The following is a 115,343-nucleotide window of genomic DNA, read 5'->3' as shown; positions in this document are numbered from 1 at the left end:
GTAATGATAATACCGTCATTTCAGCTAGTGCTGCTGGCAAACTCTCACCAGCATTTACTCTGCTGGGTCGTTATCAGCAAGCTAACTTTGCTAACCAGAGAATCGAAGGACTAGGGGATTCAATTTCCCTGAAACTAGGGCTGGCTTACCGCAACCCAGTAAGCGATCGCTGGAATGCCCTACTACGTTATGAATATCGGCAAAATCCTTATATAATTCCTGAATCCTCAGAATTTTTTGGCGGTACAGACACAGACGAACACGTGGTTGCCGCTGAGGCTATTTTCGCACCCAGTTGGCGCTGGGAATTCTACAGCAAGGGTGCTTTGCGTTACAGCAGAACCCAAGCCAGCGATTTTGATAATTCCACAACTACTATCCTCTCCCAACTCAGGGCTACTTACCGCTTGGGATACCGCACGGATTTGGCAGTTGAAGGACGCTGGATTGGTCAGTCAGCTACCAATTACAGCGAAACTGCCATAGCTGTAGAAGCGGGATATTACTTAACACCCGATTTACGGCTTGCCCTGGGCTATAGCTTCGGCAGCATTGACGACGATGACTTCAGCGGCTATCGCTCTGAAGACGGCGTTTACTTTGGTCTTACCTTCAAGGTGAATGAACTCTGGGACGGCTTTGGACGACAACAAGTCACGCCACCTCAGCAACAGGAATCGGAGGTAGCACCGTTGACTACAGAGGCTATCCCTTCACAACCCCCAGAAGAAAGGATTGGCAGTTAAAGGCTAGCAGATAAAAGACTTTTGGAGTTTATATCTGACACTCTAGATCAACTTCTACCTTCAACTCTCTGGTGAATAGTTACTGCTGGAACGCAAGCCGTTTGGACTTTCGATGAATCACAAAATTAGAAAAATACCAAGTTTTACTGAGTTACTTTCCCTCCGGTTATCTCCTTTCCTTTGTCTGTTGGCGGTTCCTTCCTTAGCAACTGCCCAGTCAATTAAGACCACTGAGGTTCCTGTCCCGACTGATAATTTGAGGGAGATTGCCCAAATTTCTGTAACCGAAGGAACTCCTCTCAGGGTAGTAGTTAACAGTAACCAAGATGGGGCAATTCAACCAGATAATGACTTAACTTTGCGTGAAGCAATTACCCTAGTTAATGGTCAGTTAGGACTCGATTCTTTGAGTGAGGCGGAAAGATCACAAATCGCAACCCTTACTCCTAATGAACGATCGCGAATCGAGTTCAATTTACCACCTGGGCAAACAACGATCAGTCTTAGGGAAATGCTGCCCCCACTGGCAACTGCTGGATTGCTAGTTGATGGCACAACTCAAGCAGGATACGACACAACTAGCTCAGCCACCGCAGAAATCGCCATCCCGATTCCCGTAGTCGAAATTACCCCAGCCCCCCAAACCCAGGTACTGCGAGGCCTAACCATCGTTGCTGATGGCGTCACAGTGCGAGGATTGAGCCTCTACGGCTTCCGCGAACTGCGTGGTGCCACCCTCAGCACACCACCAGCCGATATTTTTATTTCTCACCCCAACCCACCACCAGACACCAGACAGCCGCAACCCCCCAATCCCGACTTCCCCTTCTACCCAGAAAACACACCACCCCAAGACGTACTCATCGAGAATAACTGGCTGGGTATCCCACCCGACGAAAGCCTGCCCCAACCCACCTCTGCTTTTGGAGTCTCCGTCTTTAATAGTCTCGGCACTACGATTCGAGGCAACCGCATTGCTTACCACGAAGGTAGTGGCATCATTACCTCCGTTCAAGCCGAAAATCTCTCAGTCACCCAAAACATTATTGTCGGTAATGGTCTCGCTGGCATGCCGGATGCGATTCGCCTTGAGGGAATGATTGACAACTCCCAAATTAGCGGTAATTTAATTTGTGGCAATGATGGCAGTGGAGTGTATTTATTTAAGCCTTCTGGGGCTGTGGAGATTAGTAATAACCAGATCAGCTTCAATGGTAGACGCCTCAGAAGAGCAGCGATTTACTTAATGGGAGATGACCACCAGGTAGTGGATAATCAAATCCTTTACCAAACAGGGCCTGGTGTCGTAGTTACCGCTTATCCCCGTAGCCAGGGCAATCTGATTGAGGGTAATCGCTTTGCTGCTTTGGAGGGTATGAGTATTGACTTGGTGACTCAACAGCATGTCGAACCGATTCATTTTCAAGTGGGCGATGGACCAAATCCCCGGCGTAATTCTCCTAACCGACGAAAAGAAACCGGTAATGCGGCAATTGATGCTCCTGAGTTTGTCTCGGATGAGTTGTTTGTCATTGACTCAAAGGTGGTGCTGTTGGGTCAAGCTGAGCCGGGTTCAATTGTGGAAATTTATCGGGTTAGGGAACAAGGTACTCTGCCTTATGGCCCGTTGAATGAGTCTTTAGGTGTGGTCAACGCAGACGAAGAAGGTAACTTTCGGGTGAATCTCCAGAATTTGCAAGCAGGGGAAAGGCTTTCTGCGATCGCCACTCTTCCTGAGTTTGGTACTTCGGAGGCGGCTCTCAATACGGTGCTGGTTACTGCTGAGGGTGAGGCAATTCCTGGGTTAGCTCCTCCTGAAGTAGTGACTCCAGTGTGTACGACTCCACCAGCACCGCCGACACCAGAACCACCACCGCCGCCGCCACCAGAACCTCTGGTACTACGGGTGCCCAGGAATGTCCACTTTGCTCTTGACCAAGCCACGATTGCGGCTGAGAGTGCGGTGGTGCTGGAACAGATTGCCCAGGTGCTGCGAGAGTATCCTTTCTTGACGGTGGAGTTAGTTGGTCATACTGACCCCCGTGCCAGTGATGCTTACAATTTGGATTTAGGTAGGCGGCGGGCACTGGCGGTGCGTAATTATTTGCTGCAAGCTGGCATTGCTGCGGAGCGGATGACGATTCGTTCTTTAGGTGAGCAACAGCGCCGCGCTGATGGTACTGAGCGTTTAGATTATGCTCGCGATCGCCGTGTGGAAGTCATTTTCCAAGATACCCGTGGCTTGGAGATCATCTTTGAACGACAAGAAACTGACCTGCAACTAGAACCCCCTGGAGGCTCAAGGTAGTGCATCAAGATTTTCGTCCATCTGGGCTACTAACTAGGAAGAACAAAGCCCCTTTATATATTAACTTGGCTAAGAATGCTGCCAAAAGTGCGACTGGTAATCCTAACACTGCTAAGAAGACAAGCAGCAGATCACCGAACCTCTGGGGTGGAATAATGGGCAGCTTGACACTGTTGATGACAGTTGTAGGCTATGCGCCAGACGCTTTAGCACAATTTGTTTGCGATACCACAAACTATATCAGTGAAGGAGATGCGGCTACAGCCGGTCAACCTACCCCAACTCAGCTCAATCGTATCGACACAACCACTAATAATTTTGCACTTACCCCCATCGGTTTTGCTAATGTAAATTACAACGCGATCGGCTTCAATACTCTTGACCGCTTTATTTACGGCATTAATCCCTTCTTTGCCGGAGCACCAGTAGGAGACTCGCCTTTAAATCGGACTGTATATCGCATTGATCCTAGCGGTACAGCTACGCCACTAGGAATACCTCAAGGTTTACCAGCTACAGGCTTCTTTTTCGCAGGTGATTTTAATCCCGGAGGCAACTATGTCATCCTAAGTCGAGGGAGGAATGCCAACCCAGCAGAGGGTAACAGACTAGTTACTCTTGATATTACAACTAGTCCACCGACTGTACTGTCTAATATACAACTCAGTCTCAATGGAGATGGGGATGGTTCCTTTGCTGGAAATCCTCCTCAGTTTGACGACATTGCCTTCAACCCAACAACTGGCAACCTTTATAGCTTTGACAGAGTAAGACAGCAGTTAGCACTTATTGATCCAGCTTCGGGTGCTGTTCAGTTCATCGGACAAAGTGGGGTGCCTGAAAATGTGATTGTTGGTGGATTATTTTTTAACTCTTCGGGTCAACTTTTCGCCTACACCTCCCCCATTACAGGTACAGGCGGGAACTTCTACGAGGTTAACTTGAACACGGGAGGGTTGACGAACGCTAGGGCTACTCAGCCAGTGACGTTGTTTGACGGTGCCAACTGTGCTATTGCCCCAACTTTAAGTAAGGTTGTTGCTCCTGAAACAGTTGTTGCTGGTGGAACAGTTACTTACACTTATACCCTGACAAATAGCACTGCCTTTCCCTTCACTGACTTAACTTTAGACGAACAACTTCCTCAACTTCCAGGACTGCCAAATGCACTGACTTTTGTGGATGGAACTTTAACCATAGGAGGCTTCCAGGATGGCACCGGAACCCCTAATGCTTATGGTGGTACTTCCAGCTTGCAAATTACTGGTTTGACTATCCCTGCCAATACTCCAGGCGTTGTTAGTGTGCAAGTCAGAGTCTCACCCGACACGCCTCCAGGCCCTCTATTGAATGGAATCACACTAGAAGGATTTCCGCCAGGATTCTTACCGACAATTCCTTCTGACTTTCCTCCCACACCGCAATTCCCCGATGATACACCGTTGCAGATTGCAGAAAACCCTGTGATTGGTGTGGTAAAGAATGTCACTTCAGTAACCAATAACGGTGATGGCAGCTTCGCAGTAACTTATGGTTTGGTGGTGGAGAACTTGGGTAATGTTCCCTTAAACAATATTCAGTTGTTAGAAAATTTAGATGGAACCTTCGGAGCAGGGAACTTCACGATTTCTGGTGTCAGTAGTCCGACCCTAACAACTAACAATAGCTTTAACGGTAGTACTGACGCCAATCTCCTGGCAGGAACAGAGACATTGCCTGTAAATGGTACAGCTACAGTTGAATTTGTTGCCCAGGTCAGACCACCAGACGTAAACCAAGACTACACCAACCAAGTACAAGCCACTGGCACCTCGCCAGCAGGTCAAGCCGTTGAGGACTTATCTAATAACGGTGTTTCTCCTGACCCAGATGGTGACGGCAATCCTAAGGGACCAGAAAATGATGTGCCAACGGTAGTTAACTTCCAAGAAAATCCCGTGATTGGCGTAGCTAAGAATGTTGCCTCGGCAAACATTAACAACGATGGCAGTTTTACGGTGACTTATGGTTTGGTGGTGGAGAACTTGGGTAATGTTCCCTTAAACAATATTCAGTTGTTAGAAAATTTAGATGGAACCTTCGGAGCAGGGAACTTCACGATTTCTGGTGTCAGTAGTCCGACCCTAACAACTAACAATAGCTTTAACGGTAGTACTGACGCCAATCTCCTGGCAGGAACAGAGACATTGCCTGTAAATGGTACAGCTACAGTTGAATTTGTTGCCCAGGTCAGACCACCAGACGTAAACCAAGACTACACCAACCAAGTACAAGCCACTGGCACCTCGCCAGCAGGTCAAGCCGTTGAGGACTTATCTAATAACGGTGTTTCTCCTGACCCAGATGGTGACGGCAATCCTAAGGGACCAGAAAATGATGTGCCAACGGTAGTTAACTTCCAAGAAAATCCCGTGATTGGCGTAGCTAAGAATGTTGCCTCGGCAAACATTAACAACGATGGCAGTTTTACGGTGACTTATGGTTTGGTGGTGGAGAACTTGGGTAATGTTCCCTTAAACAATGTCCAGTTGCTCGAAAATTTAGATGAAACCTTCGGAGCAGGAAACTTCACGGTTTCTAGTGTTAGCAGTCCTAACCTAGCAACTAACAATAACTTTAATGGTACTACTGACCCCAATCTCTTAGCAGGGACAGATACCCTAGCACCGGATGGCATAGCTACAGTTGAGTTTGTCATCCAGGTCACACCGCCAGGAGTTAACCAAGACTACGCCAACCAGGTAGAAGCCACTGGTATCTCCCCTGGTGGTCAGCCAGTCAGTGACTTATCCAACAATGGTGTTAATCCTGACCCCAACGATGATGGCAACCCCAATGAGCCGGAAAACAACACCCCGACTGTGGTTAACTTTCAACCAAGACTGCGCCTTGTCAAACGAATTACTAATGTAACCAGAGGAGGAGTGCCAATTAGCGGTGTTGCGTTTAACAGCTTTGTCAATGATTCCCAAGCTACTGCTGACCTGAATGCAGCAGGGTTTACCCCCACAGGTATTCCCCAAATAGATTCAGATACTATCTTGCAAAGCGGTGATCAAGTTGAGTATACTGTTTACTTTATCTCTGATGGTTCTCAACCAGCAGCTAATGCCAAGATCTGTGACTCGATTCCAGAGGGGACAGAGTTTATTCCTGGCAGCATTTCCTGGAGAGTGGGCGAAGGAATAGGTAATGTTACACCCACCTTTGTCGAAGAGCTAGATCTCAGTCCTCCCTTTAGTTCTCCCCCCTGTCGTGAATCCGATAATTCTAACGGGGCAGTTTTAGCGGAACTGGGAAATATTTCTAATACTTCCCCAGATAATGTAGGATATGTTCGCTTCCAGGTCGAAATTGAATAAATTCTAAGTGGCTATTACCAAGAGTACGACCATTCCCTACTGGCAATGGAATAGTTCAGGAGAAGGATTTTGCGTACTCTTCTTGTTGGTTTTGTCCCCAACTTAGATTTAAGATGATTGCCTTTTCCGGACTAGTTGATGCCACTTTGTAAAGTATCTAAGAAGTTAGATCATTAGTCTGTTACATAATTTTAAATCAGCAAAACTGAAACCTCTAGATTAGCGACGAACAACTAAACTAAATTGCACTAAGCTAACTATCTGCTCTTTTGGCAGTTCATTGCTAAGTGTTTATGGCTAGAGTGTGCATCCTGTGATTCTGACATGGCAGACTAGATGGCAGCTAGCTCATATGCCAAAGTTTAGACATCTGCGACAGGAGTTGAGGAAGTTCCGTTATGTTAATTTGCCCCCATTGTCAGTTCGAGAACCCGAATACCAATAATTTTTGTCAAAGGTGTGGAACTTCCTTAACCCATAAAACTTGTCATGAGTGCGACACACAAGTACCACTTGATGCTGCAACCTGTCAAAATTGTGGTGCCTTCACGGGAACAGTTTGGCAAGCAATTGTCTGCCAAGAGTCAGTTTTCCCAGAATCTCTGGAAGTTGACTCAGAAAAAGCGCCTCAAGAAGTATTGCCGATAGAGGTGTCTAAAGATACCCAAACTGAAATCTCTCCCCAAGAAGCCTCCCCACCAAGGATAACGGCAAACTCAACTTCTAGTTCTGTGTTATCTCCCAAAGAATCAGATAATGATAATGCAGAAGTCAATGCTCCGACGCCATCAGTCAAGTCGTTAGTTGAGGATTCTTTAGACGAGTCAGTCACCCAACTGTCATCATCAAGTCCCTCTGAGTCTAATTTACTGAGCACAAAGGAGCAATCAACGGTTTCCGATAGTGAAAGTGAAAGTGAGAGTGAGAGACAAATTCAAAGTTCCTCTCCACAAGCGACTGTTATCTATCTGGATCCTCAACAGCGTTACCTACTCTTAGAACCAGAGACTCTCCAAAAGACGAGGAACAGCAGGGCTTCCTCTAATGGGGGAGAAACACACGACTGTGAAACCTTGAGAGTGTTGGATTCTCAGCCGTTTCAGCAGTCACCTTTAGAGGCTCTGATGGCTCAACAGGGATGCTTACCGCGCTGGGAGCTACTGGAGAATCAGCCTGCAACAGCTCAATCAGACGCATGGCAAGTTTTTGGTATCCCAGTAATCGCCAGACCCTATTTATCTCTTAGAGAATCCTATTATCCTACTCTGCCAGAGGTACACGATACTTGGCAGCATAATGGAGAGATAGTAGTACTACTCGAAGACCGCTCTAGATGGTTGCTACTGAGTGAATTTAATAGTGAAGAGCTTTCCCCCTTACAGAACTTATACTGGCTAGACGAAATGGCAAAACTGTGGGAGGCGCTAGAACCTTTACGTTATCGTCAAACCCTGTTAGAGATTACTAATCTCCGCGTCGATGAAGACCAAGTCCTGGGACTGGTGCGATTGTATCCAGAAGCCAAAGAGCAACAGCTAACTCTACAGGATTTGGGTAAGATGTGGCAGAGATTATTTGATCAATCCGAATCAAGACAATTTAATTTTCTAGAAACGATTTATCAACAGTTATCTACCAATAAAATTGTCACAATAAAAGAGCTGCGATCGCTTTTAGAAAAGCTTGCCCGTGAACTACAAACAACAAACTCGAGAGGTCAATTCTCTGACCCAGAAGAAGAAGAGTCAGCGCTTGTGAATCCAGATTTAAAAGCAGTCAATCTCCAAGGCGAAAGTGGTGATGAGCTACCAACAGTGGTTTTGCCCATGCAGTTGCTGAGCCTTGATGATGCCGGTTGTTCAGATATTGGGAATCAAAGAGAACACAACGAAGATTACTTTGGTATCCAGACAGCAATTAAAAAAGAGGAAAACCCGGCGCAGAGGATGCTGCATGCTCGCGGTCTCTATATTCTCTGTGATGGTATGGGGGGACACGCAGCGGGAGAAGTTGCTAGTGCAATGGCAGTTGAGGCTGTTAAGCAATACTTTCAAGAAAATTGGTCTGAAGAGTTGCCCAATGAAGAGAGTATCCGCGAGGCGGTGCGTCTAGCCAACCAGGTAATTTATGATGTTAACCAACAAAATGCCTGTTCTGGAAGTGCTCGCATGGGTACAACCTTGGCGATGGTTTTGATTCAGGATACCAACGCTGCAATCGCTCATGTGGGAGATAGTCGCGTTTATCGCCTTACTCGCAAACGTGGTCTAGAGCAAGTCAGTGTAGATCATGAAGTGGGCCAAAGAGAAATTCAACGCGGGGTAGAACCAGCAATTGCCTACTCTCGGCCTGATGCCTATCAGCTAACTCAAGCCCTAGGACCGCGAAGTGACGAGTTCGTTAATCCCGATGTGCAGTTTTTGGAACTCAACGAAGATAGTTTATTTGTTTTGTGTTCCGATGGTCTTTCCGATAATGAACTTGTAGAAAACCACTGGCAAACTCACCTGGCACCTTTACTGAGTTCTCGTGCTAACCTCGAGCAGGGAATGCTGAAGTTAATCGCTCTGGGTAATGAGTACAATGGTCACGACAATATTACCGTATTGCTAATTCGGGCGAAGGTTAGACCAAACTTTGAACAACAAAAAAGGTTTTAATTTTTACAGATAGCGAAAGGTCATCAGAAAATGCGATAAACCCAAAGTATGGCTTGGGGCTTTTTTAATCACTTATGGTTCAGCTGACCCTACTAAACCTTCCAGACTCTAGACCACTTCAGCGATGGGACTTTCAAAGCCAGTCAAGTATTAAGATTGGTCGTTCTCCTGATAATGATATTATCCTCAACGACCAGTTAGTTTCTCGTTACCACGTGGAGCTGACGTTAATACCTTCCCGTAGTGGTAGTTCTTGGCAGTTAGTTAATCAAGGGACAAATGGTACTTTCCTTAATGGTGTACTGGTATCGCGGTCTGTAGTTCCAGATGATTCTCTAATCCAACTAGCAAGGGATGGGCCGGTACTTAAATTTCAAGTTCAGGCACCAGCTAATCTTCCTCCTGCAGCCAATTTATCCACCGCCAGCAAGCTAGTTACGCCTCCACCTCAGCTTAACTTGTGTTCCCATGAAGGTAATCTTCCTGGCAACTTGTTCTGTATGCGCTGTGGTCAACTCTTAGTTCCAGTGCAGCAGGTAATCCGTCAATACTACGTGTTGCGCACTCTAGGACAGGGGGGCATGGGAACTACTTACCTCGCCTGGGACAAAGCAGGAAGTGTGGGACAGCCTCGGCTACTGGTACTCAAGGAAATGAATGCCAATATGGCTCAACTTGCCAAAGCCCAAGAACTTTTCGAGCGAGAAGCCCGTACTCTAGCCGCCCTGAATTATCCGGGAATTCCCCAGTACTACGACTTTTTTGTTGAAAGTAGCAAGAAATATCTGGCAATGGAGCTAATTCATGGTCAAGATTTAGAACAGCGGGTTCTCAACATGGGACCTGTAGCACCACAACAAGCAATTGATTGGATGATTCAGGTTTGTGACATTCTTGGTCATATACACTCTCTGAATCCGCCTCTAATACACCGGGATATTAAACCAGCAAACTTAATGGCGCGTTATCGGGATAACCGTATAGTTGTGCTGGACTTTGGGGCTGTTAAAGAGATTGGCACGTTACCGGGAACGCGCATCGGTGCTGAAGGCTACAGTTCTCCTGAACAAGATCTAGGTCAGCCCTGCATTCAGTCTGATCTTTATGCTGTTGGGGCAACACTTATCTTTATACTCACTGGAGTTGCACCCATCAAATTTTATCGCCGATGTGGATCAGAGTATAAGTTTGATGTCTCAAACTGCCCAACCATAACTCCTCAGTTACAGGAAGTAATTTCATTAGCATGTGAAAAGAAAGTTAGTAGACGTTACCAAAGTGCTAAGGATCTTTCCGAAGTAATAGCTACTTGTCGATAAATCAGCTTCTTGCTTTTTACAAATCGAAATTGCTCGAAGCTTATTTTCGCTTGGCAACACCTCTTTAATATCATTTTCTTTAGTGAATCAGCTGTATCGCAGAAGACATCTTATCTCAATATCGTAAATAGCTATTTTCTCTGCTTAATTTACAGAGGAAAGACTGTATTAAAAATTACAGTAAAATTGTTACTATTGTCCCCATAAACTTCAGTAAAAAACGCGCTAAAGCCAGACAGTTAACTAGATTAAACTGAGCAGAGCAATAATCAAAGCAAAGCTCTGGTAGTAGAGATTAAGCCACAAAAATCAGGTCATTAGAGAGTATTCAGCTAAAAATCCCTAGCACTAAAGGATCGGATAGTTTGTGCTGATACTCTCTAAGATGATCGCAGACGAGAGGATCAATCTTCGTCCCAGGCTTCTACTTCTAGTAAGTCGCCGATTGGATCTTGCATGGTAAAGCCAAAGTCAAGCAGTTCTTTCTTCCAGTAAGACCATTTATCTCCGTAAAGCAAGGCAATTTTCCATAGGCTGTCGCTTGGCTTAATAATTTTAGATTCTGCCAGGGAACGCACATGGTTTTGGAACTTCACCATTGGGTGAGCAACTTGTTGAGTCATACTCATGATGTCGAAATAACTTTTACAAATGCTTAAGCTACGATGCTTTCTTGCTTGTATAATGCGCCGCTCCGTAGAGTTCTGCACGGCACTGAAGCACATACACTTATTAATAGCGTATTTGGGTACTTAATTGCAAGCTTTTTGGACAAATGTACGGTAATTACTACCAATACTATCTGCACTCATCACTAGAAAGCACTTTTTAGGCAGACAGCTGAACTAATGTAACTTTAGCACTAAAAATACAGAAATCTCAGGAAGATAGCGAGAGTAACTTTTGTCTATTTTTACCTCTCTCCCAAGAATGAGTTAATCTGGGGTTACAGACTAGGAAAATTTTGACCGACTTTAGGAAGTTATCACTGTCTGGGGCGACGATTGGCACAACAGACCATACTCAATGCCCTCGACAACAGCCTGATAAGAGGCTTCAAGGATATTCGTGGAAACGCCTACAGTCATCCAGCGCTGTTCACCATTACTTGACTCTACCAATACCCGCGTCTTAGCAGATGTCCCAGCGCCCCCATCGAGAATCCTTACTTTGTAGTCTGCTAGGTAAAAGGCAGCAATCTCTGGGTAGAATTTCGCTAATGCTTTACGCAGGGCAGCATCGAGGGCAGAAACTGGGCCATTGCCTTCTGCTACTTCCAAAATATCCTCGCCCTGAATAGCCACCTTAATTGTCGCCAAAGAATTGCTATAGGGTGTACCTGTCCCTTGCAGCATGTCACAATGCACTTGAAAACCTTTGAGTTCAAAAGGCTGCCGCCGGTATCCCAAGGCTTCACGCATCAGCAAGTCAAAGCTAGCCTCTGCTGCCTCAAATTGGTAACCTTCATTCTCCAACTCTTTAAGGCGTTTGAGTATTTTGTGACAAGTAGGGTCTTGTTTGCTGAGTTTATGCCCGAAACTATGGGCTTTTGCCAAGACATTACTTAGTCCAGACTGATCAGAAATGAGAATCCGCCGTTCATTGCCAATCTGTTCTGGTGGGATATGTTCATAAGTCAAGGGGTTGCGCTCTACCGCCGAAACGTGTATGCCACCTTTGTGAGCAAAAGCGGAGCGTCCCACAAAAGGAGCATGATCGTTGGGTGCTAAATTGACAACTTCGCTAATCAAACGACTAACTTGGGTTAATTTGAGCAACTGCTCACTCTGAAGGCATCGGTAACCCAACTTCAGTTGTAAGTTAGGAATTAGTGAACAAAGATTGGCGTTACCGCAGCGTTCACCGTAGCCATTAATAGTCCCCTGAACCATGCGGACACCTTCGAGAACACCTGCAAGAGCGTTAGCAACGGCTGTGTCTGAATCGTTATGAGTATGAATGCCCAGCATTGGTGGTTCTTGAACCTGGTTTAAAGGCTGTGGCTGTTGAAGTGAAGTTTCAATCTTCAACTTTTCTACAATTTTTCGCACCGTTTGACTAACTTCATGGGGCAGAGTACCGCCATTGGTATCGCACAAAACCAGCCATTCTGCACCGGCTTCCCGGGCGGTGTTCAGTGTCTTCAGGGCATATTCTGGATTATGTTTGTAGCCATCAAACCAGTGTTCAGCATCGTAAATCACGCGACGCCCTTGGCTGCGGAGGTATTCAATAGTGTCTCTAATCATGGCTAGGTTTTCTTCAAGACTGGTGTTAAGCCCCGCAGTAACGTGCAAATCCCACGACTTGCCAAAAATAGTCACCCAGCGAGTTCCCGCCGCCAGAATTGCTTGCAGCATTGGATCATCAGCTGCTGCTCTTTGAGGGCGTCTAGTTGAGCAAAATGTTACAACTTCCGCCTGTTTGAGGGGTTCTTCTTGGAGTTGCCAAAAAAATTGGACATCTTTGGGGTTTGCCCCTGGCCATCCGCCCTCAATGAAGGGGACACCCATCTGGTCAAGCTGTCGCGCAATGCGCAATTTATCTTCAAGAGAAAGTGATAGCCCTTCACGCTGGGAACCATCTCGCAGCGTCGTGTCATAAATGCAAATTGGGTTTAATTCTTGCGAGGTCATGACCAGAGAAAAAGTTTCAGCTAATTGTAAAGAAACGTAAAATATAAAGATAAGTTAGTTATGAACGAGTTGAGGTAATCGCCCATGCCGAAGGTAACAGCTCAGGGAAAAACTTTTGAATGCGAATCAGGGAGTAATTTACGTCAAGTCTTATTAGAACATGGTGTGGAACTATACAACGGTAATGCCAAAATAATCAACTGCAGGGGTATCGGCTCCTGCGGCACTTGTGCTGTCATGGTGGAAGGTAAAGTTTCAGAGCCTAACTGGAAGGACAAAACTAGGCGATCGCTGCCGCCCCATTCTCCCACGGCTAACCGTCGTTTAGCCTGTCAGACAAAGGTTCTTGGGGATGTCAAAGTGACAAAATATGATGGCTTTTGGGGTCAGGGTGATCAAAGTATGTGGACACCATAAAAGCGCCAGTGCTAGAGCCATTGGCAAGTTTTTTGCTCGGGACTTACCAGTAAAGTAGATTACTTGATTTGTAGTTCCTCAAATGAGCTAAAAATTATCTAATTGCTTGCTAGTACTTTCAATGATCCTCTAGAAATTCGCTCTAAAAATGCCAGAACGACATACTGAAAAACATCATAATCGCTCTGGCACCAGGAAAGTTTACTTCAATTTCCAATGCTAATGAATCTAGCTAGTCTTGTTTAAACGACTACAGTATGTAGATCCCCGCTAACACCATTGGCTCGCCGATAGTGTGCGTCTAACCAGCACTGGGGAAGAGATTCTCCAGAAGGAAACATCAGATCCAATTTTGAGAATGTTTCAGGATCTTGCATTTCTTCGCCCGCGTGGAATCGACCACTGATTCTGCTATGACAAGGATCAAATAAACTATTGAGTGCCAGAACTTCTACCAGGTCACCACTAGGTTTGTGCTGTAAAAACATAAAACCTCCCCGGTTATTAAACTCTAATTTAGGTATAGCAAAATTAATCACTTAAAAACGTCAAATAATATGAAGAGCATTAACTCAGAAAAAAGCCCACAGGCAACACCATCAAGCCTAAATATTCAACCAGAATCTAAAGCCAATGAATCTTCTATCTTTCGCATTTCTCCCTTAATTCGCCTTACTTTGATACTGCTCTATCTATCGCTGACTATTCCTTTGCCATTTTTAGCACAGGTATCGTCAGCTCCGGTGCCTCCCCTATTGCTGTGGGTAGGAATTAGTCTAGGAGCAATGGCTCTTTTTGGTGTCTTGAGCGAACGAGTAATTGTCGATCAGCAAAAAATACAAGTAGCCTATCCAAGTTGGGTCTCTTGGTTGTTACGTAGAGGCTGGCATTTACCTTGGGCAGAGGTCAAGGATTTAAAAATGCGTACCACTGGCCAAGGAGGATTAGTCTACTATTTTGTCAGCAATTCGGCAGAAAAAGCCTATTTATTACCGATGCGCGTAGCTGGATTTGCTCGGTTAGTCAAGCTAGTAGAGGTTTATACTGGAATTGATACAACGGACGTTCGGCCTTTGGCACAACCCTGGATGTATCTCATTTTGTTAGCATTTACACTGTTGCTTTTACTGGTTGATGGATGGACGATTTGGACAGCTCTCAGTCAGGGACTAATCACATAGAGCATCATCCAGCCTCAGGCAAACCTCAGCTACGGTTGAAGCAAGTGAGTCTGCTGAGCTTAATCAGAGGCAATGTCGCGGGGATGCCCATATTACAAGATATTTCTTTTGAGGTTTTTCCTGGCGATCGCATCTGCCTAATTGGGCCCTCCGGTGCTGGCAAGTCTTCCCTACTACAACTATTAAATCGCTTAAGGGAGCCGACAAATGGAGCAATTTATCTAGAAAATCAGAATATCAAACAGCTCCCCATACTACAGCTACGGAGACAGGTAATGCTCGTAGCTCAAGAAACTAAGCTATTAGGCATGACTGTAAAAGAAGCTCTAGCTTATCCTGTAATGTTGCAGCAGTTGCCCAAAAAAGTTATTGCTGAACGTATCCAAGCCATTCAGAAGCTGCTGCATATCCCCGAAGAATGGCTAGAGCAAACAGAATTACAGCTTTCTTTAGGCCAAAGGCAATTAGTAGCGATCGCCCGTGCTGTAGTAGCTAAACCAAAAATATTGTTGCTAGATGAGCCAACTTCTGCTCTAGATTCTGGTATTGCATCCCACCTGCTGGGAGTTCTCGCTGACTTGGCTCAAAATGAAAAAATGACAATTTTGATGGTCAATCATCAGCTAGATGTAGCTGAGTTGTTTTGTTCTCGGATGTTATATTTGCAGGATACTCAGTTGCTTGAGGATCAGCCAGCTTCTCAAGTAGACTGGAAACAGTTGCGAGAGAACTTAGTTGAAGCCGAAGCTCAAGCAGCTCAAGAGTGGCTATAATTTGCCAAAGATCTGCCTAATCTTTGTGCTTAAATATAATTTTGATAGTAATAATAGCTGTTGACACTGCAACGAGATCTGCCAAATAGGAAAAAATCGCTTATTGATGTTGGGTAAGAAGGTAGAAGCCACAGTTATCGGTGAGCTTCGATTACCCAATCTATTTATTTACCCAACATCAATTAATAACGGCACAATCGCCTTAATCAATCGGTTCTAGACCTCAACTTGCCATACTAACTAGGACTTAGCTCCCATCTCCATCACGGCAGAGCGCATAAAATTAACTCGCTCCTCAAAGTCTAGTTGTTTAATTTTTGCGCTGAAGTCTTTTGTTTCTGAAGGCAGTTCATAGTCGTCAGGCACCTGGATGATCGTGCCTTTTTCCATACCTTGAGCTAGCCTTAGCCACAGCTCTAGTTTAGCACTGGAACCCAAAGCACTGTAGGTTTGGCTAACATCAGTATTCGCCTTGCTAGCAATGTCGCGCTGTGCTTGAAGCTGCTCTTCTTTCGACATGGCTTTAATCTGATCAAACAGCGCCTGGGCAGTGACTTCAGCGGAAGTTGCATTATTAGGGGTAAGCTGATCTTTGAGGTCTAGGTAACCAAACCAGAGTAGGCCCAACTGAGTGTCTGCATCAAAATGCTGAAATTCCTCTACAGCCTTCCGCGCGGTTTCGTTAGTTGTGTATGTCATGTAAAATTCCCAATTCTTTACGAACTACTCAGCAAAACTGAGTGAGTAAGGCAATGAATCTTTACCTTACTTACAAAAGTTAATAAAACAGGAGGTGAAGATTAACCCTGCTTTAGACAGATTAAGCAAACCTTACTGAAGATAGATGTAAGCGTTGTCTGTCTAGCAAAGTTTCTCTAGAGGTTGGGCACAAACAAAGCTCCCCGATCCTCTAGAATTCAGAGCATGACTTCTTTGAACCCGACTCAAGATCAACCCTCTATGCGGCTGACTTGCCTGGATGTCTTTCGGGGTATTGCCATTACTGGTATGGTTCTAGTTAACAATCCGGGTAGTTGGTCTCACGTCTATCCACCTTTGCTGCATGCTGAATGGCACGGTTTTACCCCGACTGACTTAGTTTTTCCTGCCTTTTTATTTATTGCCGGCGTCGCGATCGCTTTTTCTTTTGCCAAGTACACCCAAGACAACCAACCTCCGGCTGAGGCTTATTGGCGTATTGGACGGCGAGCGGCGATTTTGTTTAGTCTTGGTTTGCTGCTTAATGGTTCTTCTATTATTTTGGATTGGTTACTCAAAGGTTCTCCCCTTTCTGAATTGGGCAACCTCCGCATTATGGGAGTTTTGCAGCGAATTAGTCTGGCTTACCTGTTGGCTGCGTTAGTGGTGCTGAAGTTACCCCGCAGGGGAGTGTGGATACTGGCAGTGGTAACCTTGTTGGCATACTGGATAGCGATGTCTTTGATACCGATTCCTGGTTATGGGGCTGGCAATCTGACACCGGAAGGTAACTTGGCAGCCTACATTGACCGCGCCGTACTGGGAACTAATCATCTGTATCAGCAGGCCCAATTTGATCCAGAAGGGCTATTTAGTACTTTGCCTGCGCTAGTGACTGTTTTAGCTGGTTACTTCGCTGGGGATTGGTTACGCCATCAACCAATAAAATCGCGCACTAGTTTGGGTTTAGTAATCTTTGGTATCACTTGTTTAGTATTAGGCTGGACATGGGGTTTATTGTTCCCAATCAACAAACAGCTATGGACAAGTTCCTATGTTGTTTATAGTGCCGGTTGGTCTTTGTTAGTACTTGCTTGCTGCTACGAGTTGATTGAAGTACAGGGCATCCGTCGCTGGGGATGGCCGTTTGAAGTCATGGGTTTAAATGCGATTTTTGTCTTTGTTGCTTCTGGTTTGGTGGTACGAATCCTGTATCGATTACCGATAGGAACTGGTAAAGGCGCTATTAATGCCTACGGCTGGATTTACGAACACCTTTTTCAGTCTTGGGCGGGAGCAATGAACGGCTCTTTGATATTTGCTATAGTTAATGTATTGTTCTGGTGGTTAATTCTCTATGGGATGTATCGAAAGGGGTGGTTCATTAAAATCTGAAGCTAGCTATTAGTAGAATCTACAAACAACTAACACTAACAAAAAGTAACTAATTAAAGTAAGTAAGAATAACAAAAAGCTGAAAAACCCAACAAATGATTGATCAGACTTTCTTGTCAGAAATTAATTAAAAGAACTCCCTTGCTGCCACTCGTGCCGCAGGTAGTCCAGCACTACTTCTGTGGTTTGCATGATTGGCTATTTCTCCTGAGGATACTTGGTTACCTTCCTTGATTTTCACTGGATCAAATCGATAACCAACATTACGGACAGTCTGAATTAAGCTGGGTTGTCGAGGGTCAGTTTCAATTTTCTTACGCAAAGAGAGGACGTGAGTATCGATGGTGCGCGGGTTATCAATAGCATCAGGCCAGGCGCGACGTAATAGTTCTGAGCGACTCAAGGGCAGTCCCTCTGCTTGTGCCAAAACGTAGAGTAAACTAAATTCCTGAGGTGTCAGGTCAATAAACTCTTCTTTGAAGCGGACACGACGCTGCACTAAATCAATTTTGAGGTCGCCGTAGTCCAAAGAAATGGGAGCAGCAGTCGCGCGAACACGCCGAATTAGTGCTTCAATTCTCGCCAAAAACTCTTGCATGCCGAAAGGCTTAGTCAGGTAGTCGTCAGCCCCTGCCCTTAAACCTGTGACAATGTCACTTTCGCGGTCGCGAGCCGACAGCATCAAGATAAGCGCTTGTCGCTGTTGTTGGAGCCATCGGCAAAATTCTACGCCATCGCCATCTGGTAAATCAGAGTCAAGAATAACCAGCGTTGGTTGCAAACTGCAGAAAGTTTGCCTTCCCTGGTGAATACTAGCAGATTGATGCACCAAATAGCCTGCTTGCTGTAAGTGCCAGCCCAGTAAGGCTCGCAAGTTAGGATTTCCCTCAATGATTTGAATACAGACCGATCCCACGGCAGCTTACTTCCTTGTTGCAGGTGCTTACCAGATTAGCAGAACTAATGTCAAGGTTTTGTAACGGTCGCTACTGAGGAATTATTCGTTTAATTGTGAAGTATTGGTTAAGAAATGCCTAACAGGGATTTATCAACAGAACCCGCATTTCCCTTACTTTAGGCATAATAGCAGTAAGAGGTCAGCTCTAGTTATGAGTTGTTAATCCTAGATTGACAACCCGCAACCCAGAGATTAAAATGTTGAACTCAAAACCATCAAAGTATGTTGCAAGACACTCGAACCGTACGCTATTACCATCATCTTACTGATGCACTAGTCGCTCTGTGGAACCGAGGTTATCGCTTTGATGACCTGCGGATGTATATTGACGGCTACCTAGCTGCCCTCAAGCATAGTAATGCCCTAGAAATTTACCTCATCCATCGTCTAGAGGAAGAAGTAATCCGCTACATCCGCGATCCGTCTAACTTTGAACTAGTGCCAATGGCGCAAACAGAAGCGGACTATTACTAGCTGCTTTCCCTTGCTGCTTCTTCAAGACTCCCATGGCACTTAAGCCTGGGAGTCTTGAATTAGTTATTGATACCTGATACTACCTTGCAATTGAAGACCCCCCTCAATTGACAAGGTAGAACTATTTCTAGCTAGCCAGAGCTACTTCTACCATTTGTTGTAACTCACCCTTTTGATACATCTCAATCATTACGTCTGAGCCACCAACAAACTCTCCGTTAACGTAAACTTGAGGAATCGTTGGCCAGCTAGAATACTCCTTGATTCCCTGACGAATGTCGTTATCGGCTAAGACATCCACCGTCTCGTAGGGTACGCCTAAAGTATTCAGGATCTGAACTACATTATTGGAAAAACCACACTGGGGCATGAGCTTATTGCCCTTCATGAAAACCAAAATTTTGTTCTGGTTTAGCAAGTTGTCAATCCGCTCTTTAAGTTCTGGCTTCATAATCTTCTCAACTTCCTTGTGCAGTGTCATCTAGCTTTCAGTTTAGCGGGGGTTGAGAGGACCCTCTCTTAATTGTTGCTTAAACCGTCTGACCCGCAGACTCCCAGGCTTGGGGAGTGTAGGTTTTTATCGCCAAAGCATGAATTGCTTCCGTGGCTAGTGCTTCTTGGAGCGCCCCGTAAACTAGCTGGTGTTGCTTGACCAGAGATTTGCCTTCAAACTCAGCAGAAACGACAATCGCCTGCAAATGGTCGCCACCGCCAGTTAAATCTTGGATCTCCACTTGAGCATCTGGTAACTCTGAGGTGATCATTGCCTTGACTTGCTCTGGGTTAATCATTAAAAGTCCTGCTTTTGTTTAAATTACTAAATATAATTTATCTCCCTGGGGCATTAGAAGATGTTGGCTGGTTACTTCTGGGTATTGGATAGGGAGCATCCACAAATCCTAGCTCGAATAACTGTTGGTAGGCTTTCTTGCCCAAATCACGTGTCGGATTTTGAGAACGGACAATTTGAATTAACAAAGGTACAGCCAATTCCGGTTGGTTCTGTGCTCGATGCACCAAAGCTAACTGATAGGTTGCCTCGTCTCTTTTTTCAGCCGTTTCAATTGCTTTTTGCCTTTGGGCATCATAAATCCGGTTCTCGATGCCTGAGAAACTAGAAGCCAACTGTTGATAGAAATTAGATAACTGATTAAAAACTTGACGGGCTTCTTGGAGTTTCTGAGCAGCCAAGGCATAGTTCTGCGCGTCAATGGCGTTACTCGCCTCTAACATTAAACGCTCTCCTCCTGCCATGCTCAGGATGCTGTCACCCTGGTTTAAAGGTCGGGTATTATTGGGGTCAGTTAAATCTGGCTCCACCTGATTAAACTCTTGTGACGGCATGGTAGAGTCATTCAAATCTTCTAGCTGCACTTGGTTGGCATCTTCTGGCGACACAGCATCGGAATTTTGAGCCTGTGCCGGTGACAGCAGCGCCAAAGCAGCCGCAAAGGGCAATGAGACTAAGCAGGTAAAACTAAGGCGAAGAAAAGTTCCAGAAGAAACCATGGAATAATTAGGGTGGGGTTATTTCAAGAGACAACTAAAATCTTGACTTGGGGTATCTTATCATTGCCAGACTATCGTCGGTCGCACTTCACAAAACCAGAAAACCTCAAAGTGTCTAAGGCTAGACTGGAACCACTGCCAGAAAGCACCCTAACCAACTTTAGGGATCTTGATCAGCCGGCTTGTAGTGTAGATCAACGATACTTGTAATTGTCAAGGAGAATAAGTTATGACTGGTCGTCCTAATAACCCAGATTCTCCTCAAACTAGCGGCAGCGTTCCGGAAGCAAGTTTGGGCTTTCTTCTACAGCGAGGTGGCGAGGAACTAGCGCTGGCAAAAGTGAGCGATCGCTTCACGGTAAGTTCTACTTCTGAAGCGATAACAGACGAGTTAGCTGCCTCCTTGCCAGCCCAACGCCAGCAATACATTCCCCTTGCCGAGAGCGAAGAATTTTTAGTGTCTCCTGAGCAAAGAGATGCCGCAATGCAGGCAGCACGAGACGACGAAGCTGTAGCCTATGCTAGTCATGTTTACCAACTACAGGGAAATCCGGAGACATTAGTCTACCTAACTGACCAGCTAACGATTCAATTTAGCGCAGCAGCTGATGAAATAGTGCTTGCCCAAATCGCGGCGGAATTTGGTTTGCGATTAGTACAACCAGTGCAAGGCATTCCCAACACCTTCGTTTTTCAACTGACTAGTGAAGCTCAAGAAAATCCGATCAAAATTACGAATCGGTTGATGGGACGACCAGAAGTTTTAATCGCTGAACCTAATATAGTAGTGCCGCAAGAGCCTCATTACCGTCCCCGCGACAACCACTATTCCCAACAGTGGTATCTCCATCACGAAGGTGGCACTTCGCTGGCAGTGGGTTCCCATATTGATATAGAAAAAGCCTGGGATATTACAAGAGGCGATCGCTCTATAGTTGTGGCGGTGACAGATGACGCCATTGACTTAAACCACCCGGATTTTCAAGGTTCTGGCAAGATTGTTGCCCCCAGAGACTTTAAGGACAAAGACTTCTTGCCATTGCCCAATAGTACCAACGAGAGTCACGGGACTGCTTGCGCTGGTATTGCTGTTGCGGAAGAAAACGGTATTGGCATTGTCGGGGTTGCTCCCGGCTGTGGGCTGATGCCTGTCCGTACCACAGGTTTTTTGGATGATTCCACCATTGAGGAACTGTTTGATTGGGCGGTTGAACACAACGCCAGTGTAATTTCCTGCAGCTGGGGACCTGCTACTGTCTCCTTTCCCCTCTCCCTCAGACAACGCGCTGCGATCACTCGTGCTGCCACTAAAGGACGTAATGGCAAAGGTTGTGTGATTGTTTTTGCTGCGGGCAATGCCAATCGCCCCGTCAGCGGCACTATTTTTGAACGGGGTTGGCCTCAAGATGTGTTGAAAGGCCCAACCAAATGGCTAGGGGGTTTTACGGTTCATCCCGACGTAATTACGGTGTCTGCCTGTACCAGCCTCAGCAAAAAAGCTGCTTATAGTAACTGGGGTACTAATGTCTCTGTCTGCGCCCCTAGTAACAATGCGCCGCCGGGAGCGTGGTTTGAAAAAACTGGCTATATCTACACAGCACCTGCAATAAGAGTACCGCTTGTGGGGCTAGGTATCTTTAGTGCTGACTTAATTGGAGTCTTGGGATACGAAACTGGTGACTTTGTCAGGACTTTTGGCGGCACATCTAGTGCTTGTCCAGTGGTGGCAGGTGTAGCAGCGTTGATTCTTTCAGCCAATTCTGAGCTTACCGCTCAAGAAGTTAGGCAGATACTGGAACAAACTGCTGACAAAATTGTTGACCAACAACCGGATCCACAATTGGGGATGCGACTGGGTACTTACGATAGCAATAGTCATTCTCAGTGGTTTGGCTATGGTAAAGTAAACGCCAAGAGAGCAGTACAAGCTGCTCAGCAAAGAATTAGTCAAGGTCAACCGTCGGGGATTCGCTATCTTCAAGGACGCAATGACCAGAAAATTGCCATTCCTGACGATAATTCCCAAGGAGTTACTAGTGCGATTAGAGTTAATGACTCTGGTTTAGTCAAAGAGATTAAAGTCACTGTCGATATTGAGCATGACTTTTTGGGAGATCTGGAAGTGAGAATTATCCCACCCACTGGTCAGACGGTACTCTTGCAAAATCGCACTCTTGGTGTGCAAACTCAGCTACAGGAAACTTATGTCTGGGAAACGGCACCAGCACTTAAGCAACTCCTCAATCAACCAGCAGCTGGGATCTGGCGATTACAGGTGGTAGATTATGCACCGACAGATACCGGAGAACTCAAAAGCTGGGACTTAGTTTTAGGGATTGTCAGTAGTTGAGGATGAAAGGAAAACTGAGCAAGTTCGGTGTTCTGGGATGGGTAATTTTTGCTAGCACCATCATTTTTTTTGCTTGCAGTAGCTTACGACATGCCCTCTTTCAGTCTAGTGCCTATGATTTAGGTTATTTTGACCAAGCTGTTTATTTGATCAGCCAGGGACAAACGCCTATTGTTTCTTTCTGGGGTCATCACTTTTTGGGTGGTCATGCTGACTGGGTTCTCTATCCACTGGCATTACTCTACAAGATTTACCCAAACGTTCACTGGCTGTTGGCAGTACAAGCCTTTGCCTTAGCTAGCGGTGCCTTACCAACATTTTATCTGGCTCGTCAGGCAGGGTTAAAAGGTGCCCAAGCGAGGACAGTGGCAATGGTGTATCTGCTATACCCCCTAGTTTTTAATCTCAATCTGTTTGATTTCCATCCAGAAGTGATGGCACTCCCTGCTATTTTGGCAGCAGTGTTGGCAGCGCGGCTCAATCGTACTATGTGGTTTTGTGTAGCCATCATTTTTATTTTGAGTTGTCGGGATGCCCTCTCACTGAGTGTGGCAGCCATGGGATTATGGCTGTTGGTATTTGAAAAAAAGCGTTTATCTGGAACCTTGGCTCTCTCGGCTGGTATTATCTGGTTCCTGATTGCGACGCAGATTATCATTCCCTATTATCGACCAGGTGGCTTAGAAGCCGTAGGGCGCTACGCCTATTTAGGCAATTCTGTGTTAGAAATTGCCCAAAATCTCCTAATTAGACCGGGATTAGTTTTGAGTAGGGTTTTCTCTCTGAGTACGCTGGAATACTTGGCTTTCTTGCTAGCGCCAGTAATCTGGGGAATTTCATTACCTCATTTAACGCCTTTGGTAGCTGCTCTTCCCACATTAGTGATCAATATTCTCTCAGAATCCCCTGCTCAACGGGATCTGGTACATCAATATTCTTTGCCAGTGTTGCCTTTTTTGTTGTTGTCCGTAATTGCTAGCCTAGCTGCTGGTAAAGGGCTGCTGCAAAATAGGCGAGGGATTCTCTTGTGGTCGATAGTTGCTTTTTTTGCTTTGGCAAAATATGGTTATTTCTGGTCTATCTATCTAAATTCACTCGATACCTGGCAAGCCACCAGGGAAGCAATTGCTCAGATTAGTACCAAAGGTGGTATTTTCACACCAGCCCAAGTTGCTCCCCATTTGACCCATAGACCATTAGTCAAGCTAACTACTATTGGTTCCCAAGTGACTGACTTAAGCCAATTTGATTATGCTTTGCTTAATTTGCGTCATCTGGGCTGGGGAAGCACTCCTGAAGTCGTCAATACTTTGTTGGAAAGACTCAGCAATTCATCAGATTTTCAGTTAACTTATCAGCGTGATGATGTGTATCTGTTTAGGAAAAAGTCCTAAATGATAGGTAACTGCACTAGGGCTTTATAAGACTCTCTAGAGCTTTTTGCAGGTCTTGAGTAAGGTCAGACACTGCCAGTCTAGCGTCACGACGACTTTTCTGATAAGTTGGGTAGCGCTGGGAAACCGATAGGGGTTCTCCGATAGTTATCTGTGCCGTTTGTTTGCCCAAACGAGGGCGTTCCATCGGGCTACCCCCCTTGATGCGACTCACCATATCCCATAAAAGTAAGATAGTTTCAGCAAAACGCTCTACGGTTGGTTTCTCAACTACATAGTGACCTGTTACTGAGACAAAAGTTTCTACTAAGCGCATATGCCACATTCCGAGGTTGGCTTCCTCAGCAATTAGATCCGCTAACCCCCGCTCTATGGCAGAAAAAGCGCTAGTATTTTTAAGTTCTTCTCGATAAATATAATTCCAGCCTGCCTGTTCTAGACGACGACAGCGGTCGATCAAACTACCCTTGGATTGTAAGTCAAAATGCTCTTCTGCCACCCGTAGGGCAACCTCCAGAAGAGCCTGAAGCCGAACAGTTAGCGCCTCATTAATATCTTGAGGTAACTCTTTGTCTAGGGTTTTGCTTCCTTGGGTGGTAGTTGGCAGAGTCTGATGATAAAAACGGCTATAAAATTTCTCCATTATCGACAGCAAATGTTCGCTTAAACGGTAGAGTCGTCGATAAAGATCGGCTTCGTAAGATTTAAGTTGGTCAGATTTATGAGAAATTGCCACATCTAAATCTTTAAAATCAGACTCTTCTGATGGCAAACCACTAGCTGTTTCTAGTTCACTTAAAAGATTCTCTACAGATTGCCAAGGAGCTTCAATATAACGGTATTGAATGCCTACAGGTACAATTAAAACCTGTTCCGTCCGTCCAGCTTTGAGCAAATCTTCAACACACCAAAAACCTAATTGAGCGATACCTGGTTCTAGAGAGCTAATAATTTCACTATGACCGTTGGTGGCTCCTTCTGGAGCTGCTGCCATAGGTAGACTAGCATTAGCAAACAAATCGCGAGCAGAACGCAATCCCACCCAGTCGGCTTTACCACGTTGAATAGGAGTGCCACCCAAGCGAGAATAGAACCAACCTACTAGAGAGCCAGCCCAAAGTGGAATTCCCCGGTCATAAATAAAGTGCGCATGAACTGGGCGTTGTAGCGATATATTCTGTTGTTTGGCTACTTGGGGCACCAACTGCCACAGCAAGTAGCTCATACAGAAGGGATCATCAACAGTAGGATGACGAAAGGCTAGCAAGAAGCGAATTTTACCATCCTGAAACTGGCGATACAAATCAACCAAAAGTTCGACATTATCTGCTTGAATGTGGGTAATTGCTGTGTTCCAACGTAGCCAATATGGCAGTAGTTGTTGGGCAAATCTGAGAACCAGAGGATTCAAGTCTGGTGGGATAAATTCTAGGGGAGGCTTTGCCTGACTCATCAAATCGGTCAAAGTGTTTTTTTCTAAACTGGTAATGGAGATTCTAGAAGTGATAGACTCCTGCCCCGAAAGGGAGGCAGATTCTTAGACAACTTCTAGATTACGGTCTGCTGACGTGGTAGTTGTACTAGCAGTTTTAGGCTGCTTTTTCTGCTTGACAGAACATGCTGTATTTTCAGCAAAGGCTAACTCTAGCGCAGAACCTTGGCAATGCCAAGTAGGTTAATCTACTAATGAATTCAGACTAGAGCAGCTTTCTACTCGTGCTGATACTAATCTGGATTTTACTCAAATGCGGATACCCAATCCGCCACTGATCAACAGTTTTTAGTATTTTTCATTCGAGTGTCGGAACATTTTTTCGGTATAAATAGTTTCTGATTCATTCAGTTTTATGAAAACAACAGCGACAGATAGCAGTTTGACAAACTTTAACAACACTACTTTGTAGTGTTTTTTTGTTTTGAGAAAAGCCCATAATCTATCAACTAAAATAAATCCATAACAAATGTAGGGTTTAATTTATGATTTAGATTAAGAGCTATTTACTCATTTATATATTCTTTTATTGACACTTGATGATTCTTTTTGCGAAATAAGATATTCTTTGCAAGAATTTTATTAGATAAAATTTACCTCAAATGATGTTAACTATATTAACGGTTTTTAACAGCCATGTCCTTTGATCCTAGATTTGTAACGTAAGTGGTGAGTGCCGACTAGAAAACGAGGAAAAAAATCAGCTTTCTCTTTTTTATCCTCCTGTTCTGGAGCAAACCTCAAAAACCATACCACTAAACTTCTAATTACTTCCTTGCCCACACTCTCTCAGGAATATAAAGCTAAATCAACAGAGGCAGCCGTTGAAAGTCTGCTGTTAAACCCTTACCTACAGAACTCTTAATCGCTTAAGAGTTGCAGCCAATGTTTTAGACTGATTAGATGATCATCGTCCGCTGGAAAAAGGGAACCAAGCAATGCGACTCTCTCAAATGCTCTTCGTCACACTGCGGGAAGACCCAGCTGAAGCAGAAATCCCCAGTCATAAACTACTACTGCGCGCAGGTTATATTCGTCGCATTGGCAGTGGTATCTATGCCTATTTGCCTCTAATGTGGCGGGTATTGCAAAAAGTCTCCCAGATTGTCCGAGAAGAGATGAATGCTACTGGTGCTCAGGAGTGTCTACTGCCCCAAATTCAGCCAGCTGACTTATGGCGAGAATCAGGTCGCTGGGACACTTACACTAAAGCCGAAGGCATCATGTTTGCCCTAACAGACCGACAAGACCGAGAATTGGGATTAGGGCCAACTCACGAGGAAGTAATTACTGCCGTTGCTCGCGAGATGATTCGTTCCTATCGGCAGCTACCTACACATCTATACCAAATTCAAACTAAGTTCCGAGATGAAATTCGCCCCCGCTTTGGTTTAATGCGAGGACGGGAATTTATTATGAAGGACGGCTATTCCTTTCATACAGATGAAGAAAGCCTCAAAAAAACTTACCAAGATATGCACCATGCCTATAGCAATATGCTAAGTCGCTGCGGTCTAGCTTTTAGACCAGTTGAGGCTGACTCAGGAGCAATTGGCGGTTCTGGTTCACAAGAGTTTATGATCCTGGCGGATGCCGGAGAGGATGAAGTTCTCTATACCGAAGATGGTAAGTATTCTGCCAACGTGGAAAAGGCAGTTTCCCTAACAACTGAAGCTGAACCTTCCCCGTTTAATACTTACGAAAAAAGACAAACTCCTAATACGCAGACCATTGAAAATCTTTGTAAGTTTCTCAAATGTTCTGCAACTCAGATAGTAAAAAATGTCCTCTACCAAGCGGTATATGACAACGGCATGACAGTGCTGGTACTAGTCAACATTCGGGGTGACCAAGATGTCAATGAAGTAAAGTTACAAAATGAATTAGTCAGGTTAGCAGACCAATACAGTGCCAAAACTCTCTTGGCGTTAACTGTACCTGATGCCGCCACACAGCAAAAATGGGCCTCTAAATCCCTACCCTTGGGCTATATCGCCCCCGATTTGCCAGATGATTACATTAACCCCGCTAAAGATGTCGCGCCCAGATTTTTACGGTTAGTAGATCCCACAGCGGTTAACTTGACAAATTTCGTTACAGGTGGTGGCGAATCTGGCTATCACGTTGTTGGTGCCAACTGGGGTAAGCAATTTCAGTTACCCAAACTAGTAGTGGATGTGCGCAAAGCATTGCCCGGTGATCGCGCCATTCACGACGCCAAACAAAAGCTGCAAAGCGCTCGCGGCATCGAAGTTGGGCATATTTTCCAGCTAGGCACCAAATACTCAAAGGCGATGGGAGCTACCTATACCAGTGAACAGGGTGAGGAACTACCATTTTATATGGGCTGTTATGGTGTCGGGGTGTCGCGGTTGGCTCAAGCCGCAGTAGAACAGTCTTACGACAAAGATGGCATTATCTGGCCAGTAGCGATCGCACCCTATCAAGCGATTATTTCCGTTCCCAATGTCTCAGACAGCGAACAGATGGCAGCGGCAGAGAAGCTTTACAGTGAGTTAAATCAAGCCGGGGTGGAAACTTTGCTAGATGACCGTAACGAACGGGCTGGGGTGAAGTTCAAAGATGCTGATTTAATTGGGATTCCCTATCGGATTGTCACGGGGCGATCGCTTAAAGCAGGGAAAGTGGAAGTTGTGGAAAGGGCTACCCACCAATCCCAAGAAATTTCCCTGGAAGAAGTAGCACCAACTCTCAAACAGTGGATCGAAGCTGCCAAATTACTCCCTGAGCATTGAAAAACACAGCCAGTCACTAATATGGAATTTTTCAGCATTCTGTTATCTGGTTTACTGGTTTTCCTCTCCCCTGCTGGTTTGGTAATTGATAAAGTTGTTGAAGGAGCTGTTCGTTCTCGTTTTGATAAGATTGAGCAGTTGCAAGTTCGCGTTGACAACACTCCTAATTACCAGGCTCTGCAGGGGAAAGTCGATGGGGTACGCATTGCTGGTAGAGGGTTGTGGCTGACACCAGATTTTCGGATTGGTCTTTTGGAGTTAGAAACTGACCCGATTAACCTTGATCTACCACGTCTTAGACAGAGTAGTCAGAGTTCACCACAGTCTTATCTACGGCAACCACTGCAAGCGGGGGTGCATTTAGAGATAACAGAGTCAGATATTAACCAGGCTTTACTCTCGCCAGCAGTACAGGCTAAATTGCAAGAATTGGGGCGTCGCCTGCTGAGTGGCTCAGACCGCAGCTATCAATTTAACAATCTACAAGTGGAGTTTCTGGAGAATAATCGTCTCCGTTTCCAGGCGCAACTGCGAGAAGGAAATGCCCAGCCACTGGTTATTATGGTGGAGTCGGGGGTTGGCGTTGTCTCCGGTCACAGCTTAGAGTTCACTAGACCAGTAGTGTCAGTTGATGGTAAACCAGCTCCTGACCAGCTAGTTCAAGGGTTGGCTCAGGGCGTAAGTAATCGCCTTGATATCCGTACCTTAGAAAAATTAGGTATTACTGCACGGCTCTTACAATTAGATATAAATACTGATCGGTTGCAGGTAGCAGCCTTTGTCCGAGTCGAGCCATCAAATTAGGGTTATGTTTGCCCATTGTGGGGAGGCGTTCTCCCAGGGTGCCCCACGTGCCAAGCTAGTCAATAGCGAACATCATTTACAAAATTACAAAATCCTCTCTAATTTTTAAGAAGGAGAGTTCTTAAGATGCAAGATCAAGAAAAAGCTCGTCGTATTCCTCTGGGTGTTATTGTCGGTGTTTCTGTAATAGTTTTAGCCGCAGGTAGTGGAGCCGCCTGGTGGGTGAAAAGTTCACTCCCCTCTTCTAAAAAACTACAGCCCTCTGAGACTCTCAATTCACCGCAGGTAACTCAGTCACCACCAGTTATTAGAACACCTGGGGTTGTCGTATCCCCCACGCCTGTCGAGTCACCCCCGGTTCTCCAGTCACCTGGAACTCTCAACCCATCGGAAACTGTCCCACCATCTGCTCAGGAACAAGTTCAAGTTTATTGGCTCAATGATGTCAATAACCAAATTGTGCTAGTTCCTAGTTCGATAAGTTTAACTGCCAAGAGTGCCAGTGAGCCGAAGGAAATTTTAGAGAGTGCGTTTAATACTCTATTAGCTGGCTCTCCTAATCAAGAATTAAGCACCACGATTCCCCAAGGCACAAAGCTGAGGAATCTCTCTGTAGAGAAAGACGGTGTTCATGTAGATTTGTCAGAAGAATTTACCTTCGGTGGCGGTAGCGCTTCAATGATGGGGCGTTTGGCACAAGTTATATATACAGGGAGTACTTTAGAGCCGGCTACCAAAGTCTGGATTGATGTCGAGGGTAAACGGCTGGAATTTCTCGGCGGTGAAGGTTTGGAAATTAAACAGCCTATGACTCGCGATGACTTCAAAGAAAATTTTGCTCTTTAATCTTTTAAGTAATAAAAGTGGGGGTTAAGCTAAGCTAATCTTTGTTGGCTAAGCTGAAGTCTCTAAAATGGCGAGCTTGCTGCTCAATGCGTGTGGCAAGGCGATCGCAAACCAAATTACACAGCTCGAAAATTAGCTCATCCTCTACTTTGTAATAAGCAGATGTTCCTTCAGAGCGGCGGCTAAGTATACCAGCTTGCAGCATAACTTTCAAGTGCTTTGATACATTAGCTTGACTAGTGGCGGTCGCCTCTACCAACTCTTGTACGCATTTCTCACCTTCTCGTAGCAGATTTAAGATGCGTAGGCGCATTGGCTCGCTTAATATACTGAAATATTCAGAAACTTGTTGAACTACCTCTTGCGGTACGGGGTCTGCTGTTGGCATCCGTATAATCCGAAATTAAGTGATCCCAAAATTTTAGCAGCTATTTTCAGCCTGTTGATCACATGAAGCTAGCTTCTACTCCGGCTTAATCCGCATTAATGGCTGTTTATACTCTACCGGATCGCCGTTTTTCACCAAAATTTCCATCACCTGTCCCGAGGCTTCCGCTTCAATTTCGTTCATCAGCTTCATGGCTTCGATAATGCAGATAGTTTGACCAACACGGACATGATCTCCCACCTCCACATAGGGAGCTTCATCGGGGGCTGGTGAGCGGTAAAATGTCCCCACCATCGGTGAATCAACCGCTTCCCATTTAGAATCAATGGCGGAGGGAGCAGCAACCGATGGTGCTGTTATCGTTTCTCTGATGGCTATCTCTGCCGTGGTAGCTGGTGAAGAAGATGCTTCTGGGGTGGAACTGACTCCTGATCCTGAAGAGGGGACAGCACTGGCACTAATCAGACTTGAGTCAATCGGGTGCGCGGTGGAAATACCCTGGCGCACCATTAATTCAAAGTCAGCGCTTTTTAAGTTCAGTTCCGTAATGTCAGTTTGGGCAATTGCCGCCAGTAGTTCGCGAAGTTGATTGAAGTCTAATGACACAATTAATAAGGGGGTAGAGGCTTACCTGTAAGTTTTGAGTGTTGCTATGAAAAAGGCTCAATGCGTCTTGAGCTTTGGTTTGGCGATTTCCTTGCAGGCATCATCCCATATCTGAAAACCAAAACCCAATATTTCTTGGTTTAAGCATATTTATTACTCACGACCCTGGTAAGAATCGCTACGGGTATCGATTCTAATGCGCTCTCCTATGGAAATAAATAGAGGAACCATAACCTGAGCACCTGTCGAAACTATGGCAGGTTTCGTGCCACCAGTTGCTGTATCGCCTTTAACGCCTGGATCTGTCTCTACAATTTCCAGAACTACTGAGTTGGGTAGTTCTACTTCGATGACTTGCTCCCCCCAAGTGATGACGTTAACTTCCATTCCGTCACTGAGATATTTGACGCGATCGCCAATTTGGGAAGTGTTGAGACGGCTTTCCTCAAAAGTCTCCATATCCATGAAGACAAATTGTTCTCCGTCTTTGTAAGTATGCTGCATAGTACGTTTTTCCAGGTTAGCTTGAGGAACTGTTTCCCCAGCGCGGAATGTTTTTTCGACAACACTCCCCGTTTGCGCATTTTTCAGCTTGGTACGCACAAAGGCAGAACCCTTTCCAGGTTTGACGTGGAGAAACTCCACGACTCGCCACACAGAACCATCTAACTCAATCGTGACACCGGTGCGAAAGTCGTTACTAGAAATCATGAACCTGTTTTCAACGGGAGAATTATCGGCTTCCTATTTTACCGCTTGTTGAGGAACATCCCTCCAGTCCACCTTCCTCTTGTCAACTTCTAGAAAAGGTAGATCAGGGAAAAGCATTGTTTACTTGCCGGACAAACCTGGCTCGAGCAGTAGTAAATAGCGATGCCGAAACAGTATAAGTTAAGTAAGGCTTGTCCATAATAGTCTTGTGGCTATTCCTCAGGCAACAACCTTACCCTGGTAGGAGATAATAGCTCTCGAAAGTTAAGAGCTGGCCAAAAAAGGCAGTATAGCAATTTTTCAACCCCGCCCTTAAGGGCGAGGTGTGACCACGTTTACTGCCGCCCTCAATAGGGAGACGTGGCTCTCTCCTAGTCCCAACATTTCCACAAAGGGCTATGGATAAGCCTTAACCGTACTGGTGCGAAGCCTTCAGTTATATGTTTATGCGACTTGTAAAAATTTCTTGGCTTAACTGGGTTCAACCCTTGGCTAAGACCAGTCTTCTAGCATTACTCTTGGTTACACTATCACTGGGTCTTTCCGGTGCCTGGTGGAACTTTGGAGATGATCAACCGGCACGTGAAAGTCGATTAGCGGTAGGGAATGCGATTACAGATGGTAAAGCCTTGTTGCGTTATGCACTACCGATTGACAATCAAACAGTGCGGGATGTGCAAGCCTCTCTCGAAGATATTGCGATGCAACTGCGGAGTAAGCGCTGGAGTTCGATCAACAGGGATGTCACCAAAGCAGCAGTAATTTTGAGTAATCGCACTGATCAACTGTTGACCGGTATTCCAGAGAACCAAAAGCCACAAGCAGAAGCTTTGGTTGCTCAGATGAACGATGATATTGCCTTAATTAGAGAAGCTATCGAAGCAAAAGACAAAGAAAATGTTTGGATAATACGGGGTAAAATACTTGACCGAGTAGGTCAACTAGAACAAATGATGGTGCAAGGGTTTCCTTTCCAGGTGCCTTCAGAGTACAGCAACTTGCCCCAACTCAAAGGTCGGGCCACAGTGAAGCTATCTACAAACCAGGGTGATTTGACTGTAGTGGTTGATGGCTACAGTGCTCCCGTCACGGCTGGTAACTTTGTAGATTTAGTTCAGCGAGGTTTCTATGACGGTCTGGAGTTTACTCGTGCTGAAGATAAATTTGTAGTGCAAACTGGTGATCCTCCAGGGGAGGATGTCGGATTTGTTGATCCCACCACGGGCGAATATCGTGCAATTCCCTTTGAAGTACTCGTCAGGGGAGACGAAGAACCAGTCTATGGCATCACTCTAGAAGAGGCTGGTCGTTATCTTGACCCACCTGTGCTGCCTTTCAATGCTTACGGTAGTATTGCTGTGGCACGTCCGGGAAATGATCCGAATGGCGGATCTTCTCAGTTCTTCTTTTTCAAGTTTGATACGGAACTAACACCTCCTGGTTTTAACCTCATGGATGGTCGTTACGCCGTCTTTGGCTATTTGGTAGATGGCAAAGAAGTACTAGAGAAAATTAGAGAGGGTGACGTAATTGAGTCAGCTAAGGTTGTGGAAGGAGCTGGAAATTTAGTGAATTCTCCAACAGCTCAAGAAAGCTAAAAAAATAGCTAAGCCGGTGCTGGATAAGTAGTCCTAGCAGGGGTGATTAGTAAATCACTCTTGCTGGATTTATTGAGTGTAAGCTTTACCCCAGTTACTGGCAGTTAGGGCAATCAGTGCTTTCTGGAGCTTTTTTAATGGCTGATCAAGGTTTTTCTTTACTCGTACAGGATGTGGGGGAACAGGCTCTTCTGCAACGCTTGCAGCGCTTTTGCCCCCAGTCAGTTGTCGGGGATGATGCTGCCGTAATGCCTCTCAAAGATTTGGGTCAGTCTTTAGTAGCGACGACTGATGTCTTGGTGAATGGAGTGCATTTTAGCGATCGCACTACGAGTCCTGAAGATGCTGGTTGGCGAGCTGCTGCTAGCAATTTATCTGATTTAGCAGCTATGGGAGCATCTCCCCTGGGAATTACTGTCGGTTTGAGTTTAACTGGCAATGAAGAAATTAGCTGGGTTGAGCGACTCTACCAAGGTATTACTGACTGTTTAGGACGGTACAATACACCCTTGGTGGGAGGTGATGTCTGTCGTTCTCCTGTGGTGAGTCTTGCGATCACGGCTTTTGGTCAAGTTTTTGAAGATCGCGTTCTGCGTCGGTCAGCAGCACAATCAGGAGATGCTATTGTTGTTACTGGCATCCATGGTGCCTCGCGTGCGGGGCTGAAATTATTGCTTGATCGGGAAGCTGGAAAGCATCTCAATCAAGCTGAGAGAAATTCTTTAATTCTGGCTCACCAACGACCCCAACCCCGCTTGGACGTGTTGCCTTTACTTGATGAACTCTTCGATTCGTCACCTCGACTGTCTACTGGCAACAGCCATTTCTCCATAGCCGGGATGGATAGCAGTGATGGTCTGGCAGACGCTGTTTTACAAATCTGCCGTGCTAGTGGTGTCGGTGCAATCATTGACAAGAACTCTGTTCCCCAGCCCTCAGCCTTAAGTAAAATGACATCTCCAGACCAAGCATGGGATTGGATTCTTTACGGTGGGGAAGATTTTGAACTAGTTCTTTGCTTACCTACTGAACCAGCTAAGACCTTGGTAGAAAAGCTAGGTGAAGGAGGCGCATGTATCGGCTACATCACAGCAGAAAAGAAGGTCTTGTTAAGAGATAGTTTCGGCACTCATGCAGATGTTGAACTAACTTTGGAAGAGGGATTTCAGCATTTTTGAAGGACTCAACACTCTTTTTGTGGTGGATTGAGGTTTGTTAGGCTGCAATCTCTAACCTTCTCTACTCGTTGCTAGATAGTTCAACTACGGATCAAGAGCAAGTACAATTTTTTGTTTATTTAAGCTCACTTTGCTGACTTAGAAAACAAGTATCTGCATTCTAAGTCAGCTTCAAGTTAGCTATTTTTAGCTGTCAACTAAATCTAACTCTCCCACTTCTGGGCGATTAGTTCAGCCAAATCTACAACTCGCTGAGAGTAGCCCCACTCGTTGTCATACCAGGCAACAACCTTGACCAAATCACCACCCATGACCATTGTCAGACTAGCATCCACAATTGAAGAGGCATCATGACCTTTGTAGTCTGAGGAAACTAGCGGCAAGTCACTATATTCTAAGATTCCCTTGAGTGAACCTTGTGCAGCTTCTTTGAAAACATCATTTACCTGCTCAGCAATGGTGTTTTTCTCTACTTGAACTACCAAATCAACCACAGAAACATTAGGCGTCGGCACCCGCAAAGCGATGCCATTTAACTTGCCTTTCAGATCTGGAATTACCAAAGCTACTGCTTTAGCAGCTCCTGTAGAGGTAGGCACAATGTTCATGGCTGCTGCTCTTGCCCTACGTACATCTCGGTGGCTAGCATCCAACAGACGCTGGTCACCCGTGTAGCTGTGGGTAGTAGTCATCGTTCCTTTGATAATGCCAAAGTTTTCGTGCAGTACTTTGGCGAAGGGAGCAAGACAGTTAGTTGTACAGCTTGCATTACTAACAATATTGTGCTTGCCGTGATCGTATTCATGGTCATTGACACCCATGACGAAAGTACCGATATCTCCTCCTTTGCCTGGAGCAGTAATCAGTACTTTCTTGGCGCCTGCTGCTATGTGTTTGGCAGCACCTTCTTCGGTCACGAAGACGCCGGTTGATTCAATTACTAAATCAATGCCCCAATCAGCCCAGGGCAAGTTTAGCGGGTTGCGGTCTGAAACACACTTAATCGTTTTTCCATTAACCGTCAGGGAGTTGGTATCGGCACTGATCTCAGCGTCCAAAGTCCCCAGCATTGTGTCATATTTCAGCAGATGGGCATTGGTTTTTGGGTCAGAAGTATCATTGACTCCTACTAAATCTAACTGGCTATTTTCTCTAGTCAACCAGCATCTGGCGAAATTACGTCCGATGCGTCCGAAGCCATTGATCGCTACTCTAATCACTGCGTCTTGCCCTCTGTATTCAAGCTCGGCAAATAAATTTTCTTAATGAACCCGATCATATCGCAAAGATAGAAAATTTCTAAGGGCAGATTAATTTATTGGTAAAAGAAAATCAGATTTGTCCGTTACTGCTGAACACTCATCCGGGAAAATAATCAGTAATTTTTCAACCAGTTTCAGGCTAAGAGTACTGATACTCTGAGAGAAAATTATCGATCAAACATACTCCCAGCAAGAGTTTTAGCTCTGTAACAGCTTCCTTTGTTGATCTTTGATCGTTTGTCATCCTGCCCACTTGCTGTCGGTAGTAGTGGTAGTGTTTTGTGAGTTATGAGAGCAAAGTGATAATTTATGTTTATAGCAACTCGTTACGACTAACCTGTGTTTATTGTTGCTATTGTGTAGCTCGACCACTTGAGTGATTACTCTGGTATTGCACATTCGCAAGTTTAATTTGCAATCAACTTAAATATCTGTGAGAATCCCAGTCTCCCTGATGGTTCCATTTAGCCTGTACAACTACCATGTTTTGCACAGCTAAAACCCTCAAAGGCTACCTTAAAAGAGTCTCTGACCGTTCTAATAAACAAAAAATTCCCGATTAATGCCGATAAACTACAACAGAGATCAACCCCATCCCAGCGTGATTTTAACGGTGTATGTCTTTATTTTCAGTTTCCGGATAGAGAAGCATCTACTATGTTTAATTTAATAATGAAGAATCTTCTGTGCTTTCAAAGTCTGTCTTCAGGGATAAAACCGTAGGAAAATCTAGTGCAGCGTTAATGCAATATATAGCTAGTGAAATCTATCGCTGGCTAGAAAAATCTGATAAATCTCTACGTCGCTATACCTTGAAAAATCAATTCTTGATATGATAGCGCGTGTTATTGGCACAGTAGGCTTGCGTGGTGTGGTGTGTAAGGAGTTAAGATGCCGAATACTGTTGATCTTAGTGGAAAGCCATTTCATTTCATCGGCATTGGCGGAATAGGAATGTCAGCCCTTGCCTATATATTAGCAAAGCGTCAGCTACCCGTATCTGGCTCAGATATCCGCTCGACGCCTATTACTCGTCGTTTACAAGAAGTTGGCGCTCATCTGTTTGGCAATCAAGAAGCTACCAATCTCGAATTTTTTCGAGGGAAGGCGCAGCAAGTTTTCGATGAATTGCCAGCTACAGCCATTGGTCTTGGCTCAACCCAGGAACTATCTACCGAAATATCAAAACGGACTAAGTTCCTACCAACGACAAAAATATCCCCGGATTCGCCCCAAATCATTTGTTCTACGGCGATTAATCCGATTAATTCCGAATATCAAGAAGCCCTGAAACAAGGCTACCCAATTTTTCATCGCTCGGATTTGCTAGCTGCTCTGATTCGAGATTATCAAAGTATCGCTGTTGCTGGGACTCATGGTAAAACCACAACCAGTAGTTTGATTGGGTACATGTTGCTGCACTCCGGTCTAGATCCAACCATCGTTGTTGGTGGTGAAGTAGAGGCTTGGGAAGGCAATGCGCGGTTAGGGAAGAGTCCTTACCTCGTTGCTGAAGCTGATGAATCTGATGGTTCTTTAGCTAAACTATCTGCCACGATTGGCGTAGTTACCAATATTGAACTGGATCATCCAGACCACTACGAAAATTTAGAAGAAGTTATTGAAATCTTCGAGATTTTCGCTAAGCGCTGTCAAATATTGGTAGGTTGTATTGATTGTCAAACTGTGCGGGAATACCTCAAACCTCAGCTCAGCTACAGCTTGTACAAAGATACTGGCGCTGACTATAGCGTAGATTGTGTAGATTACCGTGCCGATGGTACTACAGCCCGAATTTGGGAAGGTAACGAAGTTCTGGGCGAGTTAAAACTACAACTGCTGGGCAAACATAATTTGAGTAACGCTTTAGCCGCAGTGTCGGTAGGGCGGCATCTGGGTCTAGCTTTTGACTCAATTACTTCAGGGATCGCTGCCTTTGAGGGAGCTAAGCGTCGATTTGAGCATCGAGGTCAGTGCAATGGCATTTGTTTTGTGGATGACTATGCCCACCATCCTAGTGAAATTCAGGCAACCTTGGCTGCTGCAAGGCTAAGAGTCAAAGCACCACGACGAATTGTTGCTATTTTCCAGCCTCATCGCTATAGCCGCGCCTTGGCGTTTTTGTCAGAGTTTGGCAAATCCTTTAGCGATGCAGATCTTGTAATTGTCAGTGACGTTTACAGCGCTGGTGAATCTAATCTAGGTCAAATTACCGATCAGCAAGTTTTTGAAGAGATTGCGGCTCATCACAAAAACGTGCATTACCAACCAACCCTAGATTCAATATCCCAGTTTCTTACCCAAATTCTCCAACCTGGAGACCTGGCTTTGTTTCTGGGAGCGGGCAATCTTAATCAAATCATTCCTCAAGTTATGGACTTCTACCGCGAGGCTGAGAAAGACAGGCTAGCAACAGCAGCCCCAGAAACTTTAACTCAGTCAACCAAACTTGAAAAATATCTTTGACTCTCAGCAGAAGCTAAGCGTAAGCTATGCGCTGCATGAAGCTATGCCAATTATTCAGTAAGAAACCTTGAGCGCAGCCACCTTGCTGCCATTCGGGTTTACCAAGCATAGCTCAAAGGAGCATAGCCTTAAGCCTAGCTTTCCTCGAAGGAACAAAAAAGTTAGGTTTTAGGGCTTTATTTAAAACTACGCCCTAGGCGCAGACTACACCAAAGCCCTAGAAAATCAGACATTTGACCTTCACCTTCAGTAATCGGCGTTTTTTTACGTATTAGATATGACTCTGTCCTGCGATTCCCCACGCTCCGCCAAGGCACTCACCTCGAAGAAATTGGTTTATAAGTCTCCGCTTTACGTACCCGGAACTGATTGCCCACTTCGCTCCCAGGAATCTTTAGCTAGTCTGACCTCCTTCCGAGTGGGAGGCCCTGCTGAATGGTATGTTGCTCCCCGACGCTTAGAAGATTTGCAAGCAAGTTTTGAGTGGGCTTATTCTCAAGGATTGGCTTTAACTCTCTTGGGTGCAGGTTCTAATTTACTGGTAAGTGATCGCGGCTTGCCTGGTTTAGTAGTGTCTACTCGCCATCTCAGGCAAAGCGAATTCGATGCGGACACAGGAAAAATTATTGCTGGTGCCGGAGAACCCATTGCTCGTTTGGCCTGGCGTGCTGCCGAACGTGGTTGGCAAGGAATGGAATGGGCAATTGGCATACCTGGTACAGTTGGCGGTGCTGTGGTGATGAATGCTGGTGCTCATGGCAGTTGTACAGCCAATCTCCTGCTCGATGTCGAGACTCTCTCTCCTACTGGCGAGGTGCAAAGGTTGACCCCACCGGAATTGGGCTTTAGTTATCGTACCTCTGGTCTGCAAGGCGGCGATCGCTTAGTTACCCAGGCAACGTTTCAGCTCAAACCCGGTGCCGACCCCAAACAGGTAAAAGCAGAAACATCCCACTGTTTACAGCAACGGCGCACTTCCCAGCCTTATCACTTACCTAGCTGTGGCAGTGTTTTCCGCAATCCTGATTCCCATGCTGCTGCTTGGCTAATTGAACAAATAGGTCTCAAGGGTTATCAAATCGGCGGTGCTCAAGTCGCTGAGCGTCATGCCAACTTTATCCTCAACTGCGGCGGAGCCAAAGCTAGCGATATCTTCCAAATTATTCACCATGTTCAGCAGCAAGTAGAACAGCATTGGTCACTACGGCTGGAGCCAGAAGTGAAAATCCTAGGCGAGTTTCAGACCGTCTAAGGATATAATCTACATTAACTGGCGTAAGCTAGGAATTAATAGAAATTGGGCGTTAGTCTTCCCAACCAATACTTTGTAATAGCATTTATCTATTTGAAGGGGTTTGGGGAAGCTATAAGCATGTCCTCGAACGAAGTGAAGGAACCCGCGCTATATTCGTAAAATTAGCGCTCTTGATACATGGACTCCCCCAACACCTAAGTGGTAAAGTAGACAGGATAAATACATAGGCTCACCAAGCTAGCTGGAATTGCTGCACCGTGAGTTGAGTAGCGAAAAAACGAAACAAAACTCAACTAGTACCCCTGGGCTAGGGGGAAGGGAAACTGCCTGTGCAGACGGTCTACCGGGGGCTGAAACGAGTAGATTTCAGCCTAGGCAAGTGTCAAAATCCCGGTAAGGGAGTAACCAGGAAATCTTCCAAGTGATTGGAGGAAGCCCGGGCTATATTCTTTGAATTAGCGACGGGAGGATGTCACGATGTACTTCGGAGTCTCGAAAGTAGATAACAGGAATGGATAGAATACCTGCGCTTGGGTAGACCATGGAAGCTTGCCTAAATGGAAGCTTGCCTAAGATGATCAAGAGTTCTAGCTCCCCATAATGCAAGACTTCTCAAGTGCGATACCTTTGGTTAGCCTCAGGTGGAACACTAGGAGTAGCGTCAAGTACCCGTCCAACTCAGATAGAGTCAACCATTTATGACAAAAGGACAAGGACAAGGATTTGGTTTCGGTTTAGGCAAAATGAAAGAACTAGCCGACGCATTCAAAAAAGCTCAACAGGTACAAGCAGGTGCTAAACAGCTCCAAGACGAACTGGAGCAAATGGAAATTGAAGGAACCAGTGAAGATGGTCTTGTCAAGGTAGTACTTAGCGGCAACCAAGAACCTCGTCGTGTGGAAATTGACCCAAAGGCAATTGACCAAGGAGCACCAGCTCTTTCAGAATCAGTAACTTCAGCGATGAAAGATGCCTATGATAAATCCACAGCTACCATGAGAGAACGGATGGAAGAGCTGACGAGCGGTTTGAACCTGCCAGGAATGTAACCGAAGGCAAAGCCTGTTAAGTGCCAAGGTTACGTTTTCTTTTCTATAGGTTCAAAGCCTTAGACAACCAGAATTGCTGCAAAGTAGCTATCTCAAGCTGGGGGTATCATTCTCTCAGCTTGGGTTTCTAGTTATTGCCTACACTGACTTTTAAAAGTACAGTGTAGGGGGTTGCTAGTTTTTTTGTGAAAACCTAGTTGTTACTTTTGTTGGGCAATTACCTGTAGCTTTGGCAGAGTCGTGAGCGTTTGATAAAATCGCTCAGACAGCAATAGATTAGCTTCTTCTGTCAAGTGAATAGCATCCGAGAAAGCCTGCTCTGGAAAGTCTTCATAAAGCCTGTAGAAATTTAGCGTTTTCACATTGTCGGGAAACCATGTCTGTAATTGCTGGCTAGCTTTTGCAAGTTCTGCATAGTTCTTCGATGTTTTTTCTCGATAACCTGCTCCCAATTGCTTCAAAATCTCCTGCTCCGGCGGTGAAATTTGCTTGGTGCCTCTACCAGTGATTTCTGGCTGCAGTGCAGTAACTAAGGGGATTCCAGTCCCTGACATTAGACTAATCATTTGCTTGTGATGATCGCGGTAGCGCTCAATTGTGCGCTGTAGTTGAGTTGTATCGGCGGCGAGATGTTGCTCTAGAGATCCAGTCTTCTCTGTCACCACTAAACTCAACTTACTCACTGACGGTTCAGGTTTGAGGATCCAGTATTGGAGCGCTTTAACTAAGTTGGTATTGGTGAGCCAATCCTGGAAATTCTGAGTGAGGTAAGTCAAAAAATGCCTCGGCGCGTTATTTAGGAAGGTATCAATATAGGGAATATTGGTTACGGCTTGCTCTGTAGGCAGCATCAAGTCTGTATATCCATCCATAACTACGACTGCATCTGGACTGTAGGGCATAATCTGGAGAGTCAACTGAGCCAACTCATTTCCAGAGGAATAGCCTGGTACAGCAGCATTAATAACCCGATACTCGCCGTCTAAGATTCTCGGTGGTAAGGCCAGGGCTTTTGCTAGGTCTGGCTTATAAAAAGGCAAAGTCGCAGGTCGGTATTTTTCTGGGGAGCGTCTTTGCTGAGCTACCCGTTTATTGAGACGATTTTCCAGAAAGCTGGCTATCGTGGCTTGATTGCTTTGACTGCCCTGACCAAAGGCAGCGGAACCCCCTAAAAGAAAAATCCGAATTTCATTATTGGGTTTGGCTAGGGGTACCGGGTCATCTTCTCGAAAACCCTGTGTATCGATACGCCAGAAATCGCTCTGCTGGTCTCCAACTAATCTGTAGCCCAGTACCGGACTGCGTTGGACAGCCAGTAGCCCACGATCCGGTAAGCCGTCATAGGGCTTTTGTTGTGGGCTGAGGAATTTGAGGCTGTAAGCAGTAACTTTTGCTGGTTCACCCTGGTAGGCTGCTAACTTAGTCTTATTGCCCGTAACGCTGACGAAGAAAACTGCCAACAACTCAAGAATGATCAAAATTAAGGGTATGGTCAGGAGAATTACTGGAAAAGGTAGCGATCGGCGGCGCTTTCGGTAGGGGTTGCGGCGCGATTTGAACATCAAATACTTTCCTCAAATCACCATTAAATTGTGAGATAAGTGACATCCTCCACGCCCAACCCTTAGTGGGTATGGACGTGGCTTCCTAAAATCGCTTCTAGGAAATTCCTGTCTCTTCCGGTGCCACCTAGACTGACAGAATCAGCCCCCGACGCATCCCGTCCACAGGCAATTTTTTCCACCGTCAGTCCGACGGCGGATACACCACGACTTCTAATCACTTGAGCGGCGGCTACGTCCCTATCTGTCTTGTAACCACAATCTGGACACTCATGTACTCGAACAGACAAGTTCTTGACCACGCGAGCATCACACTCAGGACAAGTCTGGGATGTCCCAGCCGCATCTACCTTGGCAAAATAAACCCCACGCTTCCAGCAAACCCAGGACAACAGTTCCAAAAACTGACCCCATCCAGCATCTAAAGTATGCTTTCCTAGCATTCCTTTTGCCATGGCTTTAAGGTTGAGCTGTTCTGCAAATATCATCCCGGCTTGGTCACAGAGGTGATGAGCCAACTTGAAGTGAAAGTCTTTTCTGGTGTCGTGTATTTTTTCGTGTATTCTTGCTATCTTTTTGACGAGTTTAGCTTTATTGTTCGACCATTTCTGCTTGTGCTTAAGTCGGCGTTGTAGCAATTTAAGCTTACGTGCCAAAGATTCAAAGAACTTGGGTCTTTTAATAGACTCACCATCAGATGTTGCCAAGAATTTTTCTAATCCGACATCAATCCCTAAAGGATGTCCTTGAGGTGGTGTGTCCGGAACATTGACATCAAGCTGCAACGACAGCATGATGTAATATCCCGATGCTTTCTTAACAACCCGTGCTTGTTTTAATTCAAAACCGTTAGGTATCGGTCGGTGCATATTTACCTCGACCTTACCTAACTGGGGAAGTTTTACCCAGCCTTTTCCCACGGGGGTTTTCAACATCTGAGGATAAACGAAAGACCGCATTTGACCAAATTTCTTAAAGCGTGGAAAACCATTTCCTTGGCGCTTCATATCCTCAAATGCGGTGTCTAGTTTCCTTAGTACTTGTTGAAGAACCTGAGCATTAACACGCCTCAATTCTTGATTAGTTTGCTTGGCAATCGTCAGTGCTTTTTCTTGAAAACTTTTGCTCGGATAAGGAGTGTCAACAGGGATGATGTATTCAGACCTAATTGAACAAGCATTAACCCTACACTTACGAGAATTAATCCAGTCTTTACGTTCCCGTAAAGCATAATTCCAGATCTGGCGACAGACATCTAATGTTTGTTTGATGATTGCCACTTGTTCTGGAGTTGGATTAATTTTGTAACCGTAAGTTAGGTTGAGCATGCTAATAGTTTAAGATGCCTACCAATACTTAGCAACTAGGTAGGTTGTCAATTTGAAGTACATTGAGTACCTCAAATTGGCTTGGGGGAGTCCATGTACCTACGCCCAACCCTTCGGGTATGGACGCAGCACTATAGCTCCCCCAAACCCCCTCGCCAAGGTAGGGGGACTTAATTATTTATAGGATGATTAGAGCAGAAGCCTTACCCATCAAAACTTGGCAAATATTGGCTGTCGCTGTGCTTAACCCAACCTACAACTAAAGATTATTTAATTAGGTTTCCCTACTTATACCCTCACAGCTAGAAGAAGCTTTTCAGTTTAGCGCAAAGTTTACTCTCCCTGACAATGCTCAAAATTGAGCATGATATTGGCATCATTGATCTTTAAAGTAACCATAGCATTGAGCAAATTCGTTGCTAGACTTAACACGAGCGCGGCTAGGAACCAAAAATACGAGGGTGAGAAAGTCAATTCTTTTGAGAGACTAGAGAGTGAAACTCGCCTTGCCCCACCACTAGCATTTGTTCCAGTTGCCTACAAAACTAAACAATATAATACCCATGCCCTGCAAGTTACTTTTTGTTTGTCTTGGTAATATCTGCCGTTCTCCATCTGCTGAGAACATTATGAATCACTTGATTGAACAAGCAGGCCTAAGCAAGGAAATTATCTGTGATTCGGCTGGTACTGGTGGTTATCACATTGGTTCTCCGCCGGATCGCCGTATGGCGGCAGCAGCGGCTAACCGTGGGATAATGCTTACAGGTCAAGCGCGGCAGTTTCACAAGTCAGATTTTGACAACTTTGACTTGATTTTAGCCATGGATCAGGATAACTATCAGGATATTCTCTCGCTAGATCCGGAGAGGAAGTATAACTACAAAGTGCTACTAATGTGCGAATTTGCCTCGTACCATGTTGAGCGAGAAGTCCCTGACCCCTACTATGGTGGTGCAGAAGGATTTAATAAAGTTATTGATTTACTACTAGATGCCTGTGAAGGTTTGCTACAACACGTAGTTAAGACTTATGCCTTAACAGCGAAAAACTAAGTAGCACCGCCTACTCTATATCCCCCAGTTAAAACATGGGGGTTTTAATTGGCTCTGATTTTTGTTGAACTTAATCTTTTAGCGCTAAGTGGAGGTTTAGGGAATTTTTGGTTGAACTCTCTACCTTCTTAGGTTAAGAGAACCCGTTTTCCAGATGAGCCTCTGGGTTAAGCGATTCACTATTGTTTGGCTCCGGGTTAAGCTCACTCAGCAAATCCCTGATAAAATCATCATCAATTAACTCATCTGCCATAAAGTCAGCATCCGTCGCCTCTAAGTTCAAACTATCAACAAAGAAGTTAAGAGCATCGTCTTCGTATTTTTCCCATTCAGTTATTGAGGATAAAGCTGACTCATCTTCAGTATTTAGAGAATCGCTGAGGGTTGTAGATGTTGCTCTTAATGGTGCTTCTTTTCTGTTAGGCGCTATAGTTGTCTCCTGGGGCTTAGGCAGAGCAAACATGTCCGCCCATTCTTCTCTAACTCCCTTAACGTTAGTCAAGAACCCGTCAAATTCTGGGTGTAGGTAAAGAACTGGTAAAGCCCAATAAAACTGGTTTGATCCATAAGCTGAAATCAGTCCCTGCCGTGATCGAGACAGGCTCAGATCGATCGGATATCCCTGATTGAGATTGCGGTAAAGTAGTCGCGTCAGGGTCAATGCTACTTCATCAGGGATCCGCTCTGCCATTGCCAAAACGCCGGGAATTCCCCGTTTGACCACAGCTTGGGCTAAGTTTCTTTCCAGCGAGTTCTCTTGGGCATCGGAGGTCACGCTATAGGCACCATAGCAAGAATTAAATACCGCTAATTGGACGCCATTATTCACCAGCAGTCCTGCCAAGTCATCACCGTTTAAGGTCTCAGTGAGACCTGTTTTGTGGCTTACTAAATAAACATCACCACCTGATTCCCCCATTTTAGAGTGGCCAGCGTAGTGGAAAACTTGATATTTTTCTTGCTCAAGAGCTTGAGTTAATTGCTCGCGTCCCGGCTGTTCCAAAATTGTCAGCTCAATTGCGGGTGGTTCGTTAGATGAACGGCTGCGGAGTTCCTCTTGCAGTTGACTAGCTTCTTCTAGGAGTTCTAGGCTTTCTTGATCAGAGGGACCAGCAATCACCATCAAAATTTTCAGGGGTTGGTCAGTTTTTGAGGGAGATGTTTTAAGGGGACGCATCAGTCTTGTCCCCACTTGATAGCGGGAAAAAGTAAAATCACTTCCTGTTGCTAGGGGATGATCACCGACATGAAGCACTTCCCAAGGCAGACTTGATAGACGGGTTCCTTTGAGCCCTAGGCGCAGTCGCAATACTAAGTGTTTATTTTGGGCGATCGCTTGGGCCATGATCCAGCTATCCCGGAGGCTTCCTTGAAATAAAGCATTGTAAAGTTGCTTGCCCAGAGCGACTAAATTGAGAGAGGAGGTAGTAACCTGGTTTTCTACTTCTGGCCAGAAACAGGTATCCCCGAAAAAGGCAATATTACCTTGAAGTAGACCTAATAATGGGTCATTCATCAGTTGTCGTGCCTGAGTGAACCAGTCGTCTACAGGCCAGCTAACTATTTCTTGAGCCGATGGTACTCCTGGTGTATATCCTTCAGTTCGCACGAGATATTCGTCATCTCCTAAAGGAGTTACGGAGATGTGAAAGTCTTGTATTAATGCGGCTTTAGTCTTAAGTTGGCTTAAATCCGAGGCGGTTAGTTGCTCCAAATTAAGAGGAGAAAGTAAAACCTTTTCTTCCTTGAGCATTTCAGTTTCATCTTCTGCTGACTCTTGCTTAATTTCCTCCCTTAATTTGTTCTTATCTGTGTGAAGCTTCTGTGCTATTGCTCTAGATTGCGGCGGATATTTATAATCAGTTTGCTGGCTTGATAGTTCTAGTAGCTCTGCGATCAGCTCTAGTAGCTTCACTAGCTGAATTTGTCCTGGTAAGCCGAGCAAAGTATCTGTATCTAATAAATTATCTTTCACAGAATCAGTGATTCTCTTGCTCAAATCTCCTGGATTCAGATAAGCCTGGGCAATCCAAGCTTGGACGCGTTTCACTTCAGGTTGTTGTTTCCAGTCGGGTGTATTGTGTAAGTAAGTTAACAAAAAACGCGCTAATCTGAGCAGACGTTGCCAGCCAAATTGATTTTCCAATTCCACCAATAATATATCTCGCACCAATGGCTCTACTTCAAACAATCCGTCATCAATAGGGCGGCATAAAGGTGAAAGAAGAAAATCGGTTTCAGCAACCCAAGGTATTTGTTGTTCACACAGAAAATTAACGTGGATTAAATTAATTATTTCTGGAGTGATAATTAGCGGGAAGGAGGCATGACAAGCTAGTAATAGATGCTTGGAACCAAAGCGGCGTTCAAAAGCTAATACTTCTTGCAAAGCCTCTTCTGAGAAACTTGCTTTTTGAGGAGAATCTAGAGGTTGATTTGTTGTTGCATCAAGATCTGGTTTTTTGATTGGCAACTGTGGTCTTAATTTATAGTTAACTTGCTTTTTGATTGAATTAATAAGAGATGGCGAATATTTTCTATGAACTTCAGATTGTTTTGTTTGATAATTAGTATTTTGGTATGGAAATCTTTGATGAAAAACTAGTTTTTCTGGTAGAGATTGACTACATTCATCTTTCTGTCTTCCATAGCTACTTGGTATTTGAGGAATTATCGTCTCTCCCCTAGCATCTGGCGTCATTGACGGCAGGGGGGAAAGCATCGAAACTTCTTCAAGGTTAGCTGGCACCAACTGCCAATTGTCAACTTCTGATTCGTCTTTTCTGGAATTGGAAACTATCTCCTCTGGAAAATAAGTGGATTTTCTATTACCTAAAAACGATTGTTTTAATTCCTGTTTTGTCTCTAAATTAGGATTAGGTTGTTTTTTAACTTTGGACGTAATGATGGATGTATTGGGAGGGACGGAGGATGAATTAGCTTTATTTAGGGAATTCACCCCTGGTGTAGAAGCAAAAGTAAGGGGTAAATAAGGCTCTACTAACTCAGCAAAAGCTATATCAAACAACTCCAAGTCTTCGCGGGATTTTGTCCACAGTAAACGAAACAATCCTTTGAAGTTAGTAATATCCTTACTTCCTACTCTGGATTGCATGACTTCAATTGCTGCGTGATAATCTGATGTGTCTAGTGGTATCCCCTGCCGACATAACCGCTCAAATACTGGAAATAGCAATAAATCCTGATCAACCATCCTACATCCTTACTTTGTTTAGTGCTTCACGCTCGCTTTGAGTTTTAACCAGGGTTTCTAGATAAGGTAACTGATTGAGTGGGGTTGTCCACAATTCTTCTGGTGTAATTTTGTTAACTCTTTCATCTCTTTCTAAAAGTGTTACCCAATCTAAAAATTCACTGGTGCTTGGCATTTTTTGCCAACTCTTTAGTTCACGCAGTTTCCATATTTTTTTGAGCGCTACATCGAAAAGTGGAGTAATTTCAGTTTGAAAATGACACTTGACAATTCGTTTAATGGTTGCTTGATCAGGAAAGTCTGTGTAGTAAAATAAGCAACGTCGCAGAAAAGGTTGAGGGAGTTCTTTTTCGCGGTTGCTAGTAATTATAATCAAAGGCAAAAATTCACTACGTTCTTGCCTTTTTTTGCCTTTTAGAGCATCAAATCTTATACCCAGTAATTCTTTAACTTGAAATTGTAGCCGATCTAGCTCTAGTAGTAAGTCATTGGCAAAGTTGGTATCTGCTTTATCTATTTCATCAATCAGAACTACTGAGGGAATATTGTTTTGAGACTGCCTGATTGCTTCACCTAACCCTCCTAGAATGAATGGCTCTTGGTGCAATAGTGACTCAGTGCAATTACTAGCTGTTTGTGACTCCTGGAGATGAGCAAATCGAGCTAGTGGCTGATAACTATAGAGTAAATCCTGTGCTTGGCTAGTTGAACGAATGTAGCAGGTATGAATAGGGTAACCTAATTCGTAGGCAATTGCGTAAGCCAATCGAGTCTTACCACACCCTGGTTCACCTTCTAGTAACAAGGGACGACGAAGGTACAGAGCAATGTTAACTGCTTCAGCCAGAGACTTAGAAGCGATGTAAGGCTCTGGTTGCTGCCATGCGCCTGAAAGAGGTTTGTAATAACACTTTCCGTCCCCTCTGTACATTCGCTTTGATAAGTCGTTCATCAATGATTATGTCTCCCTGGAATTACCATAAAGATTACTTTTCTAGGTAAAAATTTGATGCTTTACTTTTAAAGTTTAATAAAATAAGTTTTAATGAAATTGGATTGAAAATTTGTTGGCTCAAGCTTACTTAGTTATCCTAAACTAAATTTCAAATTTCCTCGATTGTCTACTGCCTAGTCAGAGTTTCTTTCAACTATCAGAATAGATATGATTTTCTTTTCGCTTGTTCCTCCGTATCGGCATCTCTTGTTAGGGCAAACTGGTGGGTGAGAAAGGAGAGGTAATTACACTAGATTATTGACTGTTGCTTTCCTCTATGTATAAATATTAACCAATACTTTGTTTAGTGCCGCGTTTGTCAGATTATTATTCAATAGTAGAAAAAACTGGATGACTGAAACGGGTAAACTTTATGTTTACTAGTACCCTCAGATAGTAAAATTATTAGTTTTACTAGTCAGACCTTAGCAATAAGTATTGGTGAGGCTAACTACTACTTTGGTGAGAATTGATAAGTCTTTCTCTAAGTTTAATTTTCTCTGAACAATTAAAAAATGCCATGCGGTATGTTGGCGTTGAACTTAAGTTAATGATCTACCACTTTAGCAAGATTTATATAAATTTACATTAAACTGCTAAGCTATTGACGTCATTACCACCAGCTACAAGCATTAATATCTGCACTCTGCCAAAACTGATCCGTCTGACTGTTTAAGAAAAAATAATCAACAAAAGTATCACAGACAGTGATGCTTTAGCTCTTATTGGTAATAAGATTATAGCCGACTAAATCTGGTCGAGTCCTAGTAGAGATGCGTTTTCCTCCTCCTCTAGGCAGTTTCTTGCCGTAGGATGGCTTGAAAAGATTTCCAAATACAAGGAGTCAGGGAGCTCAGGGAGCTTTACTTTTCCTTGACTCTATTCCAGGGAAAGGCTTGAGGCAAAGCCCTGTGCTTAGCCTAGATAAAGATTCTAGAACCCAGTCTTGAGTTTTCTTAATAAAAATTTCTTAAGACAATTCTTGACTTTTTTTCTCAGATTGTTGATTATTAATTTCAATAAGTTTAAAAAACGATACAGGAGAACCTAGGACAGAGTACGCTTCAGCAAGGAGGCAAATCGCTATGACTACTGTGGCAAGTCAACCTCCCCAAGCAAGTTTTACTCTCTAATTTTGGGAAAATAGGCAATTGCATAAACTCTGCCAATGAAACTCTGGGTATTTAGGTGGTCTTAAATAGCAAAAATCTTAGTGATTTAGTATGCAACACCAGTCAAGCATTAATCAATAGCTACAAGATTATTGAAAATTAGTTTTAATAATCCAAAATGGAGACTTTGAGAGTAACTGCAATCATTAGTGGCTAAATAAGTACTCCTTAACTACAGGCTCAATCACGTTTAGTAAAGAAGTTTATGTCTAATCTACCTGATGTTCTCTGGTTAAACACCAGTCCTAGTTTTCAACATTTCGATCAGTCGTTGCTCCGTCAACTGTCGGCTCAGGTATCAATTGGTCAGTGGGAGTATCGCCAAAGCCAAGATGAACCCTGCTCTCTGGATATCGCGCTGCTCCTGCTCCATGACGCTCTTAAAAACAGCAATCGACCAATTCACCTTGTTGGTCACAGTACTGCGGGGTTGCTGGGGCTACTCTATGCCCGTCAGCATCCCGAAAGAGTTAAATCTTTGACAATGTTAGCTGTCGGTGTCTATCCTACAATTGACTGGCAAGCTTACTACTGTGTACAGCGCCTCTTATTGCCTTGTGATCGCCAACAAGTTATTGCTCAAATGGTTCGTAGTCTCTTTGGTTTTCAAGAGCAACGTTTAGTCAAGAATCTAGTAGGAGTTCTGGAGCGAGACTTACGTTTTTCCCCCTCACCTCACTCGCTGTACGAAAGGATGAGCATGTCTCCTGGAGCAGTACCAGTGCCTTTGATGGTTTGTGGCAGCAAGAACGACATCATCGTTGATTCCAACTCTTTACAAGGATGGCAAACTTGGTTGAAGGAAGGTGACCGCTTATGGGAATGTCCAGACGGACATCATTTTTTCCACTACTTCCATCCTAAGCTAGTCAAAGAGCAAATTCTCGATTTTTGGCAATCTTTTCACCCGCAGTTATTTACTAAATCAAACCAGCTGGAATATTTAAGCGCTAACTCTAGTGCTGAACTTTAGCTGATGCTTCAGAGGGAAAGTTTACCTTTGACAGGAGCAAAGTTCCACCTAAATGCCTCACCTAAATGCCTGCAGAAAATCAAATAGCGACAAAAGGCATTGCTTAAAACTAACTCACCTTACTTGAGACTCTGCTCTATTGATATAGGAACAGTAGAGCGAATCGGACAAGTTCTGCCCGATTATTAGTTTCCGTCTTCCGTAAGATATTACTGACATATTTTTCGATCGTTCGAGGACTCAGATAAAGCTCATTAGCGATATCACTATTAGATAAACCTTGAGTAAGCAAATCCAAAACTTCTTGTTCTCGCGTGGTCAGGTTGAGAGCTGGCAGTTTGGAATTACCTGACTTCCCCTGGACATTTTCCTTTCGGTGTGTTGTTGCCGAGTCAGGTGTTGCCGGAGGGTGTGGTGTCGATGGTTGAGCTTGATGTTGAGATGGTCGCCCTTCTGCCGAAGAGATTATCCACTCTGCTTGCATCATTTGCGATCGCTCTAAGAGATTGCGAATAACTGCACCCAACTCCTGCATTTCAAAGGGCTTGGGTAGATACAAATCACAGCCTAACTGGTAACCGATAATTCGCTCCTCAGTACTGTTTCTCTCGGTTAGAAAAACTACTGGTAAGAGACGGAACTCTGGTCGCTTACGAACTTCGCGCACTAATTCGTAGCCGTCCATCTTCGGCATATTGATATCTGTCACTATTAGATGAGGATGATACTTATCGATTAGGGAGAGCGCCTGTTGACCATCGTCAGCTGAAACCACCGAGTAGCCTAAAAGTTCTAGGTAATCGCTGACAGCAAGGCGGGTCCCCAAATTATCATCTACCACCAGGATCGTCAATGGCATAGGGTACGAGTATGAAAGCAAATCTATTCTTACGCTAGGTCATGTCCACCTAACAATGCACCCAGCCAGGAAAATTTTTTACATTCTCTCCTTCCTGGGTGGTGTTTGAGTAATTAACATTACAATGCAATTGTCGCCTAAAATTACTTAACTGAGGTTAAGACGCTGTAGACGTATTTTTACCCATCAACTAGCGGCTTAGATACCGATGTTAGAGCTTAGCTAGACACAGACACTCTGCTAGCTTGGCATAAGCTTCTTCTAAATCATAAGGCAAAGGCGGTTTCAGGGGTCGGTAATCTCGCTCGTGGGTTCTTCCATGACGTAGCACCGCGTTTACCAGCACACAGGGTTGGGAACTAAGGTTAATTGCACCGTGGAGAACACCTGGAGGTATTTTGGCAATTACTGGCTGAGACTCGCTCAGGGGAATGTACTGGTATCGACGATTCTGCAACACTACTAGCACAAAGCTGCCTCGAACCACTAATAGTTGGTCTGTCTGAAATCGATGTACGAAAAGCTCTTCAACAGTTTCTGGCGGGATCTGCACCAGCATTGTCTCGTTGCTGGACTGAGGCGTGTAGAACTCAGTCATTCCCGCTTTGGCAGACTCTAGCCGCAGAATTTCTACACCATTGATTAAACTCATATTTCATTAATCCTCGGTAGAAACTTCATTTTAATTTAAGATAAAAGTTTGTAAAAAACAGTTGCTTACACTACCAATATATGCAATCAGGCTAAAATCCACAGAGTTTTTGAGTTTTGCCTAATGTCCCTTTGTCCTCACTCCTCGCCGTACTGGAAAGCCCGCCTGATCTGCCGAGATTAAATCAGCGACTAGTGGCGGGCTATTAGCTGTCACACCTTTGTTGGAGTAATTAACTAGCAGAAACTTTTAAACTGCTCAATTGTCCCAAGTCCCCCGCCAAGACGATGCCTCGCCCATTAGCCTGAAGATGACGCAGTATCTTATACATCGCTTCTACTTGCTCAGGTTTTCCAGCTTTTTGGGCCAAATCAGACAAAGATATCGGTACACTGGCTTCGTTTAGTACCTGCATCACCCGTTTTTGTAAGTCCAGAATAGCAGCGGCAGCTTTCTTGCCAGCTTCCACACCTGGTTGGTGATAAGCGTTAACGTTAACCAAGAAACCATAAAGTCCTACAGCACGATCGTAGAGGGCAATCAGTGCACCCACAGTCCGAGGATTAACTTCCGGAATGGTAACCGTGATTGAATCCCGCTGATTCTCGTAGAGTGCTTGTCTAGTGCCCTGTAAAAAGCCTGATAAATAGTCTCCTGATGTCACTCCAGGTTCTAATTGAGGAGAGGTTCCCTGACGATCCTGTAAAACTTCAATCAACGTCGCAAAGAAATTGGGGACACCTTCACGCAGTTGCTGGACATAGGCATGTTGGTCAGTTGAGCCTTTGTTTCCGTATACAGCAATGCCCTGGTGAACAATATTGCCGTCAAGATCTTTCTCCTTACCCAAAGATTCCATCACCAACTGCTGTAGGTAGCGGGAGAACAGTAGCAGGCTATCTTTATAGGGCAAAACCACCATATCTTTCTCTCCCTTACCATTACCAGCAAAGTACCAGGAGAGAGCCAGCAAGGCGGCAGGATTTTCTTTAAGCTGGTGCTTGCGGGTAGCTGCATCCATCTCTTTGGCGCCAGCCAAAATCTGGCGGATGTCAATACCTTGTAATGCTGCTGGTAGCAGTCCTACTGCTGACATTTCTGAGGTACGTCCTCCCACCCAGTCGTACATCGGAAAAGTTGCTAACCACCCTTCGGATTTAGCAAATTTGTCCAAATTGCTGTCTTTGCCAGTAATGGCAACAGCATAGGAGGCAAACTTGAGATTATGAGATTCGTAGGCTGTTTTAACCTCAATCATACCGTTGCGAGTTTCCGGCGTTCCTCCAGATTTAGAGATCACCAGAACTAGGGTGCTAGAAAGCCGATCCTTTAACTTATTGAGGACAGAATCAATGCCAGAAGGGTCACTGTTATCGATAAAGTGAATCGCTAAAGGTGGAAAATCTGAGGCTAAAGCTTCCGCCACAAACTGAGGGCCAAGGGCAGAACCACCAATACCAATAGAAATAATATCGGTAAACTGAGATTTCCCAGGGGGCTGAATTTCGCCACCGTGGACTTTTTGGACAAAAGTTTCAATATCTTTTAAGGTATTGATTATTTCTTGTTTAAGTTCCGGTGTGGGTGCTAATTCGGGGTCTCTCAGCCAGTAGTGACCAACCATGCGGTCTTCATCAGGGTTAGCAATCGCGCCTCCCTCAAGCTCATCCATCTGCTTAAATGCCTTCTCCAAAGAAGGTTGCATCTTTTGAACAAAGGCATCATCAAACCGCATGCGGCTAACGTCGAGGTAAAATTTCAAACCTTCGTGGTAGTACAGCCAATCCTGATAACGTTGCCAGAGTGCAGCAGCGTCCATAAAATAACTCCCAAACTTCTGCTTTGAACAACACAAGTTTAAGCTAAGCACTTGAGCACTAATAGTCGCTGGATTGACAGTAAAAATTTAGGACGAGTCTAACAACCTGCCCCAGCACAAAAATCTCAATCTTTTTTGTACCACGGAAAACGCAACTTGGTGCTAATCGTCAAGATATAGCTTTAAGCGGTTATTTGAAATTTTGCCTGGAAAAGTGTCAAATTAGTGAAAAATAAAGCTTTCTCTGACCCTAGCATCAGGTAGTCTAAGGTGTTGTTAGCACAACTAAAATATGGTTAACTATCTAGTCTTTTTAACAATTTCTGCTGCGACATTTGCCTTATTTGGTCTGGGGTTAAATGTGCAGTGGGGCTTCACTGGTTTAATTAACTTTGGACATGTTGCCTTTATGACTGTTGGTGCCTACACCACTGTGTTACTCAGCCTTCAAGGTGTGCCTCTAATCTTCTCGGCGTTGGTTGGGGCGGTTTTGGCAGCACTTTTGGGACTATTAATTGGCACCTCAACCCTGCGGCTGCGAGAAGATTACCTGGCAATTGTTACTATCGGTGTGTCCGAAGTAGTACGACTGATCGCACTTAATGAAGAGTGGCTTACCAAAGGGGCTTTTGGGCTACAACGTTATCCACTGCCACTGGAGAATTTTCGCCCTAACCTGGTTAGTAAATTGGCGATGATTGGACTGCTGACACTGCTTGCAGTTTGGTCGTTGTGGCAACTCTGGCAATGGTTTCGCCAGCAATCCCGAAGAGAAAAATTAAAGGCACAAGAGAGTAAGCACCATCAACCTATTAGTTTGACCATTTCCGCAATTATAGGGGCACTGTTGATTTTAACAGTCTACGGAACTGGGGCTGTAGCGCTGTATGACTATACTTATAAGGCGGGGTTGATGCTGATTTCGCTGATTGTCTTAGCGTTGGTGTATTGGCGTTTAGAAAGTTTAGTGCGATCGCCTTGGGGTCGTTTGCTCAAAGCCATCCGAGAAGATGAGGAAGTGCCGAAAGCTCTAGGGAAAAATATCTTCTGGTACAAGTTACAATCTTTTATGTTGGGAGGCTCGATTGCCGGGATTGCGGGTGCTTTCTATGCATGGCAACTGACCACGGTTTTTCCTAATAACTTTGAGCCAATTATTACCTTCAATGCTTGGACTATGGTGGTTTTAGGTGGTGCTGGGAACAATGTAGGCACTATCCTCGGAGCAGTGATTTTCTGGGCTTACGACTCCGTTACTCGTTTTGTGCTGCCTCAGTTGGGGATTATTGATGCTTCCCGCTTGGGAGCTTTTCGGGTTATGGTGATTGGTCTAATCTTGATGGTGCTGATGGTGTGGCGACCTCAAGGTATCTTGGGAAAAAAGGAGGAACTAACCCTTGGTCGATAATTCCCAATCACTCAATTCTGCCATGGAAAACGGCAAAAATTCTTCTCCCATCACTAATCAGCAAAGCCCACTTCCTCCTTTACTCTCGGCCAGTGGACTTTGCAAAACCTTTGGCGGCATCAAAGCCGTAGATAATGCTGAAATTAGGGTAGACCAGCGCAGTATCACGGGCTTGATTGGTCCCAATGGTGCTGGTAAAACTACACTATTCAACCTTTTATCGAATTTTATCTACCCAGACACTGGCAAAGTTATTTTTGATGGGGAACCAGTGCAGGAATTGCCATCTTATCAAATTGCTCAGCAAGGTATGGTGCGTACTTTCCAAGTTGCTAGGGTTCTCTCGCGGCTGTCGGTACTAGACAATATGCTTCTAGCTGCTCAAAAACAGTCTGGTGAAAACTTTTGGGCAGCTTTGGTGGGGTCACGGAATGTGACCAAAGAAGAGCGTATGCTGAGAAGAAGGGCAATGGAGATTCTAGAGTCTGTGGGCTTGGTAGCTAAGGCACATGACTACGCGGGGGCTTTATCTGGGGGGCAGCGTAAACTCTTAGAAATTGCTAGGGTACTCATGACCCAGCCGAAGCTGATTTTGTTGGATGAACCGGCAGCAGGCGTGAACCCAACGCTAATTAATCAGATTTGTGAGCATATTGTTCAATGGCGACGAGAGGGCATCACCTTTCTGATTATTGAACACAATATGGACGTGATCATGTCTTTATGCGATCGCGTTTGGGTTTTGGCTGAGGGTCGTAATCTCGCTGACGGTGCACCTACGGAAATTCAGAATAACCCAGAGGTTTTAGAAGCATATCTGGGTCAGTGATTTTGTTATTTTTGAAGGGTGGTGTCAACTTAACTAATGACAATATCTAGTTCTGAAACGCCGAATCTCCGAGCTTTCTTGCAGCGCTCTATGTACAATTGAGTTACCCTGTCTTGTTGATTGATCTGCAAAACTTGCTCGAAAACTTGCTGCGCTGCGGTAAAATTTTGCTCAACATAAAGAGTTACTCCTCTCTCAAAGTCAGCCAAAGTTTGTTGCTTAAGTTCCCTCAAAGAGTGAGAGTTGGCATCGTAAACTTCAAAGACATTTACAGCTTGACTTTTGCCCTTTACCTTGACTCGATCAAGAAAGCGGTACTTGTATTTATCGGGTTGATCAAGACAATTCAAAGTTTGCTCGCTAATTAAAATATCGACTCCATAAACTTTTGTTAGACCTTCCAAACGGGAAGCTAAATTAACAGCATCAGAAATTACGGTGGTTTCCATTCTTTGAGATTCTCCCACTGTCCCTAAGATCAAGCTGCCAGTATGAATACCAATACCAATAGCAATAGACTCCTCGCCCCTACCTTGCCGATAGGAATTATAGAGCGAGACTTGCCTTTGCATCTCAATTGCTGAGAGTACTGCATCGTCAGCGTTATTAGGAAACAGTGCCATGACAGCGTCGCCGATGTATTTGTCAATGAAGCCATGGTGATCACGAATCACCGGGCTTACTCGGCTCAAGTAAGCATTAAGAAAGTCAAAATTTTCTTTTGGTGACATTTGCTCTGACAGGCTAGTAAACGAGCGAATATCTGCAAAAAGAACGGTCATTTCTTTAAGTACTTGGTCACCTAATTGAACATCTATAATGCTTTCTCTATTTAAGAATTTTAGGAACTCATGAGGCACAAAGCGACCGTAAGCCACATTAATATTGGCTAGTTGAATATGAGTTTTAATGCGTGCTAATAGTTCGTGCTTGGAGATGGGTTTAGTTAAATAATCATTAGCACCAGCACCAAATCCTTCTAACAAATCGGAAACTTGATTTTTAGCTGTCAACAGTACGACGGGCAATTCGTTGGGAAGAAACTGCTCCCGGATTTTTTTGCAGAGTTCATAGCCCGTCATTTTTGGCATCATAACGTCTAGTAATATTAAATCAGGCTTTAAACCATTACGAATTTTTTCTAATGCTTCAGCCCCACTAGAAGCTTGAGTAAGAGCATAATTTTCTAATGAGAGATGATTGACTAGTACCTGAAGATTCACCAATTCATCATCTACGACCAAAATTTTAAAATTTCCTTGATGAGGTGCTGATATTTTTATATCGGTCAAAAGTTGATTTGGGATAGAAGCTATTGCAGATAACTTATTGAGTTCTAAGAATTCCTTTCGCTGGTGATTATCGACATTGCCTTTTGATAAAGGTAGAGTGAAAATTAATCTTGAGCCAATTCCTGGAGTAGACTCGGCGTGAATACTACCACCGTGAAGCTGTACTAGCTGCTTTGTCACTGCCAAACCTAATCCAGCACCGCCGTATTCTCTAGCAATTGAACCATCAATTTGTTCAAAAGATTCAAAAATTCTGTCTAATTTATCAGTCTGAATACCAATACCAGTGTCGGCAACAGTAATCTCTAAATAAGATACACGGTTTGACAAATATTCTTCTTGGTCTTTCCTCCTTTGCTCCTTGTTAGAGGCAGTTGAGGTAAGTGAATTTCCATGTAAAACTGTGGCTGAGACTTCTATCGTACCACTTTCAGTAAACTTGATCGCATTGCCTACTAAGTTATATAAAATCTGCTGTACTCGATTTTCATCGGCATCGACAGGAGGAAGATCTTGATCAATTTTGTTAATTAATTGCAATTTTTTTTTGTCAATTAGTGGCTGGCATAACATTAAAACAATATCAGCCACCTCCCGCATACCAACTGGTTTAATTTTGAGTTCAATTTTTTTGTGTTTTAATTGAGAAAAATCCAGCAAATCGTTGACAAGTTGAGATAATCTTTTGCCGCTATAGACAATTAAAGAGAGATTAAATACCGTTTGTTTAGATAATTTTCCTGCGGCACCATCCGCTAGTGACTCGGCGATGCCAATAATCCCGTTTAGTGGAGTTTTTAGTTCATGGGAAGTATTAGCAAGAAATTCATCTTTTAATTTAGAATTTTCTTGCAAGTCTGCATTTTTTGCTTCTAATTCTATAGCGTAGTCTTGCAATTTTTGTTGTGCTTTATTAAACCTAAATTCAAAAATAAGTCCTATGAACACAATAAAAACGAGTGTTCCTAAAGGCGAAATATTTTGGTGCCAATTTTGAGGTTCAAAAATGTAGATCAAAAGATCATGAACAGCAGATAAAGCTAGAACTATAAAGCCAAAAGTAAATAACTTTGCTTCAAAATTACCTGTCAGAGATAACTTAATGGTAGTTAGCAATAAAATTACCGAACTTGTTAAAAACAAAACTTGATCAAGATATACAGAAGAAATCCAAGAATCATTTTGTGTAGCATCTAAAAGCAAAGCAGCAACTGCATAAACTAAATTTATTTGCCATAAATGACGAATAATTAACGTATGTCCATAGCCAAATATTTTTCCAAACAAAAGACAAGAATTGATTGGTATTGAATAAAAAGATATATGTTGTACGTAATCTAGCAAAGAGTGATTCTTGAAAAATAGAGCAATGAATTCAGAATCACAAACTATGTATACTCCTATGCTAATAGTTAACAATCCAAAATAAATATACGCTTTATTATCTGGTCTTTTTAGAAATAGCAAAAGAGCAATTAATCCTAAAAAAGTGAATAAAAGACCTAGAGTTGCGTCAAGTTCTTGCTGAAATAGCTTTTTAATTAATGCAGTCTGAGAACCAATTATTACTCTCTTAAACAAGCCGATATAAATAGATGGAGCCTCACCTACATACACTTGAAATAAAAGTATTTTATGTTGAAAACCTTGCTCTAGAGAAACAATTGGCCATTGATAATGATCAAAAAGCCTTTTCTCTGAGGAGTCCAGCGTAATTTCTGAATAAAGTTGTTGACTACCCAAGTAGGCTTTGAGTATATTTGGCACTGCCCTAAGATAGAGTGCTGGAGATTCCCATTGACCTGCTGGTAAAGGAACCTTTAGCCAGACAATCTTCTCCCCTTCAGGCTTCCATAGTCTTTTAGGAAAATCAAAGGGTTCCCAGCAAGAAATAGGACTCTTTTGTTGAGTGCAAGTGGGGGCATTAGCTTTTTCGGGAAGAAAGCTACCCCAGCGATACTGCCATCCCTGAGTTAGTTCTACTAGAGACAAATCTCCGTTTATCTGAGATGGTATTCGGCTGGGCGATGCGTAGAATGGCAGAGTACTTAGTCCTGTTAGTAACACAGTAAATAAACATAAGGCAATCGCGACGCGGCTCCAGCCAAACACAAGCTTCATGTTCTGGTTCTCCTGGGGAGTGATCGGCAAGGCTTCTTTCCGAGATAGAAGTCTTACAGCCTTGTTAGGGCCATTAGATATTCTTACTCGAAGATATAGCACTCTTATCCCTAGTACCTGCAAAAGTCAATTTAAAACCGAAAAATTTTCATTGGTCGGTTATGTTGCCAGAGTTTACGTAACCGAGTTTTTGTGGATTTATTGGTTCAATATCTTTTCATTAAAGATGAACTATAGCAATCTTAATATTAAAGGCGAGTTAACTCTAAAGGTATAACTGGCTAAGACTAAATATTATTTGTATATTCTCTAGCAGACAGAGTTATGTTAACTTTGTTTAATTTTCGTTCAATTCAGACGAATCAGGATTTACAGCTAAAAGTTCATTGTGAACAGATGTTACCCCTATAGCTGTTGTAGTGGTATATATTCAGCATCTTTGTCTGCAAAAGATAAACTTTGTGAACAAAGAAGTATTTGTAAAGCAGGGACAACAGTTTGTTTCAAAAAAGCTCTCTGAAAAACTAGTAATAGTACAATAATCGGAAAATAAAAAGGTAGGTTAATAGCAATGAATACCCAGAAGACCCAAACCCGGAATTTTGAGGCAATGGTCAATTTTTTTAAAGAGGATGACTGGCCATTTTCCCAAATAGATGGGCAACCAGTACTGAGTATGGGGTTTGAAGGCGAGAATGGTCAATGGATTTGCTATGCAAAAACACGAGAACAAGAAGAACAATTTGTTTTTTACTCAGTTACTCCCTTTCAAGTGGCAGAAAATAAGCGACAGAACGTGGCAGAGTTTTTGACTAGAGTCAATTACGGTTTGATCATTGGCAATTTCGAACTAAACTTTGATAATGGGGAAGTTCGCTACAAGACCAGTATTAATATTGAAGAAAATGGTCTTAATTCCCAGTTGATTGACCAACTAGTTTACGCAAATATTGTCACAATGGACAAATATCTACCCAGGCTGATGTCTGTGATTTACGCTGACGTAACGCCGAGTGAGGCGATCTCACAGGTGGAACGATAGATCAAACTAAGCTAAACTTTTGCCGCTGTGAGTAATGGTACAGGTAAAGAGAATACACTGTGCCTTATCTGGAAAAAAAAGCGGGGGGTGTTCCTCCGCTTGATTGCTTAAGTTTTACAAAATGATCAATAATAAGTTACGTCGCCCAGAATTAAAGCCATCTTAACTCATTGGCATTGCTTTGTGTAAATTTAAAACAACGCAATCGATGCTTTATCTGATTAGTAACATCTATGATCTAAAGAATTCTGGAATTTTTAGCTCTACTGTAAAGTGGGCTTAATTTTAATCGGCTTAAACTTATACAGGTTTAGTTTCTGTTTTAGAACTAACCAAAAGAAAAGAGGATCATCGACTAAGTATCTTCTCCATAATCTTTGAGGTTCAGATAGTAATCTGTATAACCATTCTAAGCCTACTTCGCTTACCCACTTGGGAGCACGCTCTACATTGCCAGCTTCAAAATCTATAGTGGCACCTATTGCCAGAAATATATTGATATTCGGCAATTTACTTCTGTATTTCTGGATCCACTTTTCTTGTTTGGGCGCACCCACACCTACTGCTAGTACTGTTGCGCCAGAATTTTTGATCTTGGCGATAATTTTTAAACATTCCTCTTCATTCTTTTCAAAGCCAAAAGATGGGGAATGTGCACCAACGATAATTTCTCTACCAACACTAGCGTTAATCTTTTGCTGAGCTTTTTTAGCAACCCCTTCTTTGGCTCCCAAGAGGAATATCCTAATATCTTCATTACTTTTATGATAATTATAAAAGGCTGGGAAGAAATCGGATCCGGAAATTTTTTCCTTTAGAGGCGTTCCTAAAAACTGTGAGACAAAGTAAATGATTTTACTATCACACAGTTTATAATCAGCAATCTCATAAGCATTATAAAACTCTGTATCTCTTTGCAGTTTAACTAAGTGATCAACGTTGGGAGTGAAAACGACTCCGCACTTCAGGTTTTCCAATACCTCTAATTCAGATACATTATCAACGTGTAAGTTTAATACTTTTACTGTTTTCATCCTCATTGATCCTACTGATTAAAGTATTCTTCTATCCTAAGATAACCAAATTCCTAGAACTTTTTTGGTCAGGCATCTGGCTTTAATTTACTGGTGTTAATTTAGTACTCAATCTAGAGGTTGGTAATTTCCTAAACAAACAACTCCTTACGAAAAGTTTTACATAATTTCTTTCAGAAATACATGTACGCTGTACAAGTTCACCAAATCTTTAAAAACCCAATAATTTATGACCTTTTTAAGTCGCTTCCATAGCTTAAACTCTGTTATCTTTTCTTGACATTGATAGACGAAAACCTTTATTCAAAAAAATGAGAACCTTAAAGTTCTAATATCATTTGCCTTAAAGTTTGATGTTTGTCCTCTGTCAAGAACACTTATTTGTCCTCTGTCAAGAACACTTAAAGGCTACTTTGGCAAATTCGTTAAGTCTGATATACAGAATAGACCATTTACCTTAATTCTTGTCAAGAGTAAAAGCGTATTTTAGAGTCTTAATTTTATTTTTGGCAGTTAAACTGCTGTGTCAGCCAACATTTCTTGGAGTTTTTTAGGACAAGTTGAAGTCATTATTTGAGATTATTATCTACTTTAATACTTATGCTATAGGTTCAATCTAGCCAGAAAATGTTAATACAAATAGGCCGAGACTTTTTCTCTCCCAGATGTTGATAAAGCTTAGACATAGTTACCCGGGTCAATCACCAATCCCTGGGCAATTACCTTAACTAGTGAGCAAAATTTGTCAGCTAGAGTAAAATTTAGACAGAAAGCACAGGAGAGTTTACTCAAGCTCGTTACGGTCTGCCATCATCGACGACTCAAGCCTCCAAAATCAGTACTAAGCTTTGTTGAACTATGAACTAAGGTGACCGAATGCATCTTGCCCTCGGAAATTGTCGCCCATGCAGGCAAAGCTCTGTATACGCTTAACCTAAAACGATCTGCCTTCAAGGATGAGAACAAGATTTATCAAAACTTCATCAAGGATTGATATAGCTTCATTGATTTTTCATCATTACTGATTGCTAGGACGATTATCGTGTAATTAGGGCTTACTGTCTTTGTAAAAAAAAAGTGTGGGTACCAGCGTCACTAAAGTTAGAAGTTACCTGATTTGGACTAATCTTTCCTCAGCTGAAGTAAGTCTCCTGTGTTGATCGACGTGCGCTATCTCCATGAAGAAAACTATGAAGAACCCTGTAATTGCTATCGGATTAGATGCAGCAGACCCCTCGTTGATTGAGAAATGGATGTCTCAAGGACATCTAAACAACCTGCGTCGCCTGCGTGAACAGGGAGCTTACGGACGCCTAAGGACTTTTGAGTACTATAGAGCAGAGACGCCCTGGGAAACATTCCTGACGGGTTGTTCTCCTCAAAAGACTGGATACTGGGCTCCTGTGAAGTTTCATGCAGATACCTATGGCACAGAAGACATTAAGGCCTACGATTTCATCGAACACTCGCCTTTTTACGCCCTAGGAGATGACTACCGAGTAGGGGCTTTTGACATTCCCCATTCCACCTTGGCTGACCGGGTAAATGGTTTGCAAGTCTTAGCTTGGGGGGCTCATGCGGCTCTTACTCCTCGTCATTCACGACCCGCAGAGCTTTTCCAAGAGATCATGGACAAGCACGGTGAACATCCTGCCTTTGACAAGGATTTCGCTAGCTGTCAGAATTTGCCAGCCTTAAAAAAGCTTCAACAAGCTTTGGAGATTGGCATAGCTCGTCGCTCTGTCATTTGTCAGGATTTATTGCAAAGAGAGCCTTGGGACTTTTTCTTGACCATTTTCGGTGAAACCCACTCTGCTGGTCATTACCTATGGCATACTAGTCAGCCGGATCACCCTCTCTACGAAGCCATGCCAGCTCATGCTGACGGTGACTGCCTGTTGGGAGTCTTCAAAGCTGTAGACAAGGCAGTGGGTGAGATTGTGGCTAAAGCTCCTGAAAACGCCAATGTTCTAGTGTTTGCTGCTCATGGCATGGGAACTAATGTCATGGATCTTCCCAGCATGTTGTTCCTGCCGGAATTTCTTTATAGGTGGAACTTTCCCGGAAAGTTCGGCATTGCCCGTGGTAAGGTTGGGCAAGCTCCTGGAAAACCCATAATGGGAGAACGGGCTAAACGGGGTTGGATTGGCACCGTCTGGAGCCTGAAGCATGAATCTAATCCAATTAAGGGGTTTTTGAGACGAAACCTGCCCACAAAAATCTTCAACACTCTAGAGCCATTCTTCGGCACTCGTCCATCGCTAGATCTAATCTCTCCTTTTGAGTTAATCGAGCAGTCAGATCCCTTCTTCTATCAGCCAGCCATCTGGTATCAAAAGTTTTGGTCGCAAATGAAAGCATTTGCCTTGCCTAGTTTTTCTGAAGGCTATATTCGCATTAATCTTCAAGGAAGAGAGTCTCAGGGAATTGTTGCTCCTGAAGATTACAAGGCTGTCTGTGATGAATTAATCGAAAAACTCTACCTTCTCAAAGACGCTCGGACAGGCGAACCGATGGTTAAAGAGATTATCCGGACACGTAAAGAAGCCACAGATAGCGACCCTAAGCTGCCTGATGCTGACTTAGTAGTCATGTGGCAAGAGAAGTATGCTACTGACGTTGTCGAGAGTCCAGATATTGGACGTATTGGTCCTGTTCCTTTTAATCGTACTGGCAGTCATCGTTCCGATGGATTCGTTATTGCCCAGGGTCCGGCAATTGAAGCTGGTTCTAACTTACCGACAGGTCATGCTCTTGATCTAACACCGACGATTTTACAATTGATGGATGCCCCCATCCCAGAAAAGTTTGAGGGTAAGCCTTTACCAATAAAGACAAAGACGCCAGTACAGATAAACTGAGCCACTAAAATTCTCTCACTGTCTTCACATCATCAAAACAAGAATTAAATTATGAAACACCCTGTAATTGCTATTGGCCTGGATTCAGCAGATCCACTTTTGCTAGAGAAGTGGATGTCTCAGGGATATCTGAAAAACCTTAGTAATCTCCGGCAACAAGGAGCTTACGGTCGCCTGATTAGTATGGAGTACTATAAGGGTGAATCAGCTTGGACAAGCTTTCTCACAGGTTGTCTTCCCCATACGACTGGCTACTGGTCTAAAACCAGGTTTAATAAACAGACTTACGAAGTCAAGAAAGTGGGGACTCATGGAGGCTATGATTTCGCCGAATATCCCCCCTTCTATGATGTAGGTGATGACTATCGAGTGGCAGTTTTCGACCTTCCTCAAGCTACTCTTGCTAAGCAGGTGAATGGGATACAGGCCTTAGCTTGGGGAGCTCATGCTCCCATGGGTCCCCGTGTCTCTCAACCCAAGGAATTACTCTCTGACTTAATTAATCAGTACGGAGACCATCCAGCTGATGCGGCAAGTCATAACGACCGTTCTGATTGGTACAATTCAGAATCTGTAGCTAAACTCCAGCGAGAATTGTCGCTAGGACTCTCTCTTCGCACAGCAATCACACGGGACTTAGCAGCACGGGAACCCTGGGATTTGTTCTTGACAGTCATTGGTGAAACCCATACAGCACAACACTATCTGTGGCATCTGAGCCAATCAGAGCACCCTCTTTACAATCCGCAGACAGCTGCTACAGCAGACCCGATGCTAGAATTCTTTGAAGCCGTAGACCAGTCACTGGGAGAGCTCTTAGCTGAAGCCCCAGAAGATGCTCATGTAGTTGTCTTTTCGGCTCACGGACAGGGTTCTAACTCCGCCGACTTACTCAGCATGATTATGTTGCCGGAGTTCCTCTATCGGTTTAGCTTCCCAGACAAATCCTTGCTAAATTCACAACCTATCGGAACCCCTCTAACAAAACCCCTAGTTCCTAAGAATAAAAAGCAAGGCTGGTACAGACAGCTTGACAACCTCAAAAACGAACCAGACGTAGCAGCAAAGGTTCTCCGGTTTGTCGCTCAAGCATTACCTGGTCGATTCCATAAGCATTTGGCAAAACTCTATAAACAGCTAGGTAAGCTAAGAGGTTCTGCTCAATCTCCGTTGTTTAGCTGGCACCCATCAGAGTGGTATCAGCCTTTTTGGTCACAGATGAAAGCTTTTTATCTGCCCGGTTTCTCTGATGGTTATATCCGAATTAACCTTAAAGGAAGAGAATCACAAGGTATAGTTTCCCTGGCAGAATACGATGCCCTTTGCGAGGAACTGATTAAGGAACTTCATCTTCTCACTGACCCTAGAAGCGGTAAGCCAGTAGTTAAGAAAGTCGTGCGCACCAGACAAAACCCGATGGATAGTAATTCCAAACTGCCGGATGCTGATCTAGTTGTTGTCTGGGAAGACTGGGCTGTGGATGTGATAGACAGCCCCACCTATGGTCGCATTGGGCCTGTGTACTTTAATCGTACCGGTGCCCACCGTGCTAGAGGATTTGTCGTAGCTAAAGGACCGGGAATTGCCGCTGGTTCAAACCTGGCTGAAGGGCATGCTGTGGACTTAGCCCCAACTATCTTGGAGATGATGGGCGCACCGATTCCTCAACGCCTAGATGGCAAACCCTTAGCATACTCTGATGGTAAGCCTTTGGTGTCTAAAGAAGCTTTAGTCTGATGCAACTAAAGGTAAGTTCTTGTAAATAGTCTGAGCTGGTTGACACAAGTGTTAAGTACAAGAAAGCTCTTACCAACTTGACTGCCCTGGAAGTATGCATTCTTGGGAATAAAGAAGGGACTACTGTTACTAGTCGCTGAAAATGGGAAATGGAAAATAGATGCTGTTAGCCGAATACTGGTGTATAAGCCCTATTTTCCATTTCCCATTGACTATTACTATTAGCTCGCGGAGCAACAATTAAGCATTCCTTCGCTACGCTTGAAGCATGCTCTCTCCTCAAAGGAGACGCTAAGCGCGAATCAACGAAGCGAGGGGATAAGTTTCTATTAGCGACGAATCACCCGTCTTGGGAGCAGGGGAGAAGTCAATTTGGGAACAACCAGTCAACAATCTCAAAAAGTTGCACTCGCCTTTTGCCTCGAATGGTAAAGGCTCTAGATTGCCTCAGCCTATTATTCTCTTGTTGCAGATGATTCAGTAACCCGTAGATTCCTTCTAAACTTACCAGATATTAATTCTAAAAACCTTAGAGTAAATCTACTAAGCAATTAATGAAAACTATCCAATCCGTTGCTCGGTATTTTCCAGATAATTGTGGAGGAATCCAAACTCATCTTAGTGAACTTTTACCGGTGCTACTAGCTCAAGGAATAGAGTGTCAGGTGGCCGCTTCTCAAGATAGCCCCGAAGAAAAAACCTATAACTATGGGGGAGTAGAGGTTTACCGCTATCCTGTATTTCCTAAGCCTCAGCCAGAACCCAACCACGGAGAAGCTCCTCACGGTGGTTTCGAGCATTTCGCTCGTTGGCTCAAGGAACAGAAAGCAGACATCTACCACCAGCATCAGTGGACACCTAAGTGCGGTTTGCCTCATCTTCGTTTAGCTAAAGAATTAGGAATGGCGACAGTGGTGTCTGTGCGTCTACCTCACCCTATCTGCCAGCGTGGTAGCTTAATGCTCAATGGACAAGAGGCTTGTGATGGCAAAATTGATGAGGTTCGCTGTAGCCAGTGTTGTGGTGTTTCGCAAAACCTGTCTCCTTCAGCTATCCAGAGTTTGAGTAACATGCCAATGCCTATAAGCGTTCTTGCAGGCAGAGTGTTAAACCGTCTGGAGCGCACAACAAATGACTCTCTTAGTTCTATCGCCGGTGAGTTGCTCAGCCCTCTTGCGTTGCCCGCTTATGTGGCTGCTCGCAGACGTGGTTTACTAGAAATGGCCAAATTTGCTGACCGCATCGTGGTCATGAGCGAATGGGTTAAGGAAGCAATGCTGATCAACGGTATACCTCAAGAGAAATTCTTTCTGTTGAAACACGGAATTTCTGATTTTTTGCATCAGCGAGTTTCGCAACCGAAAAAAACAACCGGACTTCTTCGAGTCGGTTTTTTGGGACGCTGGAATTCAACTAAGGGCGTTAATATCCTTGTAGAAGCAGTCAAAAGTCTTCCTCAAGATGTACCACTTGAGCTAATAATTCATGGTATTCCTGAAGAAAGTAAACGATATCAAGAACAAGTAATAGCTCGTATTGGCAATGATCATCGTATTCATTTGGCTCCTCAATTAAAGCGTCAAGAAGTATCTGCGGCATTGTCAACTTTTGATGTGCTAGCTGTACCGTCACAATGGCTAGAAACTGGACCAGTAGTAGTACTAGAAGCCCACGCTCAAGGCGTTCCTGTCATCGGCTCTAACTTGGGGGGAATTGCTGAGAAAGTAAAGCATGGTGTGGATGGATTGTTAATTTCTCCGGGTGATCCAACAGCCTGGGCTGAAGCATTCTCTCAGCTAGCTTTAGATGCAAATTTACTTAATAAACTTCGTCAAGGCATTCAGCCTGTCCGGACTATCAGTATGGAGGCGGCAGATTCTATAGCTCTTTACGAGAGTCTTTTACAAAAGAAGTTAGTCAGTGGCTCCTCTGAGCTTCTGCCAGCTTAAGATGGTAGCCTGCTTGGGGCTGTAGTCATGATCGGTGTCATCAGTTCACTGGTTCATTGTGCTAGTTCTCAAGAGGAAGCAATTAGGAAAAGAACATCAAATTTAAGGAACCTGGTCTAGAAATTCATGACTGGGTTACTTAAGTTTGCAGTAGTACTCCCAAGATACTCAATGAGCTGTAGTCTCTTTTTTAAGCTAATCTAGGAGAGACTGAAAGATTATCAGTAGTGTTTACTCTAGCTAAACTACGCTCTTATGGATCTGGAAAAGTATCTATCTCCCTCGCGGTGGTTTCAAAAAATAGCATCTGTTAAAGAAACCATAATCATTACATTATTTGGATGGATACCTCTTGCCCCAGGTATTCTGCTGAGAAGACTACTATATCCTTTGATTTGTATGCAGTTTGGCAAGCGTATAAACATTCGCTGTGGTGTTGAACTGGTTAATGCCAATCGTATTGAAATCGGCAATGATGTCACAATTGACAAATTTGTTCGTATCAGAAACGTCAACCGAACTAGTCAAGTTTTTCTTGGCGATCATGTATTTCTGCATCGCGGAGTTGATCTGAAAGTTCATAGTGGCGGCAGTGGCAAGTTTGAAATTGGTGAGCGTACAACTATTGGTCTTTATTCTTGTCTGTCTGGTCGTAACATTAAAATCGGCAAATACTGTATGATCGCGCCCCATGTAGGTATCTTTGCCAATAACCATATTTTTACTGATACAACGCGCAAAATCAAACAGCAAGGCAACAGTTACCAGGGAATTGTCATTGAAGATGATTGCTGGCTAGGCAAGGGAGTAACTGTAACCGATGGAGTTACTATCGGTGAAGGCAGTGTTATCGGAGCAGGAGCAGTTGTCACTACAGATATTCCCCCTTATTCGATTGCTGTTGGTGTACCTGCTAAAGTAATTTCTCAAAGGAAAGTTGCTCCTGAACCTTCCTTTGAAGCCATATCAGGATGATCGGATTCGTATAATTAATTTCCTTTATTTGGCTTGTCAAATGATCACGTTTTTCAAGTCAATGCTGTTGCCTGAGCTATCTGGGTGGGAATGATCGAAGTAATTCGTCTAAGCTTAGTCAGTAAAGTATTATAACTTAGCAGGAAAGCTAACCCGACCAAGAACATCTCAATGACTACAAATACACTCCAAAATCAACCTTTAGCTCAGAAGTCTTTCCGGCTAGAAGCTGGGGTAATTCCTTTGGTAGGATGGATTCCCTCACGACCGGGTAAGATCTTACGCCGGCTATTATACCGTACAATCTTTGCAAAAATCGGGACTAATGTTGACATTGAGTTTGGTTCCGAGTTCGTCTGTCCCAGCAATATTGAAATTGGGGATTTTGCTAGGCTGCACCGTGATTTGCGCATCTCCTGCCGCAAAGACAACAGTAAGATTCGATTAGGAGTGTGGGCTCAGATTGATCGTGGCGTTGATATTAAAATGCATCAACCTGGTGAGATTTTAATTGGTGATCATACCTATATTGGCCCTTACACCTGTTTATCTGGCAACGATATCAAGATTGGTAATTATTGTCTAATTGCTTCCCATTCGGGTATCTATGCTAACAATCATATTTTTGCAGACCCGAATCGCAGTATCGTCCAGCAAAGGAATAGTTATCAGGGAATTGTGATTGAGGACGACTGCTGGCTAGGGAGCGGAGTCCGAGTTGTTGATGGCATTACAATTGGCCAAGGCAGTGTGATTGGGGCGGGAGCAGTTGTTACCAAAGATATTCCTCCTTATTCCATTGCTGTTGGTGTACCGGCTAAGGTTATTGCTAAGCGAGATAGTAAGGGGAGGCATCCTGTAGAAGTTGAAGTGTGGCAAACATCTGCCAACAGTTCCCGACTGAAGGAATAGAAGATTAAAATCTCTATTTTTATATCGAATCTTATTCTCAATGTTCCGTTAGCCGTTTTCTTTTTGTGACTTCTCCCCTACTTGAAAGGCGGGAGAGAAGTAACGCTAGGTTACCCTAGAAGAAGGCAGCGCTTTACATTAGGGAAGCTAATCTTTGTCTAGCTCCCTGCAATTAAAATCTGTACTTAGGAGGATACTTCACTTGTGCTAGCTTAAAAGTGCCGGAATATCTGTTCTGTAGTAAACCGTTACTGACAATTGATTCTAAGAGAATGGCAGCTTTACTAGGTGAAAAAAAGTCTGTGTTTCTCGTGGAAAATCAGACAGATATTCACAGAGAACTTTTTAGAAATTTCCACATTAAAGATAAACTCTCTCAACTGGGGGACACCATTTGTCAGGATATGGAGAGTTTTGTCTTGAAGGATAAAAAATTTTGCTAAGGTGGTGGGATATTGCTGATATGTACAAGCAGGTGGTTGAAGAAACTCTTTCAATAAAGGGTCAACCCACTTTAGCAGAGTAGTCAGAATTAAAAATATTTCTGGCTATTTAGTTACAGTCAGTGAGTTGACCGGGGTGTTATCTCTACGAAAACAAATGCCGTTGACTAGATCTAGTGTTGCCTAAAATTCCTTTAGTGGCACAGACTGTCTATGCTGGCCAAGAGTCTGCATACAGAAGTATCACCTCAGAGAGGGGTATCTCTCTTGTCCAGACTCGAAAATTAGATTATCAAACTAGTTTGCCTAATCCGCAAACTAGCGCCATTAATTCGTAGGGTATAATATCAATTTTCCGATATGAAAGCAACTTACAAAAAACCCCGGATTTGTATTGCTCTACCAGGTATCCACTATCTTGCTGATACAACTTATATTTTAAATACCAGACCTTTGCTTCCTTATTTTGCGGAAGATTTTGAGGTGACACTTGTCGTAAGAAAAAATTTAGAAACTCCCGAACCTGGTGCCAACTACCTAACTATTCTTGATCCAACTAAACTGTCCTCTAAAGAAGCGGACAATCAAGACCCTTACTTTGTACCTACTGACCCCTTCCGGGCTATTAAGTATCTAAAAGTCTTAGACAAATTTGCCCAAAAACATGCCCAGGAATTTGACCTAGTAATTGAAAGACAGTGGTCTTTAGTGGGAGCTTTTTCTAGTGCTTTTAGCCGCTACGGGGTGCCCAGCATATTTATCGCTGAAGCTGAGTTTTATACACAAAAATGTCCTCAAGAGCGCTTCAAAAAGATCTTAAAATTTTCCCTTAATCAAATTATCCCCCACCTCAGACGCCGCTGGATCAGGCAAGCTAATAGCATTATCGTAGAAACTGACCAAATGAAGTCTTTTCTAACAGCTCATGGCTACCCAATCTCTAACAAGCCAGTCTACTCAATTCCTAACGGCATTGATCCCAATATTTTCTTCCCACAAGACCGTTATCTCTGCCGGGAAAAATTAGGAATTGAGCAAGACACTATAGTCTTCACTTATGTGGGTTCCTTAAGAGGTTTTATCCAAGAACCTGGCCCAATTATTGAAGCTCTAGGTCGCGAACAACCTAAAAATGTTGTTTTACATATGATTGGCGACGGCAAATACCGCAGGGAACTAGAAGCTATTGCTCGTAAGTTTAATTCGTCTGTAATTTTCCACGGGAGGCTTTCTCAGCAAGAAGCGGCTCTTTATATTGGGGCTGCTAACGTTTGTGTTGCACCCTACAATAAACAATTATTTCCCGATGAACTTTTCACAAGTGCTAGCTTGAAGGTCTGTGAGTATCTTGCTTGTGGTCGTCCTGTTATTACTATTCCTTGTGAAAGGATGGAGTATTTGCTTAATGGCAGTGACTATGGTTTCTTTGTGGAAAATCAGGTAGAAGATTACAGAAGATTCTTCAGAAATTTACCTAGTAAAGAGCAGATTAACCAGGTAGAAAAATCACTGATCACGGATTTAAGTAACTCCATCCTTAAAGAGAAAGGAATTGTCCTGACTTGGAGTGAAATCGCACAGATGTATAAGAAAGTTATCAGAGATAATCTATCTAAAAAACCTGAAAAATTGTTGTATGGCCTGCAAAAGCCAGCCCTTTATTCTAATTATTAAGTCAGAGGAAAGACTAAGCATTATGAGCATTGCCAAGGCTGCTCTATCTTGAGGCAGAAGAGTACCAGTCTCAAAAGCCAAACTCCATTTCTCAATCATTGATTTTATGATGGCTGAAGTAACTAAAGAAATTTCTGCCCACAATCTGGAGATGGAAGTAACACCTCTTATTTCAGTAGCAATCTGCACTTATAATCGAGCAGAGCAACTAGTCTTAGCGCTAGAGGGTATCTCTCAACAATCTCTACCCTTTGAGTACTTTGAGATCTTGATAGTAGACAACGGCTCAACCGACAACACTCAAGAGATTTGTACTCGCTATCAACAACAACTGCCGAACTTACGTTACGTTTATGAGCCAGTTCCGGGACTATCAAAAGCACGGAACACCGCCATAAGCCAATCCCATAGCAAGTACATCGCTTACTTGGATGATGATGCTATCCCTTGTCCAACTTGGTTAGAAACCATTTGGAAAACTTTTAAGACGGTTAAACCAGAACCGATTTGTATCGGAGGACCAATCTATCCAAGATGGGAGTCTTCCCCACCTAACTGGATACCTCAAGACGTAGAGTACCTATTCAGTCTCCTTGATTTTGGTGATCAACCCCACTGGCTAAAACTGCCTAAATATCCCTTCGGAGCCAACATGACCTTCCAGCGAGATGCCTTGTGTCGTGCTGGTGGTTTTTCTGAAAGCTTGGGTCGCCTAGGTAAGAGTAATCTGCTTTCCGGTGAGGAGTACCGAATCTACAGAATCCTGATAGAACAAGGCAAAGGTCTGCTTTACTACCACCCCCAAGCCTGGGTTGAACACTGCATCTCTCAAGAACGAATTAACCTCAATTGGATGCTTCATCGCAGTTACTGGCAAGGTCGCTCCATTGCCGTAGGTGCACGTCTGAACGGCAAACCTTTGGCTTGGGAATGGTGGCAAATTCTGGGAGGGCTTTTCAAGCACCGGAAACCTCTAACTCAAATACTGAATTTACTTCAAGCATGGCCTGACCTCAAAGCTAGAACTAAAGCGCAGGTCAAGATGGTGCAGAGTTGGGGCTATCTCTCTCAAGTTTGGCTGGACTCGGTTACTGGGAACTGGCTGACCACCACAGAAAATCCCTCTTTGACTTTAGAGGAGTTATCTGTTGGGACAAACTATGATTTACAGAAAAAACTTTAAACTTACAGCAGATTGCATTTGAGTGAAGTACAGAAAATACCTCCGCGCGAAGAGAACACAAACTACGTGAGGGCGATGGTACGCTCCAGTTAGATGCAAAAGGCTGTAGTTCTTTAGCTACCTACCACTAAAGGGCGTGATGAATACTCCTGTGATCGCTATTGGGCTAGATGGGGCAGACCCTGTACTAATAGAAAACTGGATGTCCCAGGGGCATCTCAAAAACCTCTGTCGCTTGCGACAACAAGGAGCCTACGGTCGCCTGACTAACGCAGAGTGCTATCAGACAGAAACACCCTGGACAACGTTTCTTACCGGTTGCTTACCCCACCAGACGGGTTACTGGACGCCAATTAAGTTTCAGGAAGGCACCTATAACCTCAAGCTGATTGGTGCTTACAATTTCCAAGAGCATCCCCCCTTCTATCTCTTGGGAGAAAACTACAGGGTGGCAGTATTTGACATACTCCAGGCTCATCTTGGCGAACTAGTCAATAAAGACGCAGTTCTCAGAGGCAGTAACTCTTTCTCACCAAGACTCAGTTACTTTTATCCAGAGCAGTTATTGACTCATTTAGCTAGTCAACCTGAAGAACTATCAGCATTCCCCGAAGAGCAGGGTGTCTGGTGGGATCAAGTTTATCTCACCCGTCTTCAGCAATCTTTAAACACTAGTATTAACCGACGCGCGGCTCACTGCCGAGACTTACTGCGGCAGCAAAAATGGGACTTGTTTTTAACAAGCTTTAGTGAAACCTACTCCGCCATCAAAAACTTCTGGTTCCTCAGTCAACCAGAACATCCGCTTTACCATCACCATCGGCTAGAAAGTTTTACTGGTGACCCGATGCTGGCAGTCTTTGAATCAGTAGACCGAGCAATTGCAAAAATTCTGGCAGAAGTGCCAAAAAATGCCTATGTCTTAGTGTTTTCGGTCAATGGCTCTGGCAGTAACAACACGGATTTACCTAGTATGCTCTTTTTGCCTGAGTTTCTCTATAGGTTTAGCTTTCCGGGAAAATCGATGCTGCCTAATTCCTCGCAGGGAACAGCTCCTTTACCACCAGTGAGTTCTCTGCAAAAAACAAGCTGGCAAGCGGCAATCTGGCGGCAGATGTATGATCCTAACCCACTTAAATATTGGTTGAGGCGTTGGGGCCCAGACAAACTTAACCAATCTCTAAATCAGCTATGCAAGCCAGTTGAATTGGCTGGTTCTGAGAAAAACCGGTCATTATCTTGGTGCGAAACTCAAGGTTTTCTGAGTGGTCAACCGGCCATGTGGTATCGACCATTTTGGCCTGAAATGAAAGCTTTTGCTCTGCCAAGCTGTTCTGAAGGCTATATTCGCATTAATCTACAGGGAAGAGAGCCAGAGGGAATCGTTAAGCCCTCAGAATATGAGGCTTTGTGTGAGGAAATCACACAACATCTCCATCACCTCAAGAATGGTCGCACGGGAACTCCGGTGGTCAAAAAAGTACTCCGAACACGAAAGTATGCTACTGAGTGTCACCCGAAATTGCCTGATGCGGACTTGGTAGTTATCTGGCAAGAAGTGACCGGCGATGTCATTGAAAGCCCTCATTGGGGACGCTTCGGGCCAGTTCCGTATTTTCATAGCGGTAACTGCCGAGCCGGAGGTTTTTTTAGTGCCCTGGGGCCTGGTATTGAAGCTGGCTCTGGCTTAGCTTCAAGTCATACTATCAATTTAACCCCAACCATCCTTGAGTTAATGGGTGTGCCAATCCCTGAATACTATGAGGGCAAACCCCTGATCAGCAGATCAGAAACTCATCACTGTTAGACAAAAAAGGCTTCAATTTTAGTCGGTCAGTGTGAAGTTTTTGCAAAGCTTCTCGCCACTGATTGCCTAACAACCATAAAAAAATTCAATATTGGTATAATATAAGTGGGGATCTCAACAGCATAAAGTACAATTTCGCTTATCGGTAAGCGACTTTCGGGGTTTTTGCATCGGCTATAAATTAGAAAAGTGAGACGACCCATTTATCTGGTACAACCAGAGCCACCGAAAAAGTTGAGGTCATCGAGGCGGATGCTCTAATGTTTTTTGCAAGATCTTTAACAATAGGGTCGATAGCAGCCATAGCAGTAGTAGTTGCTTCCAACCCAGTCAGGGCGCTACCACTCTCTCCTGGCGATCGGCTAAGATTATTCATTCCTGGTGAAGAAGGTTTACCTGATAACGAACGCTTTAGCGCTACTTACGAAGTTAATGTTGACGGTAATATCAATATCCCTTATTTACCGCCCTTGCGGGCATCTGGTAAAGAGGTTTCAGAGTTAGAGCAAAATATTAAGCAAGCTTTACTCTCAGGAGGCTTTTTCCAGCGCGATTTCCTGCGAGTTAGCCTAGAAATTTTTGAATGGGCAGCGGTTCAGGTAACTGTGGGAGGAGCAGTTTTCTATCCTGGTCGCGTCTTGATTAATCAGACAGATTCAAAAGGTAGAGACTTACCAGCAGCGATCGCCACATTGTCTGGAGATTATCCGGCAGATCGTTATCTAACTAATGCCATTCAGGCGGTAGGGGGTGTGACTCCTAACGCTAACATTGAACAAGTGCGCTTGATTAGGGGTGGTCAAGAACAGCAAATTGATTTATCTGGAGTATTTACCGGGGCCCCTGTCAATGATATTGCTCTGATTGCTGGAGACCAAGTTGTCGTTCCTGAGCTAGATCGCGCCCAAAACCAGCTAGTGCGGCTTTCTCAGATTACTCCCGACAGTATTCGCGTCTACCTGTCCAATCTGAGTGATCCCAATGCAACTACTCCGCGAGCTGATCAGCTTCCTTATGGTTCCCGCTTCTCTCAAGCTGTAGTTGCTGCCAACTGTTTAGGAGGCTCATCGGCTGTTAATGCTAACCGCAAAGCAATCTTAGTGCAAACTAATCGCGTAACCGGAGAGACTCAGACTTTCGAGAGTCCTGTTGAGAATTTGGTAAAACAATCTTCGACAAATCCAGAAGTCAATCCCTTCTTGATGCCAGAAGATAGTATTGCTTGCTACGATTCAACAGCCACTAACATTGGCAACGTATTTAACCTTCTGGGAAATATCTTCAACCCTATAAGAGCATTGCAACAGATATTTAGGAATTGATGATTGCTCACAAATCTGCTTCAAAATAATGACTGAGTCTATTATTGCATCTGACCACTCTCCAGAATTGACCAAGAGCCAAAGAAGTTGGCTCCCTTCTTTATTGCTGGGTTTATTTGCTAATGCGGCTATTTGGGGCTTAGCTTTCGTCTATCTCAACAATGCTATTCCTCTTTACACTAGTAAATGGTCTCTCACTTTACCTGGAGGGGGTTTTTCTAGTAATGTTGATTTGCCCAATATTGGAGCTGCCTCTTCTCAGGTAGGAGCTGCCTACGGCATTAACAGAGACCCCAGGGAAAACTACAAGTTTGTGATTAGCAGTGAGCCGGTTCTCCGAGCTGCAGCGAACCAACTCAACATGCCTCCAGAAGAGTTTCCCACGCCCCGCGTCAAAGTAATCGATAACTCTACATTGATGACTTTTGAGCTGCGTGGGGGTTCTCCAGAGGAATCTCAAAGACAGTCTGTTGCCCTTTACGAGGCTTTCCAAGATAGGCTGACTGAGTTAAGGGTTGAAGAAGCAAATCAACGTCGGGAAAAAATTCAATCCACTTTGGATGAGGCTCAAGTAAAGCTAGAATTGGCTCAGAAAAGGGTTTCTGAGTATAAGTCTCGTTCAGGCTTAGTTGCAGATGCTCAAATTGAGCAGCTCTCGTCGAGTATTGAGCAACTACGCAGACAAAAAGCTGAAATTGTTGCTCAGGGTCAAGACACCGGTGCTCGACTCAGAGAACTATCTACAAATTTACAGGTAGCTGCCCCACAAGCAGGCGAAGCGTTTAGCCTCAAGGTAGACCCCCTATTTTCCCAGTACAGGCAAGAATACAGCGACGCTACCGTTGCCCTAGGCGAACTTGAATCGAGATACGGACCAAATCATCCGGCTGTAGTGCGGGAAAGACGTCAACAGCAAGCTGCAGAAAAAGCCATGCAAGCACGCAGCCAGGTTATTTTAGGACGGTCTGCTGGAGAGCAAACCATGGCACAACTCAATATTGGTAGTGGTCAAGAAAGATCATCCCGAGAAACCCTGTTTTATGACTTAGTAACTACTCAAGTAGAGCAACAGGGGAATGAAGCTAACACTCAGGAATTAGATAAACAAATTTCTCAGCTAGAAAAAAGACTTCAAACCCTATCGGAGTACGGTTCTACGCTTGATGCCCTCAACCGGGATTTACAAATTGCCGAAACCGTCTTCTCAGCCACTCTAACTGGCTTAGATCTCGGAAAATCAGAGATATCTGCTACCTATCCTCAAGTGCAACTGCTCACCGAACCGAGTTTACCCCGCAAGCCAACCACACCAAATAAAACTTTTACTTTTTTAGGCGCAGCTCTAGGCTCACTGTTGGTGACTACGGGCTTAGTTTTATTGGAAGTACGCCAACACCAACGGCGCAAACGGGAAAGTTTTGCACGATTACAGGATAATGAGTTGGTTCAGTCACAATCAAGATGGTTGAACCCAGACTCCAATTCAGAAGTATTGGATTTAAGTAAAAAGCAATAATCAAGGTTTTTGCTTTCAAGCAAGTTAACTCTGGGGAAAATATCTATTTTTTTTCCTTAAGGTTAAGAGAATTGCTTAATCACCTAACTTAATTAGACTCAGTACCGATGAAGCCTGATAATTTTGCCGAACGCATAGTCTGGTACTCCCTAATCTTCACCTACGGTTTTTACCTAGTTGGTGGTCTTTATCTTGTCGGACCAGCAACAGCTTGGATACTGTTAATTTATCTATGCAAAAAGCTGTGGGAGCAGAATGAGAGTACTCCTGAAGAGGAACAGATTACTATTTCTTGGCAAATGTGGGTATGGATTGGGGCAATGCTGATCGAATTGTTTGCCTTAGTTGTCGGACATCTCGATTGGCGTTTAGGTAATGTGGCAATAATTAAATCTTCTGTAGGCTGGGCGAGAAGTTGGGCTTTACTCGCAATATTTCCCATGTTCGGTTGCCTAAAAATTCGTCCCCGCCTGATTTATCGTGCCGTCTGTATAGTTTGTCTGCAAACTATAATTATTGCCCCATTTCTTTACCTTACCTATCTAGCAAAACTGCCTCCTACAGTTTACACCTCTCCTTTACAGTATCTAGGAGGAGGAGGAGAACTTTTCTTTAGGATCAACCTTTACCTTGGTGACGGACGCTTAGTTTTTTTTGCACCTTGGGCTCCTGCTATAGGCACAGTTGGTAATATTTACTTCTTCATTGCTTTACAAGAAAAAAACACCAGATGGCGTTGGTGTGGTCTTGTTGGTAGTTTTTTGATGTGTTATCTTTCAGCAGCTAGGGCAGCAACTTTATGCCTGCCATTAATATTATTAGGCGTTTGGGGTTTGACCAAAATCACCCGCCATTTCTTTATAATTGCGGTAGGTTTCACTACTGCTCTTGTGGGAATTCTGGCTCCATCAATTATCGATGTGGTTGCTGTTTATTGGGATAATTTACGCTCAAGTCGTGCTGGTTCTACTCGAGTTCGTGATGCTTTAACACGGATCGCTTTCCGCAGATGGAGTGAGGCTCCCATCTGGGGTCATGGAGTAGTGCAACCTGGCCCTCAGATGGTGGAGTTTATGAAGATCGGTACTCACAACACCTACTTATCACTGTTATTCGTTAAGGGTATAGTCGGGCTGATAGCTTTTGTTGTTCCTCTAGTAGTGAGTTTTATCGACTTCTTATTTAAAGCTCAAACTAGCAATATTGCCAAGCTAGGTCTAAGCGTACTGTTAATTTTAATTTTCTATGGCTTCAGCGCTAATTTAGAAAGTATCGCCTATCTTTATTGGCCTGGCTTGGTAGTAATGGGTCAAGCAATGCAAGAAAAGTTACCTAGCGTTAAGAAAGTTAGCTTAATTGCATCTTCAACAACAAATTAACTTGCCATACTAAAAGTCATGATATAAGTCAATCAACGTCATTCTTTGTCAAACAAGATAACAACTATTATTGTGATGGTTTCTAACTCTTTCGATAAACAAAAAATAATTTAATTTCCTACTAGACAATGAATTAACCTATTATGCTAGCAGCGCTTACATAAGTTAGTTTTATCTTTTGGAGGAAAATGACTAGTATTCCCAGGGCTTCTACCTCTTTCACTAGAGAATCAATCAATAAAACACACTGGTCAATTTACTTATTGGCCGTCTTAGCTGCTAATTCTACATTATGGATTAGTGCTTGGCTTTACTTAAAACTGATACCACCCACTTACACTAGTGAGTGGCTTGTTAGTTTAAGAGAGGTTACTTCCTACACAGACATCAAACTTCCAGAACTAGGTGGTGCATCTTCTTCGGTAAAATCTCCTTTTGAAAGCAGAACACAAGATCCCAGAGAAAGTTACAAGCTGATTGCCGCCAGCGAGCCAGTCTTGGAAGCCGCCAAAACTCAGGTGGGGCTGGAAAAGTTCCGCAAACCCAGAATTGAGCTGGTAGATAGCACTACCCTGATGCAGTTTCAAATAACTGGTGATAGCCCGGAAGAAGCTCAAGAAAAAGCCTTTGCCCTTGAGCAGGCTCTAGTAGCACGGCTAGATGAATTAAAAATGGAAGAGTCGGCTCTTCAAAAGGCAGAAACTCAATCTGTTCTGGAGAGTTCCCAGCGCAAGCTGGAAGCTGCTCAAAAGCGCATTTCTGATTACAAAGCGCGTTCAGGCTTGATGGATAGAGTTCAAATCTCTGAACTTTCACAGAGCATTGAGTACTTACGCCGACTATATTTGGAAACAAACGCTGAACAGGGGCAAGTTAATAGTCGTTATCGAGAGTTATCAGCAAGCCTTGACAAGTCTCCGTCTCAAGCATTTGAGGCTTTTACTCTCCAAAATGACAGGCAGTTTCAAAAACATGACAAAGATCACTCTGATGCTAATGCGGCTTTAGCTATTTTACGTTCGCGCTATGGCCCCAACCACCCTGCTGTCGTTAGGGAGCAAGGTAAGCTAGATGCTGCTAATTCGGCAATGCTGGTTCGGAGTCAACAGCTATTGGGACGTCCCACAAATTCTGCCATTCTAGATCAACTCAATATTGATAATAAAGACGATTTAGAAGTTTCTGTGCAAAACAAACTTGCTGAAGGACTCATTGAAGCCGGAGTACGTCGGACTGAATTAAAAGCAAAAGCTCAATCAATGGAGCAAAATCTTGGTGATTTGGAAAATAAGCTACAGATTCTCGGTAAGCATGAAGCTAATCTAGAAGCTCTCCGGCGGGATTTACAAATTGCTGAAGCTGTTTTTTCCTCCACCTTGGCGAAACTAGATATTGGAACCTCTGAAATTCAAAGTTCTTATCCTCCTATACAAGTAGTTACGACGCCTAGTTTACCAAAAAGTCCCAGTGCGCCCAAAAAGAGTTTGGTTTTGCTAGGCACTCTAATCGGTTCATTTTTCATAACTACTGGTATAGGCTCATTGTGGTTGCGCAAACAGTTAGGCAAGCGTCAGCAAACCAAGCAAAAAATTTCTCAAAAACCGGAGCTAGGTAAGTCTGCACCATTAAAGTTAATTTAGCTGCTTCTACTTTTCTGGTGTACTCAAAATAACCAACTAGGCAATTTATTACTGTCATTGATTTGCAAAAGAACTGAATAAGCCTTAATTTGTCTTAGCAATCTCCTGGCAAAGGGGTGCATCCCGCAAGACAAACTTTTAAGTAGGAGTAATAAATAGTTTTTCTGCGCTAGGTACAGGCAAAAATTTTCAACCAAGCCCCAATGAAACCTAGAAACATTGAAGAAAGTGTAGTATTTTATTGCATAACCGGAACCTATATTTTGTACATAATGGGGGCTCAATTTATTGTAGTGCCTTTAATGGCGTGGTTACTGACATTATATTTATTCAAGAAGCTCTGGCAGCAAAATCATCAAACTACCCAAGAAGAAAAAATTACCATTCCTGTAGGGGTTTGGGCATGGATTATCGCGGCAGCAGTTATTGAAGTGGCTCTGATTGCAGGTCACTTAAGTTTTCATTATGGAGTCACTACTATTGCCAAAAGAACTATAAACGCCTTTGGCAGAACTTGGTTGCTCTATGGAATATTGCCTCTTGTCGGTTGCCTCAAAATCAGACCACAATTGGTTTACAGAGCAGCTTGTATTCTCTGTTTGCAAAGTTTAATTCTCATTCCCCTTTGCTATTTTGCCGCAACAGCAGGGCTTCCGAGTTTTTTATACGATTCTCCTCTTGCCAAAATCGGTGGCTATGGGGACATCTATTACCGAGTGCGTCTTTATATTGTAGAGGATAATGTAACGCGTCTGGTTCTATTTGCTCCATGGGCACCCATTTTAGGATTAGCAGGAAATGTTTATTTCTGCTTAACTCGTCAAGAATCTGATAGAAGATGGCGGTTGCTTGGTATGGTAGGTGCTGCGGCTATGGCATGGAGTTCCGGATCCCGTGCAGCACAAATATGTCTGTTGGTCATGCCAGTAGTAAGTTGGCTAGCAGTAAGAATTTTCCAACCTAAGATACAAATTTTCCTAGGCTTTACTGGTGCTTTAGCTGGTTTTTTTAGTTATTGGTTGATTAATTTGGCTGAAGATTTCAAGAATTACTTCGATGGTTTACGTAGTGACTCTTCTTTAGAACGGCGCATTTTGCAACGCATTACCCGACATCGTTGGTGGCATGATGCTCCACTTTGGGGTCATGGGGAAGTCAGTGAAGGACCTGCAATTGTTAATTTTCAAACTCTTGGTAGTCACCATACCTGGAACGGTCTACTTTATATTCACGGTGTAGTAGGTTTTTCTGCCTTTGCCTTAGCAATGTTTTGGACTTTTGTGGAACTTCTTATTAAGGCACAAAAGAGTGAAACGGCTAGAGTGGCATTAAGTATCGTATTAGTGATCTTTTTCTTCAGTTTTGTCGATACCTTAAGTAACCCGATTTATACCTTTTGGCCGGGTTTACTCATACTTGGTATTGCCTTCAAGGAAAAAATGAAAAATCCTTTAGAGCCTGAGAAACAGCTCGAAGATGCCCGCCAAGAATCAATGGCATTTGAAGTGGGATCTTAAACACCTACACAACTTTTTCAATATATACTAGAAAAAGAAATTATTCAGCAACCCTTGGTTATTTAATCAACACAGGTCGAGAATCAATATACTGATTGGGATTGTGGAGTATGCAAGCTGAATGCGAAAAAGTAGTTAATAATCTTAACAATAGCTTGGAAAGGAGCCTCTATGCCAGTTATATCTGTGGTTGTTCCTGCATACAACGTTGAGCAGACCATCTTAGAGACACTTCAATCGATTCAGCAGCAGACTTTTGTAGACTTGGAAATCATTGTTATCAATGATGGTTCAACAGACAGAACCTTAGAGTTATTAAGTACAATTGAAGATCAAAGACTCAAAGTTTTTTCCTATGAAAATGGGGGATTACCAGTAGCCCGTAATCGAGGAATTAGCCGTTCCAACGGTCAATTTATTGCTTTCATTGATGCCGATGACTTATGGACACCAGATAAGCTTGCACTACAACTAGAAGCTTTACAAAGAAATCCACAAGCTGGTGTCGCATACAGTTGGACTATTTTTATAGACGACGAGGGTAAATTTCTCTACGCGGGTGAATCTCTCTTTCACGAAGGTGATGTCTATCCTCAACTATTGGTGAAAAATTTTATTGCTAGTGGCTCAAATATTCTGGTTCGCAGAAATGTGATTGAGGAAGTAGGAGAGTTTGATTCACAATTGAAATCTGCTGAAGATTGGGACTACAGTCTTCGCCTTGCTGCTAGGTATCCTTTTGCCCTGGTTCCCAAGCATCAGATACTTTACCGTAAATCTTCGCAGTCCATGACAGCAAAAGTTGATGTAATGGAAAAGGCTATTCTCATCGTAATTGATCGGGGATTTCAGGCAGCACCGGAAGATTTACAATTTCTGAAAAACCGAACATTGTCGAACACTTATCGTTTTTTTACGAAACTTTGCCTGGAGCATATTTCCAGTAAAGACGGTGTTGTCAAAGCTCGCCAAAAGTTACAAAAATCTATCCAGCTTTATCCAAAAAGTTTACTTAAATTGGAAACTCAACGTTTACTTTTAAAGCTGTTATTTAATATGCTCTTTCCTCGGAAAACAGCTAATAGCTTAATTCGGTTTTTCGGTAAACAATTTCCGATGTTTTCTATCCAGGACACCAAATTAAATTAGGCAAATTAAACTAAGTTGCTTAAATGCTTATATATAGATGAATAAGAGTGCTAGTTTGCCAGTGTAATTTCCTTAAAAAAACATGAATTTGATTGAAAAAACCAGGAGTTGGGTAAAGAAAAAATCTGCTAATAATTTTATTCGCAATCTTGGCTGGCTAACTGTTGCACAAGCTCTCAACCGTGTCTCCCGCTTAGCAACAACTGTGATCATAGCTCGTTACTTAACCAGAGAAGATTTTGGACTAGCAGCACTAGTTACTACAACCTATGACTTTACTAGAATACTAACTTCGTTTGGTATCGGTGCCAAAATTATTAGAGCTGAAGAATCAGAAATTGAAGACATCTGCAATGGTGCCTATTGGTTAAACTGGCTGATGTTTTTGATCTTATTTGTTGTGCAGTGCCTATTAGCCTTCGGCGTAGCTTGGTTTTACGACAATAATCGCCTCATTCTGCCAATTTTAATTTTATCATTTGTTTACTTAATGAGTCCTTTTGGACGAATACAATCAATATTGATTCAAAAAGAAAATCGTCTCAAAATAACTGCACTTAGTCAATTTCTTACCATAACAACAAGTAATATTGTTACTGCAATTTTAGCACTTTTTGGAATGGGTTTGTGGGCAATAGTCTTACCAAAACTCATAACACCATTCATTGAAGTTTATGTGTATCTCAACAACCATACTTGGCGACCTTCGGGCGGATTTACGACAAAATACTGGCGAGAGATTTATCAATTTGGGATTAAAATCTTAGGAATTAACTTCCTAAGATTATTGCGAGAAAACTTAGATTACTTAATAATAGGAAAATTTTTAGGAGTTGAGGTTCTTGGAGTTTACTACTTTGCTTTCAATGCAGGCTTAGGAATCAGTTTGACTATTATTCAATCCATTACTGTTGCTCTATATCCCCACTTGTGTGCGGCAAGAACAAACTTAGTTAAATTTAAGCAGACTTATTTTAAAAGTCTCAAAACTATTGCGATGATTATCATCCCTTGTGTTCTTTTGCAATCTAGTTTGGCTCCTTTTTACGTACCAATTATTTTTGGTGAAAAATGGGTGGCTGCTGGTGCAATCCCCATTTTAATTTTAATCTGTTTATCAGCAATTCCTCGACCGTTTGAGTCAGCCTCAGCCCAGCTTTTGGCGGCTATTGATAGACCAGATATAAGTCTACGTTGGAGTCTTTTATTCACTGGTATTTTTGCTATAGCAATAGTCATTGGCATGCAATGGCAAATCGTCGGCGTTGCAGCTGCAGTTCTAATAACTCATCTAGTAGCTGTACCTATATTCGTCATTTTGAGTACATGGTACGTTTTCTACCGAAAAGCAAAGTTGAGCTAACGTAAGATATTACTTAAAGGAGGTAAACTCAGCTCTTCATTTAATTGCTTGACGATTTTTCAAAAATCTAGATTAATAAAACTTCTCTAGTAACATACATCTGCCATCACCTATGAATCTTTCAATTCCTCTTGTTTCAGTAATCATTCCAGCTTATAATGCTGCCCAATTCTTGGCTGAAGCTATTGAATCTGTCATTTCACAAACTTTTACAGATTGGGAATTGTTGGTCATAGATGATGGTTCTACAGACAGCACTGCTAGCCTTGTTCAACGTTACTCCCAGCAAGACTATCGGGTGAGACTATTCTCTCAGGTTAATCAAGGTGTATCTTACACTCGTAACTTGGGAGTGGAGATGACCCAGGGGAAATTTATTGCTTTTCTTGATGCTGATGATCGATGGTTACCTGATAAATTAGCTGTACAAATCAAGTTCTTAAATGAGCGGTCTGATGTTGGCATCAGCTTTGGTCGCGTGAAATTTATCAGTTATGACGGCAACTTCACTGGTCAATTTTCTACAGGACGTCTAACTGAGATAAAACCTGAATATCTCCTCTATGAAAATCCAACTACTACTACCTCTAATTGGGTAGTTAGACGCGAAGTTTTTCAGTGTTGTGGAGGATTAGATCAAAGTATGAGCTACTCAGAAGATGTTGACTGGCTATTCCGAGTAATGTTAAAGAAACAATGGCAAATTGAGGGTATAGACCAAATACTAATGTGCTATCGTACTAACTCAACCGGTCTTTCTTCAGAATTATACCGGATGGAGGATGGCTGGAACCTGCTGATCAGTAAAGCTATGAATCAGGCTCCGGAATTAGTAAGTAAACATTACTCTTTAGCTAAAGCTGTTCACTTGCGTTACTTTGCCAGGCGAGCCATTCGTTTAAAACTACCCTCTCAAGTGGGCGTCAGTTTTGTCAATCGAGCTCTCCAGTCTGATTGGAGATTGCTCTTCAAAGAACCACGTCGGACATTACTTACGGTAGTAGCGGCTTATGTAGTGCATTTAATGCAAAGCCTAAATTTAACGAAAAAGAGTGTGGAGGCTTGAGCCGGATAAAAATTAAGCAAAATCATACAATAATAAATTACTGAAGTAGTTTGCAGAAGTAGTTTTAAAGACCGTTCTCGGTATAAAGTAACGCAGGCATTATTTTAGACAGAAAGCTGTAATTCCAGTTAGTTTTTTTTAGGGGTCAAGATGAAGAAAGTATCTGTAATTGTTCCGGTTTACAAGGTTGAGAAATATATCAAGGCTACTGTGCAGTCTGTCTTGGATCAAACCTACCCCAACTTGGAGTTGATTATTGTTGACGATGAGTCTCCTGACCGAAGCGTAGAAATCTGTCAGCAATTCAACGACCCCAGAATCAAAATTATCCACCAAAAAAACCGAGGACTAGCCGCAGCAAGGAATGCTGGAATTCGTTACGCTCAGGGAGAGTATTTAGGTTTTTTGGATGGAGATGATATCTGGTTGCCTGAAAAACTAGAAAAACATGTCGAGCATTTTGAAAATTCTCCGACCGTAGGAATCAGCTTCAGCCGTTCGGCTTTTATTGATGAAGAAGATAAACCTCTACGCATTTATCAAATGCCTAAGCTGAAAAAAATTACTAAAGCTGATGTATTTTGTCGCAATCCGATTGGCAATGGCTCGGCAGCAGTTTTCCGGCGAGAAGTGCTAGAAGCAATTAGTTTTAAAGATAATGTTTACGGAGTGGAGGAAGACTGTTACTTTGATGATCGGTTCCGCATGTCACAAGACATAGAATGTTGGATGCGGATGGTAATTCAGACCCCTTGGCAAATTGAAGGACTTCCAGAGGCTCTGACCCTGTATCGAGTTAATTCAGGTGGGCTTTCCGCAGATTTACTGCCCAAATTAGCCTCATGGGAAAGTATGGTGGAAAAACTCCGTCCTTATGATCCAGAATTAATTAGTCAGTGGGAAAACCCAGCTAGGGCATACTTTTTGCGGTACTTAGCCCGCCGGGCAGTTACTCTGCGCGGGGGCAAGTCGGCAGTTGACCTGTTCAACCAAGCCATTGCCACAGATTGGCGTATTCTACTGAAAGAGCCTCGTAGGACTTTATTAACGGGCGGTGCCGCCTATTTACTTTGGCTCTTACCTCAGTCTCTTTATCAACAGATTGAGACTTTTGCTTTAAATGTCACAGGTAACAACCAAAAACGACAGATTTTGCAGGAGCAAGGAGAGCACTAAGCATGAAAAGACGCTATTTTTTAGCTTTCTTTACTACTTTTTTGCTGAGCGCTGGTGTTTTTTCTTTGAAGGCAGCTTCGAGTCGAGGAGTAGGCAAGGCACGCCTTGCCCTTCTAACACGGGGCGTTAATCTTAGCCATTGGTTTGCTCAAACTCGTTTAATTCCTGAGAATTTCCAGAATCGCATCACGACTGAAGACATCAAGCGCATCCGAGAAATGGGCTTTCGACATGTTCGTCTCCCAGTGGATCCGGATATTTTGTTTGACAAGGAGAAACCTGAAAGCCTCAACAAAGAAAATCTCAAATATTTTGATGCTGCTGTTGACAAGATTTTGGCACAAAATTTAGCACTGATTGTGGACTGTCATCCTACATCTGGGTTTAAGCAGCGTTTATATCGGGATGCATCCTTTGCTAAAGACTTTGCTCGTTTTTGGCGAACACTGGCAGAACACCTTGGTCGTCGCAGTCCTGAGAAAGTGTTTCTCGAGGTACTCAACGAACCTGATACCGAGGATCCGCAAGAATGGTACGACCTACAGAGGCCTCTATTAGCAGCGATGCGAGCCGGTGCGCCCGAACATACGCTGATTGCCTCTGCCAATCAGCGTGTTGGGGATGATTGGAGTCCCATCAGGGCATTGGAGATGCTAACTCCCGTAGACGACCCTAACGTAGTTTACAACTTTCACTATTACAAGCCAAAACAGTTTACACACCAAGGCGCAACTTGGGGCTGGGATCTGTTGCAGTATTTTCGTGATGTTCCCTACCCCTCTAGTCTGGAAGCAGTAGCACCCCTGATATCGAAGATTGATAATGTTGCTGCTAGAAGATCCCTGCAATACTACGGGGAACAAACTTGGAATGCCGACAAAATTGAAGCACAAATTAGTCGTGCTGCTGCTTGGGCAAAAGCTCATCAGGTCTGCGTTACCTGTAATGAGTTTGGCGTTTATCGCCAAGCAGCTCCTGCTGAAGACCGCGCCGCTTGGCTGCGTGACGTTAGGTCAGTTTTAGAACAGCACCAGATTGGTTGGGCAATGTGGGATTACAAAGGCGGCTTTGGCGCTACTATCGAGGTCAATGGAGATCTGGTACCCGATAAGAGAGTTTTGTCGGCTCTCTTCCAAGACAACAGTTCTTGACATCTGCGAATTGCCCTTGTCTCAGTTATCCCCATAGCCATAGTTAACTAAAGAGATAGACAAATTATCGAACATTTTGCAAACTGTCTGTTTTGTCTGTAAAGAGTTCTGTAAAGATGCTCAGCACTGAGCGCTGGCGAACTTTGATATTGACGTTAACTCTCATCCCTGATTGCAGTGGTATGGTTCTGTCATTAACCACAATAGACTGTTCCTTCAAGCTAATTTCAGCAGGAAAAGTATAGTCAGGTCGATTTTCTTGGGGAGCAGGTGGCAGTGCGTCGGAACCAACAGATTGCAATTCCCCTTCAATATCACCAAATTCACTGTAGGGAAACGACTCAATCCTGACATCAGCTGGCATACCATCTTTGACAAAACCAATATCCTTGTTGGTTAAATAAACCCTAGCAACCAGAGCATCACTGGGCACGATTTTGAGAACAGGCTCATTGGAGTTAGCCACGTAACCAGCTGATGGGGGTTGTAAGTCAAAAACTGTTCCAGAAACAGGTGCCCGCAGTTCTTGATAGCTTAAGTTGAGGTTCGCTTGACTTAGTTGGCTATCAATTTCCGCGATTTGTTTTTCATTCTCGACAATAACTTTATTTAGTTGGGAGTCAATTTCGGCAAGTCGTATTTTATTTGCCGCAATTTGATCGTTCAATTCTTTACGCGTTAGTGCCTTAGTATTTTCTAGCTGTTGGCCAGCTTTAGCAATCTCCAGTCCCAAGCGTGCATTCTCCTGGGTTCTGACATCAACCTCAGTTTGCTTCTCCTTGACCGCCTCTTGCTGTCTGAGGTACTGGATGCGGGGAACTGCTCCCTGAACCGCCAAGGGTTCCATCTCCTCAAGAATTCCTTGCTCTACTCTAAAGCTGCTTATGGCAGTTTGCAGTTGAGTTTGATTCTGTCGACGCTGCTCTTGTAGCTGTTCAACTTCCTTTTGCGCTGCCTCTACACGAGATGCCTGTTCAGCTCTAGCATCGATAAAACGACCTCGTTCTTCTAGGGCAATATTAGTAGATAAAGAATCACCATTGAGTAGAGCCTGGTAAAATTCGTTTTCTGCAAGCAGAGCTTTTCGGCTTTCTGTGAGAGAGGCGATTTCCCCAGAAAGTTTCACGTCTGGTAACTCTTGCTCTGTAACAGCTAACAGCGCGCTATTCCTCAGCTGAGAGCGATAAAACTGATTTTCTTTCATTAAAGTAGCACGTACTTTACTCAGAGAAGTAATTTGCTCTTGAGCTACTTTCGGCTCAAAAGTAATTAACACATCGCCTTTCTCTACACGTTCACCGTCTTTGATATGAATTTCTGTAACAACCCCACCGGATGGAGCTTTAACTTCGTTGACAGTACCTTGTGGCTCTAGCTTGCCTTGGGCGGGAATAGCTTGCTCGATTTGGGCTACACTTGCCCAGATTAAACCGCCAGTAGTCACACCAATAATTGTCCAGAGAATAGCGTGCGACCACTTTTTGGATTGCCGCAGAATAACTGGCTTATCAAATTTATTTTTACCGGCAAGTTTACCATTACCGTTACCGTTACCATTTGAGTTGCTCTTGCTGGCTTGAGTCTGATTGTCAAGAGCTGGTGATGTTCCTAATAAAATTGGTTGGTTTGACTTTGACCCATTTCGTTGGTTCATAACAGTCAGTGTGTGGGAGTAGGTGGACTTAGAAAATACTACAGCTGAGAGTCTTGCTGCATATAGAGGCAATAGTAGCGACCTTTCTGAGCCATTAGTTCTTCATGGGTGCCCTGCTCCACTAAGGCTCCTTGATCCATCATCAGGATGATATCAGCATTGCGAATTGTCGTTAGGCGGTGAGTAATGAATAAGACAGTGCGGCCTTGAAAAGCTTCTGCCAAATTTAAACATACTTGCCGCTCAGTATCGTAATCCAGGGCACTGGTTGCTTCATCCAAAATCAGCAATTGGGGCGATTGCAAAATTGTTCTAGCGATCGCAATTCTCTGCCTTTGCCCTCCAGATAGTGCCGAACCTCGCTCCCCTACATTACTGTTGTAGCCTATCGGCAAGTTCATGACGAATTCGTGGGCTACAGCAATCTTAGCTGCTTCAATAATTTCTTCACTGGAAGCATCTGGATTAGTCAAGGAGATGTTCTCCTGCACTGAACCCTCAAACAGCAGGGTGTCCTGAGGAACAATTCCAATCTGACGCCTTAAAGAATACAGTTCTACTTTATTAATATCGTAACCATCAATTATAATTCTTCCTGAATTTGGCTCATAAAGCCTTGCTAATAACTTGGTGAGGGTACTTTTACCAGAACCACTTTGACCGACTATGCCGACAAAAGCGCCTACGGGAATTTCTAGACTAATATTGTTTAACTGCATCGGACCACTTTGAGCAAAGCGGAACGAGACGTTTTCATACTTTATTTCCCCGCGAATTGTTGGCAGTGGAATGTTACCGCGTTCTTCCTCAGAAACTTCTTGGGGCGAATCAATAATGTCGCTCAAGCGTTCCATGGATAAGGCGGTACTCTGGAAGTTCTGCCAAATTTGGGCTAATCGTAGCAACGGTTGAGTTACGTAGCCGGAAATGATACGGAAAGCAATCAACGCCCCCAAGGTTAATTCGCCATCTAATACTAGATAAGCTCCCACCCAAAGCACCAGCAGAGCTGAAACTTTATTGAGGAAGTTGCTCGTTGAACTAGCGGCGGTGGAGGTCAAAACATTCTGGAAACCTTCACTGACATAGCGTGCATAGCGCTCTTGCCACTGCCAACGCGATCGCAGTTCAATATTTTGGGCTTTAACAGTAGAAATCCCTGAGAGTACCTCCACCAGATAAGATTGGGTTTGAGCATTTTTTTCCGCTTTGGTGCGTAACTGTCGTCGCACAATCGGGGAAACAAATATTGTCAGCAAGATAAACAGTGGAATAACTGATAAACTCACCAGCGTCAGCACCCAACTGTAGATAAACATGACAACGATATAGACCACAGAAAAAACTGCGTCTAACACTACAGTCAAGGCTGTACCCGTTAAAAACTGGCGGATATTTTCTAGCTCATTGATGCGGGTGGCTAATTCCCCAACTGGTCGTCTCTCAAAGTAGCGCAAAGGCAGCCGCAGCAAATGGTCAATAATTTCTGACCCCAGAGCCATGTCAATGCGATTTGTGGTATCTACAAATAAGTAGGTACGCAGACTGGTTAAAATTGCCTCGAAGATAGCAACCCCTAGCAATAACACCCCAAGTACGTGTAGAGTATCGGGACTATTTTGCACAATCACCTTGTCAATGATCACCTGGATCATCAAGGGGTTCGCTAGAGCAAATAACTGAACGAAAAAGGAAGCAACAAAAACTTCTAATAAAACCCGGCGATAGCGCACCAAGGAGGGAAGGAACCAGCTTAAGCCAAACCGCTGTTGGGGGGTATTTTTTGTCTGTTTGAGCAGCAACACCTGCCCTTCTTCGCCCCATCTTTCTCGGAAAGCAGCGGGTTTTAGCCGACGCATACCAGTTTCTGGCACCGCCAGTAGCACTTCCTGGTCACTACCTTCGTAGAGAATAGCAAAGCTATCGTCCCAAGAGAGCATCACCGGAGTTGGCAGACGGTTGATGGCGGCAGCTGGTACAGAAGCCAACTGAGCACTCAACCCCATCAATTCGGCAATTGCCCCACAGTGCTGCAAGGATACACTGCCAGTGCGTGTTTGCTGATTAACTACAACACGGCGTAACATGTCTCTACGGAAAGGCATGCCCCAGAACTTACTGAGCATTTGGAAACAGGCTAGGGGAACCTCAACCGGACCTTTGCCACGAATCAAGGGATATTTTTGTGGGGCTGTTTGCTCTTTGCCAGCGTAGCTCTCTGAAGACTCAGATATTTGTGGTGGGGCGTAGGGAATCTCTTCAACTGTGGGAGTGAGAGTGACAGCTGATTCTTCTAAATCAACAATATCAGCAGCCACAGCAGGCCTGCTTAGAATAGATTCTGGAATTCCTACCAGGCGAGTTACCCCAGGGCCGTTAACCTTGAGAGAGGTAATATTATCTGCGTTTAGACAAGAACCCACTGGGGCGTTGGCTGATACTCCTCCGCTGATAAACCATACCCGATCGGCGTCGAGTTGGCTTGAGATTTTCCTACCAGGAGCTAAGTTGCAGACTACTGCGTTCGACCAAGCCTCAAGAGCGAGTGCTTTTAAATCATGCTCTACCTCTGCTCGGCGCTCAAGTTCTGCACCTAAGAGATCAAAAATTTCTACCAAGGCACAACGGGAGCGAAAGGCAGTTGCTAGTGAAGGTTCTTCCTCCAGCAGGCTTAAGAAGTCGCTAGCGTTGAGGGTAAGACAAACCGTCTCTGTGGAGGCGATAACTGTTTCGCAAGGTACTCCTCTCACCAAACCTACCCAACCAACAATTGCTCCCGGTTGCAGCAATTTTAAGGTTACTGGTGTCTGGGATCGCGGGTCATAACCGAGTAGACGAGATTGCCCCTCGAAGATAATAGCGACCTGAGCGGGCATTTTTTCCCGTACTAAAATCGGTTGACCCATGCGATAGCGAAGCAGTTGACACTGTTTGGACAGTTTTCCCCGTGCTGCCGATGACAACTGCTCAAAAGGAGATATGCCAGACAGAAATTCTTGAATCGTCGTCGTATAGGTCATTAGAGAACTCGCAAAAGTAAATTTTTGCTTAGGTAGACATAGTACTTATCGCTCTTTCCTTTGCCATGTTATGCAAGAAATTACTCGCACTTTTAGCAATTGGTACTTAACTTTTTGATTCTAGCTTAGCCACTCGTTTCCCGGATAAGTTAAGATAAGCTTTTTTTATGTTAGGAGTACCAGGGCTTAATTTTTGCTTGATTTTTCTCGAAAATACTCAATTCCGAGCTTTTCAAAAGTTAACAACTATTATTGAAGAACAGCTAACTGCTGATTTAGTTGCTCTGAGAGCCAGTTGTTGAAACACTCATTGAGCATTCGCTGACGCATCGATTCATCTAGCTGGGCAGGGATAAACTTTTCCAAGCGCACAATCACCAACCATTCTCCTAGTCGTGTAGGCTGACACACTTTTCCTGGCTCAGAAGAGCTCAGCATTTTGGCAATTAGGGGGTGAGGTGTACTCATCTCAACCGGACCAATTAATCCACCAGTCTGAGCTTCAGGACCTTGAGAATAGTCTCTTGCTAGTTCAGTGAAAGATTGCTCTCCTTCCCTAATTCGGAAATAGAGTTCTTGCACAATCCCTGGATCTTGAGTACGAATTAAAGAGTAAATTACTCGATCTAACTTGCCCTTTCTACCCAGAAAATAGGATTCTAGTTTGTGACCCCAGGTCTCTTGCTTGAATTTTTCAATCTTTAACTCCCGCGTTGCTAGGGCTTCTAGCTGGGCAGCATTCATGCCATAACGCTTAAGCCATGATTGTTGCACTTCCTCTGAGGTAATCTGATTTCTCTCATAGAACTGCTCACGAGCTTCGGTTTTCTCCTGATCTGTGCATTCGACTTGGGCAATTGCTTCATCAATAATAATTGCCCGCAGCAAAGGAGGTAGCAACTGATACCCTGCTAAAAGGGGAATAATTTCTTCTGCGGTGATAGTGCGATCGCCGACTTGTAAAACTGCTTTCATTCCTGAAACACCATCTCCCGTAAAGTATGGCTGGTGGTAGCAACTTCGTCAACATTGCATATTATTAAGAAATTCCTGGAAAAAATTCTTCCGGACGAAGTCACTGCCTGCACCAACAAAAATTGAGTAACGCTACCGTTACCTATCTGCAGGATTCCACAAATCAGCTAAGCAGGCAATCTCAAGCTACTACGTATTACTATCTTGGCAATAAACGTTTACCCAGACCAAAAGCACAAAATACCAGTAAACCTAGTCCAGAAGCTGGTTCAGGAATTGGCTTAGGGTTTGTCGTGTTTGGTGGAGTGGGAGAGTCGATGGGTTCTTGACTAGCTCCGGAACTCAAGAGCGAAAAATTATCCACTAAGAGACCAGAGTCTTCAGCTCCGTCTCCCACATCAACAACTCCGATTCCCAGCGTATATACTCCAGGCGTCTCGAATCTATAAGAGAAGCTCTTAAAGCCAGTCTCGCCGTTAAAGACTGATTTTGAGGAAACAAAAGCTGAAAAGCTGTCTGCAAGTTCGTTAACTATTGTTGAGAGTGTGACGAAGGCAAAGTCATTGAACATTTTTTGAGAGCTAGCATTCGAGAGAAAATTCCAGTCGAAGCTTAAAGTATCTCCGGCTTCTACGATTAACTTTTTTTTAAAGGCAGACCCTTCAAAAATCTCTCCCTTGTCTAGAGTTAGTAAAATGTCTTCTTCAAAATCCAAAAATGTTAATAGCTCATTGAAATTACCTGTTTTCTCGTCCTCTGTACCTAAATTAGACTGAGGATAAACAGTATCTAAGCGAGCTTGATAAGTCCCTTCCGTCGGACTAATGCCATAAGTGTCTAAAGTTTCAATATAAGTACGACCTAATGTCTCCCATCCGTCAAAGTTACCGGTTTCAAAACTACCGTTCAGAACAACGGCTTGTGAACTACCAGCTCCGCAAACGCTTGCTGCGCTAAGCAAGCTCAAAATAGCAGTTTTCGTCGAGAGAGACATAGCTAATTTCAAAGAAAAAGAGTACTCTTTCTTACCCAAATACTGAGTTTATAAATAACTAACTTTAGCAGTTGCACTTTAATATGTTTCTGCTTAAGCTTAGCACATCAAATTCTTATTAAGCTTTTATTAATTTCTCTTAATAAGTATTATTCTTGTTGTTTATTTTCTTTATTTAAAAAATACTTGATAGAAATTTATACATCAGAGTACCTCAGTATCTCAAACCTAAAAATGAGCATCATTGCCACTGACAATTGAAATTATTCTGTAGATGTTTAGAGACTTGCTCAACTGAATTCGTGTTCAATATCGCTGCTGGATACACGCATTCATAATTACAAAATCTTAGTTAAACGGCATTTCTTAAAGCCTAGATAATTAAGTTATTGCCTAATTTTAGGTCTGATGCGGCGACGTCACTGACTATAACTAGGGTTCTGAAGGGAGCTGATTCCACACCATCATGATCAATTTGAATCTTGGTGTTTAAGCCAGCCTGTACAAATCTTATGTAACCCTCACTAATTGCCTTATCAACGCTGTACTCAAGCTCTAAAAACAGATTTGTTAGGACAATCTGATCTTGATTAACATCGAAATCGGTGATGAGGTCTCTGCGCTCCTCAAAAGCATTGAAGATAAACTGGTCACTACCCCCGCCACCAGTAAGCAAATCCCCATCTACACCACCGATTAAGGTGTCATCTCCAGCGCCACCAATAATTTCATCCCGGCCCTCGAAACCTTGGATGAGGTCGTTGCCATCAGTACCAGTAAGTACATCTCCAGCACTTGTGCCGCTAATTTCATTTACTAGCATTTGAGTATCGTGAAACTGGTCACAAGAAAATTGTAATTATCCACCTAGTCAGCCAACCTTAAATTGAAATATACAAGCCCAAGTTTGGTGTTGTATATCAGGTGATCACCGACCAGAAGCTGAGCTTAAACCCTGAGATCTACCTAAAACTTAGTCAAGGGATGTTACCTACTTCTCTGGTACGAAGGTTTCGGTTTCATTCCCTCTAAATTTATTTTGGCTGAATATAATTACAACTTAACTTACAAAGTCCTACGGGAAAGCTTTAAAAGTGATAAGAAGGGCAAAAGATAGAAATTTTTACAGAAATTTTATAATCAAGCAGCTCTTATGTAGGAAATGTGAAGTAAAAAACTTGCTTTTTTATGCAAAATACTGGTTTGTAAAAGTTTACTGCTCAGCAATGGCTAATTACAGTAAGATGTTCACGAAAAATAAACCACATTTGACTTCTAAGTTGCAGTGCTGAACAGTTGTTTACTCCCCGGCAAATAGAAAATATGCAATTACCGGAAAGTGATCTGAAGTCCAAACCCCTCGCCATTGCCTAGCATCTATCGAGACTTGCTGCAGCTTGACTCGGTTGTCAAAGTAGATCGTATCGATGGCAGCGAATGCTTTACCAGTAAAGTCATCATAGCTTTGTTGTTGCTCTAACTCCAGCTGAACAAGGGCATCTTCAAGCATTAGACTATTAGTCGATTCAACTCATTGGCTTGGCAATCACTCACACCTGTAGCCCCACAAGTACTACAAATAGATTAAGTTCTTATTGAGTAACGTTGGGAATAACGGGAAATTCCCAACAGCCGTTGAGGGATGAAGCTTGGTTTTATGACTCGGTATCAAAAGCCGTCTAACTCGTCTGTACCCTGGTTTAGGATTGGCATTGCTGCGATTTTTTTACTCTCCCTTGCCCTGCGATTTTGGGGACTGAGTAGATTTAATAGCTTAGTATTCGATGAAGTTTACTACGCTAAGTTTGCCAACGATTACTTGATCGGCAAGCAATTTTTCAACGCCCATCCACCTTTAAGCCAGTACATCATTGCCATCGGTATCTGGATTGGTTCTCACCTTCCTTTCGGGCAAGATACAGTAAATGGCTTAACAGGTTCACTGCGCTCTACCTGGAGTTATCGCTGGCTCAATGCCCTAACTGGCTCGTTTATTCCCTTAGTCGTTGCCGCAGTTGCCTATCAACTAAATCGGCGTCGTACCTACGCTTTAATTGCAGCTCTCTTCGCTGCTGCTGATGGTTTATTCCTAGTAGAGTCCCGCTATGCTCTCAACAACGTCTACCTAGTGATCTTAGGGCTATTAGGTCAGTTGTGTTTGCTGGTGGCTCTCAATAAACCAAGACAACAGCGTGGGAATATTCTGGCTTTGTCGGGCGTATTTTTTGGTGCTTCAGCAGCAATTAAGTGGAATGGTTTATGGTTTTTGTTGGGCGTCTACATGATTTGGACCGCAGCTTGGGGAATGCAGTGGGTGCGCTCCAGAATGGGGAGTCAGGAGTTGGAAGTTGGAAATGGCAAATTCTCAGAAACTCCCCTGCACAACCTTACTGAGTTGAAGCTTATCGCCCTTCTCTGGAATTTTGCGATTATTCCGGCTTTAACCTATAGCCTGCTCTGGATTCCTCACCTGCAAATGAATCCATCCCCTGGATTTTGGGAAGCGCAACACCGGATATTAACATTTCACGAAAGTATTGGTAGTGGCAGTGAGGTACATCCTTACTGTTCTCGTTGGTACAGCTGGCTGTTAATGATCCGACCCGTTGCTTATTTTTATCACACTGCTCAGAATACTACCGAGACAGTACCAGCTTATCCACCTTTACCCGCCAGTATGGGTAAAGTAATTTATGATGTTCATGCGATCGGCAACCCAGTGCTGTGGTGGCTATCGACAACAGCAATTTTGCTACTAGTAGTACTTTTAGCAGTACGACTCAGCTCAGGTGAGGGTTGGAAATTTACCCCAACTAGCTCTAGCTACATTGCACTTTATTTAGTGCTTAACTGGTTGGCAAACTTGCTACCTTGGGTGAAGGTAACTCGCTGCACCTTCCTTTACCACTACATGGGGGCATCTGTATTTTCTGGGTTAAGCCTTGCCTGGATTGTTGACAGGTGGCTGCGCAGTGAGCAATCCTACCGCCGTCAAGCCGGAATTATCGTAATTCTCTTGATCCTACTCGCCTTTTACTTTTGGATGCCAATTTATTTAGGGCTTGCCTTATCTCCTCAAGGTTATCAACTGCGGATTTGGTTGCGTTCCTGGGTTTAAATAGGAGTTCTGAGGTTGATCAACCCTTAAAAGGATTACGGTAGAGTCCATCTTGAGACTCAACACCCACCTCAAATCGGCAATCCGAACGAGGATAGGCAATACAAAGCAAAACGTAACCCCTCGCTTTCTGTGCTGATTTGAGTACAGTTCCCTGAGATTGATCAACCTCGCCCTCAAGCAGGCGTGCGGCACAAGTGATACATACTCCGTAGCGACAGCCAACTGGTAAGCGTAAACCTGCTGCTTCTACAGCATCCAGGATGTACTGATTAGAAGCCACCTCGACAACGGTATGATGGCGATTGACTAGCTCTACTTTGTAAGTTTTCATCAGAATTTGGCTACAAAACCAGCAAATTAGCTATACCCAAATATCAGAGGTGCAATCACCACCGGGGTAGCGCATTTCGTGGGCACGGGATGGCCCGGCAGGTTCTGTGCCAAAGTCAATATAGAAATTCTGATTAATTTTCATTCCGCCCTTCTCTGTATCGCAGTCAATCTGCAATAGGTAAGAACCAGCCTGAGATAATTCTGGATAAAACTGATTATCCCAAGTACTAAACAGGGAGTTAGTTGCATACAGGCGCTTCCCGTCAAGGCTTAGCTGAAGCATCTGTGGCCCACCTGGGAGTTTTTTCCCTGCTACTTCACTACTTTTACCAAGTAATCCACCGCACCAAACTTGACCTGTAAGTTTGGGTTTTGAGGGGTCACTGATGTCATACTGGCGAATATCACCGTGTAGCCAGTTGGAAAAATAAAGGTAACGGTCATCCATTGAGAGTAAGATGTCGGTGATTAAGGATGGTACTGGTATCGACCAGCCTTCGACTTCAACTGATGGGATATCAATTACTTTCTCAATTTCCCAATCACTGTTGGACTTATGCCAATGCCAAATATTACTGCTGAGTGCTGCACCGACAAACCCATGAGTGCTATCAGGATTATGGTGAAAGCGCACTTCCAAGGGAATCAATCCTTCCTCACCTAGGTCAAAATTGTGGATAATCTCATGCTTTGACCAATCCCAGAAATGTAAGGATTGTCCATAGTTTCCCGCCTTAACATCATCAAGATCAAAACCGGGATAATAGGTTTTGGGTGCGCCCCATTCACTACTTACCATGACATTATGCCGTGGCTGATACCAGAAGTCATAGTTAAAATGCATAGCGTCACTGTTTTTTTCCCAGCGTCCAGTAACATCAAAGTTATTATCGAGTAACAAAAAGCCACCAGGGCCATTACCTGTGCTGTCACCCAGCATGGAAATCATCACTTGACCATCAGCAAGGCAGTGTACAGTGTGAGGGGCAGTAAGATTGGTCTTTTGTTTGATTTCTTCTGGCTCAATTACCTTGTGTAGCTTCGGCGCAAGCTCGTCTGCTGTGTCTATGATGTAGATCCGGCTGGAACGCTGCCCTGGAATTACTAAAAAGCGCCGTGATTTGCTGACATCATCATGGCAAGAACTACAAGCATTCCAGCCAAAGTGGTGCAGTTCATCGCCAATGTAGGGCATTGGCAAGCGATGAATGACTTGGGAGTACGTTAGGGAGTTGGGATCAACGTCTACAGTTGCTAGGTAGTCGGGTTCTTCAATGCCAGTGCCAGTGTACAGGGCAATGGTATAAAGTAGTTTTTCTTGCTTAGCTTGCATAGCGGCTTCCGGCGAAGCATAGCCAGGACCACAGCAGGAATTAGACTGTTGGTTCATTTTAATTAATTGAGTTATTAGGTTTATTATTGCTACAGCTCAAGTCAAGTTTGAAGCCTTGTGTCCCTTAGGCTAGATGAATCTTGATTATTAGTTTTCTAACTTTTCACTCCTGATGATCCGCTGAGGGCATAAATAAGGCGCGATAAACAGCTTCACCGCGAGAGAGAGTTAATATTTCCCGTTCCGTGGCAACTGGTAGGGGATTGGTGGCTAGCCAATCTTGTCCTTGTCTTTGGAAGGCGGGATGTTCACCAAAGCGATCGCACATTTCCTGTGCCACTACTTCTACATCAGATTGCAAGAAGACACATCCTCCAGAGGAGAGATAATTTGCTAAATCATTAACTAGTTCCGGCTGAACCAAGCGGCGTTTAGCCTGTCGCTTTTTGAACCAGGGGTCAGGAAATTGAATAGTAACGCGCTGCAAAGCCGCAATTGGTAAAGACTCTAACAGGGGGGCTAGGGAGTTATTGACATTACAAAATAAGAAGTGAACATTACTCAAACCTAGTTCCTTAACTAATTCCTGTGTCCTTTCTACCAAGGGCTCTCTGATTTCTAAACCCAAAAAATTCCAGTCTGGTTGTAGAGCCGCCATACTTAATAAAAACTCCCCTTTGGCACAACCGATGTCGAAATGTAAGGGTTGAGAGGGTTGAGCATAAACTTTCTCCCAATCAGGAGCAGCTATAGGCGTCTGGTATTTCTTACTGAGTGGATTAACATGTTGACGTACTCTTACTTTTGGCAATTGCTACACCTCCTTATTTTTGGCGATCAAGGAAACAGATCACTATAATTATTTCTGCCGTCTCACCAAACTTTAGCTTCTCAAAATGAGCATTTCAACACCAGAACAGCTTAAAGATAGATTGCACCAATCTTTAAATAAGATACGTAAATTTGAGCATTGTGCACTCTTAGATCGTCCGGGACATTGTAATCTTGGTGACCATTTAATTTGGCTGGGCGAAATTTTTTATTTAACTGATGTTCTTAAAACGAAAATAAACTATACAGCAAATATCTATAATTTTTCTAGCCAAGAGATGGAGCAGCAAATTGGTACTGCACCTATTCTTTTGTCCGGTGGTGGGAATTTAGGCGATCTTTGGACTGATGAGCAAGAATTTCGGGAACAAATCATTACTCAATACCCAGATAGACCAATCATAATTCTACCACAAACCATATATTTTACCCAAGCAGAAAATTTATCTAAAACCGCTAAAATATTTAATCAGCATCCTGATTTGACCTTATTTGTGCGCGATGAACGTAGTCATAAAATCGCTGCGGAAGCTTTTTATAATTGCCAGGTTATCAGTTCTCCAGATATGGCTTTACACCTAGTAAACATGCCAGAATTGCAACTTAAACCGCCAGTTAAAGATTCTCTACTTTTTCTCTGTAGAGAGGACAGAGAACTCAAAGAAAAATTTGACTATAGTACTTTGGGTGTCAGCCAAGTAGTCATGGAAGATTGGGCAGCTTTCAAATACAAGGATCCTCTACCTAAAATTTGGACATGGCCAGGAATAACCAGAATTATTCAGGAACTCCAGCAACAAGGTGTGGCACTTCCTTATGAATGGATATCTAGACAACTATGGAAACAGTTTCATCCTAATGTCGCCAAGCTTAATAGTATTAATAATTCCGAGCTGCATCGCAAATCTTGGAATTTAGCTCATCATGGATTTTACCAATTTAGTCAGCATCGTTTGGTGATTACCAATCGACTACATGGACACATCCTTTGTCTTATTTTGAAAATTCCCCATGTATTTTTGCCTAACGCTTACTACAAAAATGAGTCTTTTTACGAAGCTTGGACTGCTCAAATTCCTTTTTGTCGCTTCGTCAAACAATCCTCAGAGATCAACGCAGCTATTCAAGAGTTATTAGAGTTATTTCCCCGTTAATTACTTAAAAAATCAGAACAATAAGCTTTTTTAATTACCAATACCAACCGATGAGAGATAATATTGCTAACGCCTTGAATTTGTCTTGGTAAAACGTTTAACATGAGTCTAAATTTCCGTTTCGCGGTGGTAAGTGACCTACATATTGGGTTGCACCACACAATCTGGGATCATCCCAGCCGATTTCCTCTAGTGGAAGTCAGCATTCTGGCTCTAGAGGTGGTTCTAAAGCATTTGCAGCAGCAAAAACTCGATTTTCTCCTGCTTCCAGGAGACTTAACGCAGCACGGTGAACCAGATAACCACGACTGGTTACAAAAAAGGTTAAGCCAGTTGCCTTTTCCAGTTTATGTAGTGCCGGGTAATCATGATATTCCCAACCTGGCAGCAGATCAATGCTCAATTGGTTTTAAGGACTTTCCCCACTATTACCGTCATTTTGGCTATCAAAATGTAGAGCAACTGTACTATACCTGTGAAGTTCTACCGGGAGTGCAACTGGTCGGACTGAACTCTAACGCCTTTGACGAGTCTGGTAGACAGCTAGGGCGTTTAGATGACCAACAGTTAGTGTGGTTAGAGCAGGTACTAGCCCACAACCAGGATAAGTTAGTGTTGGTGATGGTGCATCATAACGTAGTCGAGCATCTACCAGGTCAAGCCAGACATGCTCTAGGACGGCGGTACATGTTAGAGAATGCCCCAGTGCTGCGGAAAATCCTCAAGAAAGCCGGGGTTAATTTAGTATTTACTGGTCACTTACATACTCAAGATGTTGCATTCCAAAGTGGTGTATATGACATCACCACTGGTTCATTAGTTAGCTACCCTCATCCTTACCGTATCTTGGAACTGCGAACTGATAATCAGGACAAAAGATGGTTGCAGATTGAGTCTCATCGGGTTGAATCAGTCCCAGGTTGGGAAAATCTGTCCCACAGGTCAAGAGAATGGATGGGTGATCGCTCTCATCCTTTTATGCTGAAGCTGCTCACCCAACCCCCTTTAAATTTGGCCATAGCAGATGCCGAAAAACTCGCCCCTAGTTTGCGTTACTTTTGGGCAAAAATTGCCGCTGGTGACGCCCTTTTTGATTTTCCAGATTTTCCCCCAGTTGTCCGCCGCCACTTTGAGGCTTATAGTGCCACGACTAGTGACGGTAAACCAGCCTTAATCGATAACAATGTAACACTGCTAGTGCATTAAAATTTTAGTAGTAGCAGGTTTGTCAACACTTTTGACCGCCCCTTGATCAGAAGTTGGGCAAGTTTCAGTCCTTGGCACGGCAAATGCCAAAGACGGAAGTGTAGCCATGCAGAAAAGTAGCGCCCCCCACTGGGCCGATTTCTCCATTACAGAAGAAACCGCACAACGGAATATCTTTCAGGTAGCGACGCAAGAGTTGGGAATCAAAATCAGGTTCTCCGTATAGTCCTTGACCTCGCCCTAAACAGGAAAACATCAAAGCACCAGCAGCATCTGTAGCCTGAGCAGCTTTTTTTTGATAATCCTGCAACAGTAATTCCAAGTCCTCGGCTGAAGTACGAGCATCCCGCAGATGGAACTGAAGCCGCTGACCCGGTCTAACCCGATCGCCAATCGCGATCGCACCAAGCCTCGGATCTACTCCCAAGAGATTACGGATCAGAAAGTCTCCATGACCTAACTGCTGTTTAAACTCATCTCTAGCAAGACCAATAAACAGCGAGTTTTGTGCTAGCTGCCGATCTTCTTCGCTTAGTTCTTGAATTAAATCTCGCAGCACTACTAAAGGCTGCTGTGACGGAGATTGGTCAGTCGTCATCTGATTGCTATCCTGCGCGGCTAACTCTAGCAGCACGTTCTTCTCTCCTTTCGTTACCTGATAAATAGGGCCGATGGGACGACAGCCTTGTGCGACGATTGTTTCTAAAACAATATTTCCACTTAAGGCAACGCCCACGGTTCCCTCCCGGTAGAGAGAACTCGCTTGTGGCTGCTCTTGTGAGAGATAAAACAAGCCACTGGGAAGTCCCATCGCACCACCGCTGGCTAATCCTCCAACCTTGATGGAGTCAGGATAAGCAAAATCTAAGCCTTTGAGTAAGTCATTGACTCCCGGTGAAAAGGGGTCAGATAGCAGGATAAATTGAGGTTGCTCTTGGGGTGAGACGCCAATTAATTTGACCCAAGCTTCTGGAGGACTATCAAGGTCAGGTAAGTCATCTGGTCTAATGTAAAAGCTACAGACCTTGACATCAGGCAAATGGGCTAAACTGAGCATCAAGGCTGGCTCTTGTTCAACCTCTTGCGCTTCTCCTTGGGCGCTCATCCCAATAATGCCACCCCCTCCACAGCCAATGAGTACTGGTATCGATAAGTATTGCTTGAGTAGGGGAATAACGCGAGTATATTCACTAGCGTAGGCAGACGAGATGAATAACAGCCCAAAATCAACAGGCATTGACAAAGATTGTTGGGCACGCTCCACTACTTCCTTGATTGCTGCCTCCAAAGACGGACGGGTTGATAAGGCATTTGCCCACTTCATTGGATTAGCCATTAGTTTTACTGAATTCATCAATATAGGAGCCTGGGGAGCAAGATATCCTGCTTCTTATAGGCAAGAAGGGATGCTCCCTGAGTTTGATAAAGTTGAGCCGTTCGCATCAAGAAAGGCTTTGAAGGCACCACTAACTTTCTGTAGAAATTGCTTTGTTTAATTAGTACAGAGTTTAATTATTACTGAGCTTACGCCTTTCTACAGGCTACGACCATACTGGTCAAACGCTCAAGAAATCGTAACGCTAATCTAGACAGTAGATTATTTGCCAATTTTGGTTCCTATAAGCTGAGTGTACTTGTGAGTAAGGTTTTTCTAACAACGATACTGGCCTGTACTGGTACTTAGGGGAGCGGTCAATATTGAAGACCCATAATAACGCAATGCCGATGCTACAAAGGTCAGCCACTAGACCAATTTGCCACCTCTGAGCTATATGTAGTAGCTAGGGTTAACGACTAATCCTTCACATAAGTTAATATGTAGTTATAAACATCGCGTCATATCTGTGTAAACTTACCAGCAGTAGACTAGGATTGACAAAATCTTAAAAAATCAAGGACAATCTCCTGATTAAAATACTGTTTGGTGATAATACAAAGTTGGCGCGGGAATATCGAATCCCTCGACAGGATTTAGATTAGGAGTGCCACTCAAATAGTTAATAGCCGGAAGCGACTAACGGTAGAATCGACCTAAAAATAACACAGGTCGGGCCTCATTTACTTCTCAGCCTTAGTTTTGCTACAGGTTAAGAGATACAGAGCGTCTCAAACGCTTCAGAGGTTCTAAGTAGTGGCTAGTGACAATAAGAGATTCCACTGATTAGGAAAAAGTAAAGCAATGAGTGATATTCAAGAGAAAATCGAACAAGAACGCGATCAAGCCAGGGTAGTTTGCGATGCTCAAGGCGCAGCCTCCGGTGAATGCGCGGCAGCATGGGATGTAGTGGAAGAACTACAAGCTGAGGCAGCACATCAACAACAAAAACGCCCCAAGAAAAATTCCCTTGAGCAGTATTGCGACGATAACCCCGAAGCAGCTGAATGCCGGGTTTACGACGACTAAAGTTAACAAAAACATAGGATTTGGGGCGATAGCCCCTATCCTAACCAGTCTTTTGAGAAAGAAAACAATACATTTAAACTATCAAGAGGCAGACTTAAAAACAATCAGCCTTCTCGTTTACAAATTAGCTGAGCAGCTAGAAACTAATCTATAAAGTTTTCTAGCTGCTTTTTTATATAGCTTGTGCTTCTTTCCTTAGCGCCACTGCTAACATAATAAATCTAGAGGGAATGGCACGCGTCTTGCCACCACTGCAATAACATAGATAAAGATCATTTCGGCAATGAGCAATGCAAGATGAAATCCTTCGAGCACTAGTCTGGACAGACTACCGATTAGCAGTTTTATTTACAGCCATCATCCCTTTAACTCTGCTTATTTGGGCTTTTGTTCGGAAGGCGGATGCGATAGTGCGCCTTCTGATTATTTACTGGCGCGTCGCTAGTCTGTTGGCAATTACGGTTTATCTCTTGATTGCCGGTTGGCCAGTTGGTTTTGTTTCTAGCTTCTGTGCCAAAGTCCTGATTCCTGTCTCTCTTTGGTTTTGGGTTGATGTGAATGAAGATATTGATGATCAGCCACAGCGCCCCTTAAAGCTAGCACTAACCTCTTGGCGCTGGGCAGTTACTGTTTACTGTGGGCTGGGTGCTGTATTGACCATTCCCTTTCTGCGTTGTGCGTTTATTAACGGGTTAGCCAGCACTACCTTTTGTCAGGTTTGGATGGATCCACCCTTATTGTTCAAACAATATTTTCACTCAGGTTCTACACCAGAATTCTTGGGTTTTATGGGCATAGTAGGGTTAGTGCTTTACGTTCTTTATTTGAGCTATTTTGTCCTGATTCGATTGGGTAAACAAGGGCGTTCAGCCATGGAACAGTAGAATAAGTTATCGGTAACGGATCAAACACAAACAATAAACAATCATGATTAATTCTCTCCTGCAGCGCCTAGAAAAATATACAATGAAGCGTCCACAGGAAGTCCTGATTGTCACTGCTGAGATTGCTGGTGAAGAAGATCAAATTGCTATTTACAAAGGCTTTTCCAGTTCTTTAATGCGACCGACATCTTTTGATATTGATGTCCCTGTATTGCCGTTAGAGGCAAAAATAATTAGTATAGATAGAGTAGCTAGTCCCTACAATCCTGAGAATCCTCGTTATCTTCAGCAAGGTCTTTCTTGGGAGACAGCAGAACAATTATTATCAGATTCTGGTATCTAAAATTAACTGCTCTTGACGCCATTAGCAATTAATGAACTTAATTACCTGAAGCTTTGGCACCACAGGCGGTTCATTAGTAGGTTTACCAAGTAAATAGTACTGATAATAATTCAGCGATTAATGCTTTCGAGAATCTATTTGTGGTAAATATCAAGATGACAAACCGGGCTAAAAAATAGTTGTGCAGTAAGCTGACTAGGCAAACCGATAAATATTAAGTAAGTGCGCTAAACAGCCAATCAATTGTTCCTGGAAAAGCTTACTGGAAGTAGGATTTTGAAAAATAAATAGCCCTAACCTTTTAATTGCTTTGATAGTCAGTTAAATTAAATGCTGGCTGTTTTTCTAATTTGGCTCATGAGTAATCGCAACTATCCTCATACTTTTTGCAGATATATTTGTCTCTAGTGAAGATGTTTGTAGAAGAAAGTGTTATCCTCCAGGGTGAGTGTGTTGTGTGAGGAAACTCCATTTATGGTTACATCCCCTGTCAGGACTCAGGGTTTCCGTCGCTCCGAGCGATTGCACTGGCCTCAGCAGAAATCTCCTCCTAATGTTAGTCTTTTTGCTTTGCCATTAGTACTACCAGCAACCCATTTGTTTGGCACAGATGGCATTCGAGGCAAAGCGGGAGATTTCCTCAGTGCTGATTTAGCGTTACACGTTGGTTTCTGGGCCGGTAAGGTGTTACTTTCCTTGGCATCAGTGCCTGGCCCAGTAATTTTAGGACAGGATTCGCGAAACTCCAGCGATATGCTGGCAATGGCTCTGAGTGAGGGTCTGACATTAGCTGGGTTGGAAGTATGGAACCTTGGTCTATGTCCAACTCCGAGCGTCGCCTATCTCACTGGTATCACGGATGCTGTTGGCGGGGTAATGATTTCCGCTAGTCATAATCCTCCAGAGGATAATGGCATCAAATTTTTTAGCTCAGAAGGAACCAAGTTACCGTCAGCGTTGCAAAAGCAGATTGAAGCTGGCTTGAGAGCTCAGAGAGGACCTGCTATTCTCAGCCAAGTTCAAGGAGAATCTTACCAGAGACCAGAGCTGCTCCAAGGTTATGTTCAGTCACTGTGGCGTCCCCTGCAATCCGTTGATCTACAAGGAATGCGGATTGTTCTGGATTTGGCTTGGGGAGCTTGTGTGCAACTGGCTGAGCAAGTGTTTGCCCAGTTGGGAGCAGAAGTTATCTGCCTGCACGATCAACCGGATGGCGATCGCATTAACGTCAATTGCGGCTCTACTCACCTCGATTCCCTCAAACAGGCAGTGCACCAGCATTCAGCCGATATGGGATTTGCCTTTGATGGCGATGCCGACCGCGTGATGGCCGTAGATGCTCAAGGTCGTGTTGTTGATGGAGATTACATTCTCTATTTCTGGGGTCAAAGTCTACGACAAGCTCAGAAGTTACCTGGAGATTTGATTGTGGCAACAGTCATGGCAAATTTAGGGTTTGAGCGAGCTTGGCAGCAGTTGGGCGGTAAATTGGTACGGACAAAGGTGGGCGACCAGTATGTGCAAGAAGAAATGCTGAGCAGCAAAGCAATGCTAGGTGGCGAACAATCGGGACATATCCTCTCCCACCACTACAGCCTTACTGGTGACGGCATGCTGACAGCCCTGCATCTGGCATCTTTAGTACGTCAGTCAGGTTTTTCTTTAGCTGAGTTAGTAGACCAAAGCTTCCAGACTTACCCACAGTTGTTGCGCAACGTCCGAGTAGAAGACCGTGAACGTCGCTTAAACTGGCAAGAATGCGATGCTCTCAACAATGCGATCGCACTTGCTCAGGCAGCAATGGGAGACCAAGGAAGGATACTAGTCCGCGCTTCTGGTACAGAACCCGTGATCCGCGTCATGGTAGAAGCAGCAGATACCGAAGTTGCTGAGTACTGGACTTCAGAGCTGGTTTCGGCTGTTAAGCAACATTTAGCAGTAGCTTAAGGCAAAGACCATTTCGCGAAACCTCTTTCGTAGAATTAATACCTGATCATGCCGGTGGGAGTAAACTATTTTGGTTGCTCCTACCGACTTAACTTATTTTTTCGGCTAAAACTGGAGAGAAGTAACAGACTAGAGTCGATCACTCTGACTCCAGAATGCCACGCTTAAACTCGAAATTAAAGCGCAAATCAAAAAAGCAGTCTAGAACTGAAGTTTCAGATCTTAGTCTCAAGGAACAACTAGCTCAAAAACGTAAGGCAAAAAGAGAGCGGCAACAAGTCATTCTCTTACTTACCATGACGGTATTTTTGGCAACCGTCGTTGGTTTGGCAATGGCTTTACTCAGCACTCCCAAGATTGGTGTAGCCGCAGCAGCAGGAATCTCTAGCCTGCTCCTTGCCTATAAGTATCCCCGAAAGGCACTTTGGGCTTTCTTAATCTACCTACCGTTTGCTGGCACCTTAACTTATGTAATTGGTAACAGTCCTCTGCTCCAACTAGCTAAAGACGGGCTATATATTCCAGCGCTAATTGGTCTATTCCAAGAGTACCAAAGCAAAAAGCTACCCTTTGTAATTCCCAAAAAACTTCAGCCATCCCTAGTAATTTTATTCGGCTCCTGCTTGCTGACACTCCTGATAGTTAACGGTTCTCAGCAATTAGCTCCAGAGTGTGTTCAGCTATTACAAGTCACAAAAAGTACAGTATGCAAAGGCGAAAATGATCAACCCATCCTCATGGGAATTTTGGGTTTCAAGATTTTTTTGGGGTATATTCCCTTAATCTTTTGTGCATACCATTTAATCCGCAGTAAAGAAGAGTTAGTTTTCACCTCGCGTCTACTTACGGTTCTCGCCATTATTTGCTGTGGCCTTGGTTTTATGCAGTACCTAATGCTCAAAACTGGTACTTGCGCTGGCACCGATCAATTCTCAGGAGCAGAATTATTTAAGGCGAGCCTAGAAGCTAGATGCTTTGTTGGAGGCTCTTTACTATACAGTCCCTCACAGGGTTTAATTCGCTTACCAGGAACCTTTGTCTCTCCATGGCACTGGGGCTGGTTCTTAATTGCTAATGCCTTTTTTACCTACGCTACGGCTTTTAGCGATCCCCTACCACGCTGGCGAACTTTGGGCTTAGTCGGCATGGCTTCCGTGTTTATTATGTCCGTGATCTCTGGTCAAAGGGTGGCAACGGTTTTGGTTCCCATCACTACTGGGATTATGCTGATTTTGACAGGTCAAGTTGCCAACCTCAAACGGTTCTTACCAATTGGAGTGGGATTAGGGCTAGTTTTAGGGGGGGCAGTAGTGACCTATCCTGAAGTAGTTCAGGAGCGTTGGCAGAGTCTGGTTAGTCGCTGGGAAGCTTCACCACCCCAGCAAATGATCCTCGATCAGTTTGAATTTACCTTGAAGAACCTCAACGGCTCATTATTTGGTCTAGGATTAGGACGAGCGACAAACTCGGCCCGAGCACTTGGTGATGTTACTTTGATAGAAACTTGGTTTCCCAAAGTAATGCATGAAGTTGGTCTACTCGGATTAACTGCATTCCTCATTGTTGTTACTACCTTAACGGTTTTGACATTCAAAGCTTACCGCTCGGTTCGAGACAAGAATTTAAGGATTATGGGGGCCAGTTTCTGGGTTTTTGTCTTGTTTATTAGCTATCAAACTTACTGGTATCCCCTGGATACGGATCCAGTGGCGGTTTATTATTGGTTTTTGGCTGGTGTTATTCTCAAATTGCCAGAAATAGATCAGCAGGAGTTGGAAAAACCCAAACTTACTCAGGAAAATGCTCCTAGAAGCAAAAGCAAGCGCCGCAAAAGAGCATCCAGAAAGCGAATTTTCGCTTAGAGCATCTTGCTATTTAGAGGCGATCGCATCTTTTTTCATCATCCCACTGCAAACTCAGTAAATTGTCTTTTGAAGGGAGAGTGAAATGCTAAAACAATATCTCCTTTGGGTACTCCTCGCTCTATCAGTTCATTAGCAATACCGCCTTCTGTACCATCATGCTGAATCCAGATTTTTTCGTTCTTGATATCCAGATGTAAAATGCAGCCATAGACGCGGCGTTTATTTGACCAGCCGACATGAACGACTTGGTAGCGATCGTGTACCGTATCGAAGATTGCTTCAGCTTCAACCTCTTCATTACTAGATTTAATCTGGCTATAAGCCTGTAACAATTCCTGAATTAGTTGTCGATAGTGTTCTACTTTTTCCATAGCACGATAACCTCTGCTGCGGGTTCATAAACGATTAGATGAACTTGATAGCGTTCGATCAATAATCGTGGTAGCTCTAGAGTAAAGAAAGAGTCATAAGCATCGACCGGAATCGCTAGGTAGAGTAGGCGATCGGGTTGAGTTTGTTCTAATGCGAGTTGATATTTGAGAAATTGCCCTAGTGCAGCGTTAAATTCTGTTGTGGCAGAAGGTGCCAGAAAACTTTTGATTTCAACCGCAATTTTTTCTTCCCCTCGTTCGGCTGCTAAAATTTGCTCTGCACCCAAATCGATATACATTTCAATGCCACCAAAGCGGAGGAAGAATGGATCGTCGGTGATAATCCAGCCCTCTTTTTCGAGGGCACGTCGGACTGCATCATGGAAAAGGTCTTTTGCCATTGGTTCTAGTCCTCCACTGCCCCAAGTGCTTTCAGCGTTGCTTTCTCTTGTGTTTCATCGCTTACTGGCATTGAGAACTGTTAGCCCCACGATTTCATTATCATCGTCATAGCGAATCACGATATCATTATCTGTCAGTTCGCTATCACTGGCAGATTTGGGTGGACTGTAGAAGTCAATGTAAAGAACATCAGCTTCTGAGTCATAAAGCAGCAGAAATGGGCGCTTGGGTAAGTCATGTAAAACAGGCAAGAACTTGAGATATTCCTGCGCTTCTTGAAAATTGGCTATGGCCATAGTTGCTGCCTCCGGTTGAGAGAGTTGATTCTGCGAGTCGGAAATGCGGTAATCACAAAGCCATCATCATTTTCTTCTCGATAAACAACAACTAGCCATCGACCAGGTTTTAATTCCCGCAATGCTATTAGGGTACCTTCGTTACCTGCAAGTATGCGATCGGGATTAGAGATGGTTTCGAGAACAAATTGCTATTTATCCACTAAAACGTTGTGCCGTTCAACAATATGCTCCCAGCGTTCATCTGGCAGTCGAATAGTAATACCATTTCGGGAAGTGGCGATCATGTTCCTGCTTCCATTTCTTCAATCGCCCCCAGTGCTTTGAGCGTTGCTTTCTCGGCTTCTGTTAAGCCTTTTACTCCGGTGATGTTCATGCCTTCGTAAGGGCGATCAGGTATCAAAGTCTTAAAGCATTTACCTGTCTCGGTACTCCAAAGCTTAATGGTTCCATCTTCACTACCACTCGCTAGAGTTGGTTCATTAGGTTTAAATGCAAGTGACACTACCCAATTTGCATGGCCTTCCAAAGTTTTAAGACAGCTACCTGTACGAATATCCCATAATTTGATTGTTCGGTCGTAGCTGCAACTTGCTAAAAGCCAACCATTAGAATTAAAGGCAACTGCCCTGACTTGGTTATTATGTCCTTCTAAAGTCGTAAGACATTCACCAGTGTTGCAATTCCAAAGTTTCACGGTTCCATCACCACTGCTACTTACCAGAAGTTGACCATCAGGAGTGAAGGCAACAGACCATATTCGATCACTATGTCCTTGCAAGCTTCTAAAGCAGCTACCAGTGCTAAGATCCCAAAGGTTGATTGTCTTGTCATCACTGCCGCTAGCTAAAATTCGACCATTAGGGCTTAGTGCAATGGATTTTACCCAGCCAGTGTGCTGATCTAAAGTTTGTAGGCAAGCTCCAGTAGCAATATCCCACAGCTTAATTGTATTATCGTAACAACTAGCTAAAAATTGGTTATCAAGACTGAAAACAACTGGCAGTGTCCAACTACCATGTCCTTGGAATGTTCTGAAACATTGACCAGTGTTGATATCCCAAAGTTTTATGGTTTTGTCTGCGCTTCCTGTAGCTAAAACTTTCCCATCCAAACTAAAAGCTACGCATGATGCCCAGTCGTCATGTCCTAATAAAGTCTTAAAGTTTTTGCTCGTATGAACATCCCATAACCTTATTATTCCGTCATCACTCCCACTAGCCAAAGTTCGACCATCAGGAGTAAAAGCAACAGATAGTATCAGATGATGATAGCCCTGCAAGATCCTCACACACAGTCCAGTGTGGACATCCCATAGTCTTACGGTTTGGTCGTCTCCACTACTAGCTATAAATTGATCTGTAGGGTCAAAACTAACTGAACGTACCAATGAAGTATGTCCTGGTAGAATTTTAAGACATTCTTTGCTGCGAACATTCCAAATCCTTACTGTTTGCTCAAAGCCACCACTGGCTAATGTTTGACCATCTGCACTCAGAGAAATTGAGTTAAAATTATCACCATCCCCTTGTAAAATTTCTAAACACTTTCCAGTGTCAACCTCCCAGAAGCGAAATGTTTTATCACGACTAGCACTGATTAAAGTCTTACCATCAGGACTGAAAGTGATTGAATTTATTGAATCTGTGTGTCCCTTTAGAACCTTTAAACATTCTCCAGTATTGGTATCCCATAATCGTACAGTTTGGTCTAAAAAACCACTACAGCTAGCTAGAATTTTGTTGTCAGGGCTGAAAATAACTGTATGAATTGTATCAGAATGTCCTTGTAAGACCTTTAAACATTCGCCAGTATTGATATGCCACACTCGAAGAGTGTGATCAGCACTACCACTAACTAACATCTGACTATCAGAACTTAAGGCGACTGAGCGAACCCAACTTCGATGTCCTTGAAAAGTTTTAAGACACTCCCCAGTTTGAATATTCCATAACTTAATCGTTCGGTCGTTACTGCCACTTACTAGAATTTGTCCATCCAGACCAAATGCAACTGATCGCACCCAATCAAGGTGTCCCCTAAATGACAAAAAGCTTTCGCCGTCCACAACTCTCCATATATGAATTTCGCCATTTGTATCTCCTGTAGCTAGGAATTTCCCGTTAGGACTGAACTTGACCGACAGCACAGTACCTAAAGGTTTGGTGAAGTTAGTTCCTTCAAGATTTGCCTCTAAAAGACTGGCATTGTGCAAAGTAGCATTGGAAAAATCAGCACCGAGAATAACACTATGACTAAGGTTTCTGCCATCTAGACCAGCTTTATTGAGTTTTATGACCAGGGTTGCGGCATTCCCCCCGACATAACCTACATCTTCTTTTGAATGATTTCGTGTTATTTCAATTGTTCTTATTAATGAATGTTCAGTTGAGGTAGTATCGAGAACTATCATTGGTAACAGTAGATCCATTACAACTTTGGTTAGTATTGTGTTCCCAAAGCCTGCACGTAACACATTTAATGTTTCCTGCTGAAACTTCATGAGCGGTGCAATTGGAATAATTTTTCCTGTTTGATTAACCTCAATTTGAAAATAAGACGACCAAGTGTAATCCTTTGGTTCTGCACTCGTATCCAAGTGCGATCGCATCTGTGCCAACTCCAAAAAATCAGGCGCTAACGCACCCAATTCAGCAGCAAACTTGTAGGCAACAAAGAACTCTAAAAGCGATCGATGGGCAGGCGTGTAATCACCATCGGCATTACGAATCAACATCGTTTGACCCATCATGTCATAATGCCAATGATCCAAGTCTTTCTCTTCCTGCACCATTGCCCCAAAAAGTTTGCGGATGCGATCTGGGAACAACCGATAATTCAAACTCATCTGCTCAGTAGACAGCATTTCCCACGACAACTCACATAGGAAATAGAGCTTATCTGCCAAAGAGGTAAAGGTGCGTTCTGCCTTGATGTCCCGTTCCATTTTGCGCCGCACCGCATACAGATACACCCGCGACATATCCACAGGTTTACCCGCTTCAATATCCGGTAAAGCTTCCAAAATCAACTCTGTCATCACTGGACGACGCGCTAAATCCAGTAGTTGAGAATTACTCATCACTTGCTCTACCGTTTCAGAGGTTGCCTGGAACGATAACACCTGCCGAATCTGCTCATCCGTGAACTTCTCCAGTTCCAGCACCTCAAACTGCGGCGTTTCCCCAGTTAAATTAGCAGTAGAAGCCTGCAACTCGGCATTCAACAATGCCCGTCCTTCTTTCGCCTCTGGGAAATGCTCAGTCCGACAAGTGAGGATGACTTTTGCCCCTGGTACTACTACCTTTGCCAGTTCCCAGAAGTTGTTAATCATCTGCTGCTTATCAACTTTGGCTGCCATCTCATCAAAGCCATCGAAAATTAGCAGCAACTTGCCCATGCGGTTGAGTTGGTCAAATACCTCGCTATTCAGGCGAATATTGT

At 43.7% G+C, this 115,343-nt stretch carries 89 protein-coding genes (2 of these 89 cut by a window edge); 52 read left to right on the top strand and 37 right to left on the bottom strand.

Annotation, left to right across the window (positions count from 1 at the left end):
• From ACT7WV_RS18555 to ACT7WV_RS18535, 5 genes are all read left to right on the top strand, one after another.
• Window positions 1-746, top strand: partial view of a hypothetical protein gene (locus ACT7WV_RS18555; protein ID WP_445104305.1) — the end only. It extends 3,313 nt beyond the left edge of the window; only the last 746 of its 4,059 coding nucleotides appear in the window; the start codon falls outside the window, past its left edge; the stop codon is at window positions 744-746.
• Window positions 747-858: 112 nt separating this feature from the next.
• The gene (locus ACT7WV_RS18550; RefSeq protein WP_445104304.1) at window positions 859-3,054 is read left to right on the top strand and encodes an OmpA family protein; all 2,196 of its coding nucleotides are present in this window, start codon (window positions 859-861) and stop codon (window positions 3,052-3,054) included.
• Window positions 3,054-6,416 carry a DUF6923 family protein gene (locus ACT7WV_RS18545; protein ID WP_445104303.1) on the top strand — a complete coding sequence of 1,121 codons (3,363 nt, stop codon included), beginning with the start codon at window positions 3,054-3,056 and terminating at the stop codon, window positions 6,414-6,416. Before ACT7WV_RS18550 ends, ACT7WV_RS18545 begins: the two co-directional genes overlap by 1 nt.
• 398 nt (window positions 6,417-6,814) lie before the next feature.
• Window positions 6,815-9,076, top strand: a complete 2,262-nt coding sequence (locus ACT7WV_RS18540; RefSeq protein ID WP_445104302.1) for a serine/threonine phosphatase — start codon at window positions 6,815-6,817, stop codon at window positions 9,074-9,076.
• Between the two features lie 74 nt (window positions 9,077-9,150).
• Entirely contained in the window at window positions 9,151-10,395 is a 1,245-nt protein-coding gene (locus tag ACT7WV_RS18535) for a protein kinase domain-containing protein (RefSeq protein WP_445104301.1), read from the top strand.
• A 404-nt stretch (window positions 10,396-10,799) separates the two neighbouring features.
• On the opposite strand, the gene ACT7WV_RS18530 is transcribed toward ACT7WV_RS18535, so the two are convergent.
• A complete protein-coding gene (locus ACT7WV_RS18530; RefSeq protein ID WP_445105687.1) occupies window positions 10,800-11,018 on the bottom strand; it encodes a DUF4327 family protein in 219 nt (72 codons plus the stop codon).
• Window positions 11,019-11,369: 351 nt separating this feature from the next.
• Window positions 11,370-13,031, bottom strand: a complete 1,662-nt coding sequence (gene cimA / locus ACT7WV_RS18525; RefSeq protein ID WP_445104300.1) for a citramalate synthase — start codon at window positions 13,029-13,031, stop codon at window positions 11,370-11,372.
• Window positions 13,032-13,115: 84 nt separating this feature from the next.
• Between cimA and ACT7WV_RS18520 the strand changes: the two genes are divergently transcribed.
• Window positions 13,116-13,448, top strand: a complete 333-nt coding sequence (locus ACT7WV_RS18520; protein ID WP_445104299.1) for a 2Fe-2S iron-sulfur cluster-binding protein — start codon at window positions 13,116-13,118, stop codon at window positions 13,446-13,448.
• A gap of 242 nt (window positions 13,449-13,690) precedes the next feature.
• Here ACT7WV_RS18520 and ACT7WV_RS18515 read toward each other — a convergent pair whose 3' ends face one another.
• Window positions 13,691-13,936 (bottom strand): acetyltransferase, encoded by a 246-nt coding sequence (locus ACT7WV_RS18515; protein WP_445104298.1) that lies wholly within the window; start codon window positions 13,934-13,936, stop codon window positions 13,691-13,693.
• A gap of 69 nt (window positions 13,937-14,005) precedes the next feature.
• Between ACT7WV_RS18515 and ACT7WV_RS18510 the strand changes: the two genes are divergently transcribed.
• Together ACT7WV_RS18510 and ACT7WV_RS18505 are read left to right on the top strand one after the other, a co-directional pair.
• A complete protein-coding gene (locus ACT7WV_RS18510) occupies window positions 14,006-14,629 on the top strand; it encodes a hypothetical protein (protein ID WP_445104297.1) in 624 nt (207 codons plus the stop codon).
• On the top strand, window positions 14,587-15,402 hold the full coding sequence (locus ACT7WV_RS18505) for an ABC transporter ATP-binding protein (RefSeq protein WP_445104296.1): 816 nt from the start codon (window positions 14,587-14,589) through the stop codon (window positions 15,400-15,402). Before ACT7WV_RS18510 ends, ACT7WV_RS18505 begins: the two co-directional genes overlap by 43 nt.
• Before the next feature lie 240 nt (window positions 15,403-15,642).
• Here the strand turns inward: ACT7WV_RS18505 and ACT7WV_RS18500 are convergent, their stop codons facing one another.
• Window positions 15,643-16,101, bottom strand: coding sequence for an orange carotenoid protein N-terminal domain-containing protein (locus ACT7WV_RS18500; protein WP_445104295.1), 459 nt, complete (start codon window positions 16,099-16,101; stop codon window positions 15,643-15,645).
• 261 nt (window positions 16,102-16,362) lie between these two features.
• On the opposite strand from ACT7WV_RS18500, the gene ACT7WV_RS18495 reads away from it, so the two are divergent.
• Window positions 16,363-17,496: an acyltransferase family protein gene (locus ACT7WV_RS18495; protein ID WP_445105686.1), complete on the top strand. Its 1,134-nt coding sequence runs from the start codon at window positions 16,363-16,365 to the stop codon at window positions 17,494-17,496.
• 127 nt (window positions 17,497-17,623) lie between these two features.
• On the opposite strand, the gene ACT7WV_RS18490 is transcribed toward ACT7WV_RS18495, so the two are convergent.
• Window positions 17,624-18,412, bottom strand: coding sequence for a response regulator transcription factor (locus tag ACT7WV_RS18490; protein WP_445104294.1), 789 nt, complete (start codon window positions 18,410-18,412; stop codon window positions 17,624-17,626).
• Between the two features lie 264 nt (window positions 18,413-18,676).
• Between ACT7WV_RS18490 and ACT7WV_RS18485 the strand changes: the two genes are divergently transcribed.
• Window positions 18,677-18,928, top strand: a complete 252-nt coding sequence (locus ACT7WV_RS18485; protein WP_445104293.1) for a DUF6761 family protein — start codon at window positions 18,677-18,679, stop codon at window positions 18,926-18,928.
• A gap of 127 nt (window positions 18,929-19,055) precedes the next feature.
• Here the strand turns inward: ACT7WV_RS18485 and grxD are convergent, their stop codons facing one another.
• From grxD to ACT7WV_RS18470, 3 genes are all read right to left on the bottom strand, one after another.
• Entirely contained in the window at window positions 19,056-19,379 is a 324-nt protein-coding gene (gene grxD / locus ACT7WV_RS18480) for a Grx4 family monothiol glutaredoxin (protein ID WP_445105685.1), read from the bottom strand.
• 79 nt (window positions 19,380-19,458) lie between these two features.
• On the bottom strand, window positions 19,459-19,719 hold the full coding sequence (locus ACT7WV_RS18475) for a BolA family protein (protein ID WP_445104292.1): 261 nt from the start codon (window positions 19,717-19,719) through the stop codon (window positions 19,459-19,461).
• Between the two features lie 37 nt (window positions 19,720-19,756).
• Window positions 19,757-20,437 (bottom strand): tetratricopeptide repeat protein, encoded by a 681-nt coding sequence (locus ACT7WV_RS18470; protein ID WP_445104291.1) that lies wholly within the window; start codon window positions 20,435-20,437, stop codon window positions 19,757-19,759.
• Between the two features lie 229 nt (window positions 20,438-20,666).
• On the opposite strand from ACT7WV_RS18470, the gene ACT7WV_RS18465 reads away from it, so the two are divergent.
• On the top strand, window positions 20,667-22,787 hold the full coding sequence (locus ACT7WV_RS18465; RefSeq protein ID WP_445104290.1) for a S8 family serine peptidase: 2,121 nt from the start codon (window positions 20,667-20,669) through the stop codon (window positions 22,785-22,787).
• 2 nt (window positions 22,788-22,789) lie between these two features.
• On the top strand, window positions 22,790-24,181 hold the full coding sequence (locus ACT7WV_RS18460; RefSeq protein WP_445104289.1) for a DUF2079 domain-containing protein: 1,392 nt from the start codon (window positions 22,790-22,792) through the stop codon (window positions 24,179-24,181).
• A 16-nt stretch (window positions 24,182-24,197) separates the two neighbouring features.
• On the opposite strand, the gene ACT7WV_RS18455 is transcribed toward ACT7WV_RS18460, so the two are convergent.
• A complete protein-coding gene (locus ACT7WV_RS18455; RefSeq protein WP_445104288.1) occupies window positions 24,198-25,634 on the bottom strand; it encodes a 1-acyl-sn-glycerol-3-phosphate acyltransferase in 1,437 nt (478 codons plus the stop codon).
• Between the two features lie 977 nt (window positions 25,635-26,611).
• Here ACT7WV_RS18455 and proS point away from each other — a divergent pair.
• The 3 genes from proS (at window position 26,612) to ACT7WV_RS18440 (ending at window position 30,079) form a co-directional block, all read left to right on the top strand.
• Window positions 26,612-28,429 (top strand): proline--tRNA ligase, encoded by a 1,818-nt coding sequence (proS, locus tag ACT7WV_RS18450; protein ID WP_445104287.1) that lies wholly within the window; start codon window positions 26,612-26,614, stop codon window positions 28,427-28,429.
• A gap of 21 nt (window positions 28,430-28,450) precedes the next feature.
• Window positions 28,451-29,233 (top strand): LmeA family phospholipid-binding protein, encoded by a 783-nt coding sequence (locus tag ACT7WV_RS18445; protein WP_445104286.1) that lies wholly within the window; start codon window positions 28,451-28,453, stop codon window positions 29,231-29,233.
• A gap of 126 nt (window positions 29,234-29,359) precedes the next feature.
• Window positions 29,360-30,079 carry a GerMN domain-containing protein gene (locus tag ACT7WV_RS18440; protein ID WP_445104285.1) on the top strand — a complete coding sequence of 240 codons (720 nt, stop codon included), beginning with the start codon at window positions 29,360-29,362 and terminating at the stop codon, window positions 30,077-30,079.
• Between the two features lie 34 nt (window positions 30,080-30,113).
• Here the strand turns inward: ACT7WV_RS18440 and ACT7WV_RS18435 are convergent, their stop codons facing one another.
• The 3 genes from ACT7WV_RS18435 to efp form a co-directional block, all read right to left on the bottom strand.
• On the bottom strand, window positions 30,114-30,467 hold the full coding sequence (locus ACT7WV_RS18435; protein ID WP_445104284.1) for an ArsR/SmtB family transcription factor: 354 nt from the start codon (window positions 30,465-30,467) through the stop codon (window positions 30,114-30,116).
• 75 nt (window positions 30,468-30,542) lie between these two features.
• Window positions 30,543-31,073, bottom strand: a complete 531-nt coding sequence (accB, locus tag ACT7WV_RS18430; protein WP_445104283.1) for an acetyl-CoA carboxylase biotin carboxyl carrier protein — start codon at window positions 31,071-31,073, stop codon at window positions 30,543-30,545.
• Window positions 31,074-31,226: 153 nt separating this feature from the next.
• Complete coding sequence (efp, locus tag ACT7WV_RS18425; protein WP_445104282.1) at window positions 31,227-31,784, bottom strand: elongation factor P; 558 nt, start codon at window positions 31,782-31,784, stop codon at window positions 31,227-31,229.
• 446 nt (window positions 31,785-32,230) lie between these two features.
• Between efp and ACT7WV_RS18420 the strand changes: the two genes are divergently transcribed.
• Both ACT7WV_RS18420 and thiL read left to right on the top strand, forming a co-directional pair.
• Window positions 32,231-33,382: a peptidylprolyl isomerase gene (locus tag ACT7WV_RS18420; protein ID WP_445105684.1), complete on the top strand. Its 1,152-nt coding sequence runs from the start codon at window positions 32,231-32,233 to the stop codon at window positions 33,380-33,382.
• Window positions 33,383-33,519: 137 nt separating this feature from the next.
• Window positions 33,520-34,560, top strand: a complete 1,041-nt coding sequence (thiL, locus tag ACT7WV_RS18415) for a thiamine-phosphate kinase (RefSeq protein ID WP_445104281.1) — start codon at window positions 33,520-33,522, stop codon at window positions 34,558-34,560.
• A gap of 203 nt (window positions 34,561-34,763) precedes the next feature.
• Here thiL and ACT7WV_RS18410 read toward each other — a convergent pair whose 3' ends face one another.
• The gene (locus tag ACT7WV_RS18410) at window positions 34,764-35,780 is read right to left on the bottom strand and encodes a type I glyceraldehyde-3-phosphate dehydrogenase (protein ID WP_445104280.1); all 1,017 of its coding nucleotides are present in this window, start codon (window positions 35,778-35,780) and stop codon (window positions 34,764-34,766) included.
• A 933-nt stretch (window positions 35,781-36,713) separates the two neighbouring features.
• On the opposite strand from ACT7WV_RS18410, the gene murC reads away from it, so the two are divergent.
• The 3 genes from murC to ACT7WV_RS18395 all read left to right on the top strand — a co-directional run bounded on the left by murC (window position 36,714) and on the right by ACT7WV_RS18395 (window position 40,592).
• A complete protein-coding gene (gene murC, locus ACT7WV_RS18405; protein WP_445104279.1) occupies window positions 36,714-38,288 on the top strand; it encodes a UDP-N-acetylmuramate--L-alanine ligase in 1,575 nt (524 codons plus the stop codon).
• A gap of 277 nt (window positions 38,289-38,565) precedes the next feature.
• Window positions 38,566-39,540: a UDP-N-acetylmuramate dehydrogenase gene (gene murB, locus ACT7WV_RS18400; RefSeq protein WP_445104278.1), complete on the top strand. Its 975-nt coding sequence runs from the start codon at window positions 38,566-38,568 to the stop codon at window positions 39,538-39,540.
• A 701-nt stretch (window positions 39,541-40,241) separates the two neighbouring features.
• The gene (locus tag ACT7WV_RS18395; RefSeq protein WP_445104277.1) at window positions 40,242-40,592 is read left to right on the top strand and encodes a YbaB/EbfC family nucleoid-associated protein; all 351 of its coding nucleotides are present in this window, start codon (window positions 40,242-40,244) and stop codon (window positions 40,590-40,592) included.
• 200 nt (window positions 40,593-40,792) lie between these two features.
• Here ACT7WV_RS18395 and ACT7WV_RS18390 read toward each other — a convergent pair whose 3' ends face one another.
• The gene (locus ACT7WV_RS18390; RefSeq protein WP_445104276.1) at window positions 40,793-42,154 is read right to left on the bottom strand and encodes a hypothetical protein; all 1,362 of its coding nucleotides are present in this window, start codon (window positions 42,152-42,154) and stop codon (window positions 40,793-40,795) included.
• Window positions 42,155-42,216: 62 nt separating this feature from the next.
• The gene (locus ACT7WV_RS18385) at window positions 42,217-43,482 is read right to left on the bottom strand and encodes an RNA-guided endonuclease InsQ/TnpB family protein (RefSeq protein ID WP_445104275.1); all 1,266 of its coding nucleotides are present in this window, start codon (window positions 43,480-43,482) and stop codon (window positions 42,217-42,219) included.
• A gap of 563 nt (window positions 43,483-44,045) precedes the next feature.
• Between ACT7WV_RS18385 and ACT7WV_RS18380 the strand changes: the two genes are divergently transcribed.
• Window positions 44,046-44,537: a low molecular weight protein-tyrosine-phosphatase gene (locus ACT7WV_RS18380; RefSeq protein WP_445104274.1), complete on the top strand. Its 492-nt coding sequence runs from the start codon at window positions 44,046-44,048 to the stop codon at window positions 44,535-44,537.
• Between the two features lie 133 nt (window positions 44,538-44,670).
• On the opposite strand, the gene ACT7WV_RS18375 is transcribed toward ACT7WV_RS18380, so the two are convergent.
• Together ACT7WV_RS18375 and ACT7WV_RS18370 are read right to left on the bottom strand one after the other, a co-directional pair.
• Window positions 44,671-47,751, bottom strand: coding sequence for a CHAT domain-containing protein (locus ACT7WV_RS18375; RefSeq protein ID WP_445104273.1), 3,081 nt, complete (start codon window positions 47,749-47,751; stop codon window positions 44,671-44,673).
• A 1-nt stretch (window position 47,752) separates the two neighbouring features.
• Window positions 47,753-48,703 (bottom strand): AAA family ATPase, encoded by a 951-nt coding sequence (locus tag ACT7WV_RS18370; RefSeq protein ID WP_445104272.1) that lies wholly within the window; start codon window positions 48,701-48,703, stop codon window positions 47,753-47,755.
• A gap of 1,419 nt (window positions 48,704-50,122) precedes the next feature.
• Here ACT7WV_RS18370 and ACT7WV_RS18365 point away from each other — a divergent pair.
• A complete protein-coding gene (locus ACT7WV_RS18365; RefSeq protein ID WP_445104271.1) occupies window positions 50,123-50,890 on the top strand; it encodes an alpha/beta fold hydrolase in 768 nt (255 codons plus the stop codon).
• Window positions 50,891-51,026: 136 nt separating this feature from the next.
• Here ACT7WV_RS18365 and ACT7WV_RS18360 read toward each other — a convergent pair whose 3' ends face one another.
• From ACT7WV_RS18360 to ACT7WV_RS18350, 3 genes are all read right to left on the bottom strand, one after another.
• A complete protein-coding gene (locus ACT7WV_RS18360) occupies window positions 51,027-51,749 on the bottom strand; it encodes a response regulator transcription factor (protein WP_445104270.1) in 723 nt (240 codons plus the stop codon).
• Window positions 51,750-51,960: 211 nt separating this feature from the next.
• A complete protein-coding gene (locus tag ACT7WV_RS18355) occupies window positions 51,961-52,401 on the bottom strand; it encodes a cupin domain-containing protein (RefSeq protein WP_445104269.1) in 441 nt (146 codons plus the stop codon).
• A 232-nt stretch (window positions 52,402-52,633) separates the two neighbouring features.
• Entirely contained in the window at window positions 52,634-54,220 is a 1,587-nt protein-coding gene (locus ACT7WV_RS18350; protein ID WP_445104268.1) for a glucose-6-phosphate isomerase, read from the bottom strand.
• A gap of 292 nt (window positions 54,221-54,512) precedes the next feature.
• Here ACT7WV_RS18350 and ACT7WV_RS18345 point away from each other — a divergent pair, with 292 nt between their 5' ends.
• Window positions 54,513-55,628: a branched-chain amino acid ABC transporter permease gene (locus ACT7WV_RS18345; RefSeq protein ID WP_445104267.1), complete on the top strand. Its 1,116-nt coding sequence runs from the start codon at window positions 54,513-54,515 to the stop codon at window positions 55,626-55,628.
• A gap of 22 nt (window positions 55,629-55,650) precedes the next feature.
• Entirely contained in the window at window positions 55,651-56,457 is an 807-nt protein-coding gene (locus ACT7WV_RS18340) for an ABC transporter ATP-binding protein (protein ID WP_463424273.1), read from the top strand.
• Between the two features lie 29 nt (window positions 56,458-56,486).
• Here ACT7WV_RS18340 and ACT7WV_RS18335 read toward each other — a convergent pair whose 3' ends face one another.
• The gene (locus tag ACT7WV_RS18335) at window positions 56,487-59,870 is read right to left on the bottom strand and encodes a response regulator (RefSeq protein ID WP_463424184.1); all 3,384 of its coding nucleotides are present in this window, start codon (window positions 59,868-59,870) and stop codon (window positions 56,487-56,489) included.
• Window positions 59,871-60,441: 571 nt separating this feature from the next.
• On the opposite strand from ACT7WV_RS18335, the gene ACT7WV_RS18330 reads away from it, so the two are divergent.
• Window positions 60,442-60,912: a type III secretion system chaperone family protein gene (locus ACT7WV_RS18330; RefSeq protein WP_445104264.1), complete on the top strand. Its 471-nt coding sequence runs from the start codon at window positions 60,442-60,444 to the stop codon at window positions 60,910-60,912.
• A gap of 263 nt (window positions 60,913-61,175) precedes the next feature.
• On the opposite strand, the gene ACT7WV_RS18325 is transcribed toward ACT7WV_RS18330, so the two are convergent.
• Window positions 61,176-61,946: a WecB/TagA/CpsF family glycosyltransferase gene (locus tag ACT7WV_RS18325; RefSeq protein WP_445104263.1), complete on the bottom strand. Its 771-nt coding sequence runs from the start codon at window positions 61,944-61,946 to the stop codon at window positions 61,176-61,178.
• Between the two features lie 1,190 nt (window positions 61,947-63,136).
• Between ACT7WV_RS18325 and ACT7WV_RS18320 the strand changes: the two genes are divergently transcribed.
• The 19 genes from ACT7WV_RS18320 (at window position 63,137) to ACT7WV_RS18230 (ending at window position 88,766) form a co-directional block, all read left to right on the top strand.
• The gene (locus ACT7WV_RS18320) at window positions 63,137-64,807 is read left to right on the top strand and encodes an alkaline phosphatase family protein (protein WP_445104262.1); all 1,671 of its coding nucleotides are present in this window, start codon (window positions 63,137-63,139) and stop codon (window positions 64,805-64,807) included.
• Window positions 64,808-64,858: 51 nt separating this feature from the next.
• A complete protein-coding gene (locus ACT7WV_RS18315; protein ID WP_445104261.1) occupies window positions 64,859-66,544 on the top strand; it encodes an alkaline phosphatase family protein in 1,686 nt (561 codons plus the stop codon).
• A gap of 554 nt (window positions 66,545-67,098) precedes the next feature.
• Window positions 67,099-68,493, top strand: a complete 1,395-nt coding sequence (locus ACT7WV_RS18310) for a glycosyltransferase (RefSeq protein ID WP_445104260.1) — start codon at window positions 67,099-67,101, stop codon at window positions 68,491-68,493.
• A gap of 255 nt (window positions 68,494-68,748) precedes the next feature.
• Window positions 68,749-69,468 carry an acyltransferase gene (locus ACT7WV_RS18305; RefSeq protein WP_445104259.1) on the top strand — a complete coding sequence of 240 codons (720 nt, stop codon included), beginning with the start codon at window positions 68,749-68,751 and terminating at the stop codon, window positions 69,466-69,468.
• A gap of 171 nt (window positions 69,469-69,639) precedes the next feature.
• Window positions 69,640-70,380 carry an acyltransferase gene (locus ACT7WV_RS18300; RefSeq protein WP_445104258.1) on the top strand — a complete coding sequence of 247 codons (741 nt, stop codon included), beginning with the start codon at window positions 69,640-69,642 and terminating at the stop codon, window positions 70,378-70,380.
• Window positions 70,381-70,652: 272 nt separating this feature from the next.
• Complete coding sequence (locus ACT7WV_RS18295) at window positions 70,653-70,823, top strand: hypothetical protein (RefSeq protein WP_445104257.1); 171 nt, start codon at window positions 70,653-70,655, stop codon at window positions 70,821-70,823.
• A 360-nt stretch (window positions 70,824-71,183) separates the two neighbouring features.
• Complete coding sequence (locus ACT7WV_RS18290) at window positions 71,184-72,497, top strand: glycosyltransferase family 4 protein (RefSeq protein ID WP_445104256.1); 1,314 nt, start codon at window positions 71,184-71,186, stop codon at window positions 72,495-72,497.
• Between the two features lie 106 nt (window positions 72,498-72,603).
• A complete protein-coding gene (locus tag ACT7WV_RS18285; protein WP_445104255.1) occupies window positions 72,604-73,680 on the top strand; it encodes a glycosyltransferase in 1,077 nt (358 codons plus the stop codon).
• A gap of 139 nt (window positions 73,681-73,819) precedes the next feature.
• Complete coding sequence (locus ACT7WV_RS18280) at window positions 73,820-75,487, top strand: alkaline phosphatase family protein (RefSeq protein WP_445104254.1); 1,668 nt, start codon at window positions 73,820-73,822, stop codon at window positions 75,485-75,487.
• A 260-nt stretch (window positions 75,488-75,747) separates the two neighbouring features.
• Complete coding sequence (locus ACT7WV_RS18275; RefSeq protein WP_445104253.1) at window positions 75,748-76,809, top strand: polysaccharide biosynthesis/export family protein; 1,062 nt, start codon at window positions 75,748-75,750, stop codon at window positions 76,807-76,809.
• Window positions 76,810-76,837: 28 nt separating this feature from the next.
• Window positions 76,838-78,325, top strand: a complete 1,488-nt coding sequence (locus ACT7WV_RS18270; RefSeq protein ID WP_445104252.1) for a GumC family protein — start codon at window positions 76,838-76,840, stop codon at window positions 78,323-78,325.
• A 107-nt stretch (window positions 78,326-78,432) separates the two neighbouring features.
• The gene (locus tag ACT7WV_RS18265; RefSeq protein ID WP_445104251.1) at window positions 78,433-79,704 is read left to right on the top strand and encodes an O-antigen ligase family protein; all 1,272 of its coding nucleotides are present in this window, start codon (window positions 78,433-78,435) and stop codon (window positions 79,702-79,704) included.
• 188 nt (window positions 79,705-79,892) lie between these two features.
• Window positions 79,893-81,344 (top strand): GumC family protein, encoded by a 1,452-nt coding sequence (locus tag ACT7WV_RS18260; protein ID WP_445104250.1) that lies wholly within the window; start codon window positions 79,893-79,895, stop codon window positions 81,342-81,344.
• A 203-nt stretch (window positions 81,345-81,547) separates the two neighbouring features.
• Entirely contained in the window at window positions 81,548-82,861 is a 1,314-nt protein-coding gene (locus tag ACT7WV_RS18255) for an O-antigen ligase family protein (RefSeq protein WP_445104249.1), read from the top strand.
• A gap of 171 nt (window positions 82,862-83,032) precedes the next feature.
• Window positions 83,033-84,010, top strand: a complete 978-nt coding sequence (locus tag ACT7WV_RS18250; protein ID WP_445104248.1) for a glycosyltransferase family 2 protein — start codon at window positions 83,033-83,035, stop codon at window positions 84,008-84,010.
• 82 nt (window positions 84,011-84,092) lie between these two features.
• The gene (locus tag ACT7WV_RS18245) at window positions 84,093-85,373 is read left to right on the top strand and encodes a lipopolysaccharide biosynthesis protein (RefSeq protein WP_445104247.1); all 1,281 of its coding nucleotides are present in this window, start codon (window positions 84,093-84,095) and stop codon (window positions 85,371-85,373) included.
• A gap of 112 nt (window positions 85,374-85,485) precedes the next feature.
• Window positions 85,486-86,439 (top strand): glycosyltransferase family 2 protein, encoded by a 954-nt coding sequence (locus tag ACT7WV_RS18240; protein WP_445104246.1) that lies wholly within the window; start codon window positions 85,486-85,488, stop codon window positions 86,437-86,439.
• A 150-nt stretch (window positions 86,440-86,589) separates the two neighbouring features.
• A complete protein-coding gene (locus tag ACT7WV_RS18235) occupies window positions 86,590-87,615 on the top strand; it encodes a glycosyltransferase family 2 protein (protein WP_445104245.1) in 1,026 nt (341 codons plus the stop codon).
• 2 nt (window positions 87,616-87,617) lie between these two features.
• On the top strand, window positions 87,618-88,766 hold the full coding sequence (locus ACT7WV_RS18230) for a glycoside hydrolase family 5 protein (RefSeq protein ID WP_445104244.1): 1,149 nt from the start codon (window positions 87,618-87,620) through the stop codon (window positions 88,764-88,766).
• A gap of 64 nt (window positions 88,767-88,830) precedes the next feature.
• Here ACT7WV_RS18230 and ACT7WV_RS18225 read toward each other — a convergent pair whose 3' ends face one another.
• The 6 genes from ACT7WV_RS18225 to ACT7WV_RS18200 form a co-directional block, all read right to left on the bottom strand.
• A complete protein-coding gene (locus tag ACT7WV_RS18225) occupies window positions 88,831-90,420 on the bottom strand; it encodes an HlyD family efflux transporter periplasmic adaptor subunit (protein WP_445104243.1) in 1,590 nt (529 codons plus the stop codon).
• Window positions 90,421-90,458: 38 nt separating this feature from the next.
• Window positions 90,459-93,440 carry a peptidase domain-containing ABC transporter gene (locus tag ACT7WV_RS18220; protein WP_445104242.1) on the bottom strand — a complete coding sequence of 994 codons (2,982 nt, stop codon included), beginning with the start codon at window positions 93,438-93,440 and terminating at the stop codon, window positions 90,459-90,461.
• A 249-nt stretch (window positions 93,441-93,689) separates the two neighbouring features.
• Window positions 93,690-94,415, bottom strand: a complete 726-nt coding sequence (locus ACT7WV_RS18215; protein WP_445104241.1) for a peptidylprolyl isomerase — start codon at window positions 94,413-94,415, stop codon at window positions 93,690-93,692.
• Window positions 94,416-94,614: 199 nt separating this feature from the next.
• The gene (locus ACT7WV_RS18210) at window positions 94,615-95,409 is read right to left on the bottom strand and encodes a hypothetical protein (RefSeq protein WP_445104240.1); all 795 of its coding nucleotides are present in this window, start codon (window positions 95,407-95,409) and stop codon (window positions 94,615-94,617) included.
• Between the two features lie 373 nt (window positions 95,410-95,782).
• Window positions 95,783-96,232: a type I secretion C-terminal target domain-containing protein gene (locus ACT7WV_RS18205; RefSeq protein WP_445104239.1), complete on the bottom strand. Its 450-nt coding sequence runs from the start codon at window positions 96,230-96,232 to the stop codon at window positions 95,783-95,785.
• 477 nt (window positions 96,233-96,709) lie between these two features.
• On the bottom strand, window positions 96,710-96,919 hold the full coding sequence (locus tag ACT7WV_RS18200) for a hypothetical protein (protein WP_445104238.1): 210 nt from the start codon (window positions 96,917-96,919) through the stop codon (window positions 96,710-96,712).
• Window positions 96,920-97,066: 147 nt separating this feature from the next.
• Between ACT7WV_RS18200 and ACT7WV_RS18195 the strand changes: the two genes are divergently transcribed.
• Window positions 97,067-98,527 carry a dolichyl-phosphate-mannose--protein mannosyltransferase gene (locus tag ACT7WV_RS18195; protein ID WP_445104237.1) on the top strand — a complete coding sequence of 487 codons (1,461 nt, stop codon included), beginning with the start codon at window positions 97,067-97,069 and terminating at the stop codon, window positions 98,525-98,527.
• Between the two features lie 19 nt (window positions 98,528-98,546).
• Here ACT7WV_RS18195 and ACT7WV_RS18190 read toward each other — a convergent pair whose 3' ends face one another.
• The 3 genes from ACT7WV_RS18190 to trmB form a co-directional block, all read right to left on the bottom strand.
• Window positions 98,547-98,861, bottom strand: coding sequence for a 2Fe-2S iron-sulfur cluster-binding protein (locus ACT7WV_RS18190; protein ID WP_445104236.1), 315 nt, complete (start codon window positions 98,859-98,861; stop codon window positions 98,547-98,549).
• A 30-nt stretch (window positions 98,862-98,891) separates the two neighbouring features.
• Entirely contained in the window at window positions 98,892-100,253 is a 1,362-nt protein-coding gene (locus tag ACT7WV_RS18185) for a selenium-binding family protein (protein ID WP_445104235.1), read from the bottom strand.
• Window positions 100,254-100,359: 106 nt separating this feature from the next.
• Window positions 100,360-101,007, bottom strand: coding sequence for a tRNA (guanosine(46)-N7)-methyltransferase TrmB (trmB, locus tag ACT7WV_RS18180; RefSeq protein WP_445104234.1), 648 nt, complete (start codon window positions 101,005-101,007; stop codon window positions 100,360-100,362).
• An 85-nt stretch (window positions 101,008-101,092) separates the two neighbouring features.
• Between trmB and ACT7WV_RS18175 the strand changes: the two genes are divergently transcribed.
• Both ACT7WV_RS18175 and ACT7WV_RS18170 read left to right on the top strand, forming a co-directional pair.
• The gene (locus tag ACT7WV_RS18175; RefSeq protein WP_445104233.1) at window positions 101,093-102,181 is read left to right on the top strand and encodes a polysaccharide pyruvyl transferase family protein; all 1,089 of its coding nucleotides are present in this window, start codon (window positions 101,093-101,095) and stop codon (window positions 102,179-102,181) included.
• A 102-nt stretch (window positions 102,182-102,283) separates the two neighbouring features.
• The gene (locus ACT7WV_RS18170) at window positions 102,284-103,387 is read left to right on the top strand and encodes a metallophosphoesterase family protein (protein ID WP_445104232.1); all 1,104 of its coding nucleotides are present in this window, start codon (window positions 102,284-102,286) and stop codon (window positions 103,385-103,387) included.
• Window positions 103,388-103,451: 64 nt separating this feature from the next.
• On the opposite strand, the gene ACT7WV_RS18165 is transcribed toward ACT7WV_RS18170, so the two are convergent.
• Window positions 103,452-104,723 carry an FIST signal transduction protein gene (locus tag ACT7WV_RS18165; RefSeq protein ID WP_463424272.1) on the bottom strand — a complete coding sequence of 424 codons (1,272 nt, stop codon included), beginning with the start codon at window positions 104,721-104,723 and terminating at the stop codon, window positions 103,452-103,454.
• 843 nt (window positions 104,724-105,566) lie between these two features.
• On the opposite strand from ACT7WV_RS18165, the gene ACT7WV_RS18160 reads away from it, so the two are divergent.
• The 5 genes from ACT7WV_RS18160 to hpsL all read left to right on the top strand — a co-directional run bounded on the left by ACT7WV_RS18160 (window position 105,567) and on the right by hpsL (window position 110,827).
• Window positions 105,567-105,791, top strand: coding sequence for a Calvin cycle protein CP12 (locus tag ACT7WV_RS18160; RefSeq protein ID WP_445104231.1), 225 nt, complete (start codon window positions 105,567-105,569; stop codon window positions 105,789-105,791).
• A gap of 290 nt (window positions 105,792-106,081) precedes the next feature.
• Window positions 106,082-106,675, top strand: coding sequence for a DUF3177 family protein (locus ACT7WV_RS18155; RefSeq protein WP_445104230.1), 594 nt, complete (start codon window positions 106,082-106,084; stop codon window positions 106,673-106,675).
• A gap of 43 nt (window positions 106,676-106,718) precedes the next feature.
• Complete coding sequence (locus ACT7WV_RS18150; RefSeq protein WP_445104229.1) at window positions 106,719-107,018, top strand: DUF7734 family protein; 300 nt, start codon at window positions 106,719-106,721, stop codon at window positions 107,016-107,018.
• 474 nt (window positions 107,019-107,492) lie between these two features.
• Window positions 107,493-108,965, top strand: a complete 1,473-nt coding sequence (gene glmM / locus ACT7WV_RS18145; RefSeq protein WP_445104228.1) for a phosphoglucosamine mutase — start codon at window positions 107,493-107,495, stop codon at window positions 108,963-108,965.
• A gap of 155 nt (window positions 108,966-109,120) precedes the next feature.
• Complete coding sequence (hpsL, locus tag ACT7WV_RS18140) at window positions 109,121-110,827, top strand: hormogonium polysaccharide biosynthesis protein HpsL (protein ID WP_445104227.1); 1,707 nt, start codon at window positions 109,121-109,123, stop codon at window positions 110,825-110,827.
• Window positions 110,828-110,865: 38 nt separating this feature from the next.
• Here hpsL and ACT7WV_RS18135 read toward each other — a convergent pair whose 3' ends face one another.
• The 5 genes from ACT7WV_RS18135 to ACT7WV_RS18115 form a co-directional block, all read right to left on the bottom strand.
• Window positions 110,866-111,201, bottom strand: a complete 336-nt coding sequence (locus ACT7WV_RS18135; protein ID WP_445104226.1) for a XisI protein — start codon at window positions 111,199-111,201, stop codon at window positions 110,866-110,868.
• Window positions 111,189-111,602, bottom strand: a complete 414-nt coding sequence (locus tag ACT7WV_RS18130; protein ID WP_445104225.1) for an element excision factor XisH family protein — start codon at window positions 111,600-111,602, stop codon at window positions 111,189-111,191. Before ACT7WV_RS18130 ends, ACT7WV_RS18135 begins: the two co-directional genes overlap by 13 nt.
• A 54-nt stretch (window positions 111,603-111,656) precedes the next feature.
• Complete coding sequence (locus ACT7WV_RS18125) at window positions 111,657-111,899, bottom strand: DUF2283 domain-containing protein (RefSeq protein WP_445104224.1); 243 nt, start codon at window positions 111,897-111,899, stop codon at window positions 111,657-111,659.
• Complete coding sequence (locus ACT7WV_RS18120; protein ID WP_445104223.1) at window positions 111,890-112,021, bottom strand: hypothetical protein; 132 nt, start codon at window positions 112,019-112,021, stop codon at window positions 111,890-111,892. The genes ACT7WV_RS18125 and ACT7WV_RS18120 overlap by 10 nt, the downstream gene beginning before the upstream one ends.
• Before the next feature lie 161 nt (window positions 112,022-112,182).
• Window positions 112,183-115,343: the 3' portion of an NACHT and WD40 repeat domain-containing protein gene (locus ACT7WV_RS18115; protein WP_445104222.1), read on the bottom strand. Its footprint extends 1,318 nt past the window's final position; only the last 3,161 of its 4,479 coding nucleotides appear in the window; its start codon lies off the right edge, out of view; its stop codon occupies window positions 112,183-112,185.

The sequence above is a fragment of the Symploca atlantica LB2515 genome, assembly GCF_052546295.1.
This window is presented reverse-complemented; position numbering and strand designations above follow the sequence as displayed.

Bases quoted from the DNA above. Each gene is read 5' to 3' on its own strand.
- ACT7WV_RS18345 (WP_445104267.1), top strand. From the start codon at position 54,513: ATGGTTAACTATCTAGTCTTTTTAACAATTTCTGCTGCGACATTTGCC.
- ACT7WV_RS18485 (WP_445104293.1), top strand. From the start codon at position 18,677: ATGTTGCAAGACACTCGAACCGTACGCTATTACCATCATCTTACTGAT.
- ACT7WV_RS18305 (WP_445104259.1), top strand. From the start codon at position 68,749: ATGGATCTGGAAAAGTATCTATCTCCCTCGCGGTGGTTTCAAAAAATA.
- ACT7WV_RS18520 (WP_445104299.1), top strand. From the start codon at position 13,116: ATGCCGAAGGTAACAGCTCAGGGAAAAACTTTTGAATGCGAATCAGGG.
- murC (WP_445104279.1), top strand. From the start codon at position 36,714: ATGCCGAATACTGTTGATCTTAGTGGAAAGCCATTTCATTTCATCGGC.
- murB (WP_445104278.1), top strand. From the start codon at position 38,566: ATGACTCTGTCCTGCGATTCCCCACGCTCCGCCAAGGCACTCACCTCG.
- ACT7WV_RS18445 (WP_445104286.1), top strand. From the start codon at position 28,451: ATGGAATTTTTCAGCATTCTGTTATCTGGTTTACTGGTTTTCCTCTCC.
- ACT7WV_RS18320 (WP_445104262.1), top strand. From the start codon at position 63,137: ATGAAGAACCCTGTAATTGCTATCGGATTAGATGCAGCAGACCCCTCG.
- ACT7WV_RS18300 (WP_445104258.1), top strand. From the start codon at position 69,640: ATGACTACAAATACACTCCAAAATCAACCTTTAGCTCAGAAGTCTTTC.
- ACT7WV_RS18500 (WP_445104295.1), bottom strand. From the start codon at position 16,101: ATGACATACACAACTAACGAAACCGCGCGGAAGGCTGTAGAGGAATTT.
- ACT7WV_RS18245 (WP_445104247.1), top strand. From the start codon at position 84,093: ATGAATTTGATTGAAAAAACCAGGAGTTGGGTAAAGAAAAAATCTGCT.
- ACT7WV_RS18135 (WP_445104226.1), bottom strand. From the start codon at position 111,201: ATGGAAAAAGTAGAACACTATCGACAACTAATTCAGGAATTGTTACAG.
- ACT7WV_RS18195 (WP_445104237.1), top strand. From the start codon at position 97,067: ATGACTCGGTATCAAAAGCCGTCTAACTCGTCTGTACCCTGGTTTAGG.
- ACT7WV_RS18200 (WP_445104238.1), bottom strand. From the start codon at position 96,919: ATGCTTGAAGATGCCCTTGTTCAGCTGGAGTTAGAGCAACAACAAAGC.
- ACT7WV_RS18235 (WP_445104245.1), top strand. From the start codon at position 86,590: ATGAAGAAAGTATCTGTAATTGTTCCGGTTTACAAGGTTGAGAAATAT.
- ACT7WV_RS18550 (WP_445104304.1), top strand. From the start codon at position 859: ATGAATCACAAAATTAGAAAAATACCAAGTTTTACTGAGTTACTTTCC.
- ACT7WV_RS18295 (WP_445104257.1), top strand. From the start codon at position 70,653: ATGGCAGCTTTACTAGGTGAAAAAAAGTCTGTGTTTCTCGTGGAAAAT.
- ACT7WV_RS18160 (WP_445104231.1), top strand. From the start codon at position 105,567: ATGAGTGATATTCAAGAGAAAATCGAACAAGAACGCGATCAAGCCAGG.
- ACT7WV_RS18335 (WP_463424184.1), bottom strand. From the start codon at position 59,870: ATGAAGCTTGTGTTTGGCTGGAGCCGCGTCGCGATTGCCTTATGTTTA.
- ACT7WV_RS18250 (WP_445104248.1), top strand. From the start codon at position 83,033: ATGCCAGTTATATCTGTGGTTGTTCCTGCATACAACGTTGAGCAGACC.
- ACT7WV_RS18380 (WP_445104274.1), top strand. From the start codon at position 44,046: ATGCCCTGCAAGTTACTTTTTGTTTGTCTTGGTAATATCTGCCGTTCT.
- grxD (WP_445105685.1), bottom strand. From the start codon at position 19,379: ATGAAGCCAGAACTTAAAGAGCGGATTGACAACTTGCTAAACCAGAAC.
- ACT7WV_RS18375 (WP_445104273.1), bottom strand. From the start codon at position 47,751: ATGGTTGATCAGGATTTATTGCTATTTCCAGTATTTGAGCGGTTATGT.
- hpsL (WP_445104227.1), top strand. From the start codon at position 109,121: ATGCCACGCTTAAACTCGAAATTAAAGCGCAAATCAAAAAAGCAGTCT.
- ACT7WV_RS18535 (WP_445104301.1), top strand. From the start codon at position 9,151: ATGGTTCAGCTGACCCTACTAAACCTTCCAGACTCTAGACCACTTCAG.
- ACT7WV_RS18215 (WP_445104241.1), bottom strand. From the start codon at position 94,415: ATGAAAGCAGTTTTACAAGTCGGCGATCGCACTATCACCGCAGAAGAA.
- ACT7WV_RS18175 (WP_445104233.1), top strand. From the start codon at position 101,093: ATGAGCATTTCAACACCAGAACAGCTTAAAGATAGATTGCACCAATCT.
- ACT7WV_RS18310 (WP_445104260.1), top strand. From the start codon at position 67,099: ATGAAAACTATCCAATCCGTTGCTCGGTATTTTCCAGATAATTGTGGA.
- ACT7WV_RS18355 (WP_445104269.1), bottom strand. From the start codon at position 52,401: ATGAGTTTAATCAATGGTGTAGAAATTCTGCGGCTAGAGTCTGCCAAA.
- ACT7WV_RS18495 (WP_445105686.1), top strand. From the start codon at position 16,363: ATGCGGCTGACTTGCCTGGATGTCTTTCGGGGTATTGCCATTACTGGT.
- ACT7WV_RS18185 (WP_445104235.1), bottom strand. From the start codon at position 100,253: ATGAACCAACAGTCTAATTCCTGCTGTGGTCCTGGCTATGCTTCGCCG.
- cimA (WP_445104300.1), bottom strand. From the start codon at position 13,031: ATGACCTCGCAAGAATTAAACCCAATTTGCATTTATGACACGACGCTG.
- ACT7WV_RS18460 (WP_445104289.1), top strand. From the start codon at position 22,790: ATGAAAGGAAAACTGAGCAAGTTCGGTGTTCTGGGATGGGTAATTTTT.
- ACT7WV_RS18225 (WP_445104243.1), bottom strand. From the start codon at position 90,420: ATGAACCAACGAAATGGGTCAAAGTCAAACCAACCAATTTTATTAGGA.
- thiL (WP_445104281.1), top strand. From the start codon at position 33,520: ATGGCTGATCAAGGTTTTTCTTTACTCGTACAGGATGTGGGGGAACAG.
- ACT7WV_RS18435 (WP_445104284.1), bottom strand. From the start codon at position 30,467: ATGCCAACAGCAGACCCCGTACCGCAAGAGGTAGTTCAACAAGTTTCT.
- ACT7WV_RS18315 (WP_445104261.1), top strand. From the start codon at position 64,859: ATGAAACACCCTGTAATTGCTATTGGCCTGGATTCAGCAGATCCACTT.
- ACT7WV_RS18470 (WP_445104291.1), bottom strand. From the start codon at position 20,437: ATGGTTTCTTCTGGAACTTTTCTTCGCCTTAGTTTTACCTGCTTAGTC.
- ACT7WV_RS18340 (WP_463424273.1), top strand. From the start codon at position 55,651: ATGGAAAACGGCAAAAATTCTTCTCCCATCACTAATCAGCAAAGCCCA.
- ACT7WV_RS18130 (WP_445104225.1), bottom strand. From the start codon at position 111,602: ATGGCAAAAGACCTTTTCCATGATGCAGTCCGACGTGCCCTCGAAAAA.
- ACT7WV_RS18540 (WP_445104302.1), top strand. From the start codon at position 6,815: ATGTTAATTTGCCCCCATTGTCAGTTCGAGAACCCGAATACCAATAAT.
- proS (WP_445104287.1), top strand. From the start codon at position 26,612: ATGCGACTCTCTCAAATGCTCTTCGTCACACTGCGGGAAGACCCAGCT.
- ACT7WV_RS18515 (WP_445104298.1), bottom strand. From the start codon at position 13,936: ATGTTTTTACAGCACAAACCTAGTGGTGACCTGGTAGAAGTTCTGGCA.
- efp (WP_445104282.1), bottom strand. From the start codon at position 31,784: ATGATTTCTAGTAACGACTTTCGCACCGGTGTCACGATTGAGTTAGAT.
- glmM (WP_445104228.1), top strand. From the start codon at position 107,493: ATGGTTACATCCCCTGTCAGGACTCAGGGTTTCCGTCGCTCCGAGCGA.
- ACT7WV_RS18350 (WP_445104268.1), bottom strand. From the start codon at position 54,220: ATGGACGCTGCTGCACTCTGGCAACGTTATCAGGATTGGCTGTACTAC.
- ACT7WV_RS18260 (WP_445104250.1), top strand. From the start codon at position 79,893: ATGACTAGTATTCCCAGGGCTTCTACCTCTTTCACTAGAGAATCAATC.
- ACT7WV_RS18170 (WP_445104232.1), top strand. From the start codon at position 102,284: ATGAGTCTAAATTTCCGTTTCGCGGTGGTAAGTGACCTACATATTGGG.
- ACT7WV_RS18505 (WP_445104296.1), top strand. From the start codon at position 14,587: ATGGACGATTTGGACAGCTCTCAGTCAGGGACTAATCACATAGAGCAT.
- ACT7WV_RS18530 (WP_445105687.1), bottom strand. From the start codon at position 11,018: ATGACTCAACAAGTTGCTCACCCAATGGTGAAGTTCCAAAACCATGTG.
- ACT7WV_RS18465 (WP_445104290.1), top strand. From the start codon at position 20,667: ATGACTGGTCGTCCTAATAACCCAGATTCTCCTCAAACTAGCGGCAGC.
- ACT7WV_RS18255 (WP_445104249.1), top strand. From the start codon at position 81,548: ATGAAACCTAGAAACATTGAAGAAAGTGTAGTATTTTATTGCATAACC.
- ACT7WV_RS18365 (WP_445104271.1), top strand. From the start codon at position 50,123: ATGTCTAATCTACCTGATGTTCTCTGGTTAAACACCAGTCCTAGTTTT.
- ACT7WV_RS18290 (WP_445104256.1), top strand. From the start codon at position 71,184: ATGAAAGCAACTTACAAAAAACCCCGGATTTGTATTGCTCTACCAGGT.
- ACT7WV_RS18385 (WP_445104275.1), bottom strand. From the start codon at position 43,482: ATGCTCAACCTAACTTACGGTTACAAAATTAATCCAACTCCAGAACAA.
- ACT7WV_RS18155 (WP_445104230.1), top strand. From the start codon at position 106,082: ATGCAAGATGAAATCCTTCGAGCACTAGTCTGGACAGACTACCGATTA.
- ACT7WV_RS18395 (WP_445104277.1), top strand. From the start codon at position 40,242: ATGACAAAAGGACAAGGACAAGGATTTGGTTTCGGTTTAGGCAAAATG.
- ACT7WV_RS18510 (WP_445104297.1), top strand. From the start codon at position 14,006: ATGAAGAGCATTAACTCAGAAAAAAGCCCACAGGCAACACCATCAAGC.
- ACT7WV_RS18285 (WP_445104255.1), top strand. From the start codon at position 72,604: ATGATGGCTGAAGTAACTAAAGAAATTTCTGCCCACAATCTGGAGATG.
- ACT7WV_RS18440 (WP_445104285.1), top strand. From the start codon at position 29,360: ATGCAAGATCAAGAAAAAGCTCGTCGTATTCCTCTGGGTGTTATTGTC.
- ACT7WV_RS18150 (WP_445104229.1), top strand. From the start codon at position 106,719: ATGATTAATTCTCTCCTGCAGCGCCTAGAAAAATATACAATGAAGCGT.
- ACT7WV_RS18390 (WP_445104276.1), bottom strand. From the start codon at position 42,154: ATGTTCAAATCGCGCCGCAACCCCTACCGAAAGCGCCGCCGATCGCTA.
- ACT7WV_RS18205 (WP_445104239.1), bottom strand. From the start codon at position 96,232: ATGCTAGTAAATGAAATTAGCGGCACAAGTGCTGGAGATGTACTTACT.
- ACT7WV_RS18370 (WP_445104272.1), bottom strand. From the start codon at position 48,703: ATGAACGACTTATCAAAGCGAATGTACAGAGGGGACGGAAAGTGTTAT.
- ACT7WV_RS18210 (WP_445104240.1), bottom strand. From the start codon at position 95,409: ATGTCTCTCTCGACGAAAACTGCTATTTTGAGCTTGCTTAGCGCAGCA.
- ACT7WV_RS18275 (WP_445104253.1), top strand. From the start codon at position 75,748: ATGTTTTTTGCAAGATCTTTAACAATAGGGTCGATAGCAGCCATAGCA.
- ACT7WV_RS18125 (WP_445104224.1), bottom strand. From the start codon at position 111,899: ATGGCCATAGCCAATTTTCAAGAAGCGCAGGAATATCTCAAGTTCTTG.
- ACT7WV_RS18240 (WP_445104246.1), top strand. From the start codon at position 85,486: ATGAATCTTTCAATTCCTCTTGTTTCAGTAATCATTCCAGCTTATAAT.
- ACT7WV_RS18360 (WP_445104270.1), bottom strand. From the start codon at position 51,749: ATGCCATTGACGATCCTGGTGGTAGATGATAATTTGGGGACCCGCCTT.
- ACT7WV_RS18475 (WP_445104292.1), bottom strand. From the start codon at position 19,719: ATGATTAACCCAGAGCAAGTCAAGGCAATGATCACCTCAGAGTTACCA.
- ACT7WV_RS18270 (WP_445104252.1), top strand. From the start codon at position 76,838: ATGACTGAGTCTATTATTGCATCTGACCACTCTCCAGAATTGACCAAG.
- ACT7WV_RS18330 (WP_445104264.1), top strand. From the start codon at position 60,442: ATGAATACCCAGAAGACCCAAACCCGGAATTTTGAGGCAATGGTCAAT.
- ACT7WV_RS18325 (WP_445104263.1), bottom strand. From the start codon at position 61,946: ATGAAAACAGTAAAAGTATTAAACTTACACGTTGATAATGTATCTGAA.
- ACT7WV_RS18230 (WP_445104244.1), top strand. From the start codon at position 87,618: ATGAAAAGACGCTATTTTTTAGCTTTCTTTACTACTTTTTTGCTGAGC.
- ACT7WV_RS18165 (WP_463424272.1), bottom strand. From the start codon at position 104,723: ATGGCTAATCCAATGAAGTGGGCAAATGCCTTATCAACCCGTCCGTCT.
- ACT7WV_RS18420 (WP_445105684.1), top strand. From the start codon at position 32,231: ATGCGACTTGTAAAAATTTCTTGGCTTAACTGGGTTCAACCCTTGGCT.
- ACT7WV_RS18280 (WP_445104254.1), top strand. From the start codon at position 73,820: ATGAATACTCCTGTGATCGCTATTGGGCTAGATGGGGCAGACCCTGTA.
- ACT7WV_RS18265 (WP_445104251.1), top strand. From the start codon at position 78,433: ATGAAGCCTGATAATTTTGCCGAACGCATAGTCTGGTACTCCCTAATC.
- ACT7WV_RS18220 (WP_445104242.1), bottom strand. From the start codon at position 93,440: ATGACCTATACGACGACGATTCAAGAATTTCTGTCTGGCATATCTCCT.
- ACT7WV_RS18455 (WP_445104288.1), bottom strand. From the start codon at position 25,634: ATGAGTCAGGCAAAGCCTCCCCTAGAATTTATCCCACCAGACTTGAAT.
- ACT7WV_RS18190 (WP_445104236.1), bottom strand. From the start codon at position 98,861: ATGAAAACTTACAAAGTAGAGCTAGTCAATCGCCATCATACCGTTGTC.